This window comes from Zhurongbacter thermophilus (genome assembly GCF_026184435.1).
In the GTDB taxonomy this organism is placed as follows: domain Bacteria; phylum Coprothermobacterota; class Coprothermobacteria; order Coprothermobacterales; family JAADFF01; genus JAADFF01.
On sequence record NZ_CP046447.1, the window covers coordinates 1,499,458 to 1,588,679 of the forward strand.

At 41.7% G+C, this 89,222-nt stretch carries 56 protein-coding genes (1 of these 56 running past the window's edge); 19 read left to right on the forward strand and 37 right to left on the reverse strand.

Annotation, left to right across the window (positions count from 1 at the left end; genetic code table 11):
• Positions 1 to 935, reverse strand: the beginning of a protein-coding gene (locus GM182_RS07515; RefSeq protein WP_449186491.1) for a PDDEXK-like endonuclease domain-containing protein. Its footprint begins 3,772 nt before the window's first position; the window shows 935 of its 4,707 coding nt (coding positions 1–935); its start codon is at positions 933 to 935; the stop codon falls past the left edge of the window.
• Between the two features lie 754 nt (positions 936 to 1,689).
• Between GM182_RS07515 and GM182_RS07520 the strand changes: the two genes are divergently transcribed.
• Complete coding sequence (locus GM182_RS07520; RefSeq protein WP_449186492.1) at positions 1,690 to 3,246, forward strand: hypothetical protein; 1,557 nt, start codon at positions 1,690 to 1,692, stop codon at positions 3,244 to 3,246.
• A gap of 23 nt (positions 3,247 to 3,269) precedes the next feature.
• On the opposite strand, the gene GM182_RS07525 is transcribed toward GM182_RS07520, so the two are convergent.
• The 5 genes from GM182_RS07525 to GM182_RS07545 form a co-directional block, all read right to left on the reverse strand.
• Entirely contained in the window at positions 3,270 to 4,187 is a 918-nt protein-coding gene (locus GM182_RS07525) for a restriction endonuclease (RefSeq protein WP_449186493.1), read from the reverse strand.
• A 215-nt stretch (positions 4,188 to 4,402) separates the two neighbouring features.
• Complete coding sequence (locus tag GM182_RS07530; protein ID WP_449186494.1) at positions 4,403 to 5,290, reverse strand: DUF2202 domain-containing protein; 888 nt, start codon at positions 5,288 to 5,290, stop codon at positions 4,403 to 4,405.
• 306 nt (positions 5,291 to 5,596) lie between these two features.
• The gene (locus tag GM182_RS07535) at positions 5,597 to 6,508 is read right to left on the reverse strand and encodes a hypothetical protein (protein WP_449186495.1); all 912 of its coding nucleotides are present in this window, start codon (positions 6,506 to 6,508) and stop codon (positions 5,597 to 5,599) included.
• A 226-nt stretch (positions 6,509 to 6,734) separates the two neighbouring features.
• On the reverse strand, positions 6,735 to 7,409 hold the full coding sequence (locus tag GM182_RS07540; protein WP_449186496.1) for a hypothetical protein: 675 nt from the start codon (positions 7,407 to 7,409) through the stop codon (positions 6,735 to 6,737).
• Between the two features lie 50 nt (positions 7,410 to 7,459).
• Positions 7,460 to 9,301: a copper amine oxidase N-terminal domain-containing protein gene (locus GM182_RS07545; protein WP_449186497.1), complete on the reverse strand. Its 1,842-nt coding sequence runs from the start codon at positions 9,299 to 9,301 to the stop codon at positions 7,460 to 7,462.
• A 123-nt stretch (positions 9,302 to 9,424) separates the two neighbouring features.
• Here GM182_RS07545 and GM182_RS07550 point away from each other — a divergent pair, with 123 nt between their 5' ends.
• The gene (locus GM182_RS07550; protein WP_449186498.1) at positions 9,425 to 11,530 is read left to right on the forward strand and encodes an HD domain-containing phosphohydrolase; all 2,106 of its coding nucleotides are present in this window, start codon (positions 9,425 to 9,427) and stop codon (positions 11,528 to 11,530) included.
• Positions 11,531 to 11,580: 50 nt separating this feature from the next.
• Here GM182_RS07550 and GM182_RS07555 read toward each other — a convergent pair whose 3' ends face one another.
• The 8 genes from GM182_RS07555 to GM182_RS07590 form a co-directional block, all read right to left on the reverse strand.
• Complete coding sequence (locus GM182_RS07555) at positions 11,581 to 13,149, reverse strand: BsuPI-related putative proteinase inhibitor (protein WP_449186499.1); 1,569 nt, start codon at positions 13,147 to 13,149, stop codon at positions 11,581 to 11,583.
• Between the two features lie 82 nt (positions 13,150 to 13,231).
• Complete coding sequence (locus tag GM182_RS07560; RefSeq protein ID WP_449186500.1) at positions 13,232 to 16,306, reverse strand: copper amine oxidase N-terminal domain-containing protein; 3,075 nt, start codon at positions 16,304 to 16,306, stop codon at positions 13,232 to 13,234.
• A gap of 22 nt (positions 16,307 to 16,328) precedes the next feature.
• Positions 16,329 to 20,003 carry a copper amine oxidase N-terminal domain-containing protein gene (locus GM182_RS07565; RefSeq protein ID WP_449186501.1) on the reverse strand — a complete coding sequence of 1,225 codons (3,675 nt, stop codon included), beginning with the start codon at positions 20,001 to 20,003 and terminating at the stop codon, positions 16,329 to 16,331.
• A 41-nt stretch (positions 20,004 to 20,044) separates the two neighbouring features.
• On the reverse strand, positions 20,045 to 20,995 hold the full coding sequence (locus GM182_RS07570; protein WP_449186502.1) for a hypothetical protein: 951 nt from the start codon (positions 20,993 to 20,995) through the stop codon (positions 20,045 to 20,047).
• A 136-nt stretch (positions 20,996 to 21,131) separates the two neighbouring features.
• Positions 21,132 to 22,130 carry an amidase domain-containing protein gene (locus tag GM182_RS07575; protein WP_449186503.1) on the reverse strand — a complete coding sequence of 333 codons (999 nt, stop codon included), beginning with the start codon at positions 22,128 to 22,130 and terminating at the stop codon, positions 21,132 to 21,134.
• Position 22,131: 1 nt separating this feature from the next.
• The gene (locus tag GM182_RS07580; RefSeq protein WP_449186504.1) at positions 22,132 to 22,473 is read right to left on the reverse strand and encodes a hypothetical protein; all 342 of its coding nucleotides are present in this window, start codon (positions 22,471 to 22,473) and stop codon (positions 22,132 to 22,134) included.
• 83 nt (positions 22,474 to 22,556) lie between these two features.
• A complete protein-coding gene (locus GM182_RS07585; RefSeq protein WP_449186505.1) occupies positions 22,557 to 23,543 on the reverse strand; it encodes a hypothetical protein in 987 nt (328 codons plus the stop codon).
• 178 nt (positions 23,544 to 23,721) lie between these two features.
• Positions 23,722 to 24,273, reverse strand: coding sequence for a GNAT family N-acetyltransferase (locus tag GM182_RS07590; RefSeq protein ID WP_449186506.1), 552 nt, complete (start codon positions 24,271 to 24,273; stop codon positions 23,722 to 23,724).
• Positions 24,274 to 24,348: 75 nt separating this feature from the next.
• On the opposite strand from GM182_RS07590, the gene GM182_RS07595 reads away from it, so the two are divergent.
• The 11 genes from GM182_RS07595 (at position 24,349) to pyrE (ending at position 40,432) form a co-directional block, all read left to right on the forward strand.
• Positions 24,349 to 26,496 carry an HD domain-containing phosphohydrolase gene (locus GM182_RS07595; protein ID WP_449186507.1) on the forward strand — a complete coding sequence of 716 codons (2,148 nt, stop codon included), beginning with the start codon at positions 24,349 to 24,351 and terminating at the stop codon, positions 26,494 to 26,496.
• A 56-nt stretch (positions 26,497 to 26,552) separates the two neighbouring features.
• A complete protein-coding gene (locus GM182_RS07600; RefSeq protein WP_449186508.1) occupies positions 26,553 to 28,643 on the forward strand; it encodes an HD domain-containing phosphohydrolase in 2,091 nt (696 codons plus the stop codon).
• A gap of 61 nt (positions 28,644 to 28,704) precedes the next feature.
• The gene (locus GM182_RS07605) at positions 28,705 to 30,789 is read left to right on the forward strand and encodes an HD domain-containing phosphohydrolase (protein ID WP_449186509.1); all 2,085 of its coding nucleotides are present in this window, start codon (positions 28,705 to 28,707) and stop codon (positions 30,787 to 30,789) included.
• Positions 30,790 to 30,846: 57 nt separating this feature from the next.
• Positions 30,847 to 32,925, forward strand: a complete 2,079-nt coding sequence (locus tag GM182_RS07610) for an HD-GYP domain-containing protein (RefSeq protein WP_449186510.1) — start codon at positions 30,847 to 30,849, stop codon at positions 32,923 to 32,925.
• A gap of 83 nt (positions 32,926 to 33,008) precedes the next feature.
• Positions 33,009 to 35,102 (forward strand): HD domain-containing phosphohydrolase, encoded by a 2,094-nt coding sequence (locus GM182_RS07615; RefSeq protein ID WP_449186511.1) that lies wholly within the window; start codon positions 33,009 to 33,011, stop codon positions 35,100 to 35,102.
• 471 nt (positions 35,103 to 35,573) lie between these two features.
• Positions 35,574 to 36,455 (forward strand): aspartate carbamoyltransferase catalytic subunit, encoded by an 882-nt coding sequence (locus GM182_RS07620; RefSeq protein WP_449186512.1) that lies wholly within the window; start codon positions 35,574 to 35,576, stop codon positions 36,453 to 36,455.
• Positions 36,452 to 37,558 (forward strand): amidohydrolase family protein, encoded by a 1,107-nt coding sequence (locus GM182_RS07625; protein WP_449186513.1) that lies wholly within the window; start codon positions 36,452 to 36,454, stop codon positions 37,556 to 37,558. The genes GM182_RS07620 and GM182_RS07625 overlap by 4 nt, the downstream gene beginning before the upstream one ends.
• A gap of 2 nt (positions 37,559 to 37,560) precedes the next feature.
• Positions 37,561 to 38,220: an iron-sulfur cluster-binding protein gene (locus tag GM182_RS07630; protein ID WP_449186514.1), complete on the forward strand. Its 660-nt coding sequence runs from the start codon at positions 37,561 to 37,563 to the stop codon at positions 38,218 to 38,220.
• A complete protein-coding gene (locus tag GM182_RS07635; protein WP_449186515.1) occupies positions 38,211 to 39,047 on the forward strand; it encodes a dihydroorotate dehydrogenase in 837 nt (278 codons plus the stop codon). The genes GM182_RS07630 and GM182_RS07635 overlap by 10 nt, the downstream gene beginning before the upstream one ends.
• Positions 39,048 to 39,237: 190 nt before the next feature.
• Entirely contained in the window at positions 39,238 to 39,879 is a 642-nt protein-coding gene (gene pyrF / locus GM182_RS07640; RefSeq protein WP_449186516.1) for an orotidine-5'-phosphate decarboxylase, read from the forward strand.
• A complete protein-coding gene (gene pyrE / locus GM182_RS07645) occupies positions 39,863 to 40,432 on the forward strand; it encodes an orotate phosphoribosyltransferase (protein WP_449186517.1) in 570 nt (189 codons plus the stop codon). The genes pyrF and pyrE overlap by 17 nt, the downstream gene beginning before the upstream one ends.
• Before the next feature lie 481 nt (positions 40,433 to 40,913).
• Here pyrE and GM182_RS07650 read toward each other — a convergent pair whose 3' ends face one another.
• Positions 40,914 to 42,593: a hypothetical protein gene (locus GM182_RS07650; RefSeq protein WP_449186518.1), complete on the reverse strand. Its 1,680-nt coding sequence runs from the start codon at positions 42,591 to 42,593 to the stop codon at positions 40,914 to 40,916.
• 82 nt (positions 42,594 to 42,675) lie between these two features.
• Entirely contained in the window at positions 42,676 to 43,845 is a 1,170-nt protein-coding gene (locus GM182_RS07655; protein WP_449186519.1) for a hypothetical protein, read from the reverse strand.
• Positions 43,846 to 44,012: 167 nt separating this feature from the next.
• On the opposite strand from GM182_RS07655, the gene GM182_RS07660 reads away from it, so the two are divergent.
• Positions 44,013 to 44,246, forward strand: coding sequence for a helix-turn-helix domain-containing protein (locus tag GM182_RS07660; RefSeq protein WP_449187304.1), 234 nt, complete (start codon positions 44,013 to 44,015; stop codon positions 44,244 to 44,246).
• Here GM182_RS07660 and GM182_RS07665 read toward each other — a convergent pair.
• The 7 genes from GM182_RS07665 to GM182_RS07695 form a co-directional block, all read right to left on the reverse strand.
• Positions 44,212 to 48,258, reverse strand: a complete 4,047-nt coding sequence (locus tag GM182_RS07665) for a hypothetical protein (protein ID WP_449186520.1) — start codon at positions 48,256 to 48,258, stop codon at positions 44,212 to 44,214. The two genes, GM182_RS07660 and GM182_RS07665, sit on opposite strands and share 35 nt — an antisense overlap.
• Before the next feature lie 11 nt (positions 48,259 to 48,269).
• Entirely contained in the window at positions 48,270 to 48,563 is a 294-nt protein-coding gene (locus tag GM182_RS07670; RefSeq protein WP_449186521.1) for a DUF4282 domain-containing protein, read from the reverse strand.
• Between the two features lie 46 nt (positions 48,564 to 48,609).
• Positions 48,610 to 49,029, reverse strand: a complete 420-nt coding sequence (locus tag GM182_RS07675; RefSeq protein WP_449186522.1) for a bacteriohemerythrin — start codon at positions 49,027 to 49,029, stop codon at positions 48,610 to 48,612.
• A 249-nt stretch (positions 49,030 to 49,278) separates the two neighbouring features.
• Complete coding sequence (locus GM182_RS07680) at positions 49,279 to 50,172, reverse strand: lipopolysaccharide kinase InaA family protein (RefSeq protein ID WP_449186523.1); 894 nt, start codon at positions 50,170 to 50,172, stop codon at positions 49,279 to 49,281.
• Positions 50,159 to 50,863 (reverse strand): protein phosphatase 2C domain-containing protein, encoded by a 705-nt coding sequence (locus tag GM182_RS07685; RefSeq protein WP_449186524.1) that lies wholly within the window; start codon positions 50,861 to 50,863, stop codon positions 50,159 to 50,161. Before GM182_RS07685 ends, GM182_RS07680 begins: the two co-directional genes overlap by 14 nt.
• On the reverse strand, positions 50,857 to 51,423 hold the full coding sequence (locus GM182_RS07690) for a hypothetical protein (RefSeq protein WP_449186525.1): 567 nt from the start codon (positions 51,421 to 51,423) through the stop codon (positions 50,857 to 50,859). Before GM182_RS07690 ends, GM182_RS07685 begins: the two co-directional genes overlap by 7 nt.
• Complete coding sequence (locus GM182_RS07695; protein WP_449186526.1) at positions 51,420 to 52,124, reverse strand: vWA domain-containing protein; 705 nt, start codon at positions 52,122 to 52,124, stop codon at positions 51,420 to 51,422. Before GM182_RS07695 ends, GM182_RS07690 begins: the two co-directional genes overlap by 4 nt.
• A 152-nt stretch (positions 52,125 to 52,276) precedes the next feature.
• Between GM182_RS07695 and GM182_RS07700 the strand changes: the two genes are divergently transcribed.
• The 5 genes from GM182_RS07700 to GM182_RS07720 all read left to right on the forward strand — a co-directional run bounded on the left by GM182_RS07700 (position 52,277) and on the right by GM182_RS07720 (position 61,312).
• Entirely contained in the window at positions 52,277 to 55,435 is a 3,159-nt protein-coding gene (locus GM182_RS07700) for a GGDEF domain-containing protein (RefSeq protein WP_449186527.1), read from the forward strand.
• A gap of 98 nt (positions 55,436 to 55,533) precedes the next feature.
• Positions 55,534 to 58,743, forward strand: a complete 3,210-nt coding sequence (locus tag GM182_RS07705; protein ID WP_449186528.1) for a GGDEF domain-containing protein — start codon at positions 55,534 to 55,536, stop codon at positions 58,741 to 58,743.
• Positions 58,744 to 58,788: 45 nt separating this feature from the next.
• Entirely contained in the window at positions 58,789 to 59,652 is an 864-nt protein-coding gene (locus GM182_RS07710) for a DHH family phosphoesterase (RefSeq protein ID WP_449186529.1), read from the forward strand.
• The gene (locus GM182_RS07715) at positions 59,645 to 60,589 is read left to right on the forward strand and encodes a hypothetical protein (protein ID WP_449186530.1); all 945 of its coding nucleotides are present in this window, start codon (positions 59,645 to 59,647) and stop codon (positions 60,587 to 60,589) included. The genes GM182_RS07710 and GM182_RS07715 overlap by 8 nt, the downstream gene beginning before the upstream one ends.
• 228 nt (positions 60,590 to 60,817) lie before the next feature.
• Positions 60,818 to 61,312 (forward strand): hypothetical protein, encoded by a 495-nt coding sequence (locus tag GM182_RS07720; protein ID WP_449186531.1) that lies wholly within the window; start codon positions 60,818 to 60,820, stop codon positions 61,310 to 61,312.
• A gap of 65 nt (positions 61,313 to 61,377) precedes the next feature.
• Here GM182_RS07720 and GM182_RS07725 read toward each other — a convergent pair whose 3' ends face one another.
• From GM182_RS07725 to GM182_RS07790, 14 genes are all read right to left on the reverse strand, one after another.
• A complete protein-coding gene (locus GM182_RS07725) occupies positions 61,378 to 62,262 on the reverse strand; it encodes a hypothetical protein (protein WP_449186532.1) in 885 nt (294 codons plus the stop codon).
• Positions 62,263 to 62,480: 218 nt separating this feature from the next.
• Complete coding sequence (locus tag GM182_RS07730) at positions 62,481 to 66,446, reverse strand: stalk domain-containing protein (RefSeq protein ID WP_449186533.1); 3,966 nt, start codon at positions 66,444 to 66,446, stop codon at positions 62,481 to 62,483.
• 196 nt (positions 66,447 to 66,642) lie between these two features.
• Positions 66,643 to 70,398 carry a copper amine oxidase N-terminal domain-containing protein gene (locus GM182_RS07735; protein WP_449186534.1) on the reverse strand — a complete coding sequence of 1,252 codons (3,756 nt, stop codon included), beginning with the start codon at positions 70,396 to 70,398 and terminating at the stop codon, positions 66,643 to 66,645.
• Positions 70,399 to 70,610: 212 nt separating this feature from the next.
• Positions 70,611 to 74,537 carry a S8 family serine peptidase gene (locus GM182_RS07740; protein ID WP_449186535.1) on the reverse strand — a complete coding sequence of 1,309 codons (3,927 nt, stop codon included), beginning with the start codon at positions 74,535 to 74,537 and terminating at the stop codon, positions 70,611 to 70,613.
• 451 nt (positions 74,538 to 74,988) lie between these two features.
• Positions 74,989 to 76,650, reverse strand: a complete 1,662-nt coding sequence (locus GM182_RS07745) for a metallophosphoesterase family protein (RefSeq protein WP_449186536.1) — start codon at positions 76,648 to 76,650, stop codon at positions 74,989 to 74,991.
• Positions 76,643 to 80,239 (reverse strand): tetratricopeptide repeat-containing diguanylate cyclase, encoded by a 3,597-nt coding sequence (locus tag GM182_RS07750; protein WP_449186537.1) that lies wholly within the window; start codon positions 80,237 to 80,239, stop codon positions 76,643 to 76,645. The genes GM182_RS07745 and GM182_RS07750 overlap by 8 nt, the downstream gene beginning before the upstream one ends.
• Before the next feature lie 6 nt (positions 80,240 to 80,245).
• Entirely contained in the window at positions 80,246 to 81,469 is a 1,224-nt protein-coding gene (locus tag GM182_RS07755; protein ID WP_449186538.1) for a hypothetical protein, read from the reverse strand.
• Entirely contained in the window at positions 81,400 to 81,825 is a 426-nt protein-coding gene (locus GM182_RS07760; RefSeq protein ID WP_449186539.1) for a hypothetical protein, read from the reverse strand. Before GM182_RS07760 ends, GM182_RS07755 begins: the two co-directional genes overlap by 70 nt.
• Positions 81,826 to 81,895: 70 nt before the next feature.
• Positions 81,896 to 83,503, reverse strand: a complete 1,608-nt coding sequence (locus tag GM182_RS07765; protein ID WP_449186540.1) for an S-layer homology domain-containing protein — start codon at positions 83,501 to 83,503, stop codon at positions 81,896 to 81,898.
• Positions 83,504 to 83,633: 130 nt separating this feature from the next.
• Complete coding sequence (locus GM182_RS07770) at positions 83,634 to 85,004, reverse strand: DNA methyltransferase (RefSeq protein WP_449186541.1); 1,371 nt, start codon at positions 85,002 to 85,004, stop codon at positions 83,634 to 83,636.
• Positions 84,971 to 85,132, reverse strand: coding sequence for a hypothetical protein (locus GM182_RS07775; RefSeq protein ID WP_449186542.1), 162 nt, complete (start codon positions 85,130 to 85,132; stop codon positions 84,971 to 84,973). The genes GM182_RS07770 and GM182_RS07775 overlap by 34 nt, the downstream gene beginning before the upstream one ends.
• 41 nt (positions 85,133 to 85,173) lie before the next feature.
• Positions 85,174 to 86,514, reverse strand: coding sequence for a TldD/PmbA family protein (locus GM182_RS07780; RefSeq protein ID WP_449186543.1), 1,341 nt, complete (start codon positions 86,512 to 86,514; stop codon positions 85,174 to 85,176).
• A gap of 1 nt (position 86,515) precedes the next feature.
• The gene (locus GM182_RS07785) at positions 86,516 to 87,952 is read right to left on the reverse strand and encodes a TldD/PmbA family protein (RefSeq protein WP_449186544.1); all 1,437 of its coding nucleotides are present in this window, start codon (positions 87,950 to 87,952) and stop codon (positions 86,516 to 86,518) included.
• 237 nt (positions 87,953 to 88,189) lie between these two features.
• Complete coding sequence (locus GM182_RS07790) at positions 88,190 to 88,690, reverse strand: phosphatidylglycerophosphatase A family protein (protein WP_449186545.1); 501 nt, start codon at positions 88,688 to 88,690, stop codon at positions 88,190 to 88,192.
• Positions 88,691 to 89,222: the final 532 nt, after the last annotated feature.

Here is an 89,222-nt window from a genome sequence, read left to right on the forward strand (position 1 = left end):
TGACTAGGATCTGCCTCGGAAACAAACATCTTCTTGGCTTCATGAATATTATCAAGATTAATATTTGAGTCAACTTCATAGACACTATCACCCAGTAAGTCTTCAATAAGCCCTAAGCTATTACACTGTTCTAATCTCTCATAATCTTTTAAAATAGCACCAGATATTCTCCTAAAAATACCATATACTGCATAAGGCTTTAGAGAATAGTTAACATCTTCATTAAAGCTAGCATAAAACTTTTTCATTACCGAATTGGGAGAATAATGTATATCCTTTATATATCTTCTTAAAATAAACTCTATTTTCTGCAAACGAGTAATCAGCTTAAACCTACCATTCGAAACAATGCTCAACATCTCTTGTTTAGCATCGTCTGGAATGTCTATGCCATCATAATGGCTAAGTGCTATAAATAGACTTTCGTTAAGATAGACAGTATCCAAATCATCAGAAAAAGTTATTCGTATCCTATTCTTCTTTATGTCAACAGCCATAGGGAATAAAAACAAAGGTGCTCTAATAGGCATGTCGGGTAATAAACCCTCAATAAATGGCCAGCCAATATATTGGGTATACATACCTCTCATATTGTAAATTTGTCGAGCATCACGATAAATCTTCACAAGGCGGTTATATACATCTTTATATATCCGCTCCTCTTCAGAAGAAGGTGGCTCAAAAATTCCTTCAACAGTGAATCTCTTATCTATAAACCACTTGACAAAGTCTTCTATAGATACTATCCTTTTTTTACTTTTATCTTTGACATTTCTATTTATATGGTCTTCTATAATCTGCTTTAAGCCATATCTATACCATAAATCCAAATCAACATAATGATGGGTTAATCGATTAAGATACAAAGTCTTATTACGTTTACTGAGGTCATAAAGCCTCTTTTTATACGTATGCAGTATCTCTTTACTTTCCAACAGCCAACCCCCTACTTTAAGCCTATTTCTCTTTCATGTTATCACATAGTCGTAAGTCTTCCACATATTGCTTCACTTCATTTACACTTTTATCAACAAAAATTGACATAGTGTAAATTGACAACCTCTTGCATCATGTTGTACACTAGCTGTGCATGAGGGAAGCGGAGTTGACTCCGCCCGCCCAAGTGTCCTAAATGGTTCTGAGGTGCTGGAGAGATTTCAACGGCGAAAACAATGGAAACCCTTGGGCGGTGCACCTTTTCACTATTTAGATATGTCACATCAGCTAGATCCATACCTTGCAATCCATAGGTCAATTAACAACGCTCCGGGTAGTATCAATGTCATCTTCCAATTAGAATACAAACCTATCATCTCATGGTGCACAAAAAAATATTTTTCTCTCCACTTGTCCTCAGAACCCTTGCCGAGGTGCTGAAGGGGGTTCAACGAGAGGAAAAGACCTTAAAAAGCATCTTCTCTTGGCCTAGGTGTTTCAAGGAGGCGTTACGTTATATTGGCTCAGCATCAAATAGCATAACAAATGGCATACCCGTAAACAAAAACAGTCTGTGAAACTTGAAAAGTTTTCCAACAACCAGGAAAGAGAGTATCGGGAAAAAACACTGGGAGTATGAATGGAAAGTTAACATTTGAAAATTTGGGAGGTGACTGGCGGGCAAGAAGAGGTGAAAAATACCACACCCATACTACAGACAAAGACATCCCATGAAAAGGAGGGTATGCCTATATGAACAATATTGTAAACACACTGAAGAAGTTCCGGTTTCACGGTGCTGAGACCATAAATCTTGCAGGAGCTCTTGCTTGGAACAAATCGGACAGAGAGCTTGCCCATCAGTTACTCATGACGGGCTCATTTGGAAATACATACTACGCAACAGCAGAAGCCAATTTATCTTTAGCCATGTCAACTTTTCATAAAGTAGCATTAGAAGACCCAACATGGTTCGCCGGTGCTCTTGTCGAAGCTCGCAACGATGGGTTCATGAGGACAATGCCAATAATAGGTCTTATAATACTCCGCAAATACGCACCTGATATATTTAAAGAAGCATTTTCAATGATTATTCATACAGGCGGCGATCTTGAAGACTTTCTCACCTTTACACGGGCCATGGGCATGGGATTTGGACGGGCTGTGAAGTCGGCAATTAAAGAGTGGATAAAACACAACACAAACGAATATTATGCAGTGAAATATCGTAGACAAATCGCTGATGCTATACGCATAACACACTTTGAAGAGAACAACCCTATATATGACTATGTTGTGGCATATAGAAAACATATACCAGAAGAGAAACTGATAGCAGCCTATAAACAATACCCACAGATATCGGCAACTGAACTTGTCAAAAACCTGCTGAAAGAAAAACAGTATGACAAAGCGTCGGATATCATCGTGAGATATAGGCTTGATCCAGCCACTATTATAGGCAGTGGAGTACCAGACGACCCAGCCATATGGCAGGCACTCATGAAGGTTATGGGCACGGGCATGCTCATAGGATATCTCAGTAAGCTCATCAGAACCGGGGCTATTAATGAAAATACATTGCCATGGCTCAAAGATAGGCTAACGGCAAAGGCCCTTTATAAAGCCAAGACATTTCCACATCGTATCATTACAACCGCCCTTGCACTAAAGAATCCTAACCATTACAATTTTTATATGTATACACAAGATACTCCCGACACCGGCATTACAACCGAAGTTATAAATATACTAAAAGCCATATTACCCGAGATAGGAAAACTCATGCAAAACACATCATGGAACGGCAGATGGATTGTGGCTCCAGACATATCAGGCTCTATGACAGCACCTATAGGATCTAACATACCCTCCTACATCGCAGGTGCTATGGCAGGCATGATTAGGTCCATTGTGCCAAGCGCCAAGATCGTACCATGGGATACCGAAGTTTATGAAGACATGGTCACGCTAAAAGATACGCCCTTTGATGTAGCCGAAAAAATTGTCACTGCATCGGGCGGAGGCACATTTATGGAAGAACCAGTAAGGTATATGATACATCGCAAGATAAGGGCAGACTATATCGTATTTATAACAGATTCCATGGAATGGGGCGAGGGCTGGCTAGGATACTGGATAAAATATAAGAAAATCTTTTCCAATGCTAAGGCCATACTCATTCGTGTTGATCCATATGAAACAAATCCATTTCCAGAAGAGGCAAAGAAACAACACGATATCTACCAAATATATGGTTGGTCTCCCACCGTGCTCAAATGGATAGAAACCTATGTCCTCGCAGCATAATGCTGCGGGGAATTTATCTTACTCTAGTCTTCAGAAAAGTAATCACTATCTACTCTCTTTATCTCATATATCACATTTGTGTTAACCCCAACACCATACTGTATCATCAAATCAAGAAGCTTGTCACCATCTATAAGGATAACCATATTATCTTTTTGTCTATTGATGATATCTTCAACATATCTCCTAGCTCCATCTGTAAAAGTAGATGTTGTTATAAAAACACCTTTTCGAGCTCCTTTGCCTGCAAGGGCACCAACGAATTGTTGAAGCTCTGGTCTCCCAACGCTTTTATTCCTCCATCTTTTTGCCTGAATATATATGCTATCAAGCCCTAATGGATCTTCTTTAATAACACCATCGACCCCTTCATCTCCAGTTCTACCTAATCTCCGGGACATTTCTTCAGAAGACCCACCATAATTCATAGCAAGCAAAAGGTCAATAACCAGCTTTTCAAAGAATTCCGGGGGAGATCCTAGAACCATGTCCATTAGTCCAGATTTTAATTCCTTTTTAAGGTAATCTATCTGTTCCTCTATAATTTCCATGGGCGTCTTCTCTTTATGCTCCCTAACATATCTATCATTTGCGGCCTTCCGGTTTTTTCTATTTCTAAAATTTCTATACTCTGCAAATTGCTCCAAATACTTTAAATCCAGATCTCGATTGTATTTTAGAGCTTCTCTACCTCGGGGAGTAATTCTATATTGTCCTTTCTCAACACGCTCTATTAAACCAGATTGCACCAAATATGTAATAGCCCAACTAATCCTATTGCGATATTTTAATTGCCCACTTTTCAATCTTTCCTGTAAATCTTTATCAGATAGATCAACAATGTCCTTTACTTTTCTTACAATTTCATTTTTCGAATAGACCTTTCCATCTTCAAGTACAGTAAGAACTGGTCTAAAAAACTCATAAAACTTAGGAACCATAAATACCACTCCCCCGTAACTTATGCTGTCTACATCTATTTTATATCTTCTGATAGAAAAACTCCATACAGCAAAACTATTTTAAAACAAGAGGAAGCCCCCGTAAGGGGGCTTCCTATGTGAAAGGCGGTGTGTTGTGTTGAGCCTATTCCTATCTGTATGTTGTTCTTCTCTTGGGGTGTAGGGCAGAAACCCGTGCTTTTACTATCCATCCCTTATCTGTTTCCTCCCATGCCCATGCCTCCATGCATGCCCTTCTGCATGTTCCCTTCTCCATTGATTCCATGTCCTTTGCCATGTCCTTGTCCTTGTCCGTTCCCTCTGCCATATCTTCCTATCTCCATGCTTATGATTTCCTGATATTCCTCTTCACTTAATACCTGTGGGCTATACTCTTCTCCATATCTCTCCAATGTCGTCACAAATGCCTTTAGGTGATGATATGAGCCGTTCTTCAGGTTCTCGTATACCTGCTTTATGTCCTCATTGTCTGTCCTCGCTATAGCCTCTTCAAGATCTTTAATGTCTACCTCTTCTATTAGTGCTCCCACTTTTAGTGCCTCTTCTACACTCTCGCTTCCCTGTGCCACCAGCTTGTCGTACAGTGCCTGTAGGTCAGGATTGGTGAATTTACCTACCTCATTTATCACTGGACTCTCTATGTCATATCTATCAAGCAGTGTTGCTATGGCATCCATGTGCCTCTGTTCAGACTGGGAGATATTCTGAAATACCTGCTCTCCCCATTTGTCGTATAAGGTGATGTATACATCCCTCGCAACTTTCTCCTCCTCTGCCATATACAGTAGATCTGTCTTTTCATCTTCACTGAGCTCAGATGGTGCTGGTAGGTTCATACCGGTGCCTGCACCTCTACCGTATCCACCTCTGTTCTCCTCGTTTTGCTTACCATACATCATGCCTGTTCCATCTTGAGGCCTGGTGCCAAGTACAGTCTGTACTGCTGTGTTTACTGCACCTGTATATGTAGTTCCTGTAGATGCTGCATATACTGCAGGTGCTCCTGCCAGTAGTGCTACACCTACTACTCCTGCTACTATCTTCTTGGTCCATGTTCCCTTTATCTTATCTGTCAGTCTCATGACTGATCCCTCCTTTATTTTCATGTTTTGGTTTGCCCTTATGGGCTCTGTGTCTTTCTTTTGCTCTCTCTTCTTTGAGGTCGTCTTTTTTCATCTTCACCTATATATACGCACAGGAATGCTTTTTGTGACACTTTGGAATGATTACAAGAAAGACAATCCAAGAAAATACAGATAGGTAAAGGGAAAAAGAGAGAGGCATACCACCTATTAAACAACCATATAACCCACAACTTAACTCTCAAGCGGTTCTAATAACAAAGGGACCCGCAATAACAAACGGGCCCCTAACAAACACCCACCTATCTACTTATCTTCAAATGGGGTAGTATCTATATCGAACAAAATAGTAGAACCACCTGAGTATCCCTGTGCTATAACATTTACGACTTCTAAATCATCTTTATAACTACCACCTACAAGCTCATACTTATTTTTTCCAACTTTTCTAACCTTTCCCCCAACAAGCTTTTGAAGAGTAGAAACGGCTTCTTCTGGGCCAATACCAGGCATGTTGCACAGGTACGATACTTCAATATCCTTCATAACCTTTTCTCTAACCAGTACCGAAAAGTAGGATCTACCGTAGTAAGGGTGTAAGTGCTCCGTGCTACAACCTATTTCATTGAAAACATCAAAGATATGTTCCTCATGCCAAGGGTACGGGTGAAACCTACTGAGATCATAGCCATACGAGTATCTATCATCTATAGTAGGTGCTTCATAGATAAATATCAAAGAGGAAGAATTCTTCTCATCATGAAGACGGTAAGTTACACTGAAAGGCCCTTTATCTGTCTGAATGTAGCCTTCACCTTCCACTTTGGGATTAAAACCATGCTTCTTTAAAGCATTAACCACTGCAGAAACTGGATCATCAACTTTTCCTTCTCTCGTTCTGAACAAGAGCATAACAAAATATTGCACACCACTACCTTTGGTCTTAGAACCAAGATTGAAATGAATAATATACGGATCTTTCAATGCCTCCATGGTATCGTCAATGATACTCTCCATTTCATCATTGAAAAGTCTCATTCCAGATTTATACATTGACCACGAATAGTTGGCAACAAACGGAGGTTTGGTAACTTTGCCCTCCGATACTTCTTGATTTCCTTCGTTAGATGAAGCATTAGGAGTAGCAGTTTTTCCACAACCTATCACAAGAAACGCCAAAACAATAACAACAAATACAAGAGATGACAACCTTTTCATACTAACCACCCCCTACACTAAGGCAACACTGAGGAAAGCACATATGCTTTTCTCACAACATAGGGGATACATCAGAGGAAAACATATACAACATCTTTGCTTTTCTCTGATACCCCACCGAGATGTTATGATAACAAATACTTTCTACACTTTTATTGTACAACTTATAGCAAAAAGCGGAATGGAAGAGAGTTTTATCAAAATGGGGCCCTAACAGGGCCCCCTATTATGCTTTTCTGTACTTCACAGATGCTCCCATAACCTCTAGTCCATCTATATACTGATGCTCAGGTCTCTTGGTATACTTCTCACCCTTCTTGAGTTTAGTGGCGAGGTCCTTTAGTGGTAGGTGAAAACTTGTTGAATCCAAATCTTCTCTATACCTATAAATGGCAATACGCTTACCTGAAGGGGTATCAAACATCATCTCAAGTGTCTCCTCCACATACGGGATGGCTATCTCATAGTAGACATTAGTACCAGAAACACGAGGTACATCTCCAGCTTGTATGATAGCCTTTATTTGCTCTTTGCTCAGATGCTCTGTGTAGCTCTCTGTCTGGGTGGTGTATTCGACTTCTCCCTCTTCATTTTCTACCTCTACTGTCTCCTCTACCTCCGTAACAAGCCTGATATCAACATACTCCTCAGGGTTTTCTATGCCTAGCTTGGCAAAATTCTCCTTAATCGATTTTATCTTCTGACCGGCGAATGCCTCCGTAAGCTGTGTATAAGAGCGGTTTTTCTTTATCTCCATAGTATAACGAAAATCGACCAGTGTACCTGTCCAGCCTTCTCTGTATACGACTTTTCTCTTGAAGATATCTGCCAGCTTATACAACACAACAAAAAGAATATATACCGCCACAATAACGAGTATCCAGAAAAGAACTTTACCCATACATATCACCTCCTAAAAACACAAAAAGGGGGCACATGGCCCCCTATCTCTCATTGAGATGGATATCTATCTGGAAGATACTTAATAATGGCTTTTTTGTAATAAAAGTCCCACTGCACTTCAGCACCCAGTGCCTCGGCCACAAACCTTAGAGGCACCATTGTTCTATTATTTACTATCTGGGGTGGTATACCTGATGGCATCTTGTATTGTTTACCATCAACCTTACCTATCGGGTTGTCTATCCACATCTCGACGGTATGACCGTTTAGCTGTATAGTGACCTTTCTCTCTTTACCGTCCCATCCAACTTTAGCACCAAGTGGCTCGGAAATATGTCTTACTGGCACAAGCATTCTGCCACCAATAATCTGAGCCGGAACATCTACATCTTTAGATACATCTTTACCGTCACGATAGGCTTTAATGTGCTTATCACCGAGCTTTACCTCAAGGTAGGCGTTACCGGGTATGTACTTGTACTTTGCATTCTGATATATGGCACCGAAAAACCAGTCGGCAAGCCATTTGTAGCGGAATGTGCGAGAGGCATAGCAAGGATTTAAGAAACCATCGGGCACACCATAGACTTTTTCTGCAAGTGCCCTATCAACAGCAGGAACACGGTTCCAGTCATAGGTATCTTCAAACTGAAGACCCCTGTTTATAAAGTCACTATAGCTACCAGCACAGGCATAGCCATTTTCAAAGTAATCGGTAGTGTGCACTTTACCCTCGTTGTCTGTATACTGTCTTTGTACTCCCACTGTCCAGAACTGAGAGGTTTGTGGTTCATACTTATCCCAAGCATAGTAATATTCATATGCTCTGCCAGAAAATACAGGACCCCATGGAATAGAAGGATATTCCACAATAAAGGCCCTTAATGTATCGTCATCTTGACGAATCCATTGCCCTTTTTTTATGACCTTAACAGGTTCAATCTCTGCACCAATATTGCCAACAAGTAAGTTTTTCACCATATCACTGCCAGATGCATATGGTATGAAATAGTTACTATAACCTGGGCCTTTAACAAGTCTAAGGTAAGAACCATTGTATGGGGTTTTGTATACATAACCGACAACATCTTCACTGGTTCTATAACCTCTACCGGGCAACAACACAAAATACACATATCCCTCATCGGCAAGAAGAGGGGAATCTTCCCATAGAATGCGAACCCAACCTGACTGAGAAACATAGTAAGAGTACTGTGGGAAATCAACAGATAGATAGTACTTCCCATCTCCAGCTGTCATCACCCAATAACTCAGACGTGACTCATACGCAATCACAGTGCCATCTGGGTCAGGAATATTCAATGGCTTTATATCCAGCTTGGCAGACTTGTACCATACATTGAGATCCCTTACTGCCGTGTACTCAAGGGCAAGATATACCTTTGTCTTGGCAAACTGGCTCTTCGCCCATGCCTTAAACCCTACATCAGACCCACCCCAGAATGGTGGAGCATCGATGACAAGAAATAGCTGAGACGGAAACTCTGTATATTCCTCCTTGTCGCCGGAATTCTTGAGCGATTGTTCCTGACGATACTCTAACTGGTCGGGAAAAGAGGTCCAAACAGAAACACTTGTGTCAAACTCGTCTAAATCGTCCTCCCACTGCACTGTCTTAGATAGACCCTCCGCATTTATAACGGCTGTATACTTCAAATGTAAGGGCCACGCATCGTTCCAATCTTTACTAATAGATAGCTCATAGCTAATCTTTACATGAACAGGCTTATCTCCATAAACCCGCGGAAATGTGGCCTCTATGGTGCCTGTCTTGACATATTCATTATCTGAGGCAAACACCATGTTGGCTACTGGCAATGTCATGACAACAAGCGATAAAATGATAGTCATTATCACCCATTTTTTCATAAACATCACCCCCAATATCTATTATATGAAGGGCTATATTTATAAACATGTCTAGATATCGGCCAATTAATAAACCTTTTTATATCCCAGACAGTAGAATATAGAGAGGGAGGTACAACACATATGACAGATATAAACATACGTAATCTTATAGAAGAATTTGTTAGAAACTATACCAAGACAGAAGTAGAAGAGTGGATAGTCAAAGAGTTTGAGAAATCCATACCATGTATCGGCAGTGCTTTTGCCCGCAACATAGAAAGCACAGGTATGATCTACTACACCGTACTTAGGGGAATATATAAGGGTAGAGAAATACCTTATCTGAAGAAAGAAGGGCGATTAACCGACTATGTTATGAAAACAAGGCAACCATTTATGTTCAATACTATGAATGACCTTCCAGAAGGAATAAAACTAAAAAGTTCAGGTAACCCAGAAAACAAGTATCTATTCATACCCCTCGGTCCCGAAAGAGATCTTATAGGAAGACAACCTAAGGTGCACGGTATTGTTATACTGGCCAGAAAGGGTAACCCATTTACAGAGGAAGATCTCAGCAAAGCCCGAGATTTGCAACGCACACTGGGAATCATATTAGACTCCTACCTTAATGCCATATTTTTAAAGAAAATTACCACAGCAACAGAGAAGGGGAAAAACTTAATACTTCAATCTATCAGAGAAAATTTATCTATTAGGGAAATCACCCACAAATACCTTGAAATAGCTATAGAACTTATAGATGCTGCAGAAAAGGGCTCTGTACTTATAGAAACACCACTTGGAATGAAGTTCATTGCGGCTTTAGGATACAATGAAGACATACTTCTAAACTTGCCACCTCTCGATCCACAAATAACCAAGATCCAGTGGTATGGAATGGGAGAAGATAAACTCAATCAGGGTATACCACGCATCATCACAGATAAAGAACTGAAAGCATTTAGAACTAAAGATCCTTTAACCAACATCTTACCAGAAGCACTTGATCTACGTTCCAATCTTATGATACCTGTAGTTGTCAAAGGTCGCATGCTACTTGAAGTTAATCTTGACAACTTTTCAGAGGCAACGGCATTTGATGACATGGATATAGAGATAGCTAAACACCTGGCAACATATATGACAGCATCATATGAGCTGATTGTTAGAGGTATAGAAAACGATAGAAATGGAGCTATGATAAAGCAGTTAACATCACTAATGGAAAACTTTTCACAATCTACCACAAATCTCCACATTAAAGATATTTTCCTCCACTCTGTTGTTGAAGGTGTTGATGTGCTAAAACCATATGCCGTACTATCAACATCTGACAAAAGACAATTTCAGACAAGAATACTCTATGGAAAAGAAGATCACCGGCTCGAAGAAATCTTTAAGCAAATATGCCATGAGCTTCTACATTCAGACAAACAATATGATGTTTTTATGGAATCTCACTACAGCATACTTGTGTACAAGCAAACAGAAGAAATTGACGGAGATAAAATCTCTTTCTTCTTGGGGTTTGCCAAATACCATGATATTTGGACAGAAACCGATATTCATCATGTAATCAATACCATTAAAGTCAGTGCCCTTCTTGCCAAAAATGTTGTATATATGCAGGAAATATCGGCCACTCAAGAAGATACCCTAAGTCTTTTGGGTAAAGCCCTTGAATTTAGAGATCTGGAAACCAAAGGTCATACAGAACGCACGGCATATATGACATCTATTATGGCCGATGCCATCAACTTTCCAGATAAGAAAGGCATCATGTGGGGTGCATATGTACACGATATAGGCAAAATAGCCATACCCGATTACATACTCCTCAAACCGGGCAAGCTAACAAAGGAAGAATTCGAAATTATGAAAAAGCATGTTATATATGGCTATAGACTACTATCCGGCATTAGACGCATACCCCAGACAACACTCAATGTGGTGAAATATCACCACGAAAAGTGGGATGGCACAGGATATCCTGAGGGATTAAAAGGAGAAGAAATACCCCTTGAGGCGCGCATATTTGCCATTATCGATGTCTTTGATGCCCTTATATCTAAGCGACCATACAAAGAGGCATGGCCTATAGACAAGGCCATATCGGTTATCAAAGAGGGCAAAGGCAAACATTTTGACCCTTATATTGTAGATACATTTTTAGACCTGATAGCAAACACAGATCTTGTAGATAAACTGAAAGACATTACAGAGAAAGCGTACAGAGAAGAATAAAAAGGGCAACCTAAAGGTTGCCCCCAAAGGAGATATGCACGGGTTACTTGTTATTTACTTGTAGTTTTGTAAAGAACACCAAGCATCTTGGCAAGCTCTGACACCTTCACATGGTTTCTCCCCCTAAAAGTACCATCAGGATATCCGCTCACAAGACCTATCCACTCCCCATAGCACACGTACTTGGCATACCACTCATTGCCCGTCATATCTTTGAAGAGTCTACACGGCCTTTTCATCATTGCAAAGTTAAAGTTATATATCTTCTCAAGGACCCTAATCATAAGGACAACAGACTCCGCACGGGTAACTGACCGAAGCAACCGAACAGTACCATCGGGATAGCCCACAACAATACCCTTATCTTTCAAGGTTTGAAGCACACTCTCCATATAGTAATATGGTCTGACATCGGCAAAAACCCTGTCTACCACAGATATAGGTTCAAGCCCTGATGCCATAAATACCCCCCACAGCACTTGATTCCTCGTAGCGTATGCATCCCATACAATCCCATCTTTCGAAGCGGGAACAACAAAACCATATATATCCTTCACATACTTTTCAAGCCACTTTGGAATATCTGTCATTTTCATCTCCTTCTCAAAGTAGAGAGGAAAGGCCATATGATACTTGGCAGATGGCACTTGTATTGTAAGACCATCTACTTTTAACTGAAATGGTTGATTTTTCAAGATAACAATGTATGTGGGATAGTAATCGGGCCGATTTTCCATAGGTACGGCCATTTTGTATGATTGAGGTTTTTCTATCGATGCGGGCCTCACATCTGAAGCGCGACCAGAGCGAACATTGGCATTTTGGTCCCAACGAAAAGAAGCCACAAGTACCTGCTCACCGGGAGCCAATGTTAGCATGCCACCAGAGATAAAGTGAAGATATTGATCTTTGTCGTATTGGCTGGTATATGCCATATAAGAGGCATGACCTCCCAAAATATCAAGGTCAAAGTGAAAACCGGATACAGACAATGTAGAATTTCCTACATTCTTCACATAGAAATCTATGGCCACTGTAGCACCATCGGTAATAATATAGCTCTTCACATCGGCCTGTATCTGGAATGATCTATAAACATCGGTAAGTGGTGTAAAATTGGGACGCTTCGTCTTCTGTAAAATAGATTTACGGGCATCAATGATACCACTAATACCTATCCCTTTACCTGCCATTAGCTTAGCATCAAGCTGATACACACCATATGGCACTGTGACAGTATCAGAGCCAAGGGATATTGTTTCCCCCGCCTTTACATGCACGGGGGTAATAACCTGTAGAAACATTTTTCCATCGGCATAGTGATAAGAAAAATCATTTCCTTTTAGCCAATAGTCAAACCTCTGAGAGGTATTAAATGTAAGCTCTACATCGTTTTCTCCTTTAATTTTCAGATAAAAAGCTATTTTCAAAGATACACTATCATCTTGCATATCTACGACAGACACGCTGGCTGTCATCTCCAAAGACATTGGGCCAGAATGGGGAGCTGGAACCAGAGGCATGCTCGTAGATTTATCATAGGCATAAGAAGAGGGTATTATCATAGACACTACAATGGAAAAAACCAGTAACACCTTCATCATATTCGCTATCTTCACATCAACCACCTCCGTACATGTATACGGAAGAAACAAAGAAAGGTATCATCTATAAAAAAGGGGGCCAAATGGCCCCCTGATATCACCTTTCTATGGTAACTTTTCGCTCTGCGCCGTCCCAGAACACCTTTGCACCGAATATTTCGCTTATAAACCTCACAGGAACAAAAGTGCGGTTTTGATAAATAAATGGTACCCCCATGTTCTGACCTTTATAGTTTTTCAAATCAATCATATATGCCTGCTTTCCTTCATCCTCTATCTTAACCTTACTGCTACCGGGATAAACCTCATATGTACCGTGCATCTCTGGTTTAGATTTAGGCATGTATAGATAAACACTCCTTGTAAACTTCTCCCCATTATCTGCAAAAATCTCTCCCGTAATCCTAATCGTTCTTGTATGACTATCCCATTTAACCTCAAATCCCATAGCTTCCAATACAAACCTCAATGGAACAACCGTTCTATTAACTACCGGGTCAATAAAGGGTGCAACATCCATTGTTCCCTTCTGCCCGTTCAGTATATAATCTCTTCTACCTATCCAAATTTCTATCTTGTCATATATCTCTATCACAAAATCAACCGTATCGGAACAATTGCCGGCCACACAGAACCTTGCACTTATATGGTGTTTACCCCTTTCATTGAGAAGCAAGTCTATTTTGTTATCACCGGGCTTGACATCATAAGATACCTTTTTCTTTCCATCAATATCAAACTCAACAACACCTATAGTATTTACCTCCACATAGAAGCTAACATGTCTATCATATGTACGACTGGGAACATCCTTAAGCACAGGAATAGGAACATGGTCAGATGGGTACTCTACAACAACAGGATCTGATAACTTAGAGGTATATCCATTAACCTTTATGGTTGCCTGTACTGTATGCTTACCTTTATTGAAGACGGTAATAACATAGCTCTTTGTGCCTCCTGGATGATTTACAGTAAACATCTTTGTTCCATCAACATAGATTGACAGCTCACCGGGAGATGCACTAACCCAGATGGAAAAACTCTGGGAATATACATAAGGTGGAGCAATAATCTGCGGAGGAGCGGGAATTCTGACCACCTGTACCTTATTAGACATCTCACTCTCAGCGTCTCCATAGAATACCTTAACGGCAAGCTGATACTCACCTATCTTCTGGAGGGGAACTTTCACGGTAAAATTACCACCTTCATGCCATACTCTATATATCTTCTCTGCAGGATAGGTCGACAAATTGTAAAACTGCAAATATCCTTTAGGAGCATTACCATTAACAATGACAAATGGAGTATCAACCGTATCGCTACTTACAGAGATAGATGGCTTATACATCTCTATTCTCTCAATAGTAACAGCATTGGAAAACTGAGAATAAGCATCTTCTGTCCCCGACGGAGCCTTTATACGAACCTTATAGGTTGCCAAACCAACTTCCTTCTGATAAACAACTATATTCTTCGTAGAAGTTCCTGCTGGTAGCTCGATTTCTCTCTCAAGGTTATCTCCTTTGTATAATTCAATCCAGGTATCAGTGGGAAATGCCTTGGGAAGGGTCATTTTTATAATAAACTTGGACTTTTCACTAATCGATGAAGAGAGAACCTGCAACTGTGGCACAATCTTATTCATATCAATGAATTTTATGCATCGCCACTGTTCTTCTTTAGAATATCCCACTACAGAAGGTAGAAAATCTGTTGTCTTGATTTCACTCTGTACAAACACGTTTGTATATTCTCCATCATTCATAGGCAACTTCAGAAAAACCCTCTTGGTCATACCATTCTGGTCATCAATAGATATCGGTACAATAGCATTGGAAGATACAAAGTGAAGTAAGATTCTTCCTTGAAAATCTTGCTGAACATTAAGGGCAACAGTAGGTGAATATGACACAACACATCCACTGGAATCTGACAGATAGCCTGGCTGCTCAACAAGATAAACACGAGGAAGAGGAATAGGAGCATAGAATTTAAGATAGTAGGGACCTTTATTGGCACTTGGTATAAGATACCAACCATTATTCACATAAGGATTATCCAGCTGTGCTTTATCCTCAACAAACTTATCATCTGTCTTTGATACATAAAACGGAACATAAGCAGATGTTCCATTTTGGACTTTACTACTAGATGCCGTCATATTAAAGACTACAAAAGCATCTCCTTCATATGGAAGAGCATCTGAGGTTGCCTGTTTGTAATGATATACAAACACTCCATAGTCCTTAGATATGGGAAAACCTCCTATAACATTAACATATTCATGGCTATCTAAATCTACATAGTCTCCAGATAAATTGAAGCTACTAGAAATAATACGAACATTGTTATTACTATCGGCAAATAGCAAAGCATACTTACCATCCCCAGATGTTATAAACGACACCCCATGAGCAATCTTATCTAAGGTCAATGAAGTATTAAAAATATAATATTTATTGACATCACCTACAGCAGGATCTATTGTCAGGGCAATAATTCTAATAGAAGAAGCGTATTGACTATCACACCATCCTAAAACATCTAACCTTCTTGTGGTTTTATCTCCATACATATCAAGTGGCACTATATCACTGCTACACAGAGAACTGCCTGCAGGAAAAGTTTCTTTTAACCACTTCATATAGATATTGCCACCTGAGGCAGCCAATGTTTCTATTCCAGAGAAATTCGTATCTCTTATAAGAACACTTAATAAATCTCTGGTTTCGGCCGTATCAGAAGAGGCAAACGAAAAAGCCCTTATCTTTGCATCTTTCGTTACTTGCTTTATCTTAGCTTCTCCTATCTTTTTGCCATCGGTAGAGAACAATGCGGCATATACATCGCCACTAGAAGTATCTCTGTAAACAACCCAAAGCGCATCATTATCATATTTATCAATGGTATAGAATTCATACTGTAAATCTGTTACACCCCATTTCATGGTTCCCTGTTGATCATAAGCATAAACACCGTCTCTTTTCACCAGATAATATGTACCAGAAATTTCAATAATATCTCTAACTCCGCTAACACCCAACGCTGAGGTCTTAACTTTCAAAGCAACATTAACTTTCATATCATCTGATGCAAATACCCAAGAAGCTGTCAAAACCAATACCAAAACCACTATAAAGATGAAAAACTTTAACCCTCTTTTCATAACTGCACCCCCTTTATTTAAACTATCTGTTTATAGTAACTTTTCTTTCCTTACCATTCCATTTTACAGTAGCACCGAATATTTCGCTTATAAATCTTATTGGCACAAATGTGCGGTTCTGGTAGATAAAGGGGATACCCATATTCTGTCCGTTATAGTTTTTCATATCTATCGTTACCATGCTACCATCAGCCTTTTCCACCTTTACCAAACTACTACCGGGATACACCTTGTATTTGCCGTGCATCTCCGGTTTTGCCTTAGGCATATGCATATACACCTTTCTCTGCTCGGTGGTGCCATCTTCGTGGTATACAAGCCCAGTTATCTCTATGGTTCTTGTGTCACCACGCCACTTCACCTCAAAACCCAAGCCTTCCAGTATAAACCTCAGTGGCACCATTGTGCGGTTCACTGTGGGATCTATAAATGGTGCTACATCCATAGCACCGGCATGGCCATTAACACTATAATTTTTCTTATCTATCCATATCTCTATGAGATCATAAACTCTTATTTTATAGATAGAATACCTACTGCAATAACCTCTTACACATAGACGAGCCTTCAGTACATGAATACCCCTTGTCAGTTTCAGAGTGATGGTATTATCACCACCAGAGACCTGATATGCCTGCACAGCTCCATCTACAGCTATCTCCAATGTGCCACTATCTTCAGCCGTCATAGAAATAGAAAGGCTACGCTTATATGTAGAAGTGGGTGTATTCAGAGCAGGAGGCATAGGTATACGGGTAATGTAAACTTTAACAACATCAGACTGTGCACCACCGCTTTCTATATAAGCCTGCAATGTATGCTTACCTATACCGGGTATAGAAATGGTTATTTCGTGTCTCCCCTTTGTCAGTTGAGAAGCACCCAGATCATGTCCTCCCAGTGCCATATACAGTGTTCCATCTACAGGCATATTTACAACTACAGTGGCAGTTGGTCCCTCAACTGTAGGGGTCACTTGAATCTGTGGAGCAGGTACTCCACTTCCATACATTATCTGAGCCCGAGCCTTATCTGATATGGCTCCATTGACTTCCACTGCCACCTCTATAGTATGCAGCCCTTTACTACCAAGATGCACTGTTATCTCTGCCATACCACCACTGTGGTTTATAGTCTTGTAGAGTCCTCCATCAACATATACCTTTAGGGTACCCGCAATGGCATCTACTTGTATACTTACATCGGGAACAGTGGTAGTCTGCGGAGCTTTTATCGTTGGGGTAGGTGGTACATACTCCACCTGAGAGTGTGCTTCCTTTGATGTATAACCGTTCACAGAAAGTGTTGCCTTGATATCGTATTTTCCGTATTGGGAAAGCGTATGTGTAAACGTGTGAGATCCCTTATCTTTAACCCCCTCAAAGAGGGTGGTATCACCGATTGTTAGTTTAAGAACACCTTTCTCATACACGGCAACTGATACCTCTATATTGCCATCCTTGTCTCTGGAACTATCTACAGACAATATCTTTGGACTCTTAGGAAGACGGACTACCTTGACAACATTGGAAAAGTTGCTCTCAATACCATACTGCTCTGTCTTTGCCACTATCTTATACTCACCAACACCGGCAAGGGGAACAGCCACCGTATATTTGTGATCTGCATTACCATAGAGATTAACTGTTCGTAACAGCTTCGGCGTACCGGAAGATATATCATAAAACGATGTGGTACCATCATGGGCGTACACATCTATAGATAATATATCGAAATCTATCTCTGCTTGGGCTATGCTCAGCTGTGGGTCAAACATGTTAATACGATAAATATACCTCTCTCTTAGTTTCTCCACGGCAGGATAACCGGGCAGGTGAAGATAACCTTCAACAACATACTTATCTTCATAACCTGCAAGATGTGCATTGACAACCTTGCTACCTTGTCCCGTGGGAAGTGGGATATTCTTTTCCTCAAATACAGTAGCGCTCTTAGAGTTCTTTATGACAATATCTACTGTTGCCGTTGTTGGGAGATGGTAGTTAATGGTAATATCCGTCCTGTAATCCCCTACAGCCTGTGCTTCTGTCTTTAAATTGGCTAAGATATTTAAACTACCTCCCACATCTGTATAGTTTATGCAGCCCAAGTTTAACTGAGAATAGCCAGCAGGAAAAGACATCTCGAAGTAATCAGGGGCACGAGTTATTCTTTCAATAAGAGAGAGATTGCCCTTGACCTTATCAGGCCATAGCTCATATGTCACCGTAGCATTGTGAGTATATGCGTGGATATAATCTTCTCCCATATCGCTTTTGATAGTCACCGTAGCAAACTTCATGAGATTTCCAATTGTTAAATATGATGTGATACCTTTTGACGGGTTTGTATAAACGCGGTAACAGTTATAAGTGGCCTTTTGAAACTTATTAATATCTGTAGACATGGGAGGAATGCTCTTATATATCTTCAGCATATACGACTTTACAGCATTTCCTGTGAAAACTCGATAAAGGGTATAATGTGTGGAATCTTTTACAACCCTGATAGCAACATACCATGGCGGTATATATGTATCGCGTTCAGCTCTAAAAGGAAAAACAGAAACGTCGACATTGTGATGCGGATCATACATACCAACAAAAACCCCCCCGGGGCTGTCATTGCTCCCCTTATATATAGCCACAAACTTATCACCCTCATAATCAATATAAACAGGATCACCACCAGCATACGATACTAGCCGGAGTCCCAACCTACTACCATAAAGAGGTCCAAAGAATACAGATACACTACCACGCATGTTTCCCGCGCTGTTATATACATGTTCTGATGTCAAGATCGCTACCCCTTGCGTATAACCCGAAACAGGTGAAGGACCAATACGCGACATGCGGACCCTCTGAATAAGTATTTTACTTGAAAAATAGGTTGCATAAGGATATGTAAGATAAAAATAACTGTTGCTCACCTGGTCCATATATCCTGTATTAAAATTTACCTTTATAATGGCTACATGATATTCATATACTCTATCACTGCTATCGTAATTTGCTGTACTGATACCTAACATATAAAAATAATCCTTATCCCCAATATATATTCCTGCCTCTTTGGATATAGCTGCTGGACTGTAGTATTTGCCAGCAACATAAATACTGCTTCGGCTTTTCTGCCACAACACCCTGACATTGTTAGTACCATCATAGGAAATCACCGCCACACTACCGTAGAGCACAGGCTCATTACCCCATGGAGTATAAAGGAGGGCAACCTGAGAATATACAGGATTGAGAAAACCTACCTGTCTATAGAGCACCTGTACATCCGCAATGGTAACAGTAAAGTAGATAGAGGATAGCAACGAACCATCTTTAACAATACCAACATATAACCTATCTGAAGATGGTACATACCATACCACCCACACACGACTACTATCATATATATGGGCAGAGAGATACAACGCATAGCTACCCCATTGCCATTTCCACAACTCATTGCCGTCTTTATCATAGGCGTAGATGCCATTGTATTTGCGAGCATAATATCCTCCACCAGGCCTGCTAAATACATCAAGGGTATACTGCTGAGACGATGGATCCGTTTGATAATACATGTATGCCTCGTTATAGACATAAAAGGCATCTACCACATTTATATACAGCAAACTACCATATACCCCCAAGAGCAAAATCAACACATACAAAAGATACCTTCTAAACTCTTTATTCATAAAAAACCCCCCTACACAAGATCAGATAAGAGATTCCTCTATCAATAAGGAAACTCTACACTAATCGAAAAAAGCCCCTTGTCGTCTTTCATCATACCTGACACGGAAATATCGGCCTTCTTACACTTTGCACCATCAAGGGTGTATGCCCCTCCTATCTCTGTATATTCTCCCCCATAGGCAGATTTAATAGCGGCAATAACTTTGGTAACCTCAGCTGTGGAGATACCATTATTCACAATAAAACTTACAGATACAAGGGCACCATTAGGCTGAATAGACAACATTTCATCATCTTTTAGTTGAGAAACATCAATACCTGCCTTGCCAAACACATCTTTGACACATTTCCAGTAAGTAGATCCTTTCAACTTGGAAAAATCCAAACCAAATGCCGGTTTATTATCGCTTGCCTGTAAACCAACCCCCATAACAAGTGATTTGCCTTGTTTGTCATACGCAATCTCCAGAGAAAATCCCTTATCGGTGCGTCCCAGTGCTATACCTCCACCGTAATCTCCATAACTCATAGCAATAAGATCCTCAGGATATCCCATATCTAAGAGTATCTTTTTAGCTTTCTCAAACGTTTCCTGTGGAATATCTTGTTTCACTTGGGCATTAATATGGACATGCCAAAGAGAATGATTCTGCGTTGTAAAACCCACATTGATAACAGGAGCCTCACCTGTAAAGAACAAATTTACCATAGACAAAAACACATTCTTAGCCTCACTTGGCAAAACAATAGCATCTTTTACATCTGCCACTGTAAAGATATGTGTTTCACTTGTCTGCTCTTCAGATGTACTTCCGCTACCTGAAGTGTCTCCACCGGTGTTCTCATCTGAGCCAGTGCTCCCTCCGGTGTCTTCAGATACACTTTCTCCCTGCTGTGTTGGCGCCGATGGCATGCCAAAGGAAAAAGAACACCCTATAAGCAAAAAGGACACAACAAGAAGAGATATAATGACGAGAAAAGACTTTTTCACCTTAAACACCCCCATATAGAAACTTGTAGGACACCGCCTACATAACTATTATACTTCTGTGCAAATTTATGAATAAAGAAGACTGTAAACCAAGAATCACAGAGTATACACAAATATTTACACTACATAAATCTGCTTATCTTCCCATATATCTATAGCACCGCCACATACCATGATCTCCAAGGGGCACGGGCATATTCCACTTATGGGAAGTATGAGCTGTGTAAAGAGGTCTACCCTCCACCTTACCTGTAATAAGGGTTGCATGTTCGGGAGTACCACTGCGGTTGACATCAAACAGGAGTACATCACCGGGTAAGGCTTCTTTGCATGGCACTTCTCTCCAGCCATGATGGATAATATATTCCCAAAACTTGGGTACATATATCCATGCCGCTTCATAGGGTCTCCACTTATCATCGGTTTTTAGTCCCCCGCAATACAGAGCTTGAGACACACTATTGGCACAGTCATCGCCGGGAAAATATTTAAAATGTGTGGAGTAAAGCATAGGCACCTTGAAAGACCCCATAGGGTAGGTGTGGGTAAGCATCCATCTCACGGCAATAGAGGAGGTAAAAGTCTCTGGGGGTGTACATGTGGCATCATTCATCTTAGTGGCTGTTAACATGACGCTGGGTGTCATCAGCAGATACGGAACCCACCGCTTATTCCATCTTGGCAGATCAAGATACTTGTTAAAACCAGCGGGTATATCGTTTCTCTCATAGAGATATTCTCGGAGGTCAGCCCACCAAGAGAGATTAGAAAGAACAAGATCATTACCCTTCTTTTCAAAGGTAATGATATCGACATTTCCCAGCTTACTATCTGTTTTCCAGTGGATGGTAAGGGCTTCATCTACCCACACAGTAATATGGGTAGCCGTATCTTCGAGCACCCTATAGCCGTTAATTGTTGAGGTGAGTGTGAATGTAGAGGCAAAAGCAGATATACCAAGGGCCATAACACCATATTGGGTATCAGGGTATACATGGTCTCTCGCCAATATCTCAACAGTTTTATTACGCATATCAAGAACATATTCAAGTCGACTGGCAAACCTGTGAACCGGAGATAGCCCCAAAATCAACGAAATAAAGAATATCAAGAAAGCCCTTAAAAACTGCCACATGTTAGGACATCATCACCTCAAGTTTCTTTTCTAGTGCTTCAGACTTGGTGACAATAGCTATAGTACTATCACCATCTCTGATAAAAAGCACTGCAAGTGTGATGGCCTCACCTATATCTTTACTACCAGACTTTTTCTCTTCGGTATTAACAAACTGCACGGAGTTTTCACCCTTCCACAGATATAAAGACTCACCATCTCTATCTATACGTATAGCCTCATCGTCGGCAAGATTTTCAAACTTGTCAAGCAAATCTGTCGCCATTTGCCAAAACTCTTTTTCCATCGGGGTCTCTGCATTATCTATCATGGATTGAAACTTCTGTTTAACATCATCATACACAGCCACCACCTCCTCAAACGGCATTATACCAGCAAAAGGGAAAGGGGACAGCAAGCTGTCCCCTACGGCGACAATAGAGGTTTTTATGGTGTGAAATAAATCATCATGGATAGTGGATACATTCCATCTTTGCCCATAGACGGTGAAAGGGTTACATTCATACCCTTATACTCCACATCTCTCACCATGGGCCCCATATCGCTATACTCGCCACCATAGGCAGCGGCAAACGACTTCATGGCACTCTTCATGGCCTCTTCGCTGGGGTACACCTTAGACAGGGTAACCATAATCTCGCCCTCGTTGTTATGAATATTGCCACCAACGAGGGGAATGGTAATAACCTCGGTGCCATCTATACCAGCTGCTGATACCAGCTGATAAATATATCCCCACTGCTCACCATGAATCTTGTCAAAGTGGAATCCAAACGGTGTATCAGCAGAAGCCCTTTTCTTCAGGTGTATCATGACAACCTTTCTCTGCTTATCGTACATGGCCATATAGTACATAGAATAATCCTTCGTGGTACCTTCCACCGCTGTAGACATATCATTGTCAAGATACAAGAAACCATCTCCCGCCTCTATACCATAATTTTCCTTGACATAATTTGCAAGAGACTTCAAGAAATCTACATTAACCTCACCTTTGGGAACAATTGTTAGTAGAAAGGCCGGCTCTGGCTTATCCATAGGACCTCCATTGATGGCAAACGACACAGCTTCAATGGTTCCATCTTCTACACCAAGGCCACTCAAGGTATAGTGGATCAGCTTTTCGTAGCCACTGAGATCAAGGGCATCTTTGAAGTTCGACCATGCCATTAGCTCATCGGCCGATGGCATACTAACTTTCTCTTCCTGCTCATCTTTATTTTCATCTTCCTTGTTTTCGCCCTCATTCTCATCGGCACCTTCTTCGGCATCACCGCCGGAGCCACCATCATCTTCTTCGACATACCTCTCTTCCCCACCTTGAGAAGTGGTACCCGAAGAACATGCTACAAATGTCATAGAAAACCCTAAAACAATGGCAAACGCCAACAAAATAGTAAGAAGTTTTTTCAAGAAACTCCACCTCCTATACACCCACCATAGCACACAAAGTTTAAAAATAAACATTTAAAATAAGTCCTCTACAAAACAACCATACATAAAGCCAATTTGGTTAGAGGTAAAACAAGTAAGCAACAGTGTAATTAACTTTAGCAAATAAAGAGGCTTTTCAATAACATCAATCAAGAAACTACAACAATATACCAGATTCTCTCCTCTGCTGCCACTCTTCTTTTAAGATACCCATCAGTACAACATCATAGTACTTACCTTTCAGGTATCTCTGTTTTCTCCATCTGCCTTCCTCTACAAACCCTAGCTTCTTATAAACATGTATAGCCCGCTCGTTGTATTCATATACCTCCAGCTTTACGCGGTGCATACCCAGATAGTCAAAGGCATAATCAAGCATAAGCTTTGTCGCCTCTGTACCTATTCCCTTACCAAAATATTCAGGTAGCCATATGGCTATGCCAAATGTAGCATGCCTACTGGTCCAGTTGATGTTATGAAGACCAACGGTGCCAACAAGTCTGCCATCTACCACGATACCGTAGACAATATCATTTTGGGGATACCCCTTATAAAGCCTTTCTATCCATTTCTCCTCTGTAATATCATTGATCGGAAAAACCATCTGCAAATACTCCCTCGCCTCGGGGTTATTTACCATCTGGGCAAGCACCCTAGCATCATCTCTCATCAAAGGACGCAAAGTACATTTTTCTCCTTGTAAAATCACGTGCATTCCCTCCCTCATGGCATGGTATCTTTATTGTAAACAACACGAAGGCAATAGTGTTATCATAATAGTGATATGGATGACACAGGTAAAACACTAACAGATATTAAACGGTTTCTGTATACCATTTACGACATGAAAGATAGAAAAGAGGCCGAAGAGAAGACCCTTTCTGGTATTATGTCGCATTTTCCAGAGTTCAGCGGTGGTATTTTTATAAGGAATGTAGAGAGTGCTGGCCTCATCTACTACACCGCCAAACAGGGTATATTTGAAACTTTTCCCATTAAATACAGCTACAAAAAGGATACCGTTGTAGATCAGGTATTGCAAACGGAAAGACCATGCATCATAAACACTTTTAAAGACATTCCATGCGATAAATCTTTACTACCATTTATCCCCTACCTTGATATGGGACATCATCTTATGTTTATCCCCATAAGGGATACAACCAATGTACTTCCTCCACAAATCAAACCTGGTGTCATTGTAATTGCCAGAAATGATAGATCATTTACAGAAGAGGATATCAAAACCATAACCCCTGTTGTCGAAGAATATAGAAATCTACTTTACTTTTATTTAGGTGCTATATTTTGCAAAAAAAGGGATGAAGTAATAAGAACCAGTACAGAGATGCTAAAGAGAACCCTCTCTAGACATTTTCAGCCAACAGGTAATATACTTGAAAGATATCTCAGAGACATTGTTTCCATAATAGATGGTGCACAAAAGGCATCACTTCTTGTCAATACTCCCATTGGTATGAAGTTTTTAGCCGTGGTAGGTTATGACAAAGAAAAACTGTTGTCCTTACCACCTATAAGCAAAGAAGAAGAGCTCCGCTGGTATCATGCCGGTGAAGAAAAGCAGCTTGCTGGCATGCCTCGTATTATCACAGACAAGGAAATACAGGTGCTGGGAAGAATTAGTAAGATAGGAGACGCGGAACCACAAACAATGGAACTTAAGGCCAATCTCGCCATACCTGTTGTTGTTGATGGTGAGATTATCATGCTCCTTAACCTTGACAACTTAGAAACACCTACAGCGTTTGATGATATGGATATATATCTTGCCCAAACCATGGCAACCTATCTTGCTTCGTCATATGAACTCATAACCAGACAGAAAAAGATAGACAGACAGGAACTACTCCTTGCACATTTGACAATGTTTGCCGAAACTCTCACCGATGAACGGTACATAAACAGTGTCATTAAAAATACCGGTGGGTTAACCCCCGAAAGCCTATTCAATCAATTTAAGTCTATTATGAAAAACGCCGTCATGACATTCCACCCATACCTTACCAAGTTTGCATATACAGAAGATGGAGTTCCACTTGATAGGCATATTGAAGATTTACCAGAGGAATTAAAAGATGTCATAGAAGTTACAATCGATGAAGCTGTAGAAAGAAGCTATGTAATCAGAAGTTACAAGGAGTATCACATCATTGCCATACACAAGATGTTCTGGTTTGACCACAAACGCTATCACTTATACATAGTGGCCGTACGAAAAAATGATGTGTGGACAGAAAGTGATGTTAGATACCTCCTATCTGCTGCCAACTCTGCAATGCTATTTGTAAAAAATCTCAAGTATCTCTCCGACATCAAAGAGATGCAAAAAGAAACTATGCTTATGCTAGGCAAGGCTCTTGAATTTAGGGACATGGAGACCAAAGGACATACAGAACGCACAGCGTATTACACAGAACGTCTTGCCAGAGCACTCGGTTTCAAAGATATTGAAGGCATTATCTGGGGTGCATATCTTCACGATGTAGGAAAAATTGCCATACCCGACTATATACTTCTTAAACCGGGAAGGCTGACCAAGGAAGAATTTGAAATTATGAAAAAACATGTTATCTATGGCTATCAGCTTGTTAAAGGCATAAAGGGCATCCCAGAGACAACCCTCAATGTCATTAGATATCACCATGAAAAATGGAACGGCACAGGATATCTTGAAGGTTTAGCAGGTGAAGACATTCCGTTTGAGGCTCGAATCTTTGCCGTTGTCGATGTCTTTGATGCCCTAACATCACCACGTCCATATAAAGAGCCATGGCCCGTAGAAAAAGCCCTGTCCCACATAGAAAAAGAGGCTGGCAAACACTTTGACCCCTATATTGCCGAGACATTTATGGACCTCATAGCAAACAAACATATGCTTGAAGACTTTGCCGCCTTACACTCCAATAAGTAAAGTAAATTTATATATCTTTCCACTAACCCCAAGGTTTACAATGATAAAGGGGAGCTATGGAAAATATAGAAGATGTCTTTTCACATAAAAACTGGGAATATATATTTAACAATCTTATTAAGGGCAAAAGCAGGCAGGAGATAGAGGACTTTGTACTGACACAGATAGAAAATGCCTTTGATGATATTGACGGCTGTGTTATCTCAAGAAATGTCGAAAGCGCCGACATGCTCTATGTCACTGCAGCCCATGGCACATATAGTAAATATCTTCATCATCAGCTCAGCCGAACCGAAGGGCTCTCCGGTTATGGGCTCATCCACAGAAAGGTCTATGCGGTTAATTCATTTCACGAAATTCCTGTAGGTATAACCATATATGGAGATTCATTCACAGAAGTTGATAGGGTTCTCGTCATACCCCTCATACCAAAGCATGGACTTCTATACAATCCTACCAAGATACATGCAGTTGTCGTACTCCACAGAAAAAACAAAGATTTTACAGAAGAAGAAGTCAGCCGTGCCCGTCAGCTATCAGAACACTATGGATACCTTTTAGACATCTACTATGCCACAAACCTCATGTTTTCTATGAGACATATAGAAGAGATGGGAAGACAGATGATCACAGATGTCACATCTAATATACGCTCTATCAGAGAATTTATGAACACATACCTTGAAAAAGCCATACAATATATTGGCGGTGCCGAGGCAGGTTCCCTCCTTATAGAGGTGCCCGGTGGATTTAAATTTATTGCCGTGTCAGGATATCCCAAAGGACTTCTTGACATGCCTCCCATAAGCAGGAAAAACCATCTAAGGTGGTACTACTATGGTGAGAATAAAATGCGACAGGGAATTCCTCGTATACTGACACCATCAGTAATACAAGCCCTTATGAAAGAGGATGTTGTGGCCAAAGAGAGCAAGAACACACAGCGTATACAATCATCACTTGGTATCCCCATTGTTGGAAGAGGTCGTGTCGTACTGTTTATCAACCTTGATAGTTTCTCTTCACCTGTGGCATTTGATGATACAGACATAGAGTTGGCAAAGCAGATGGGAACATATTTCACTGCAGCCTATGAGATACTCATGGACCGTGTCCGTATAGAGAAGAGAGATATTGTCATATCACGGCTAAATAACCTTGCTGAAAGACTATCCAATGAAGAGCATAAAAATGAAAACTCTTCCATCAGAAAAATATTCATCGATGTGGTAACAGATGGTCTTGAAATATTAAAACCACATACTATTGTTTTCATAAGGGAAAAATACATAGACAGACCACTATTTATAGGAGAAAAAGACGAAAAGCTCCAAAAAAAAGTGCTTACCCTTATCCCCATTGCTAAAATCAACAGATATGCCATCGGCATACACGGTAAATACAATCTTCTCATTGTACATAAAGACATACTTGCTGATAATGAACACATCAATATTTTCATTGCCCTAACCCGAGAGGATATATGGAGCAGAGCCGATCTTGATTACATATTCTCCATTATCAATTCTGCCATTATATACCTGAAAAACATCTTATACCTGAGGGCTATAGGTAAAACCCAAGAAGAAACATTGAAAATGCTAGGCAAGGCACTGGAAATGCGTGACATCGAAACCAAGGGCCATACGGAGCGCACAGCCCTACTGACCAAAATTCTTGCCAAACATATGGGCTTTAAAGATATGAAAGGTATTATGTGGGGAGCCTACATACACGATATAGGCAAGATAGCCATACCCGATAGGATACTGCTGAAACCAGATAGACTAACAAGAGAGGAGTTTGACATTATTAAGAGGCATGTGATATATGGATATGACCTTATCAGGAACATAAAAGGATTACCTGAGACAACAAAAAATGTTGTGCTATATCACCACGAACGATGGGACGGTACAGGTTATATGAGAGGCATAGGTGGTGAAAACATACCACTTGAGGCTCGTATATTTGCCGTTGTCGATGTTTTTGACGCCCTCATCTCCGAAAGACCTTATAAAAATCCTTGGTCTCCCGAAGAAGCCATGAAAGAGATAGAGAAAAATGCCGGTACCCATTTTGATCCCCAAATTGTCCAAGTCTTCCTGAAAATAATACCCCAATACCTACAAACACTCAACATATAGTATAATAATCCACCTCAACTGGTATATGTGCTACAGTAATTTAGAGGGAAGGGAGGATTACATGTTTAGGGAACTAAAAAATTTCCGATACGAAGTATGGGAAAGCATACTTGATGACCTTATCAATCATCTTATAAAAGAAAAAGCAGAGAGAGAAATCGCCTCTGCTATTGGTAGTGCTTTTGAAAAAGTAGATGGCTATACATTTGTCAGGTATATAGCCCACGGTCATAGACTACATGTCACAGTAGGAGAGGGCTATTACAGCATATATCTTCACGATGAGGTAGATGAAAACGAAGGGCTTATAGGATACAGCCTTAAAACATTGCAACCCTATTATGTGAACGGACCATCCATGATACCAGCCGGTGTCAAACCCTATGGAAAACGCACTATTACAGACAGAGACAGCTATATGATTATTCCCCTTGTGCCCAATAGACAGGTCCTAACAGACACCAACCTTGTTAAAGGGATTGTTGTATTACACCGTAAAGCCCTTCCATTTACCGATGATGACTTAACAAAAGCCCAAGTGCTTTCTAAGAGATTCGGTTACATTTTAGATATATACAATGCCACCAAGCTAATTAAAGAGGTAGAGAAGATAGAAAAGTTAGGAGAGTCAATTATACATGAAGCACTGGGCAGTGTATCATCTCCATATGAGTTTTATAGTAAGCACCTTGAAAGCATTGTAGAAGCCATTCCATCGGCAGAAGGTGGTTCTCTACTGACAGAAACACCAATGGGTTTCAAATTCTTGGCCATACACGGATTTGAACCAGAACTACTCGCCATTCCACCACTTGATAAAGAATGTCACTTAAACTGGTATCATTACGGTGAAGAGAATCTTAGGAAGGGTGTTCCCCGTATTCTTACCAGAAAACAGATAGAAGCCATCATAGCCTATGACAAAGTCGCCAATGATAGTCCCAAAACCCGTATTATTATGTCGACTATGGCCATACCCGTTGTTCACGATGGCAAAGTCGTGCTATTTCTCAACCTTGACAACTTTACATCTCCTGCAGCATTCGACGAAAATGATGTATTTCTTGCCAAGAAACTCAGCATGTATCTTGCCAGTGCATATAGCATACTTGAGGAAAAACTAAGGGCCACCCAGAGGGCAAACATTATCAATGAGCTTCACTATCTATCAGATGCCATGGCCACAGGTGCCATATCTAAAACGGCATCTACCCAAGAAACACTGGAAAGTGTCTTTGTCGATGTACTCAAGGAAGGCAAAAAAATACTGTCCCCTCAGTGGACATACATCTTTTCCGACAGTTTCGAATACATAGAATCAGACCTTGATGAAGAAAAACAGCAAAAGCTCAAAGAGAGAATAAACAAGATGCTCAAAGAAAACAAGACCCTCTGCACATGTGAAAACCTTAGCCTACTCCTTATCCCCTACACCGTCCAAACAGATAAACATTCCTTCACCATCTACGTCGCTATGGCCAGAGATCTACCTTGGAGTGATATCGATATCAGCTATATCAAGTCTATCCTCAGCGGCGCTACTGTCTATATGAAAAACCTCTCTTACCTCAGGGCTATCTACAAAACTCAAGAGGAAACTTTGAAACTCCTCGGTAAAGCCCTTGAGGTCAGAGATATTGAAACTAAGGGACACACTGAACGCACTGCTAACCTTACCCGCCTCCTCGCTCAAAAACTTGGATTTACAGATATCAAGGGTATTGTTTGGGGCGCCTACCTCCACGATATCGGTAAGCTTGCTATCCCCGATAAAATTCTTCTCAAACCCGGTAAACTTACACCTGAGGAGTTTGAGGTTATCAAGTCCCATGTCGTTCATGGCTACAACCTTATCAAGCATATTGAGGGTCTCTCTGAAACTACCAAGAATGTTGTTCTATACCACCATGAAAAGTGGGATGGCTCCGGTTATGTCCATGGCCTCAAGGGTGAAGATATCCCCCTTGAAGCCCGTATCTTTGCCATCATTGATGTCTACGATGCCCTTATTTCTGAAAGACCCTATAAGAAACCTTGGTCATCTGACAAGGCCATACAGGAAATTAAGAAAGGGGCCGGTTCTCACTTTGACCCCAAGGTTGTAGAGGCCTTTGAAGAGGTTATTAAGAAAAGGGAACATATTTAGAACGTAAACTCACTAAATTATATCGGTATAAACAATTACAAGTTGTATAATAAATGCATGGAAAAGTTAATAGGATTTTCTCAAGATAAATGGAACAGTTTTGTCAACGAAAATATTAAAAACAAAACACGTTCAGATTTCGAGGTTTTTGCCCTCCAAAGAATTATTCATAACTTTCAACCTGTAGACGGTGCTGCGTTCATTCGATTTATTAATAGCGCAAAAACGCTTATGATAACAGCAGCATTAGGCTATCTGAAAAACGCTTTATATACTGAGATTGAAAACCCCGACAGCATAATTACATCTTTAACCAAATCGATAATTATTAATAGCAAAACACCTATTCCTTCCATATTAGAACCATACTTTAAACAGATAGGATTAACGGAAGAAATACTAATTATCCCTATAGTTTCAGAAAACCCTATAACTCCTCAACCACATAACCTTAAAGGATATGTAGTTATACAAAGAACTAATCAACAATTCAGCAAAGACGAACTTCAACTTACTAACACTCTTAGCAAGGAATATGGTACTCTTTTCGATGTATTTGACAGCACAAAACTACTAATATATGGAAATGAAATTAGCACATTCGGTGAACAACTTATAAAAGAAGCCACAGACTACAGAGGTTCTGTATACGACTTTTTTACGCGTAACATCGATAATATTATAAATCTTATACCTAATGCTCAAGCAGGTTCTACTTTAATAGAAACCCCAGCAGGTTTCAAATATCTTGCTATTAGTGGATATACAAAAAAACTTTTTCAACTTCCACCAATTCCTAGACAAAATCATGTCAAATGGTACTATTATGGCAATAAGCGTATGAGAGATGGCATACCACGAATCCTTACAAGAGAGAAAATAAAAGAGATTGTACAAACAGATATAGTAGCAAAAACAAGTCCTTTAACCAAAGAGATACAAGTATCCCTGGGTATACCAATAGTACACAATAAAGAAGTAGTATTATTTATCAATTTAGAAAACTTTGATTCCCCTTCTGCATTCGACGATAACGATATTATTCTTGGGCAAAAGTTAGCATCTTATCTAGTAGCTTGCCATCAAATACTGATACTAAAAGAGAAAGTAGAAAAAAGAGAAATAATCATTGCACAAACGAATGAAATGTCAGCTAGTTTAGCACAATCGCAAAAAAATCAAAACTTAGAGAACGTAGATCAGACAATGTTAGATTTATTCATAAACAATATATCTATCCTGAATCCCCATATTGTAATGATATGGGCAGAAGAGTCTGATAGAATTATCGCCTTCCCCGATGATACAAAAGAAGAAATTATTAGAGAACTCAAAGAACATATAACCAATCTTATTCCTTACATAAAACTAAATAAATATGCCATAGGCACTTTTCACGGAAAAAATCTACTTATTATCCACAAAAACATACCATTAAAGAAAAATCTACATGTCTCTTTATACATCGCTCTAACAAGAGAACTACCATGGAGCAGTATTGCTTTAAACTATATTAACTCCACAATCAGTAGTATCACAATATACGGCAAAAATCTTATGTACCTTAAAACGATAAATACTACCCAGGAAGAAACCTTGAAAATGTTGGGGAAAGTTCTAGAGGCTAGAGACATTGAAACTAAGGGCCATACTGAACGCACTGCTAACCTTACCCGCCTACTCGCCCAAAAACTTGGATTTACAGATATCAAGGGTATCGTCTGGGGCGCCTACCTACACGATATCGGTAAGCTTGCTATCCCTGACAAGATTCTTCTCAAACCCGGTAAACTTACACCTGAGGAGTTTGAGGTTATCAAGTCCCATGTCGTTCATGGCTACAACCTCATCAAGCATATTGAGGGTCTCTCTGAAACTACCAAGAATGTTGTTCTATACCACCATGAAAAGTGGGATGGATCCGGTTATGTCAATGGCCTCAAGGGTGAAGATATCCCCCTTGAAGCTCGTATCTTTGCCGTTGTTGATGTCTATGATGCCCTTATCTCTGAAAGACCCTATAAGAAACCTTGGTCCCATGATGAGGCTATACAGGAAATTAAACGCTCTGCTGGTTCCCACTTTGACCCCAAGGTTGTAGAGGCCTTTGAAGAGGTTGTCAAGGAAAAGAAATAACACAACCCTATCTTCTACCCTTCTTCTTGTTCACAATTATCGTTCATTCTTGTTGTAATATTTAGTAAGAAAGGAAGATCTGTATGTTAGAAGAATTAAAAAACTTTAGATATGACACATGGAGAAAATTACTCAACAACCTGATAAATAAGGCCACCATAGAAGATGTCGAAAAAGAAATATCTCGTATCATAGCAAATTCTTTTGAAAGAATAGAAGGATACGCTTTTATTAGACATATAGAACACGGGCACAGATTACATGTCACCGTCGCCGAAGGCTACTATAAAAGGTATCTTCACGATGAAATACCAGAACACGAAGGATTAATAGGACACAGCGCAAGGACTAAAAAACCCTATTATATCAATGGTCCTTCCATGATTCCACACGGGGTAATACCATTTGGAGATAGAGAAATTACAGATGCAGATAGCTACATAATTATCCCTCTTATACCCGACACTCAGATACTGGAGAGCACCAATAATATAAAGGGCTTTGTTGTATTACATAGAAGAAACCTACCATTTGGAGAAAAAGAGTTGGAAATAGCACACGACCTATCGTTGAGATTTGGGTACATACTGGATATATACAACGCAACAAAACTTCTCAAAGACACTGAAAAGGTAGAAATGATAGGAGAAACTATCATCCATGAGGCTCTGGGAAATGTGTCTTCTCCAAACAAATTTTACAGCAAGCATTTAGAGAATATGGTCAATGCCATACCATCCGCAGAGGGAGGTTCACTACTGGCGGAAACACCTATGGGTTTCAAAATCATAGCTATACATGGCTTTGAAGACTATCTTTTAAATATTCCACCATTTGATAAAGATGTCATCTTACACTGGTACCACTACGGCGAGGAAGACCTTAAAAGGGGTATTCCCAGAACACTAACAGAAAAACTCGTAAGAGAAATAATCAAAACAGACAAAATAGCCCAAATTAGCCCCAAAACAAGGCAAATAAGATCCACCATGACAATACCCATTGTCCACGATGGAAAGATTGTTTTATTCATAAATCTTGACAGTTTCAGTTCACCTGTAGCATTCAACGAAAATGATATTTTTATAGCGAAAAAGCTTAGCATGTACCTCGTAAGTGCCTACAGCATACTCGAGGAAAAGTTAAGAGCCAAACAAAGAGAAAACATAATAACAGAGCTGCATCACCTATCTGACGCCATGGCAACAGATAGCATATCCAAAACAGCATCTCCTCAGGAGGCATTAGAAAACATATTTATAGATGTGCTGAGAGAAGGAAAACATATACTCTCACCTAAATGGACCTATATCTTCTCTGACAACTTTGAACATATAGAATCAGAGCTTGATGAAGACATGGAAAGGATACTTAAAGAAAAAACATTGGAAATGTTAGAAAACAATCAAATAACATACACAGGATCAAACTTCTGCCTACTCCTTATTCCTTACACCGTCCAAACAGATAAACATTCCTTCACCATCTACGTCGCTATGGCCAGAGATCTACCTTGGAGTGATATCGATATCAGCTATATCAAGTCTATCCTCAGCGGCGCTACTGTCTATATGAAAAACCTCTCTTACCTCAGGGCTATCTACAAAACTCAAGAGGAAACTTTGAAACTCCTCGGTAAAGCCCTTGAGGTCAGAGATATTGAAACTAAGGGACACACTGAACGCACTGCTAACCTTACCCGCCTCCTCGCTCAAAAACTTGGATTTACAGATATCAAGGGTATTGTTTGGGGCGCTTACCTACACGATATCGGTAAGCTTGCTATCCCTGACAAAATTCTTCTCAAACCCGGTAAACTCTCCCCTGAAGAATTTGAGGTTATCAAGTCTCATGTTATTCACGGCTACAACCTCATCAAGCATATTGAGGGTCTCTCTGAAACTACCAAGAATGTTGTTCTATACCACCATGAAAAGTGGGATGGCTCCGGTTATGTCCATGGCCTCAAGGGTGAAGATATCCCCCTTGAAGCTCGTATCTTTGCCATCATTGATGTCTACGATGCCCTTATTTCTGAAAGACCCTATAAGAAACCTTGGTCATCTGACAAGGCCATACAGGAAATTAAGAAAGGGGCCGGTTCTCACTTTGACCCCAAGGTTGTAGAGGCCTTTGAAGAGGTTATAAAAGAGAAAAACAGGAAAGATAAATATTGAACAACCATACTCAAGGGATTGTCTTATAAATGATCCTTCAAGCACAACATGCTCAAAACTTATACTTAACTATTCTAAAAACTTGCATATTTTATAGAGATGAAACTTCTTAATGCATAAAACACTTGGTCCGCAAGGTACCCATATGATAAAATAACATCTTCCGCCAAAAATATCAGAGGGCAATATTTTGCATACTATAAGATTTTTGGGGTAGGAGATTATTATAGCACGGAAAACCCTCAAAAAATACCACATAGACAAAATTTTTTCTTAACACACATTTTGCATTTCGTGGATATAATAAGAAAAAACTTGGGGGTTTATTAGGGGGATGCGAAAGACAATGATGCGAGCAAGCGGGGGGAAATTAAAGATATCCATCACTGCGGTGCATCCTCTGGTCTTTGGGAGCCTTTACGGCTCCCTTTTTTTTTTGGCCGAAAAACACGGTTATAAGGGGGGATTTTCATGGATCTTCTGAGTATCACAGACCTTAGCAGAGACGATATTATGGGTATCATCAACAGGGCACTGGAGTTTAAAAAGATGAAGAAGCAGCCTCAGATACTGGACGGAAAATTTATTGTCACAGCATTCTTTGAGCCTTCTACCCGCACAAAGCTCTCTTTTCACAGGGCTATCAAGGGATTGGGAGGCAAGGTTATAGACTTCATAGCATCTGTGTCTGCCATACAAAAGGGAGAAACAGACATCGATACACTACTGACTCTTGAAGCAATGGATATTGATGCCTTCGTTGTCAGGGTAAGGAGAAACGGGGCACCTATGGAATGGAAAAACTATGTAAAGGTACCTATTATCAACGGTGGAGATGGCACCAACCAGCACCCCACCCAAGCACTACTTGACCTCACCACTATGTATGAGCACTTTGGAAGACTAGACCTCAAGGTTGCCATTGTAGGAGACATACTCCACTCCCGTGTGGCAAACTCACTCACCCAAGGGCTTCTCATGTTTGGAGGAAAAGTGCGTTTCTGCGGACCTAAAGAGTTTGTTCCTGCAAGATATGATGGTGTAGAGCTTATCACCGACAGTCTTGAAGAGGCCCTAGATGGTGTAGATGTTGTATATGCTCTTAGGGTGCAAAAGGAGAGAATAGAGAAACTACCAATCAACATAGATGAGTTTTTCAGGAGATACCAAATCAACCACAAGACCATAAAAATGGCACCAGAACACGCCGTGCTCATGCATCCTGGACCTTTCAACAGAAATATAGAGGTATCAGATAACATTGTGTACTCTGAACGCTCCCTTATTCTGCAGCAGGTGAAAAACGGGGTCTACTCCCGTATGGCTGTGCTTGAAAGGGTGGTTGGCTCATGAAACTCTACGATCCCATAAAAAAGACAGAGTATACAGCAGATATACCTACACCCCATGGCAGTGGTGAGGGACTCTTAGGAGTCCCTCTTTTTTTAGATATGCACACCCATGTGAGATATCCCCAGTTTGAGGGCTACGACACCCTTGGGGAGGCATGCCTAAAGGGTGGATTCGGCATATGCACTATTCAACCCAACACCAAGCCACGACTGGAAAGGGCATCTACCATTGAAATACACAAGAGGGCCTCACAGGGATATCCCGTCAAGTTTATCTTCACCGCCAGCTTGTTTGGAGAAGATACATCTATGGGTGTGGCATATTCCACCGATGGGCTGGAGTACACCGCAGAACAGCTGTGGTACGCTCTAAACACTCATACCCCAAGGCTACTGATGGACCACAGCCAGATATATGAGATAGAGGGCATGTTTTACCCCGGGGCACCTTACCCATCGTATAGGCCACTACGTAGTGAATCTATAGCCGTATTCCGTACGGTGATGCTGGGCATAGAGGCGGGCTGGAGCAGATTTCATATACAGCACATCACATCATCCCACACAGTACAGACCATACAGCATCTGAAGAAGTATGCCAGTGTTACATCTGAAATCACACCACACCATTTGCTTCTGTCGGCTGAGGACATAAGCACTCCCAACATGAAGATAAACCCGCCACTGGCACCAGAAAAGGATAGAAAAACACTCATTGACATGACAAAGAAAGGGCTCATTGATGTGCTGGCAACAGACCATGCACCACATCCACCTAAACCTGAAAACTATGAGAAAGCACCCTATGGCTCTTCACATATAGAGGTAGCATTTTCGGCATTTTACACAGCACTTGGAGACATACACACGGTGGTAAATATGCTAACGGTAAAACCTGCCAAGATATTGGGGGTAGATATTCCCCCCATGCCAGAGAACATGGTTGTTATAGACCCAAAGGCCACATTCACTGTGGATAGCAAGGAGTTTGCCTCTCTTGGGAAAAATACGGCATTTGAGGGTATGACACTGGGGGGCAAAGTTGTTGGTGTAAAGATTGGTGGCACATGGAGATATTGGGACGGGCAGTTTCTGGAGGTGTAAACATGCATAGGTGGGAAAACAAGACCATACACATAAAAAAGAGATTTAAGCTCACAGACGACACATATATACTGGTGCTAAGAGAACATATAGACTTCATACCGGGACAGTTTATTATGATAGAAAATCCTATGGCAACCCGCAAACCCTTTATACTGGGCTACTTTGGTGAAGACACCGCCCTTGCCATACAGGTGAAGGGTAAAGGCACAAGGTGGATTGTCAACCAGTCGGTGCTAAAGGCACACTACCCGCTGGGTAAACCATTTATACCACCACAGGGCAAAGGCATAACCATTGTCTCACCGGCCAGTTTGACATTTGGTTGCAGCATGTTCAGGGTATATGGCACCGATGTTTTGCTTGGCTCCCGCAAAGAGATACTCACAGATATACCCTTTACCTATGTCATAGGTGATAGTGCATTTGCAGACAAGATCAGAGAGATAAAAGGACACTACGACTACTATGTTGTCAACGGTTCACGGGGCATGGAAAAGTTTGTATACGACACCGTAGGAGAGGGTGTCTTTGTGTCCCTTGAAGAGTACATGGCATGTGGCATTGGTGCATGCAAAGGTTGTGCTATTCAGACAAAAGACGGCATCAAGCATGTGTGCACCGATGGCCCCATATTCAGAGGTGATGAAATATGGTTTTAAATCTCAGAAGCCCGCTGGTCGTAGCATCTGGCCCCGGTGGCATGGGTGAGTATATGGAGTTTATAGATCCTAAAGCTTTGGGTGCGTATATACTGAAAACCATTACACTACACCACAAAGAGGGGGCCACACCTCCGAGGATTAGGGCAGGGAAAGACTTTGTCATTAACCGTATAGGCCTTGAAAACCCAGGCATAGACACCTTTGTAGAAGATACCGTGGCTGGCAAATACGACCACCTCTTTGACAGGGTACCTGTAATACTCTCCCTTGGTGGAGACTCTCCAGATGAGTATAAGGAGATAGCAAGGCGGGCTCTTCCCATCATAGATAGATTCATAGCTGTGGAATACAACTTCTCGTGTCCCAATGTGGAAGCAGGAGGGCTTGCCATTGTCTCAGATAGAATGGTGCTAAAAGACATTATGGTATCTATCAGGGATATACTGAAAGACACATTCCTCATAGCCAAGTTTGGCATAGAGGGCATATTTGTAGAGCAGGCATCAGAGATGGTGAAAGACACAGGTTGGAACGGCATCACACTGATTAACACCATCAGGGGTATTGTGAAAACACATGACGGCTATCTCAGGGGAGGCATATCCGGTGCTGTGCTAAAACCCATTGGCATGAGGGCTGTATATGAGGTCAGACAGAGACACGGGGATATGTTTATCATGGCATCAGGTGGTGTGTATGCACCGGGCGATGTCAAAGACTACCTTGAGGTAGGTGCAAATGCCGTTCAGATAGGCTCGGCCCTATTTAAAAATCCATCAATTATTGGTGATATACATGAGGGCTTATCTGACAAATCATCGTGACAAATTGTCACGATAGGAGTTTTTGTGTCATGTTAGAGGTATTTTTTGTCACATTAAAGGGCATATAGAAAGTTTCAATGTGACAATTTTAGATGGTTAACAAGACAAAATACGAATTTAACACACGGATGCTAAAGTGAAGGCTACTTCACTGGGGTGTTTTACAATAGATAGTGAGGGGGGATGCAATATGAATACACCGGTACTGAGTCTTGACATGAAAGACCCACTGCATTTTATCGACACGCACGGCAGTTTTGCCGTTGTCAAGGTGGGCCACAATCTGGCGGTCAATGGTAAGGGTATCATTTCAGCCTTGGCAGACAGGGGACTAAAGGTCATTTTGGATTTAAAATTTGTAGATATCCCATCAACTATAGAACGCTCTATCAAATCTTGGGACCATGAGGCCATTATAGGTTTCACCGTGCACTCTGCATCGGGACTTGAGGCCATGAAGGCTGCACGGCAGGCAACAGACAAGCATGTCTTTGCCGTTGTTAAGCTGACATCTATACCGGGCACGCTGGAAGATTACATGGATACCATACAGAAGCTGTATGAGATAGAGCTCGACTTTGTTTTACCCGGACAGTGGGCTATAGCACTAAGAGACAAGCTGAAAGATGCCGCCTTTCTTGTGCCCGGTATACGCATGGAGATACCCGCAGGAGATCAAAAAGATGTCGTTTCTGTAGAAGATGTAAAGTGCATAGCAGACTATCTCGTTATAGGTAGAGAAGTGTATCTATCTGAAAATCCCCGTGTTAAGATGCAGAAGATTAAAGACTCATTGGGTGTAGGGAGGGACGGATATGGAAACTGTTATTAAAAAGCTTCTTGAAGAGACCGGCGCACTGCAAAAAGGGCATTTTATACTCTCTTCTGGCAAACATTCTGAGTACTATGTGCAATGTGCAAGGCTGTTTGAAAATCCATCTATTGGCGACACCGTAGGTGCCATGGTGGCACAGCTCATCATGAAGTACAGTCCCCAAACTATTGTGGGACCTGCCATGGGCGGTATTCATCTGGCATACAGTACAGCCAAGTATCTGGGAATAAGAAATATCTTTGCGGAGAGGGAGAAAGATACGGGCAAGATGGCCCTCAGAAGGGGTTTCACAGTCTCACCCGGCGAAAAGGTTGCCGTTGTTGAAGATGTCGTCACAACAGGTGGCTCTGTCAAGGAGGTTATACAGGTGCTAAGAGAACATGGTGCCGATGTGGTAGCCGTGGCATCTATTGTGTATAGGGGGCAGAATGTAGACTTTGGCGTACCATACCACTACCTTATCAAGCTTGACTTTCCTGTGTATGAACCTGAAAACTGCCCTCTGTGTAAACAGGGTATACCGGCAATCAAACCGGGCAGCAGAAAGTAAGGGCTGAAAAGGCAAAGTCATAATAAAGTGGGACATATGGCCGGCAAAATAGCTGGTGGGTATCGCCAGTTTCACTTAGTCAATAAGTACAAGCCAACACAGAGATAGAAAGAGGCAACCAACAAAGTAGTGTATTCGGCCAGTAGACAAGGAAGAGACTGCTACCGGTTGGGTGGTTCATAGTGTGCCCACCACAAAAGAGGGGTAGCCCTTGTTTGTATAACAGCCACAAACAGGATGATAATATGGTTTATCCTATGAATTAGATTTATTCAATAACTCGAACAATGATAATGCCACAGGAAACGATCCTTTAGAAAAGGTCTATGAACTGACGCTGGAGAGGGAAAAAGCATTAAGAAACTAGTGAAATTACTGAAAGAGGAATACAGTAACAACATGTAGCCTTCACAAGAGGAAAACTTTTTAGACAACTTCGAACTATAAAAGAGAAGAAGGGGGCTTATAGCCCCCTTCCTATTTAGATACCTTTGTCTTCTGATGCTTTTACATAGAACATAAGGCTATCATACTGACCATCGGCATTCTCATCTTCTGCAAGGAAAATATAGTCATAGCCATCCTTCTGCCCAACATAGTAGACATCTACACTACCATCATCGTTGGTATCCTTATAGATGTCATCATCTGACACATTGACGCCAAATGCTTCATTGACAACAGTCTTTATAAAGGCCCTCATACCCTTCTCTGTATAGTCGTCTTCCTTGTCTCTTAGGTCGTTACCAAAGTAGATAACATGGCCTACCTCTTCCTGATGCATGTCTATAAATGCCATCTCCGTAGCCCACCCATAGTGAACACCAAGGTCGCCATATAGCTCTTCCATAAATTGCTTGTAAATCTCAAATGGTCCCTCAGCAGGTATATCATCGATATAATCGGTGAGCCCTACCTTGGGAGCTGTACACACCCTGACATCTCCACCCTCAAGAGAATGGACCTCTCCATCAAGGCCTTTCTCCTCTAGATATGCCTTTACCTCATCTTCGCCGGCACCTGATATATCAAAGCATAGGGCCTCTTCATCTTCGGGGAAATTTTCAAAACCATCTACACCGGTATCGGTTAGCAGAAGATAGGTAGCTTTAAAGTGTCTCGCAACATCTGCCCACTCAGGGGATGCTACATAGTCAAGAACATGATTGATGACATCAGAAAACACGGCCTTGGTCTGATTAGAATCTGAAGACTGTTTAGCATTATCTTCTCCTTTTCTTTCCTGACCACTTTCAGAAGACATGTTCTCTCCTATCGCCATCTTCCAAGGACCGGCTATATAAATCTCTAAGTTCTTCGGCGGACCATTGTTGATAGCTATATACAACACCTTACCATCTTCATCGTATGTGTAATAGCAAGCATCTCCATCACACCCAATGTAATCTTTGTCAATATCGACACCGGCATGCTTAAATAGATCGTATATGTAGGAAACAGCATCACCATTAAAACTGCTAAGATCATATGACAACTTACTTCTAAAAAATGTGCCCTTATACAGATTGGACGGCTCATCGGCACTTCCCGGTGCTGTTTCATTACCCCTGTATGGAATAGTGATATAAAAGCTATCTAAAGATGCCAGCGTACCAGGTATGTTCTCTATAGCATACTGGTAAAAACCTATCAGACCACTATTTTCGCTATCTTCTATAGCACTTTTCAGGTCGTAACCTATGCTATCTATATCTTCAACAGACAAAAACAAAATATGTTCAGCGGTAAAGTAAGTATAGTTATCATTGTCGGTGGGTAGTCCAAAAGCAGTAAGTACTTCTTCAGCCCTAACATCTGCAGGAAGGTCAGGTAAATACAATCCACCTACAAAGCCGCCAGCACCAACATACATATACTGTACATAGCAAGAATAGTCTTTGCCTATAGAAGCAAACTTTTGAGGGAAATGGTTAGCCATCCACAGTTTCAAAGGAGCATATGCACCTTCCGCTGTACACTTATTAATACTAATAGCAGAAGCCCCACTAGATTGGCTTTCTTCTTTACTAGAATTTGCCTCCGTTGTCTGAGAATTACCATTTGAAGCAGAGTTGTTGGAAGCGGGACCACAGGCTGTCAGTATCATTGACAAGACAATAAAAACAACAACAAAGAATAACAGTCTCGACAATCTTTTCACACCAATACACCTCCATAGAAAAAACTGACGGGAAAGTATCCCTACTACATTTTACAAAACTTTGAGAGGTGATAAACTTATTTCACACACCTATGTTAACAACCCCAATATAGGTAGCAAGGAGGAAATGATCGGCCTCATCGGGAAAAGAGGTGACATATGAAATAGCATCACGTGTAGACATATGTTCTGGATAAATACCAGAAACCTTTTTCCTCATATATTGCCATACACGAAAACGGTTATACCATGGAATAGAAGGATGATATATACCAGATGGTACATAGAGATACGCTACCGAAAAACCCACAATGGCAGCAAGAAAGGCAAAGTATGTTAGCCCAAAGTAAGGAATAGCCCACGCCAGTGTAGACATGAAATAAGATAAAGAATATGTAGATTTATACTTATCCACTACCAATGATGCCCGTCTAGGCAATGTAAATGGGGGATACTTGTCAAAGGGCTTGGGCGGAGTAAATTCGGCAATGAGATGATTATAAAGTAAAATACTAATATGTTGAACACGGGTGATAGGCATACGCTCACCATCCACATTGAGATTAATATCAACCTCTGATAGATACTTTTCCATTGTGGATAGATGCAGAGCACATTTATATATCTCTTTATCATAGGAAATCTCAGACTTTTCTCTAACCGATGCCTTCTTCAAAACATCACATACTTCATCTAAAACAAGAGAGATACCATCGCACTTTTTGACATATAGAATAATGTCACCATCGCCTTCGGGTATATTATTGGTAACAACAATACCTGCTTTCACCATATCAAGAAAAGTACCCCAAAACACATATTCACCAACAGATTCATATTTAATCATGTGCTCGTATATATTAGACGGAACCCGGCTACGGGTAAGAAAAGCAGAGTATATTTTATAAACATCGTTACCTTCAACAATATCTTCTATCATCTGAGGCTGATACAAGGCCCCCCTTCTATACGGCTTACCCACATCGGCAACAACCGTATTAATATTTGTGGCTGCTTCCTTATAAAAGTGTATTAGATACTCTTTTGTATGCATATACACTCTATAAGAGACATAACCCATGGCAAGTGCCATAAATATAAAGGGAACGGTATAGGTAAACACCCAATTCGTGTTTTCAGATTTGAATACAAAATAAAGGGACAAAATCAATGAAAAAATAAGATATCCCCATACATATCTAGCCGTTTTATACCTCTTAATAGCCTTTAGAATACTTCCAATCTTCCCCATATGTTTAGTATACATCTCACACCACACACAACAAGACTTTTTTCAACACCCTAATAGGAAAAAACCCAGTACCAACAAACAACCTTCCTATATAATATGATACTCTGAAAGTAAAAGATATAATTTTGTATACAATAATATATGCGGAGGTGATAACATTGAGAAAGATGAAAATTATGATGAAGTCAGAGGCAGTGCTAAAGCACACCACCCGTAGAGGGCTCACAATATACGGTGTAGCCCTTCACTCGGGTATCTCACCAACGCATATGTACAACATGATGAGTGGAAGAAGAAATGCCAGCCCACGTGTGGCACTGGCTATAGCAAAGACACTCAGGGTAGATGTTACCGATATCTTTGATATCAGCTACCAGACACAAGACCGGCACGAAGCATAACCTCTGAGGGGCGCAGGCTGTGTATATCTGCATAGATATCAATAACACGACCGGCCATATCTCTACACTCTACATAGGCACGCCTAATAATCTCAAACACAATGTCATCAGGGGCAACTTCTACAAGCCTGCGTATCCCACTTTCTGATACATCTTTAAGTATGCACGGGCTTTTCACCGTATATAGCAGTGCCCCCATGCGTATGTGCTCGTAGGTTTCCTCGGGATATGTCTTTATCCACTCATGAAAAACAGTGTCGGTAATAAGAGGTAAAAAGACCTTTAGCGTAGATGAAACGACCTCACCGGGAGAACATTCCATTAAAATCTGAGGTGCATAGGCCTTCAGGCTGTACATCATGGACAATATCTTGTCTTCAGGAAGTAGTTTTAAAGTCTCTTTCAATAAAGACACAGGGACTTTTTCTAATATAGTGGTAAATGTATTTCGGAACACAAACATCTCTAGCCATCGTGATAGCTCCTTCGGTGGCACACGCTCCCACATAGCCCCATCTGCAGTGTGGATAATATCCTCAACAAAGTCAATATCCACATGAGACATAAGACGCCACAGAGTATCATGGTAAATACCATTCGACACCATGTAGGTGATAATATTCCTTATCAAACGCTCAGGTAAAGCCTCTATAACCTCCCGCAACTTTTCATCATGGGTAGCTATCCACGGGACAAATGCAGGGGGAAACATATCATAAGAAATCTCTCTTCCATGCCTAAGCAAAGCATATACAGACTCTGGAGAAAGCTGTGGTATAACACCATCCGGTGCATCTACATATTTACCCTCTCCGAGCAATACATCAATATCTTCTGCATTAAGGCGGGCAGCAGCATCCTTTGATAAACGATACAGCTCGTGGAGAGATATGTGCTTCTCCTTATAAAGGGATATAGCCTCGTGGGGAGACAAGTCATCTTCTTTAAGAAGATGACTGTAGCCTATATATGCCACATCGTAGGGGGAAAGGATACCTTTTTCAAGGAGAACCTTCGCAACATTTTCAGAAATGGGTATATCCTGCCACCGAAGCCCTTTCGTATTTTCAAGAAGAGATATCTGTTTCTCTTCAGGTAAATCCCCCCACCAACCAAGAGACACAAGCTTATGTATATTCTGCGGTGTAGAAACGGTGCGGAGACAACTAAGAAACCTTCTGTCTGGCATATACCCCTCCTGAACATACTCATCACCATACACCTCTAAACTGCGGCATATGGTCTTTTCCGTAACAAGCCCCTCCTTATACAGCCACCGCATAGTAGACGGTCTCACGGGAATCTGCACACTTCCACTAAAGGATACCCCATGGTCTCCCAAACACAAAAGCATATCCTCACTGTCTATATAATCAGCAGACACAGAAACATTAACCGTGTCTTCCAGTCTACATATCTCACGCCACATCAAGTGGGGATACTTTTCTATGGCCTGTTTCAAGAAATCACCCTGTAGAAAATCCTTGACATATGGAATATCATCTTCTGTCATATGCTCTACAGCAAGGGCCGGCAGATACTGGGCCAAAAATGTCATCACCCTCTGCCTACCCCACATCTTCATGAGTCCATCTACTTTCCGAGGCATATGGGAAAGTACCCATGTCACATCGTCTTCATCAAGGTCTTTGAAAACCTCTTCGGGCATATAGGCCAGATATGTGGGGTTTTTCTCTTCTATAAACTGTTTCCATAGGTGGGAAGGCATACACCGCGCTACAGAGAGGTCTTTATCAAGAAGCCCCAAAATATCTTTTTCAGACAGTAAAGAGCAGTCATCTGTTTCTTTCCATAGTTTATACCTCACAGCCAGGGGAGCCTCTTGCACATCAATGCCACTGTCATAGACAATTTTCCACAAATTTACATCGTCTTCACCTGCAGAGACAAGCACAGACTTTAGCCTCTGAGGTTGTAGATACTGCCAAGTCTCTTTTATCTCTCTTATACATGTATCGGGCATCTTATCTACCAGATACGCCATATTACCGGTAAATGGTATATCTCCACTGCATATAAGGAAGACAAGGGCACGCTCATCAAGATACTCGGTAAACTTATGGGCCTGCTGCTGCATACACCTGCTATGGTAGACCCCTTCTGGCCAGTGCTGAAACAGTGGCTCTATATCGTCCACTCTGTCTGCCAACACACCAAGGACAGAAAGGGGGAACTTTTCTTTGTGGGCAAGAAAATCCTTTGCAGAGAGGGTTACATCCTCTGCAAGCACCCTCAACACATCTACATCATCTATCTGAGCCAAGATATCCCATATGTCTTCCTTCATAGAGGCAAGTAGTGCCTTTCTCCTCCCGGCATCAAGAGATAAGAGCACCAGTGCCTTCTGCTGACCACTGAGTCTGTCCCATATTGGGGTATCCACAAGGGTATGCCCATAACCCTTCATAATGATGTCAGATATAAAATGTTCATCGGCATACTGGAGCACCTCAGGTATAAGGGCATGTGTCACGATACCCTTTGTCTTCATAAGGGCATATACATCTTCATACATCTCTCTTTTTAGAAGCTCTTCTACCCCACTCTTCACATCAACACCATCAAGAAACGCCCACCTTTTCACCATATGGTAAGGGGCATTTTCAGGCACACCGTTTTCATACATGACTTCAAGCATACCGTCGGGTATACCTACAAGTATACGGGAGAGTATTTCCCCGTGTTTTCTAAACACCTGTGGTGGAGCACTTTCCCACGGCACCCGTATGGTGGCAAGCACATCATCAGATGGATCTGCAGCCATAATATGTTTCCACAGGCTATCTTCGTCAAGAAGGCTATACACACCACTTTTTAGTATGCACCGTGAGATGTTTTCAGAAGGCTGTATCATGGCAAGGTGTTCACCATCAAGGGAAGATACAAGGGCACATATAAAGGGCATAGGTACACTCTGGGTATCAAGCCCATGGCTAAGCCACAGAAGTAAGAGCTCTGGGTACACCTCTTTTTCTCCCGATAGAGTGTAGAGCCTCAGTGACGCCTCTCCTGGTAGTGCAAAGAGCATATCCTCCAGCATGTTCTCACTGGCAAGAATTTTAGCAAGCTCAGACACCTGTGACTCTGGGGCAGACAGCACAAATGAAGAGATGAGAGATGGTGGAATATGCCTCAGAATATCTATAGCTTTTTTCCTATTGGTACTGTAAAGATGTAGTGTCATGGATACATCAAGGGCAGAGCCTGATATGACCTCGTCTATCATAGTGATATCGAGAATATCGCCGAGCCTGTCAGAAACAGACATGAGAAATGCCATAAAGATATCTTTATCTATACGCCGAATAAGACGCCTCATAGTTCGACGGTCTATCTCTCTCAGCAGTTTTAGTATGGTATCCTCATCAAGTGCTGTAAACACCATATTCCAGTCTTTACCCGACAAACGGGGGGCAAGGATAGCCCAAGAATCTCTATCAATATCTCTAAGAATACTCTGGGTAAGATATACACCCCATCTCTGCATATCACCCATGCGGTAGGCAGACAAAATATATCTTCGTGCCTCAGGAGAAACCTGAAGAAGCACTCCACCGTGGGGCAAAACCCTCCTCAGAGAATGCATAGACAAACCCACAACAAATGCCTCCAGAGTATTTTCTTCAAGGCTATCAAGAACAATCTGTAGTGTATCCTCATCAAGACGACGTATAACAATGTCGGGAGACACACTATCTATAATCAGCCCTATAAAACGGGATAGAGCTTTCGGCTTAAGGGCTGTGACAAAACGACCAACCTCATTATCGGGTAGACGAAAAAACAGCACAAGTGCCCCCTCAGAGGACACAGACATAGCCAGGTACTGAAAAACCTCACGGGAAGCATTCTGTATAAAGGAGTTAAAGTGCTTGCTGTCTATCCGAAACAAGCTATCGTCTATTTCATATGAAGAGGCCCTGAGGATTTCCTCAGGGCTTTCTGAAAGCTTTTTACTTAGCGTTTTTTCATCAAGCCTATATAGGCTCAAAGGGCATCACCTTAGCCCAGTGTAGGTGGGCCAGAGTTTCTTTTCATAAGATCTACAAGCTCTGATGTATTCTCGGCAATACGGGTAAGGGCCACAAGACTCTCATTGATAACACGAATAAGTACAACCCACAGGAACCAACCAATAATTCCTCCAACAAGATACATAAGGCCTGTGGTAGTGCTCTGGCGGAACCCTTCAACAATGAAGTAAATAACGCCAATGGTAACACCAATAAGTTCAAGGGCATAAATGATACCTACGACTGTAGGGGTAATAAACTTTCTAAATTTGAAATCAAACATCTAAAGCACCTCCCTTAGAGGTTAATATATTGTGGTACTTACCACCTCACTGATATTCTTTGAGCTTCTCCAGTAAAAACTTGGCAAGTTTCTTGTCTGTACCCATAATATGGTCTGCAAGCCAATCAATAAGAAATTTCTCTACATCCTCAACAAGGGAGGCACTGCGTCCCTCTTTGAGATATTTGGCGTGAAGCTCCTTCACCTTCTCTTCAAACCAACGATGAAGTCTTTTGTGTTCCTCTGCCTCGGGATAGTTTGTTTGGTCCATATACATCTCTTCTGTACGGAAGTGAACATCTACATACTCCTCCAAAAACACAAACAGTTCGTCCATAGAAAATTCGTCATCAACACCTTGGAGAACATCTATAAGTTTATTAATCTTATTAACAAGTTCTCTATGCTGCATATCCATCACAGCAAAACCTGTTTCCAGGTCTTTGCTCCAGATAATCTTTTTCAATGACGACACCTCCCAAGTACATATCCACTAACATTATACCCTTATGCGGTGCATATTTATACATTTCATAGGGCGCAAATAATAAATATCCACTTATCAACATATATAGTTATCCACACGATAAATACGGACTTTCCCAAACTTATCCACAATTATTCACAGCTTCTGTGGATAACTTTGTGCTTTATACATGGGAAAAAGTGACAAATGATTGAGTTTTTCTCTATACACTCGGACAAAAGCAATTTGTCACAACTTATCCACAGATGTTATCCACTTTTCCACAGTTGCATATAACACACTAAGTGAAGGACGACGTGAAACATCGGGATCTATAGCACGGGCGAGGATATCTTTCAAAACACCCAATCTCTCCATAGGTGGATAACCCTTGGGAGGACGAAGTTCACTATACCTCAGTGGTGAATATCCCTTCCTTTTTACCTCAAAGGGGGATATATCTTTGTGGCGTACAAACTGAAATGGTGAAAAACCATCCATGATAATACGATGAATGATAACAGCCAGTACATAGACCATACTTCTCTCATCTGCCAGATGCATACCGTCAAAGAACTCAGGGGGAGCAATATCTCCCGCTATGACACGGGCAGGTATCCTCTCCACCTGATACGAATCGGTATCTATAAAAAACACCTCAACCTTATCAGCATGTATATGCAGAAAAATATTCTGGTCATTGAGATCTATGGGCAGCACCGACACAGTATGCAACTGTGCTACATAGCGGGTAATATTCCTAACAATATGGGCTCGTGTCTTTATATCCCACGGAAACATTCCTGCTCTCATCTGACGATAGTCGAGATAACTGATGAGTACCATATTGTCATCACGGGGCAAACATGGCATAAGAAAACCCACAAACCGACCCAATCTATCAAACAACATATGGTGGGGTACTAGAACATGGGCAGAGAGCTCTTTATAATCGTCTTTTTGGGCATACTGCCAATATATGCTCTGAAGTTTCACAACCTTAGGCAAATTTTCACTGGCAACGGAAGGTTTATGGTATATCTTGGCACACCCTTCATCGGTGATGTAGATACTACCCTCTCCACCACCACCTATGCGGTCCTTCAGCATGAGAGAAGTTCCATCTTTTTTAAATACCTGCATAGGCTATCACCACCGACTTATCATCATCATTGATATCCATAAGCCTCTCATTATAAAGTAGCTCTGCGACATTGTCGTAAGTTAAAGTGTCTGTCTTCACAGCGTGAAGCAGTTTATTAAGATACGCCTCGTGAGGCTCTATATACCATCCCGCTTCTGTCATCTTGTAGTAGAAGTAAATCCCACCAAGCCCATCGCTGGATACTACCAGCCCATCTACACCCTCAGCGTGTCCCTTCTTTAGCATATCCTTCCAGCCTTCAGACAGTAAAAACACCGTTTCATTGGCAAATTCGCCCTTGACAATCTCCGAGGCATACCACACACCACCTGTACGATACAGCACGGCACTATCCCCAACAGATGCATATGTTAAGGTGTCTCCCGTATAGGTGCCAACCACAAGCGTAGCGTAAAGATGCCTCTTGTCTATTCCACTAAAAATCTCTTTGACAAGGATACTAAGCACCTCTGGTATATCATGGGGAGCCATACCCGACATCATGAGCCTTATAGCTTCATATACCAGCGTATCAGATACCCTATGGGACAGCTTAGATGAGCCCGCACCATCAGATAGGGCAAAGTAAAGGGTATCACCTACAAGTATGGCAAGGGCACTATCGGCTCCACACCCCCCTCGCATCTTATGTGATCTACCTGTGGCTATGCCGTATACATATTTCAGCACGAAGACCACCCCGGAGGCATGGAGTAAAAAAAGTCTATAGGAAGGTATCTCTCGGCATATATCTCATACGCCCTCCTATCAGGTGGCAGGTGAAACACACTTGTCAGCTTTTTAAGATTACCTACCAGTGCAAACACATAGGACTTGGTGATAAGGCTTTCTATGGTTTCATCCTCTGAAACACCATAGAAAAACTCATGGGTCATATCCTCCACAGCAGCCAGCAGCTTACCGGGTATATCTTCAAGATACGCATGGGGCACACCTGTTCTTCTCTGAAGTCTGCGGGCCACATCACGACTAGGAGATATGACAATGGGCTTTATCCATGTAACCTCTGGATCTCTAGCAACAACCGGTATCACCGTGTCGCCAACGGACACGGCAATAGAAAATGGAACAAGTTCCTCCCCGTGGTACAGATGGGACAAGACACCACTTCCAAATATCATAAAGTCATCAATGGCAGAGGAGAGTGCATCCTTTAAAAAGCTGTATATGGTACCACTACCCTCCTCTGCCATGATGATATATGGACCTATGGCATACGATTGCATCAAAGCTCTATCTCAATACCATCCAGTGATGCGGGATTTTCCACCTTGACCTTGTCTCCGGGCATGGAAGAAGATACCATCTTGAGAGACGAAGACAACCATGTAAACATGCTCTGGAAACCCTTTTCATAGTCTGTTAGCCTGAATACCCTACCCTTGGGGAAGAGCATTTTTAGTTTTTCAAAGTTGGCACTCTCTGTGCCAAATGCCCAGGTGATAACCTTTTTACGATTTTCAGCATCCATAAGCCTCTCTCTAACCTCTTCCCACATGGCACTACCGGGCTCCATATCTGTGGGCTCACCATCGGTGATAAGCACAAGCCATGGCCTGTAATACTGGGCCCCCTGTCCCCTGAGAAGCATCTTGCGATACTCAATCATATCAAGGGCCTCTTTGATGGCTTTACCCATAGGTGTTGTCCCCTTAGGCAGCAGCTCCTTTAGTTTCACATCTTCCACAGGTGCAAAGTCTTGTAGCACCTGCACCCCTTCGCCAAATGTCACAATGGCAATCTCTACAGATTGCCTCGCCTTGGGGTCTTCTTCTATAGCAGATACAAGAGACTCTACTCCTTTCATAAGCTCCTGTATCGGTTCGCCCCACATGGAGCCAGATGTATCAAGAAGAAGCACCACGGGACACTTCTCCACACCGGGATACTTCACCTGAGACTCTTCAGGAATGAGCTCCTCTATACCCATATCATCACCCCCACCATCTTTCTGCTATTATTTTACGACAATAAACCTATGCATTTGAACTTCGCTAACCACTCTCTAATATTAAACACAAACTCTTTAAACAGATATGCTGTTTGATAAAATACTTTATGTGAAAGGAGAACACATGACATATGAGGATAGAGGACTTTATTAAAGACGATAAAAAGGGCTTTTGTGTAGGATATATAGACCATCCTACTCTTACAGGAGATGATATACAGGAACACCTTGCAGGTACTCCTCATATTGTTGTACATGGTATTACAGACGATGCATTTGGCTTAGGTGCTGTAGTAAAAGTCATCGCACAATATCTCAGAGAAGACGATTATAAAGAACTTGGGGGGCTTGTCGGTAAGGTTGTCAAATCTCTGTATCCAGATGCCAAAGCAAATACCAGTCCATACAAAGATGTTCACGGCAGCGGCGTGTACCTTACCGTCGCATATCTCATGGATAAGGTAGCCCGATATTTAGGCACAAACAAGCTTGTATGGGTTATAGATGAATTTCCACTCAACGAAGAAAATAACTTATGGCTCTTTTTAAAGGAAATACACGGTCTAGAGGGCAACATATCCCACAAAATTATAGCCATATCCCACAAACCTCATATGTTATTTGCCACACCACTGGAATATCCTGAGGATTCGCAGAAAATACCTACCGTTAAAGGCAAAGAGGGGAAGACCCTTCGTATGTTATCACTGCTCTCCTTTGCATCATATGGATACATGAAGAGAACTGTGGCATACAGCCTTGTCTCTCAACTTGACCTTGACAAAGGTTATATCAAGCTGAGGGACAAAGGTATCATTGAGGAGCTTAACGGTTTCGTGAAAATACCCAACAGGGCCCTATGGGAACATGCTATAAATTCGGCAAGCAAGCAAGAAATAAAAGCCGTCTTAGATTTCATTCTTAGCCAGACATCATCTGCCCGCCTGTTTACAGCCTCATTTTTACATCTGCTTATGAAAGATTACAAAGGGGCACTCCGATATGCTCGAAAGTATATATATGAAACCAAAAAAGAGGGTATACCCAGAGAAGGGCAGAAGAATATTACTCCACTCTTTGAGAAATTGAAAAAGCATGCATCTATAGAAGATTGGGAGGCCCTTATCAATATTGCCGCTGCATCAGGCTATGTTGATGACCTTGTTAAAGAGGGTATAGCACAGATACTCAAGCAAAAGACCATTTCACCCAAAGCTGCCATAGATATAGCATGGATAGGCAAGAAATTGGATAAAAAGAAGCTCTCTCAACTTATACATGTTATAAAGGCTTCTTTTAACAATGTCACACCAGAAGACGAAACAATGTTGGGATACGCACTACTAGGTGCATATTTCGCACTGGATACACTACCGATGCACTATGTGCAGGAAGCCATGCTACATATCCGTAGAAAGAATATATCTGATGCCGACACCAAAATCAAAGCCCTCATTATGAGGAGTCGCATATATATATGGTTCAGCAAGTATGCCGAAGGACTGAAAGATATACTTGATGGCATAAAGGCAGCTATAGAAAACAAGATGGACTTTCACCTTAGCATTCTCTATAACAATCTCGTGTACACACTGAAACAGATGAGCGTAGAAAACGACCTTAAGCTTGGGCCTATTCTAAAAAAATCTCTCGAACTGGCATTTTTATACGGTGATATACAGAGGAGCACCGTGTCATTACAAAACTATGTTGCCTTAGCCGGTGAGTCAGGTGCTAAGTACAGTGCCATGCGTTCTCTCGTTAAAACAATGTATGAAATACTCAAACCCAAACTAAACCCTGAAAGCATCGTCAATCTCTTACATGCCGAGGCCATCACACACCTTAGTTATGGTTATCTTGATAGAGCCAATGATGTATTAGACAAGGTGGCATCTCTCATTGAAACAGAGGACATCAGCAAGCTCACACATTCTATATATCTTATACTGAGATACACCGTTTATAAAAAACAGTTAAAAATCAAAGAGGCCAAACAATACTTAAACCTGTATAGGGAAACAATGGGAGATGATGAGGACCTGAGAAATATTAGCAAGGCCTTAGACACCTTAGAAGAGGGCAGTAATGTATGTGACTATGACTCATTCACCACATATGCTAGTGCCATTAAATCTGGAGATATATCCACAGGTATTGATATGCTTCGCCATCACCTTTGGAACGACATCAAAGACGGAAACCTTCAATCTGCAGCATATGATGAATTATACTTAGCCAACCTATATACACTATCAGGCAACCCCTATGTTGCCAAGAAACACATATTCTTATCTGCTGTCCTCAGCATTTACATGGAAATGGCTCACGCGAAAGACATGATGAAAAAGGCCGGTATACCCCACATGCCATCAAAACCACCTCAAGATAGTATTCTTATAACACTTCTTGACAGACATTCAGTGTATGTTATCAGCAAGGTTACAGAGGCATCTACACTGGAGGAGTTCCTTGAAAACATATTGAAATATATCCCCGTACCATCTTTTTCATCGTGGGTTCAACTGACATCAGGTGAGAAAAAATACTACAGAGAACATACCCTCATAAAGGATATATTCCCGGGCTTTTACAAAGAGCCCCGTGCCATTCACAAGATGATAGACAATCAGGGTATAGGATATTCTCCATCTTATATGTATGTAAAACTAAGAGAGGGGGATAAAACCCTTCTCTTATACACTCAAAACTTGCTTGTCGATGGCGTATTTGAGGAAAAACACCTCATGGCACTCTCTGTATGGGCAGAAAACATCCTTACCAAGGCAAGCAAACTGGCTGAAAGTGGCAAGATACTCATTGATGAAGAAACAGGACTGTATTCTTCATGGTATATCAGGCACAGACTCAGCAAAGAATTTGAACGGGCAAAGCGTGAAAAGGCCCCTCTTTCTGTTATTGTGGTAGGTATGAGTAAAAACACATATCTTAGCGACATGTGGCAAGAAGATATTATGAAATCTGTAGGAAAACTTATAGCCCAGAACATTAGAGAGGTAGACATAGCGGGTAGGATAGGTAGAGAGGAAATACTCATTATACTTCCGGGCACACCAGGACATGAGGCGGAGCTTGTGGCAAAGCGTATAGTAGAAAAGGGTAAGGCACTTAGAGGACTGGGTATATCCTTACATGCGGGAATAGATAGTATCGACTACCCACCAAGGTACAAGCGGTCAGACTCTCTCATATCAGGTGCCACACTATCATTGAGACGAGCCACGAGCATGGGATTAGAAATATCCGCATATAAAGATAGCAATATATAAAGCACCGCATAAATTTTGCATATAATATCCCCCCAATTTGGTAATATAGTAAGAGTTGTTTGTAAGAATCATTACATACTTTTATGGAGTGATGTACATTGCAGCTTTTAGAATTTTTAAACAAGAGAGAATCTACGTTTCATATAGCATATATAGAACAAGAGGGACTTAACTACGAAGATATCAAACACATATTACCGACAAATCATTTTCACCTGCCACTGATACGCGAAGATGGAACATATGGTATATCCGCCCTTGTAGGACACCTGTGGAAAATGGCACCTAAGTCGGTGGCCGATGAGATGGGGGGTTTTCTCGGGAAGGTTATTAAATCTCTATACCCCCATGCAGATATAGATGTTGAGCCATACCCTGACATAGACGGCCCCATTGTCTACTATGCCATAGGCTATCTTCTACAACGAATAGCACAACATACAGGAAATGAACATCCTGTATGGATATTGTCAGAATTTCCGTTTGATGAAAACAATCATATGGTCAAACTACTGGAAACCATCAAGCACATGAATTTAGATAGGCCACATCATATAGTAGTTATTACAGATAAAGTGGTAGACGATAGTGCCACACGCATAGATATAGGATATGACAAACCAACTCCAATGATACCCAAAGGCGAAAAGCGTATACTTTTGACCTATATAGCCTTACTGGGATTACCATCATATGGCTATGTGTTAAAAAAGAGCTTAAGAAGATTACTCCTGCACAAACGCAAATTCTACAAACTTTATAAGGAGCTTGTAGAAGAAGGCTATCTGGAAGAATGGGGAGCACTTGTCCGATTTACAGATAGGCGTATATACAGAGAATTATTAGATGAAGCATCAGATGAGGACATTTTGCATATATTATCTATACTTGACAGAAAAACACCGGGCAGCATGTATGCCCGCACCTATCTGTATACCAGACTGGGAAACCACAAACGGGCACTGGCATCTATGAAGATATACATTTCAATGATGAAAAGGCGAAGACTCTACAGACTGGCCCACACTCATATGGAACCTATAGTTAAAACATGGTTTGACAAACTCAGTAAAACAGATATCGAAATGTTTTTATACTTGGCCGGGGTGGCAGAATATGTGTCCGATCTTGAAATCAAGCTTATAGAGAAACTACTAACGGAGTATACTCCAAGCCCTGTCGCCCTTTTTACACTGTCATGGATATATGACAAACTACCAGCTCATTTAAAAAGATTGGTAAAAGAGACCATAGACAAGCAGCTACAAACCTATCATCCCATACGCAACAGTTTACTGGCCCATGCTATGCTACTCATCATATACAAAGAAAAAGACTTCTATACAGATAAGGCTCAACGCTATACCCTTTTCATTGGTACAACAGACTTTGGAGATCCTGAAATCAATGTCAGAGGTTGTGTTGTCAGAAGCCGTATCAACCTTGTTTTTCATAAGGACAACGAGGCACTGAAAGACCTCGAAAAAGGCATACGCATAGCAAAAGAATATAACATACCATGGCACCTGAGTATTCTATACAACAACCTTGCCATATTGCTGTCTCGAAACAGTATTGACAGTCACTTAGATATTAGCTTACTGACCTACAAAGCATATGAAACAAGCTTTGCCTATTCAATAGAAGGCAGTATTATTCCCTTTGCAAACTATATTTTCCTCTCTACACCACTGGGGAAAAAGCACAGCTACATTATCAATATATGGGAAACATTCAAACCTATACTGTCTGGTATCATGGAGCCCAAAGATTACATTGCCGTACTCTGGGCACTGGCACACCTACAACAACAATATGGCTATTACCAACAGGTTAAAGATATTCTGCAAGAGATGGAGAAAATCGTAAAGAAGCATGAAAAAGCTATCCCCAGCAACTACATCGCCCTTTACTATTGGATTGCAGCCGAACATTCCTTAGAAAATGGGGACCTACAGAAGGCTACCGTCTATCTATCCAAATGGCAAGAAATTTTAGGAGACAAATACGACCACTATCTCGAGCATCTTATGACACTGAAAGATGCTATTTTCGCGGAGGATGACAAGATATACGACCAGAGTTACAAACATGTGTACTATAGCAGTGTCAGAACAGGTAAATACATAGAAGGTATAAACAAACTCAAAGAGATAAAAAAAGACCTTCTGAGAAACGGCAAACTAACGGAGATAGCCCAACTTGAGCTGTTTTTAGGTGCTCTATACAAGATGGAGGGCAACCTACCAGCATACCATACCCATCTTCACAACGCACTCTCTATATACATGCATATAGAAGCAGCCCATGCTAAGTACATTGCCGAAGTGCTCCGCATCCCCTCTCACTATATAGAAGCCGATGGTCTGAAAAATTTAGCTGGTATCCATGTATCTCAACTTCTCATCACCGCTGTATCAACTATTCTCGCATCATCTACCACCATAGAAGATCTTCTGAAAAAGGTACTGGCATATCTGACCCTACCATCTTCTCATATGTGGATTATGTATACCGACGGTAACGAAAAGTACTTCATGGAATACTCCATATTCAAGGGCATAGGGCAACTTATGGAAACACATATTAAAAATCCTGATAAACTTCTCAGAAGCAGAAAGATATATGAACTATGCCATCTTCCATCCTATATCTATATCAAGAAACAGGGAGAAGGTGGAACCAAGCTCATTATATACGCAGAAAACAAGTACATAGAAAAGGCATTTTCCGAGGAGTATCTTGCATGGCTTGACATGTGGGCAGACATGGTGCTTTCACTTCTTGAAAACATCCGCATCGGAGAGAAAGCCATTAAAGATGCCTTGACAGATGTGCATACGCGGTGGTATATTAGCCAGATATTGGAGCGCGAGATAGCCCTTGCCAAACGTGAAAAAACACCTCTATCTGTTCTATTTATAGATATTGACAACTTCAAGCGTATAAACGATACACTGGGCCACCTCGAAGGCGATAGAATACTGGCTATGGTTGCCTCTGCGATTAAAAACAGCATAAGAATTACCGACTATGTAGGCAGATATGGCGGTGAAGAGTTTGTCGTCGTGTTACCTGACACCCACGAAGATGAAGCCCGACTTGTGGCAAAGAGAATACAAACAGCTATAAAAGAAAATACCAATATACCCACAACCGTTTCCATAGGTATTAGCACATATTACCCCAGACCCAAAGCGAAAGTCAGTTTACACAAGCTTATCAGACAGGCAGACATGGCCATGTACCATGCTAAGCAGATGGGCAAAAATCTTATCTTACATTATGACGAACTAAAGACATATTAGACATAGTAAACACATCATTGATATAATGCATATGGTGATGTCTTTGTGGAAAGTATAAAGCACATAGCAGTAGCACATATAAAATCAGATCCTGACACGGTGGGTTCTGCCTATGCATACAGCACGGCAATGAATATGCCATACTTCGTGCCCGATAGAACCAATCCTGCTGTAGATATGATTTTAAATACTTATGCTATCAAAAAGCCTGTAGACATAGAAAAACCTCTTGACAACTTGAAACATATTCACCTTCTTGATTTTCACTCATCGGTATCCCTTCACCCTCTATTAAAAGATGCTTTTATAGATACCATCATAGATCACCATATAGAGGGAGATCTCTACGCCCCCAACATGGTAATAGATCCTATCGGTGCCACATCAACACTGGTGGCAGAACTATTTCCATATGACATGCCAGAAGATGTGGCCATCATGATAGGTTTTGGAATATGCGATGACACAGCCGGTGGTGTACTACATGCCACAGAAAGGGATATAAACATACTGAAACATGTATCGTATATTACGGGCAAAGACACCTCTTGGTTTATGGAAAAGCTAAAAGAAGTGTATTTAAACAATTTTCAAGTTGATTCAGACACACGAACATACACCATAGGAGGCTACTCTATAACCATAGGGCAATTTCGTGCCCCAGGCGCACTATCAGAAGAGAAAATCATGCGGACAGTATCAGAGTATATATGGAGCCTCTCATGTGATATGTGTCTGTATATTGTTTCCGATCCAGAAAAAGGAGAAAGCCTTATTGTAGGCAAAGCGGATAATAAAAATCTTTTACCGCTACTAGGTAAACTATCCGGTACCCATAAGCTACTCTCACGAAAGGTCGATGTCCTCCCATATATAAAACAGCAGATAGAAGGTGATAAAAATGAATAAACAAAGAATACTTGCACTTATTACCCTTGTGTTAGGTGTATTTCTTCTCATATATATCCCCCCAATACAAGATATTGCTATAAAAGACACTTTTTACACAGAGAATAATGTTTCTTTTGAACTTCTCGGAAATGCCCATCTCATATATGATGGTGTAGGCCACAAACAGCTAACTGTCATGGGAGGACGCTACAACCTTACATCTAATTACAATCTCTTTAAATTATTCTGCTATGGAGCTGACATGACCATAGAAACTCAGATAAAACCGGGCACAATATTTGCCGTGGGTTGCAATATCCACTTTGAAAAACCTTCATCTGTAAGAACTTCAGCGCTGCTTATTGGTACGAAACTCAGCGGCCAGTTGAAAAAAGAATCTATTAATGGGAATATTGTATCTTATCCTGACATGTTTATTTACTACAGTCTATGGCTCTTTAGACACCCCTACAGCTTTGTCATTGGCACCATACTGCTCATTGGCGGTCTCCTTGTCCTCATAAAGCCTCTTGATATACCAGAAAGGCTACTGCACCTGAGGGGAGCCCTATGGGGTATTCCTGTCTTGATAGGTGCATTGTCACTGCTTTATATTATAGCCACCGTGTTCTTTGTAGCCACAGGTCTCAAAGAGGGTGATGTAGAAACATTATCTGTAGGCCTGTACATGCAGATTGTTATGGCATGGGCCATGTATCTTCTCACCCTGTTCGGCACCTATTTCTTACTATCAAATCGTAGAGGTTATCTAAGGTATTATCCTATAGCTATGGGGATTTTAGCACCAATAAGCTATGGCATATCTACACTTATGCTTTTAATACTGTCTCTCATAGGATTTGTAGGTGTCCTCGTCCTACCCGATCTGTGGAGGTCCAAGTATCTTCTGAAAGACTACACCCGCACATCTAAAGTAAGAATTGGGGGCAAGTAACAAACTAATAAGCATATTTTTTCTTACACCTACCCAAGCCAAAAACTTATGGCAGTACATTATTCAAACAATTTCATTTTATACTATCAATAGAAACATAATCTACATACGAATTTCACAATAATCCTTCAATTAGAAACCTCAACATACTCCAATCTGTAAACAATGTATATAAAATTGCACTTCGATAAAATATATATGCACAATCTATCAGAGGAGGTATGCACCATGAGAAAAGTATTGTCTGGCATCATCATCCTCGCCATTATTATCTCTGTGCTTGTTGGCTGTGGAAACTCCTCTTCAGCCAAACTAGATAAGACTAAAGACTGGATGAAGCGAGCTCTCAAAGTCACAGCCAGTGCATTTGAAGACTATAAAGGAAAAACATTTGGAGAGCTTGGGGAAGAACCAGACGACCTGAAAAACATACGCAAAGAAGTATACCCATATGACGAAAAAAAGATAATGGATGACGTTGTAGAAAGCGACTACGACTTTGACAAAGATACACTTATACTCATACTCCGCGTACCCATAGGAGATGAAGACAAAGAGATAGCCAAGAAAATCACAGGTAAAGATGCAGAAAAATATTACGTCGAGGGAAGGCTATACATTAAAACAGACAAAAAAGAACTTCACAGCATGATGGACCTCATGGATGCCACCATAGAGAATGTTAAGATTGGAAATGTAAAAGTCGTAGCCGAGGAAGATTAAACCAAGCAAATATCTTGAAAGAGGGGGGCACCAGTTGGTGCCCCCCTCTTTATTTATAGTCATACTTAATTATCCAGCAGATATTCAAGAACATCTTTCATAATCTCCTGCCTGTCACTGGAATAAGTAACCTGCTCAAGACCAAATCCAAATAGCAATGTATTCTTACCTGTGATTTCCAAACCACTTCCATATTTATCCTCTATATCTATGTAATAGCCCGAAAGAGGCTTAAAGACATTAGTCCAAGTATATTTGGCATTAACATAGGCATTAAGCCCATCAAACACATAATCCCCCGATATGGTAAGATACGTACCACTGACCCCCTTTACATAATCTGCACCGAAAACGTCACCCAGCCAATTTTCCCAGCCATACTTATAAGATGCATAACCAACCTCCGGACCAAACAACACCACCTTGCCACCATTACTTACATAATCTTCAATTTGAGACCTATCAGACGGTAGCAATGTATATTTGTAATCTTGTCCGGTGACCCAGATAACCAAGTCATAACTACTCAAATCAACACCAGAAAGCGTTTCTCCATAATCCACTGATACTTCATCATAACTCACACCTAAACTATCAAGGGCACCTTCATAATAACTTTCATAGCTAGCACCAGCATCATCATCTACAAGCAAAATCTTTGCTGAACCATCAGAGGAGGAAGAAGAATCACCTGAAAAACCTACCAAATATTTCACTACATTTATGGCAAACTGGGCATCGTCATATGTGCTCCATCCATCATACAAAGTATCATCTGACGAACCGGTAGGAGAAGAATCTGCTATAGCCACAAAGGCACCAATTCCACATGCCACATACCTCTTTAAGAACACAACATTGTCCTCAACCATATCGTATACCAACTCTCTTCCATGACCTATAAGCCGTTGGCAACAGAGTAGTCGTACTGCCTCTTTATCTGTTTGCAAATGCCCTCCCCATGCCATAGAAAAAAAAGATATATCTATAATTTTTGAAGTAAATAATAAAAAGTCTTCCCTGACTCCCATTATCGCAAGTTCCTCTATGGAAAAGAGGGGGATATCTTTCCCTATCAAAATAGCAAATAAAGGAAGATTCTCATGATATCCAAAAACAAAAAAGGGCCCGGCGCTAGGCCGAGCCCCTTTATTACTACCTTATAGCATTATTTCTGCTTGATAAGTGTGATTACTGGAGCGTTCCACTGTACCTCGAAGCCAAAGGCCTCAGCTACGAATCTCAGTGGTACGAATGTTCTACCGTCAACAATGACTGCCTTAGAATCCATCTTGACAGGTGTACCGTCAACCATGGCGATGCAGGAGTCGATGGTAAGAATGACCTCTGTCTGCTCACCAGTGATGACAACCTGTCTCTTCTCGGCATTCCACTGTACGGCAAGTCCCATTGCCTCAGCAATGAATCTTACAGGTACCATGGTACGACCGGCATCATTGATGAATGGAGCAACATCCATAACCTTTGTCTCACCGTTGACCTTGTAGAACTGGCTACCGGGAGCAAGCTCGATGACGAGCTTGTTGAGATATGGATCGTAGACTACAGTGATGCTTGTCTTGGCAATGTTGCCAGCATAGTCTATAGCCACAATCTCTATCTCATTGGAGCCCTGAGTAAGCTCTACCTTCTTGGCGAAGGTATCACCAATCAGGTCTACCTGCTCACCATTAACATATACAGCCTTGACACCTGTACCCTCATCGGATACGGTACCCTTAACTACGACGACAGGCTGATCTGTCTCGTAGACAACCATTCCCTCAGGAATGACAGGAGCTGTAATGTTGATGGTTGGTGCCTGATCGTCTACAGGCTCGGTGTACTCAACAGTGATGACATCAGACTGTGCCTCATTGCCATTGAGGTCGTAAGCCTTCAAGACAATGGTATTTGTTCCGGGCTCAAGATCGACAACTGTGCTGAAGTAACCAGCGACAGGAACGACGACCTTTGCAGGCACACCATTGACAATAACGATGATTCTGTCTACACCGACATTATCAGAGACAGTACCAGCAATCTTGATAGAGCCTTCCTGTGTCTGGATTGGCTTGGAAATATCGGCAGGCTCTGTAATCTGGATTGTTGGAGCCTCTCTATCCATTGCAACGGCAACTTCTTTTTCAAATGGAGCAATGAAATCGTCTCTTGCAATGGAGAAGTCGATATAGGAAACTGCCATTGGCTTGAGAACCACGGCAAACTTACCCTCATTATCGGTAGAGATAACGGCACTTGTTACACCTGCTACCTTGACGGTAACAACAGCACCTGCAATAGGTGTACCATCGGCCTCGGCGACCTTACCCTCAAAGGTAAACTTGGCACCAGCATAGCCAACGATAACATCGCTGCCAGCATCAACATAGTCACCGTTGATATCTTTAACCTTAATGGAGATAGGACCAACAGCAAACTCCTTCTCTGCAACCTCTACACCATTTCTTCTTACTACGAGTACAAGCTTGGTGTAGTCAGGAGAAATTGCAACAGAGCTGAAGGAATATACATTGTCTGCATCAGCTGCAGATGTATCATCGATAACGGTAGAAGTACCATCAGCATAGTAACCCTTAAGCTCATAGATGGCACCCGTGTAGGCATCACCGTTGTAGGTCAGAGAACCTGTAAGGGTGTACTTAAGACCTGCTGTAAGGGTATCCTTGTTTGCGGTCACATCAACAGGCTTGACCTCAAATGTGGTGTAACCAACATGGTTACCATCATCTGTTGTCACGGTAACCTTATATGTGCCATAACCAAGAACTGCAGCTGTAAATGGATAAGATGTCACAGTAAGGCCTGCAGCAGAAGCTGTAATAGAACCATCTGGACCCTCTATCACAAAGGAGTATGTTACACCAGAAGGCACACCAGATACATCAATGGAGAAGTTGCTCTCCACGCCGGGTATAATCTCGCCATTTTCTTTAACAGTAATATCATTTGCTGGGTTGATCTTAACAACGGGGACATCTACTGCTTTGCGGTCACCATTAGAATCATATACTTCTGCATATACAGTAATAGCCTTCTTAGCGGTAAAGTCAACTACGTTACCCCAAACGGCATTAAAGTCATAGATTCCACCAAGAATATTCGTTACCTGACCATTGATATCAATCTTCTGATAATCAGATATAGAAGCTTTCTTAGCAAATACATCTGGAACGATATTTACAGTTGGATCACTCACATAGAGAACAACCTTGGCATTGTTAATAGGTGTTCCATCTGTCTTGGTAACCTTAATCTTAATGGTTACAGGCTCACCATATGTGGCTGTCTTGGTACCAAGATTTTCTACATTGAAACCACTTACAAATGTAGAGAATGTCTCATATGCCTCGGATGTCTCGTTCTCATCGGTGAGAATGACATATGCTACAACCTCTAAATCTCCTGCCTGAATAGCATTAAAGGATGCAGGAATAGAAACCTCAGGTGTGGTTGCAGAAACAACCTTTGTACCATATTCCTTCAACCAAGCCTTAACATCTGTTACACCCTCTGGAACGATAGGCATACCAGTTGTGCCCTCAGGAGCCTTAAGAAGAGCATAGTAAAGGGTGAATGTTCCTGTTGCAAGGCCATCTTTCTTCATAAGATTGAAGTTAAATGTAGTTGTACCAACACTTACAGAATCTCCAAGATCAGATGTCAGAACAACACCCTTGATGATGAGAACTGGCAACTTGAAGGAGAAACCTTTATAGATATAACCATTGCTATCCACAAAGGAACCTGTGATGGTCACATAGTCATTGCCCTCACCAAGGTCTGCCAGCTTAGAAGCTGGGATGGTGAGAACACCGGCACCACTGGAGATGGCAAGCTCACCATTTTCTGTCTTATCGGACTGAACTACACCATTGTTGTAGTACTGAACGGTGTAGGTAAGTGTACCGGTAAGGGCATTACCAGAAACATCCTTCACAGAGAATGTAATATCTTGATCGGTAATAACTGTTGTTGTTGGAGCATCAACAAAGCCAGGAAGCTCTGTTCTGTCAATAGAATAGGAAGCATCCTTAGGCTTGACAGTAAAGGATGTAAGATCTGTGCTATAGAATGTGTTAGCTGGTGTTGCTGTTGGGCCAGGAGATACTACTGTAATAGATGTAACACCGGGATCAACAGTGATAACCTTTGCATAATAGGCAACTGTTACACCAGCGGCATCGGTAACATCCTGCTCTGCAATGGTATCAATCAGATTACCATTCTGGTCATAGAGATAAAGTGGACCCTCTGGAAGGGTATATGGATCCTGGACAGAATAATACTTTGCCTTAAAGACATAAGAAGCACCCTGCTCAAGATCGCCTGTTGGAGAAAGAAGCTCAAACTTGGCATCGACAAAAGACCTGGCACCAACAGAGTAGTAACCTTCGGCAATCTTCGTAGGATCATCGGCAAAGATTGCCTCATAGTAACCTGTCTTGTTGAAGCCAAAGTCTGCGTAGACATAGAGACCAGAAACCACATTGGTTGTTGCCTCCTGATCAAATTCAGGAGCTCTTACCGTACCAAGATGAACAATGGCTAAGGAACCTGTCAAAGCCTGACCGGCTGCATCTTTCACAGAACCCTGAAGTGTGACATTCTGCTCAAAGTCGTAGCTGGACTGGAAACCAGTAATAGTAACCTTGTCAGCAGTCCATACAACCTCGGAATAGTTGACAACATAGTCAGCTGCGGAACCAGCAACGACAACCTTCAAATAAGAACCAAAAGCACCAAGGTCACTGGCACCTTCTCTTGTATCAACACCGGTAAAGGTAAAGCTTGCTGTTGCTGTGGAAGCAGAACTTGTAAAGGTTACAGTTGCATCTGTAGATGCAACAACACCCAAATCGGTAACAAGAGAAACCGTTACAGGAATTTCTATATCTGTGGCTGTGTCAATTGTAAAGGTAGCTGTCATAGAAACTGTTGCTCCACGAAGAGCATCAGTTGTTGGCAAAGAAGATGGAGCCAGATCATTTATTGTGTATGCTGCAGTAACTGAAACATCATTTGCGGCGTAAGCTGCGGGAGCAAATGGCATGACAACGAAAGATGTAAACATCATCGCAAGTGCGACGACAAAAACTGTTAGTTTTTTCATACCCGCACTTACCTCCTTTCATTAAAAATTTTTGTAGGAACGGGTATGTTCCAATACTAATTCTACCGATGTAAAGAGTAAAAGACAAACCTACATATGTAATCTTTTGTGGCAGTGTCAATAAAAGTTGACACTTTTCAAATGAAAAAGGGAGGGAACAAACTCCCTCCCTTTTAATACCTTTCACATGCGAATCTTATGGAGTGTAGGTAATCTTGATAGTATCTGGTGGCAACCAGTCTACCTGACAACCAAATATCTCCGCTATAAACCTGATAGGAACAAATGTTCTATTTTGATAAATAAGAGGTTTACCCCAACCTGCCTTGGCAATATCGACTTTCATACCATCAACATAGACTATACCTGTAGACTCATAAATGTATACCTGCTGTCCTCCGAGCGTTATCTTCACCTTCTTGAGATCGCCCATCGGTATCTTAATCTCCTTGGATACACCTCCAAGCGTACCGGTAACGGTTACCATTCTTGTATTTTTATCCCAACCTACATTGAGACCAAGTGCCTCGGCTATGAACCTTAATGGAACCATTGTTCTGCTATATCTTGGATCGATAAATGGTGCTGCATCCATAATCTTCGTCTTACCTTTCACCTTATAGAACTGAGAGCCTATCCTCAGAACTATTTCTACCGTTGGGTTATGATAGTAAAGAACATAATCGTACTTGGTAATGTTACCGGCCTTATCGGTAACGACTATGTTAAATACATTTTTACCCTCTTTGAGCTTCAATGTGAAGTAAACAACGGTCTTTTTCATCATGATGTTCTTCTGAATAGGTTCATAGTCTACATATACGGCATCAAGAGCTGTGTCATCTTCAATAGACATCATTACCTTGACGGTATCCTCTGTTAGAGTGGAACCATTTGCCGGATTGATACTTACTATCTGAGGTGGTGTATTGTCAACAGGAATCTCATAAGTAACTTTGTAGAATACAGGATTAGATACATTACCGGCAGCATCTATAGCCTGAATAACAAAGGTATTTTCTCCTTCGGCCAGTCGCAAAATCAATCTTGCAGTAATAGTGCCAGTAGACTGAGTGAAGATACCATATGTGATATCACCTGTTGTGATATTCTTCGCGATAACCTCTTTCACATAAGTTTGATCCTCCTTAACAACAACCATAACATCCAGTCTATTCTTATGCACGGTTGTACCAGTAGATGGTGTAACGCTAAGTATTTCTGGGGCTATCATATCAACCTGCAGAACAACATCAACGCTGGCATACTTACCGTATTTAAATGTCAAAATACCGGTATTTGCAGCATTGTAGTTAAACACAGCCTTTCCATCGGCACCTGTTGTCACATTGCCAACAATTGTAGAACCCTGATAAACCTTAATAAGCCTACCGGCAAGAGGCTGATTATGTGCGTCGGTCAGCTGAATATTAAAGGTATTGGATACACCAACATAGCCATATGGAGGAGAAACTTTTAGAACAGGAGGGACAATCTTCAGTTTTTTATCGAAGAGAACCTTACCCTCATTAACAACTTTTACTTCAACAAAAGCATCGGTAGATGTATTGAGAACTGAAGCTGTAAATGTAGCCTTTATGCCAGATGTATTGCTAACAGAGAGACTACCTTCAACGTTTTGAAGTTCGGCGTTAATAGGGGTAATGGATATGCTATCAACTGATATAGGCAAGTTGTTAAATGGATTGAGAAGTGTAGCACTAATAGCTTCTTTTTCACCTGCAGTGATAAGACCGTCCTGTGGAGAAAAGTTTATCATGACTGGATAGGCTTCAATATACTTCTTTGCTCCGTGAGATGCATCTGTGCTCAAAGCAAACACTTCATACTTTTCACCGGGATTCATGAGAACGGTGAATGTTGTGGTAGGATTAGAAGCACTGACATATTGGGTAGAAAGAACATTACCCTCCTCATCTTTAAGGTAAACATAGGCATCTACACCATTACCATTTTTATCTCTAACACCAACTTTTACAGGTGTAGAGAAACCACCTATAACTTTTTCGGGAGAAACTGTCATCTGCAAGTCAAGTATAGGATTAATGGTAAGCACTTTGTATCCCCTATACATAAGGGTTGTTCCATCACTCTTATAAACAAATACATCGATATCGGCAGACTTGAGCAGTGTTGCCGTGAATATGTAATTTCCACCGACCACATTGCTCACAGCACCATTGATTGACATGGTATCAACCACACCAGAAGAGGTATCAAATACACCTGTACGGCTGGCAACCAGCTTTACATAGGCATTGTTAATTGGGGTCCCACTACCATCGGTAACTTTAACGATAATAGTAGCCTTGTCACCAACGGTAAACTGGGTCTTATTGTACTGAACCTTATAACCATCAACAGAATAACTATAAGTTTTCACAACCCTATTTCCAGCGCTATCGGTTGAATCCAAAGTAATCTTTACCGTGCCATAGCTCAGAACCTTTAGAACAAAGCTACCACCATTGGAGATAGTTCCTGTACGAGATGTATCCAAGCCTTCGGCAATAGCAGGACCACTAATAGAAACCTTTATGTAGTCAATAGTGTTAGGTGGATTGACATTGGAAAGTGCATTGACAACAACTGTGTAATCCTGAACATGGAGAGGATTACTCAAACCACTAAGCTGATAAGAAATCTTCTGAGGAAGCACTACAGGAATGCTGATGCTTGCCTCTCCCCATACTCCCGCAGATGTCTCTGCATTAACAGATACACTGATATTACCTGTTGAAAGACCAACAGGAAGGGTAATGGAGAAGACACCATTGGGATCTGTAGAAACAGATACATTGTTGTAGATAACAGTGCTGTTATTTTTTACAGTGTAATAAACAGAAGCATTACCCAAAGGATCGCTACCGTTTTTCAATGTAAGCTCTATAGTTTGGGTTCTTGGAAGTCCAGCATAAACTTCGGAAACATTGGAAGTCAATGAGAATGTTCTGGGTTTTAAAACTACAGAGGCATAGTCGTGCCCATGATATAAACCACATACACCTACATAATAGGTGCCCGGTTCATGACCTGTTGTAGACCAAACACCGGCAAACAATCCATTATCAGAGGTTGTTCCTATTGTTATGACTGGAAGATTAATCGAGTTATCAGAAGTATTATAAAGACACATGCTAACACCTGAAACTGGATTGTTGTTAGCATCTGTGACCTTACCACTAATAACAACGGGATCACCTGAAAGAACAGCGGAAGTTGGTGCCGTCAGTTGGAAATTATATCTCGCCTTTATAACAGCCTTAGCCAAGCCACTCTGGAGGATATAATCTCCTTCATCTGTCATATTGGCTACCATGAGCAAAATGCCACTGGTAACAGTTGCCGTGTTGATAACAGCTCCTGTTGGAGCATATATAAGTTCACCGGGATAACCATCTGTGGGATTACCATTATAGTCATAAACCTTTGCCTGTACAACATCACCATATGGTACTTTGACAGAAGAAACAGACAAGTCTGTCATCTTGTAACCTGCATTGGAAACATAGAGAAGCTTATATGTGGATTTCACAACTCCTGTATAGCTATCTTTTACATCAACCTTCAACTTGAGATATGAAATAGTACTTGCACCAGTATTAAGGGAAACTGTAACAGTACGGGTAGTAGACGTTACAACCGTAGATGGTGCGCTAACAGAAAACGCAGATGTATCAACAACCACATCATCTCTTATCAGATATGCAGTACCCGTGAAGGTCTGAGATGATGCCACATCATTGAGATAGTTTAATGTAAGTGTAATAGTGGCATCAACAGTTGTAGCACCGGGATCAGATGTATATGTAGGAGCATCTAAAGCAACGCTATAAAGGGAATATGTGGGTGCGGCAGTGGCATAAGGAACATAAGCAAATGACATTAGCATCAATGCCACACTCAAAACACTAACTAACAATTTCTTCATAGAAAAACCCTCCTTCTCAAGGGATATTTCCCCCAAGTATGTTATTCCTATTACTATGTGTATTTTACTACACAGAAAAAATAAGTCTGGAAGAAAAGAGACTTTTCTTTTTGATAGTGTAAACTTTTCTTTACACTTTATATCGATATGCAATAAAAAAAGGGGGGCAGTTGCCCCCCTTCTATCTTTGTAGTTAAACTAATTTACTGTCCCTAATTACCAAGGGTAATGGTTGTATCGTTATCAAATATCAAGAGGTATGTGTGTCCACTCTGGAAGACAAAGTCATCAGATGGAGCTTCGTAGTAAGACTTAATCTGAGAACCATTAGAATACAGCTCGTAAATCTTCACGATATTTGCATCGGCTTTAAGGTCAGAAATCTTGACATCTTTAGAGAACTGGACAACGGCCATACCATTGACTGTCTTCAACTGGACACCCTTGGCCATGATGTTATAACCTTTGGTAGCGATAGTTGCTACATAACCTGGATTATCTCTTCTGATAAGGTAAACCTCATTGGCAACAACAGAGGTATCTTTAGAGGCATCAACAAGATTTGGAACAAACTCGTTCCATACTTTACCTTTGACCTCTTTAATCTTTCCACCCTCTATCTTATAAACCTCATCGGCACCAAAGTATGCCTTTGGAGTTATATTGTAAGAGCCATCAGAAGCAACCAAGCTATAGCCTCCGCCAACAATGAAGTCTTTGTTTAGGACACTACCAACAGCAAATCCTGTCTGATTGATGTTATGAGCACCGTCTTCTGGCATTACTACAATGTATTTAATATCTTCTGGCTTGATAGAAGCATATTTCTTATTTCCATCTTTGGTGTAATAGGAAAGCTTAGAAAGATCGATGGTATAAGGAAGCTGTGTAGCAGGTGCGTATACGAAGAAGTAGCTACGAGAAGCATCGTCTGGCATGCTATTAGGAACAATTTTGAAGTTGTATCCTACAAGACCGGTGAGTTTATCCTGGTCACCTGCGTAGAATACCTTTATAGTATTATCCATACGCATATCCAATGTTACTGCTGCCTCTGGAGCTGTACGATCTACCTTAAATGGCATGGTTACAACCTGTGGCTTGTAGTCATAATTCTTGTTAAATGGATTGATAACAGGTCTTGGGTAGACATAGAGTTTAACCTCGTACTGTCCCTCATCAAGTTTAGTACCCACAGGAACAATCAAATTAAAATCTTCTGTGTTATTGAGGTCATTTACATGAATCCAACCGGCATTTTCCCACCATACTCTGGGGTCATTTCTAAACTGCCCCCAACCCATACGCATGACACCAGACCACATATCACCTGTAGAATACTGTGCAACAACAGTACCTGTATCTGTATTAATAACCTCTGCATCATACTTTACAACTGCTCTAAACTTGGTGAAGTTCACAATGATATCTGTAATCTCTACAGTCTTGGTTGCACCTTGTGCCTCCTCAACATATGTCATTGGGGCACCAGCCCATTTGGCGTTGTAGCCTGTTGTTGGCTCAAAGAGATAGAAGCCAAACTTAGCGGCTACTGCCTGATAATCAGCAATACCAAGAGGCATTAGGTAACCAAAATCATCAAATTCTTGACCGTTGGCACCAACTTTATAGGTGTAGTATCTATACCAAAGGCCTGTCCAACCTTTGTGAATAGCCTCAGATTCACCATATTTTCTTCCCCAATAATCAAGATATCTGCTCTGGCTCCACCATGGCCAGTCAACAGTTGGGTTGGCACCATTCTTCCAGCCATCACCATAGTAGTATGGGCCATTGGGGTCAAAGAGACCTGCAAATGGTATGGTGCCTATCTCTTCATTACCGGCATAAAGAGAAAGGTGACCTTCAACCCAACCAACATATGGTACATCCTGAACTGTCACAGTGATAATCTTATCCTCACCGGGCTGAAGGGTAATATGGTCGGTATCAGCAGTTACTGTTGCACTATCAATGAAACCATATCTTCTGCTACCCACATCATAAGGAGCAATACCAGAGAAGGCAAGTAGACCAACAGTGGCATCTATAGCCTGATCTGTTCCATTGTGAACTTTAATCTTGAAAGACACTGGCAGTTTGTCAATAACACCAAGAGATACAGATGGCTGACCATTGAACTTATCATTGGGGAAACCATAAGACTCAAGTGTAAGTTTGAAATATTTAATAGCTGCAGGAATATCCAATCTGCCGGCTCCCTGCTTCCTTGGAGAAATCTGCCATGGTTTATTCTTAGAGAACATAACCTGTGCATGGTTCATAAGGGCCTCTTTAATCTGTGCTGGTGTCGCATCGGGATATGCCTGTTTAAGAAGTGCAACAGCACCGGCAACATGAGGAGCGGCCATAGATGTACCACTCGATGTTGCATATGCATCAGGAGAAGATGCAACAGCAGATGTTATTGCTAAACCGGGAGCAGAAATATCGGGTTTTACAAGCAAGCTGGGAACTGTTCCCCAAGAAGAGAAATCTGCTAGCTCATTAACATTCATTGGAACAATCTCCTGTTTTCCGTCAAACTTAATCTCAATGTTCTTTCCACTGGCAAGGGCATCATTAAGGGCCTTACCATAGGAGTTCCATATGAATACAGCAGGAATGGTGTTCTTTGCATTACCAAGGGCCATGCTAACAAAAGTATCTCCGCCTGATTCATGATTCCATATAACAACTCCAATAGCACCATGTGCCTTGGCATTGAGAACCTTTGTGGAGAAGTAACAGCCACCACGCTTAATAAGGGCAACTTTACCTGTTAGGTCTACAAGATCATTGGCATTACAGGCTGTAAGATTCTTTGGATCGGCAACGGCAAGTGCCACTGTACCAGTAATAACCTTTACTGGATCTGGAGAATCAGGAGAAACAAGATAAGGAACTCTATCAACCTCTTTTCCATTTACACTGACAGTTGCACTGAGTTTAAAACCTGTTACAGCACGGGCAGCATTATTAGAAGCTGCAACAGTTATGGCTTCAGGAGTAGAAGCAGGAGAACCAAGTCTGGAAATATTTAGAGGATAAATAGAGTCATAAAGCAGAGGAACACTACCTGCAAGAAAATGATTCTCATTACCAGCTGCTATGGCATAAGAAATTCCTGCCTTGATGGCATTCTGAATAGCCTTCTGCTCTGGGTCATTAGGATCATCCATACCATATGTAGAACCCAGAGACATATTGGCTGCTACAATATTAACACCCTCTTTTTTCAGCTCTACAGATTTGTCAATAGCGGCAACTATTGCAGACTCATATGCATATGGTCCAGAGAAAACCTTGGCAATGTAAAGCTGTGCATCGGGGGCAACACCATGAAGTGTCAGGCCATTAAAATGACCCTCTACACCGGCAACTGTACCGGCAACATGGGTACCGTGAGGACTCACATTAGGAGACTGATAGCATGTACCTATAGTGGGATCATCATCGTTATCAGAAAAGTCATAACCACCAATAAACTTCTTATCGGGACCAATAAGGTCTTTCCATGGAGTACAAGGCTTAGGTTCTGTTCCATCTTTGTAAAAAAATTCATGATCTGGACGAATACCGGTATCTATAATCATGACAACAGTACCCTTACCGGTATAACCTTCTGCATTGGCAACATCAGAACCTACAAGTTTGGTAGAGAATGCCATATTAGGCTGATCAGATACCGGCCATGCCTGAATAGTGTGTTTCTTACCAATGACAAATCTCAAACCTACTTTACCGGCAATGAGCTGAAGCTTCGGTGCATCCTTGTAAGGAACATAACCTCCAACACCTTTAAGAACATACTTGTAGTGGTAGACAATCTTAGCAGATGGAACAGCTTTCTCAACCTTCTTAACAAGGGCGTTGATATCTTGATTGTCTTTTGTAGGAAGTAAGAAGAAGTACACTTTTGTATCAGGAGATATCTCATCATCAGACATAAGCATACCTTTATTTATCTTTTCTGCTGCAACCTTTGCAAAATCGACTTTATTAGAAATAATCTGTTTAGAAACAGAGATACCCACATTCTGTGGCTGGCTCTTTACGATACCAGCATAGGCGGTGGGCACAAATGAGGACAATACAAGCGTTAGTGCAATAAGCACTACGGTAAATTTCCGCCTCACACATATCCCTCCTTTTATAAATATTTTTTGACAGAATCATTATATCACATACTTATGCTGCATAAATGGTGATTTATCGCATATAGACGGAATATTTGGTACATATTTTAAGCCTCTTAGACTTAATATTTTGCGGGTTCGACCTGTTATCTATCGAAAACACTTTTATTCATATTATTAGCAAAAAATGGAAATGTCCTAAGCGTTTTATATTGTTTGTGGTTAAAAGATTGTTATTACCAATATTTAGGTATAAATATATTTAGGTATAAATAGTTATAAGCACAATATAAGCACAATACACATACAACACAGATTTTTACAACGGCAAACTTCTCCATCTGCAGGAATTTAGGAATCTTCCAAACAAAAATCTTTCAAATAAATCGTAATTAAAAAGGGGGCTTTCGCCCCCTGAGGAAGAAACCCTATGAGTAAGGGGTAACATACTCTACTTCAATATAACAGTTTTTGTCTTTCCGTTCCACTGAACATCTTTTCCGTAGATCTTGGCAAGGTCACCTACCCATATATATGCATAAAGACCTGTACCATCTATGTTGATATCTTTTGTGTTGTCAGATGTTATGAAACTTGGTGCACCATCTGGCTGATAGTGATTTTTATAAATCCACTGGGGATAATCATACCAAATATATGTGTTTCTTCTTCCATTTTTAAAGTATATCCGGTCGTGAAGTCTCTGCCACTGGGCTGTAAATGGTGGCTCATAGTTTGAACCCATATATGAAAGGAACTGTCTATCTAAGCAGTTTACAGGCACCATAAGGTGACCATCAAGTACCCTCAGTGGTATAGGGCAACTCCACTTCTCATCGTCTACAACAAGTTTTATCTTCGTAGGAAGCAGTGTCTTAGGCTTCCAGCCCTCTTTGGCACCTACAGCCTTTAGGGTGATGTTGTAGCCCTCAAGGTCGCCTAGTCTAAAACCTTTGAGATATGTTTTGACATGCACCTTCACAGCTCCATTGGGGAGCGCCTCTGTGCCTGTGATTTCACCACTGGCATTGAATGAGTTTTTCACCTCATACTTTTGTGCTGGAGGCATGACAAACTCTACATTGCCATATACAGTAGGTTCATGGGCCCCCATATACAGTCTTTCCATAAGATGGGCTGTGACCTGTGGAAACTCTCCATTGTTGGCAGGATAAAAGTCCTCATTTACATAGTGCCATGGCTGGTAAATGTCAAAGTATGCCTTATCGGCATGACCGGGTTCATAGTAAACAATAAGATAGCCATACCATGCACCGCGCCAGTGGGTACCATACAGAGGTGCACCACCATTACCAACGGTAACATATACAGGTTTGCCCTTTCCTATATTACAGTAATAGTACATGTGCTTATGACCTGAGAAGACGTATTTAACATTGGAATGGGAATTGAGAATCTGAATAACCTCATCTCTCTCCTCTTCTCTTCCTGCAAACCCTCTTGTACCTGTCTCGTCATTGACCTTGCAGTTGCCATAGTAATCTTGCACATAAAGTGGTCTATGCATAAAGACAAAGACTGTAAGACCTTTACTCTGTGCATCGTCAAGAACCTTTTTTAGCCAGTCGATCTGCTCTTTCCCAAATCCACCGGATACCTGCATATCTCCCTCGTATATCTCAGAATTCATAAACACAAAACGGGCACCCTGATAGTCAAAGTAATAGTAGAATGGACCCCATACTTTCTGGAAAATGCCATCGGCAGCTCCCTCTGGATACAGGTCGTGGTTTCCAGGTACCACAAAGAAAGGTACTCCCATCTTCTGCATGAGTCTTTTATAGTCAAGGAACGCGGCATATGTCTGATAATCCTCTGTCTCCTGACCTATATCAATATCTCCTGTCTGAACGGCAAAATCGGGAGAGATCCACGAGATCTCCTTTAAAATACGCTTGGTAACGTCTGGGACAGGATCGCCCCCTACATACTGTCTTGTATCGCCAAAGACGGCAAAACGCACCTTGTCATACTTTGGAGCTGGAATACCCGCTTTTAGCTCCTCACCATTTGTCTGTGCAAATGCAAATGTTGTAAATACTAAAGAAAAGATAATAGCGGCAACGATAACCTTCAGTGCTCTTTTAAACACTGTCTTTCACCTCCCTCAGTACATCCTCTGATGCAAAGACCACACGGTTTTTGCCGTGTCTCTTTGCATAGTACATAGCCTTATCGGCCATATCAAGTAATTCTACACCACTTCGTGCCGGTAGAGGGGGATGCACGGCAACACCCACAGAGATTGTCACATCGTAAACGGTATCTTTAAAGGTCTTCTCCACCTCGGAGCGGATTTTTTCCGCCATCTCCATGGCATAGTCCACACCGGCACCGGGTAAAACAACAACAAATTCTTCTCCACCGTATCTACCGGGAACATCAAGGGGACCACAGGAACGCTTAATAATGCTCGCCACCTGCCTCAGCACTCTATCACCTTCGGCATGGCCATAGGTATCATTGACCAGCTTAAAGTTATCAATATCCATATACAAGACACCCAGTGGTGTATGCTCTCTTCTGCTGCGGGCCCATTCTTCATCAAGCCTTCTAAGCACATACCACCGCACATAAAGCCCTGTAAGGGTATCCATAATGGCATGCTGTCTCTCCGCCAGCATAGGCATAGATGCAAGCACCATGCTAACAAGGCTTTCTGTATACATAATATCCATATCTGAAAGATTAGCCTTGTCTATATAGACAAGGACCGTATAATCGTTCTTGTGGTCTATATAAACCGTGTACTGGTCTGATGTATGCCAGCCTTTTATACCACTGGAGAGCATAGAATACTCAGACAGCTTAGGTATAAACACACCACCGGGAAACAGGGGAGATATCCCATAACCTATCTTACCCCGTCCCCTATATATGGTGACATAGGTGGAAGCCGAGACAAAGAAACGTAAAGCCCTCGACAGAGACCATGCTATATCAAGAACCGAGGCCTTGCCAATAATCCGCTGGTATGCCTCTAAGACAGATTCATAGACAAATATTTCTCTCTCGACATCTTCAAGAACCGTCTCAAACATGTTCCACAATCTGTTGATGCTGCCATCTTCTAAACTCTTCTTGACGGATATCTCATTAACACCGGCAAAGAGCTTTTCTTCAAGATTTCTTTTTCGAAGCAGCTCCATTATCTCAGATACCATGTGAAACACACCTAAACCCTCAAACTCCGATAGGGCCCTCCGGTAATGGATAAGTGCGTGTTCCTCATTTCCTTCTCTATAAAATATCTCCGCTATAACAAGAGACATAATACCTGCCTTGAATTTACGTCCATTCCTTAAATAATAGCGTCTCGCATCGGAAAGCCCTTTAATAGCATGTTCGACAAGACCTTCAAAGTACATATTCACAGAAAGATATTCTCTTGGCATCTCTTTACCAATAGACCGCATAGCTTCATAACCATGTTTAAATATTTCTTCATCAAGGAAGAACATTCCTATCTCCATATAGACTTCATATATGGTAGAAATATACGGAGCAGCAGATGACAAGGATTGTAATGCTATATCCTCAGACTCCTTAAGAAGAGCTATAGCCTCGTCAAGATTGTCTTCTATTAAAACCCTCTCCAGTGCCATGAAGGCCAATATCTCTACATATTTCTCTGCATACACTTTTCTCCTTCCCTCATCAGCAAAAAAATCTGTAAGATACTCTTCCCACTGCTTGACAAGGGCCGATAACCGATATCTGATAAGCGGTTCATATGTTTGGGAGTAGAAAAGAAGTGTGTAAAACGGAACACCAATAGAATCTATAAAACTCTGGGCTTCTCTGAGTCTTTCCATATACTTATCCTGTGTGATAAGTTCATAAGCACCGGCCAGATAATTACTTAGTGAAACGGCAGCACTGGTTGTACCTGCTCCCATAGCCACCTCGTATGCAAGTCTAAATAGCTCCATAGAGTATCGAAAAGAATGTTTCTGCTCATAAACGGCAAGGTTGTTGTATGCCTTAGATATAAATATAGGGTCCTGTATAGCCTTGGCCTCTTCAAGTAACCTAACCCACTGCTCCCTTGCCTCTTCAAGCTTACCCTGTAGGAAAAGCACCCTTCCCAGCGCATTAATCAACTCGAGTCTCAAACTATCCGGTACAGATGTCATGTTAGCAAGGGATAAACCCTCATTATAATAGACATCTGCAGTCTCATAGTTGTTAAGCTCCTCGTTGATGCGACCAAGTCCCCAAAGCACCCAGACGGACACAGGATATCCCCTGTGTGTTTTATAAAATCTTCTCAGAAGAGATAGCATAGCTTTTACCTGAGTATCTGATACATCTCCATACAAAAGCACAAATTCCACAAACATGGCAAGCAGAAGAGGCCTTTTCTCCACATAGTTTTCAAGATAAGAGGCAAACTTCATCAGGGCAGGATGTGAACCAAAGTATGTATACAGGAAACGGGCCACATAGGCCGATGCAGGTTTAGGAAGCATCTCAGGATTTTCTATGTATCCCAGATCATCTAATACCTCAAGTACACGCTGGAGAAAAAACCGTTCTTTTAAGGATTTTATCCACATAATGAGATAGGCATGGGCCTTTCGCATAAGCCCGATATCCCTAGCATGCATAGATAGTATAAACAGGGCGTCATTTATGCCCCTAAACAATCTGGAACATACTGAACGGTTAATATAATCTTCAAGTGTTTCATGGGAAACACTCGATATCCAATGAATGGCTATAGCGTATTGCACCCTCCAAACGGGGATACCGGTGATATTGCTGAGATAGTCTAAACTCTCTACAAGCCCTACCTCTTCAAGAAAGCGAAAATCCTCTTCTGATATATTCTCTGCTAGAGATGTGGCCCATACCCTCATCGTGGGACCAAATCTACCCACATGATATTTAGACACAAATGTCAATGCCGTGTAAAGAGCCTTTTGGCTCTGTGTCAGATTATCTTCTATGACTTCCCTTAGGCTACTGTACATCCTCAAGTCGTGTCCACTTCTCTTTACAAGTCGTAAAAGCACTTGGTAGACACCAGGATTGCCATGGGCAAGCTCATACTCTTTTTGCGATACCCTATGTCCTACTATCTTTTCAAATTCATCTATAGACGGCTCTCTTAACCGAACACGGGGAAACAAAATTTTGGGATCATCTACTTCTGATATGAAAACAATGCGGACATTGTCCCACTGCTTCTTATCTGAAGAGCTAAGAGAGGTTTCATACATGATATTGACAAACTTTCTCAAATCTGCGGCATCAAGTGCAAAGTAGTCATTGAGAACCCATACAATATCACCGGAGATATCATTAATAATCGTAGCTATATGTGGAAATACAACATCGACATTGACGATGGATCGAGATAGGTCTATACCCATCTTTTCTATCTCCGGTGCCAGTGTTGGCACATAATGGGCAAAAAAACGACCCACTGCCCCTCTCAGCATACCCATATACATGCTTCTATCATGTTCTGGTATAAGATCCCAAATAGCCTTTAGAAAATTACCAAGGGCTGTATACGTTGAAATGAGGGGTACCTCATGGGGATTATAACCCATCTTCTTCAGGGCACTCATAACCCTCTTTCTCTTACCTATACCCTCAGGACCGTAGACATACAGTGCATGTACTCCACTACCCTCAAATGACCGCTTTAGATGTCCATAGATATCTTCCACTGCGTATCACCTTTCTATTTTCATGAAGGCTTTGACATAACCCTCCTCAGGCATAGATAGTATACCCTCTCTTTCCAAATACTCTAACACCCGAGGAAATGTACGTATCCACATGAGATAGTATATCCACATATCATTAACAGTAGGATGTTGAAAGGCACTCATAGAAGACAGCTCTCCCCAATATGTCTGTATTGTTGCCTCTATAGGAGGTAGTGCCAGACTTCCCACAAAGCCAGCCATATCTGATATATACTTTGTATCAGAGGGCAATATAACAGGCACCGTTCCCATAACCTTACCGGGAACAGAATCCACATACCCCATCTGCTTCATAAAGTCTATGAGATCCCAAAAATGCATTTCCGACAAACCCACATATGCCCTCAGCCTATCCCAGTCTTCTGATAAATAAATAACCCTTGCCATAACGGCAGACATATCGTCGAACATACCCTGTATGTAGTGTCTCAGCAGACTGTAAAAATTGACTGTGTCCTGCCCTCTCACAACCTTCTTAAGCTGGGTTTCTAAATGCCTGCGAATAGCCGTGATGTCCTTCAATCCAGAGATGTCTTTTCCAAATGATATGAACACACCATACTTGGCCGTCTCCACCTTGGTTGTGTCATGAAGCATGGGAAACTGGGCGCTATTGTCTATGCCAAAGTATATATAGCCCAGTGGAGTTTCCGTAGGTAGTATCAACATTCCATGCTTTGACAACAATCTTTTCATGGAGATATCAAGGACAAAAGAACCCAACAGAAAGTAGGTCATCATCGGTTTATCAAATATGGGATAAGATGCTATCTTCTCAAGAAAGTCATGTATACTAGGCCACTGGCCCTTGATAACAGATCCTATACGCACAGACATCTCTGTGCACACATTCTCAAGAATTCTTACCTCATCTGCGGTAAATATAGGAAAGGTGGGATAAAAAATCCCACCATCTTCTTTTATCAGTCCAACCTTATAGGCATCATCAAAATCTTCTATAGGGACAAGGTTTTCGGCAAATATTTGCTCTTTAGAGCGTGGTTTCTTATTGAGCTCAAAAAGAAACTTTTTAACCTTGTCTCTACCTAAGACCTCCCTAACAGACAGCCTATCATCTTCCTCCGGCAACTTGCCCGCATATAAAACCCTAAACACCCTTATTCTCCACCACTGTCTTCGAGATCGTGCTCGTGCTTTTCTTCTTCCTCTCTCACCATCTTGTCCCACATCTCCTGAACCCTCTGAAGCTCCATACCTTCAATCATAGATACCTCATATTCTCCACCAAGGTCTTTATCCACCCTGAGGAATATTGTGGAACCATAGTGATAATCTTCTTCCTCCTCATCTGGTATAAGCTCCATACATACCCAGTACATACGCCCACTCTCGTCTTCTATCTGGTCTATAAGGGCTATTTCCATCTGCTCCCCTGTCTCTGGATCTTCAAGGAGAAGTACCTGGGCATCTACGTGCTCATGCTCGTGTTCGTGCTCGTCCACTTCCAGCTCAAAGCCAAAGCTCCTAAGGTCAAACTCCTCTTCTTCATCGTGTGTGTGCTCGTGTTCTGTATGCTCTGCCATATCTTTCACCTCCTTCAGTGTAATTATAAGCCCTATCAAGAGTTCTGTTGGAATATTACCCTATTTCTCCCTACCTCTTCCCATATATTCCCCTATATATAAGAACAGCCGTTTGAGCTCTTGTAGATGGTGAGCCTTTACCAAAATGCCTACCCTTCGTTAAGCCCTCGTCATTTGGCCCTATAATTCCGTGCCTCACCGCAGTCTCAACATAGGGATACGCCCAGTAATCTGATGTGATATCGTCAAATGTAGGAGTCTTGGGTCTCTCCAACTGCCAACCTTTTATGCGGACAATGGTTGTCAATATCTCTTCTTTCTTTACCATTGCCTGAGGTGCAAACTTTCCCTTACCATAACCAACCATATACCCTGCCTTATTGACAGCCTGTACATACGGACAGAACCAGTCACTGTCCTTTACATCTTTAAAGACATGAAAACCGTTGCATTTGGCTATATCTAATTTCAGAGAAGTTGCCAGCATCTTGGCATATTCTGCCCTTGTAACCTCTTTATCGGGCTTAAAAGAACCGTCGGGATAACCAGAAATTACCCCCTGTGAGATGAGAAATGCGGCAGCACCATATGCCCAATAATCTGGACCCATATCAATAAATAGGGGAGAGTCATATACGGTAAGCTGGTCATTATCAGCGGAAAGAAGATATACCCTGCCCATATAGGCGGCAATATCGCGATATTCCCTGTCTAAAGCCTGATACCCGACATCTCCACTTCTCACATTTAAGATAAACAAAGATTTGTATCCGCTTTCTCCCGGACGAACAAGGGCATAAAAGTAATTGCCAAAGGACGATAACTTGTCTGGTTGCTCTGCAACAGAATATTCTTTGTAATATGCTTTTTTCTTCTTAATATCGTAGAAGTAAAAGCCTGTAGGCTCACCATCGGGATACCAGCCTATAACAGTATCCGCAACCATCTGGGCTCTATATCCGAAATATACAGGCTCTCCACCGCTGGTAACATCGACATTAACATAAGAAATCACCTTTCCGTGTAAGGCATCTGTCATCTTGACAACATACGCACCTTGCCCGATGAGAAGCAAGGTATCACTTGAGAGTTGAAAAATCCTCTGCAAATAGCTCATAGTTCTAGCCAATGTGGGAACTCCTGAGTCATCTATATCAACCTTATGTTTCTGACCATCATAAAACCATAGTAGACCGTCTCCTGAAAACGGAGTGATAAAGTAAACACCACTTTTATACTTCCATTTTTCTCCCACATAGAGACCTGTCAGCCCTTTCATATTAACTGAAACATCTATAGGCGTTAGTGAGGGCATACTCCAAGCTTCAACACCAAGCCATGGTCCATTTTTCGCGTTATTTCGCAATACATACAATGTGTCTTTAGCACATACCACATCGGTTACGGGAACTCCCACATCTTTATCTGAACCTATAGCCTCTTTAATAAGAGATGGTTTATCAGGATTCGATAAGTCTAATAATGCAACAGCCCTATAGAGTTTTCCGTTCACCTTCTTAGTACCAGCCACAACAAGAAAGTTATTGCACGCCTCTATGTACTGACCTTTCATATCAAGCTGAATAGTAGAACCCTTGTAAACTTTTACAGATGCATGTATAGCGGGAATATAAAACACCAAGGAAAGAACCATAAAAATGATGATAAATTTTCTCATATTCTCACCCCCAAAGGCTTTTATAATGTCTACGAAAAAGCCCCCTATGAGGTATCACAATCCTACACTTATATTGTCTCACCGATGGCAAAAATCAATCTGCGATAACAATGTGTATAGAAAAAAGCCATCATAAAACTGAGGAGTCGTTATCTTCAGGCACAAACACCTTAACAATGGCAGAGTAGGGGGTATAAGATACTCCAGTAGGTTCATGGGCTCCAAAGCCCGCTATGACTTCCATAAGCCTACCCAACATGCCTGTATATGTCTTTCCCTTGTGGGTATAGAAAAAGCCACCATGAGGGGCACCTTCTATGGCAACAAACTGTCTTTTTAACTTATACGCCACCGCCGGGGTTGTGCCACTGCCGGCAAAGAAGTCAAGCAGGGCATCCCCCTCGGAGGTGGCGCTCTCTATTAATCTTTTCAGGAGAGCCTCCGGCTTCTGGGTGCGAAATCCGTATCTCTCCTTTGCCATGTTGTTGATGATAGAAATATCTGTCCACACATCGGATATGGGCCCATACACATATTCTTTCTCCCCACGCCCGCGGTTGTGCCATACATAAGGACCCCTGTCATCTTCAAAGAGCTTCCCTTTTTTCCTTAAATCTTCAAGCTTCCCCTGAAACTTGGGTTTCAGTCTCTGGGGCACAGAGAGGGTAGAGTGGCCCTGCCTGTAGATATAAATGCTATCGTGCTTGCGTGGATAGGCCCCTTCTGGCACACCGCCACTGTAGTAAGCCCAAATAATCTCATTGACAAAGGAGCCTTTACCGAAAACCTCTTCAAGAAGATATCTCCCTATATAGTCGGCTCTTTGGTCTAAATGGAGCATGAAAAAGGCATCGGTTTTTAGCAATGCCTTGCCAAGCACCATACGGCCATACATCATCACCGTCCATAGAGGAAGCGTGTATTTATCATCATATGCAAACTCCCTGCCTGTGGCAAAGGGAGGGTCTATGTACACCATGTGGGCCCGTGGCAGAACATCTATTAAGAGGGTCATAGCCCTATAATTTTCATCAAGTATGACTATGCCATGGGTCTCTTTATCTTTTAGCTTTCCCTCAAGAGCTGGGAAAAAGCCTGTATAAAGGGGCAGAGTAGGGTAGTGCTCTGCAAGATACACGGGCATATCCTCATAGGGCATAGCATCGGACATGACAATATGCTCCCACATACCCAGACGTTGCCATAACTCTATCTGACGAGCCCATTCACCGCTATCTACAGATAGAGCATCTTTTATAAGGGATATGCTGACAATGTAGTGGGTTTTATAGGAAACTTTCAACCAGTTATTGTAAGCATTAACAACTTCCCTGCATACATCCTTTTCTACATTGAGCATGCGGGCTACTTCAATACAATCGTCTTCTGAAGGGAAAACTATGCCTATACCGGGTATAAACACACTATGTCGATACACAGGTGGACATACAGGAGAAGACATGCCCTTTATGAGTTTGAGAATTTTCTCTCTGTACACCATATATTCATAATAGCAGAGACATATGTTCTCATATCATACGCACGAATAATACCTTTCTTAACACATCTAATCAACATCTTTCTACCCAATGTAGCCATACAATAAGTGCCATTCTCACCATTTTTCATGTTTCCCCGCGGAAACAAAGAGGGGCGGTAGCCCGCCCCTCTTATGCTCCTATATGGAAGTTTTCTATGTACAGATACGGTACTATGAATCCTCCACCGGCAAAGTATGGGTGGGGTAGAAGGTATGTATCTGAGGACACTGCCCTTACATTCTTTAGTGCCTCCCAGAACGACTGCAAAAACCTTGCATTATCGTAGACCTCCACAACCTCCGTGCCCTTCATGCGGTATGTGCCATACCTTGTCAGGCCAGTAGCTCTAACATTGAACGGGTCAAGGAAGGCATTGACATAGTGGAAACCCTCTATGTAGATATATTCATCAAGGTCTTTCATAATCTCCTCAGATATCTTTTCGCCACCGCTCATGACAATATTCAGCGGATAGGCACCGGGGGAGAAGTAGCCGTCAAAGGGCAAAGCATGACCTGTGGGCTGCTCACCCAGTTTCTTTGCAAAGTAGAGGTTGTTAACCACTGTACCCATAGTACCCCTCATGACAAAGTAAACAGGTCTTCTCTTGATTCCCTCAAAGTCAAATGGCAAAGAAGAAAAGCGAGTGTCATTAACATTATCCATAACGGTAATGTAGTCGGGAAGCAGTTTTTTGCCCTTCTGAGCATACACATAAGACATTCCTTTAGATGCAGCATCGGCCGTAAAGGAAAAATATGTCATGGTACTCAGAAGCTCCATCACGGCCTGTGGACCTAACACAACATTGTAGTCTCCCGGTGGCAGCTCTCCCAGTTTGTCCATCTTAGAAATATTTGATGCCAGCTTCTCTATAGACGCATGAAAGTCCGGTGTGTAGCCACTGGTAAATGCCAGTATATCCTGCACCTCTTTTCTGTCTTTGCGGAGCATGAGCTTGGCACTACCTGTGGTGCCACCGGCATATGACATAAGCCCCTCACTGTTGGCAACAAGGACTTTCATGGTATCTGTCACCACGGTGCCGTGGCCCTCAACACCTAAAGACTCTGCCTTGTCAAACAGTGTGCTGACAATCTCACGCTTGGTATCTTCATTCCATATATCACCGGCATCTGTCTCATCTACCTCTATAGAGGCATCGGCACCGGGCAAATCCCATGTCACATCAATGGGAGGAGAATTTTTCATGACAAAGTATGCCATATCCACCATTTCTGCCAGCGCCTTATCTGTAAGGACCTCTGTAGATGCATAGCCCATCTTGGCACCATCTCTAACCCTCACAGAAACAGACACCTTTTCTATATCAACAGGCCCGTGCACTATGCGATTGACCGCCATACGCACAAGCTCTTTTCTTGCATATGAAACAATGACTTCTGTCTGAGGTGCCTCAGATAGCGAAAGCACCTTTCCAGCCAAGTTTGCCAAATCTCTTCTATCCATATCAACCACCTACCTTTACGCCTCTAAACAGGCCATATGGTGCTCCGTGGGATACCCTCATGGTCTGCATGGGCTCACCTTTACCGCAGTTGGGGACACCCACTACGACATAATCCTCTTCGCCGGTAAACGCCTCGGCACTGTTCCAAAATTCTACTGTCTTACCACCATATGAGGCCTTCTTGAATATATTGCCCGTGAGTTTACCATTCTTCACCTCATAGGCAACCTCTACACCAAAGTGGAAATTTGACCTGTCATCGGCAATAGACCAGTTTCTCGTTGTAGACAACAGATAACCATCGCCCAATTTAGACAGTAGCTCATCAAGGGTGCCACTGCCCGGTAGCAGGTTAACACTGGTCATTCTGACAATAGGAATATTCCACCAGCCCTCTGCCCTCATGGCACCACCTGAAGATGATAGTCCCAGCATGGCGGCCGTCTCACGAGAAGACAGATACCCTACAAATATACCCTCTCTAACAAGGTATGTGCGATGGGCTGGCACGCCCTCATCATCGTACCCAAAACCACCAAGGGCATGAGGCACAGTGGGATCTGCCACGATGGTAACCACTGGAGAACCATAGCGGAATGTACCCAGCTTGTCAGGTGTCAGAAATGATGTACCGGCAAATGACGCCTCTTCTCCAAGCACCCTGTCAAGCTCTGTGGGGTGTCCACAGGTTTCGTGTATCTGCAAAGCCATCTGGAAAGGCTCAATGATGATATCGGCCCTTCCCTCCGGTAACTCTGGGGCATTTAGAAGCTCCATGGCCTCCTTTGCAATATCCTCAGCATGGGCAGGCAATCTCAGCTCTTCAATAAGCTCCCAACCCTTCTTCATATACTGACCACCAAATGAGTTGGGATAAGAGCGAGTCTGTACATCTCCTGTCTGAGGATTAACGGCCATGGCAGAGATGCCGCCACCACTCTCAATAAACTTCTGGTATATCTGTGCCCCTTCAGAAGACACAAGCCATGTCTCCTCAAGCCTAAAGGACAGGCTACCGTAACGACGCACCAGTGCATCGCCCTTCATACGGGACACAGCCTCTTTCAGGAGGTCTATCTTCTCGGGCAAAGACACCTCAAATGGGTCTTTTTCATAGGAAGAAATCCACTCTCCCTTTACAACAGGGGCGGGTACCAGCTTCACCCTGTACTTCATGGCACTGCTGGCATACTTTGCCAGTGCCACAGCGCGCCTCACGGCTTCATCAATCTTAGAAAAGTCGTGGGTTGCGGCAAAGCCCCATGCACCGTCAACAATAACACGAATATTCCAGCCAAGGGACTCATCGGTAGAGACATCCACGCGGTCGTTTTCCACGGAGATGTGCTCTGTCTTGATGTTTTTAGCCCTAGCATCGGCGAAAGTGGCACCAAGGGACATCGCCAGGTCAACCGCCCTCCTAAGTACATCAAACATGCTATCCCCTCCAATCCACCCTCTTGCGGGTGCAGTCTCCAATGACAATTGTAGCACCAATACAACATCACAAGCATGATAGAGAGGGAAGGAAAAGAAAAACAGAGGTAGCACATATATAAAAGGCCCATCAGCAATAGGAAAAACATTCTCAAAAAGGAGGGATAAATCCCAGTGTGGAAATAACTCTATACAGCTACCAAAATGGAGGCAGGGAGGCCCTGCCTCGGACCCGTGTTACTCATCCTCTTCAGTGAAGTCTGAGCGTTTAGAGTGGGCAAGACGGGAACATGCTGCCGCAACAATGGCTGCAACAAGGTCATCGGCAAAGGTATGCACACCTTCACGCTTCTTGTTATTGAGTTCGGCTATAACACCGGGTTTGACCTTGTCAAGATATCCAAAGTTTGTCAAGCCAATGGTGCCATAGACATTGGTAATACCCAGTGCCAGAATCTCATCAACCCCATAAAGAGGCTCATCTCTTCTGAGAATGGACAGTAGGGGTTCTTCGACAACTCCCTCTTTAGCCAGTCTGTCAAGCTCCAGCCCCGTGATGACAGTATGCTGCACCTCACGCTTCTTCAAGACAGACAGAACATGGTGACGACACTCTTCAATGGTAATGTCATCATAATATTTCTTCTGCACTTCCATGACAAGCTCTGCCATGTCATCAATAGACACACCAATTTCCTTAAGTCTCTCAATGGTGTAGTTAAACAGATCTACCTTCATAATTTTCACCTCCTTTTCAGATATCTTTTCATTATATACCTATGTTCCTATTATGTCTACAAAAAAACATTTCTACATTATCCACAATGTTGGCAACCTGTGGATAAGTTAATAAGTCACATGTGGATAGTGTGGATAAGTCGGCAAACATATATGTAGACTTATTCACACATGTGGACAATCTTGTGTCAAAGTTATCCACAACATGATTTTATCGAAGGGATATGGTATATAGGTATTTCATTCTGTCAAGCACTGATGTAGTCTACAAAAGTTATTCACATATACACATTTATACTGTTGATAACTATGTGGATAGGATATGTGGATAAGTCTTAAATACTGCGATAAACACGAGACAGATGGCTGTGGATATAAGTGTTATCAACAGAATTATCTACATTTTCCACTATGATTTGTGGATAACATGACCCTTGTTTACAAACATTTGTGGAAAAGTCATAGAAAAGGCTAAATTTTGCCACAAAAGATTGTGGATAACTGATATAATGCATTGTGGAGGTGAGAGTGG

Bases quoted from the DNA above. Each gene is read 5' to 3' on its own strand.
- GM182_RS07520 (WP_449186492.1), top strand. From the start codon at position 1,690: ATGAACAATATTGTAAACACACTGAAGAAGTTCCGGTTTCACGGTGCT.
- GM182_RS07525 (WP_449186493.1), bottom strand. From the start codon at position 4,187: ATGGTTCCTAAGTTTTATGAGTTTTTTAGACCAGTTCTTACTGTACTT.
- GM182_RS07530 (WP_449186494.1), bottom strand. From the start codon at position 5,290: ATGAGACTGACAGATAAGATAAAGGGAACATGGACCAAGAAGATAGTA.
- GM182_RS07535 (WP_449186495.1), bottom strand. From the start codon at position 6,508: ATGAAAAGGTTGTCATCTCTTGTATTTGTTGTTATTGTTTTGGCGTTT.
- GM182_RS07540 (WP_449186496.1), bottom strand. From the start codon at position 7,409: ATGGGTAAAGTTCTTTTCTGGATACTCGTTATTGTGGCGGTATATATT.
- GM182_RS07545 (WP_449186497.1), bottom strand. From the start codon at position 9,301: ATGAAAAAATGGGTGATAATGACTATCATTTTATCGCTTGTTGTCATG.
- GM182_RS07550 (WP_449186498.1), top strand. From the start codon at position 9,425: ATGACAGATATAAACATACGTAATCTTATAGAAGAATTTGTTAGAAAC.
- GM182_RS07560 (WP_449186500.1), bottom strand. From the start codon at position 16,306: ATGAAAAGAGGGTTAAAGTTTTTCATCTTTATAGTGGTTTTGGTATTG.
- GM182_RS07565 (WP_449186501.1), bottom strand. From the start codon at position 20,003: ATGAATAAAGAGTTTAGAAGGTATCTTTTGTATGTGTTGATTTTGCTC.
- GM182_RS07575 (WP_449186503.1), bottom strand. From the start codon at position 22,130: ATGTGGCAGTTTTTAAGGGCTTTCTTGATATTCTTTATTTCGTTGATT.
- GM182_RS07595 (WP_449186507.1), top strand. From the start codon at position 24,349: ATGGATGACACAGGTAAAACACTAACAGATATTAAACGGTTTCTGTAT.
- GM182_RS07600 (WP_449186508.1), top strand. From the start codon at position 26,553: ATGGAAAATATAGAAGATGTCTTTTCACATAAAAACTGGGAATATATA.
- GM182_RS07605 (WP_449186509.1), top strand. From the start codon at position 28,705: ATGTTTAGGGAACTAAAAAATTTCCGATACGAAGTATGGGAAAGCATA.
- GM182_RS07610 (WP_449186510.1), top strand. From the start codon at position 30,847: ATGGAAAAGTTAATAGGATTTTCTCAAGATAAATGGAACAGTTTTGTC.
- GM182_RS07615 (WP_449186511.1), top strand. From the start codon at position 33,009: ATGTTAGAAGAATTAAAAAACTTTAGATATGACACATGGAGAAAATTA.
- GM182_RS07620 (WP_449186512.1), top strand. From the start codon at position 35,574: ATGGATCTTCTGAGTATCACAGACCTTAGCAGAGACGATATTATGGGT.
- GM182_RS07625 (WP_449186513.1), top strand. From the start codon at position 36,452: ATGAAACTCTACGATCCCATAAAAAAGACAGAGTATACAGCAGATATA.
- GM182_RS07630 (WP_449186514.1), top strand. From the start codon at position 37,561: ATGCATAGGTGGGAAAACAAGACCATACACATAAAAAAGAGATTTAAG.
- GM182_RS07635 (WP_449186515.1), top strand. From the start codon at position 38,211: ATGGTTTTAAATCTCAGAAGCCCGCTGGTCGTAGCATCTGGCCCCGGT.
- pyrF (WP_449186516.1), top strand. From the start codon at position 39,238: ATGAATACACCGGTACTGAGTCTTGACATGAAAGACCCACTGCATTTT.
- pyrE (WP_449186517.1), top strand. From the start codon at position 39,863: ATGGAAACTGTTATTAAAAAGCTTCTTGAAGAGACCGGCGCACTGCAA.
- GM182_RS07655 (WP_449186519.1), bottom strand. From the start codon at position 43,845: ATGGGGAAGATTGGAAGTATTCTAAAGGCTATTAAGAGGTATAAAACG.
- GM182_RS07660 (WP_449187304.1), top strand. From the start codon at position 44,013: ATGAAAATTATGATGAAGTCAGAGGCAGTGCTAAAGCACACCACCCGT.
- GM182_RS07670 (WP_449186521.1), bottom strand. From the start codon at position 48,563: ATGTTTGATTTCAAATTTAGAAAGTTTATTACCCCTACAGTCGTAGGT.
- GM182_RS07680 (WP_449186523.1), bottom strand. From the start codon at position 50,172: ATGCAGGTATTTAAAAAAGATGGAACTTCTCTCATGCTGAAGGACCGC.
- GM182_RS07695 (WP_449186526.1), bottom strand. From the start codon at position 52,124: ATGGGTATAGAGGAGCTCATTCCTGAAGAGTCTCAGGTGAAGTATCCC.
- GM182_RS07700 (WP_449186527.1), top strand. From the start codon at position 52,277: ATGAGGATAGAGGACTTTATTAAAGACGATAAAAAGGGCTTTTGTGTA.
- GM182_RS07715 (WP_449186530.1), top strand. From the start codon at position 59,645: ATGAATAAACAAAGAATACTTGCACTTATTACCCTTGTGTTAGGTGTA.
- GM182_RS07720 (WP_449186531.1), top strand. From the start codon at position 60,818: ATGAGAAAAGTATTGTCTGGCATCATCATCCTCGCCATTATTATCTCT.
- GM182_RS07730 (WP_449186533.1), bottom strand. From the start codon at position 66,446: ATGAAAAAACTAACAGTTTTTGTCGTCGCACTTGCGATGATGTTTACA.
- GM182_RS07735 (WP_449186534.1), bottom strand. From the start codon at position 70,398: ATGAAGAAATTGTTAGTTAGTGTTTTGAGTGTGGCATTGATGCTAATG.
- GM182_RS07760 (WP_449186539.1), bottom strand. From the start codon at position 81,825: ATGGCAGAGCATACAGAACACGAGCACACACACGATGAAGAAGAGGAG.
- GM182_RS07765 (WP_449186540.1), bottom strand. From the start codon at position 83,503: ATGAGAAAATTTATCATCATTTTTATGGTTCTTTCCTTGGTGTTTTAT.
- GM182_RS07770 (WP_449186541.1), bottom strand. From the start codon at position 85,004: ATGGTGTACAGAGAGAAAATTCTCAAACTCATAAAGGGCATGTCTTCT.
- GM182_RS07775 (WP_449186542.1), bottom strand. From the start codon at position 85,132: ATGAAAAATGGTGAGAATGGCACTTATTGTATGGCTACATTGGGTAGA.
- GM182_RS07780 (WP_449186543.1), bottom strand. From the start codon at position 86,514: ATGGATAGAAGAGATTTGGCAAACTTGGCTGGAAAGGTGCTTTCGCTA.
- GM182_RS07785 (WP_449186544.1), bottom strand. From the start codon at position 87,952: ATGTTTGATGTACTTAGGAGGGCGGTTGACCTGGCGATGTCCCTTGGT.
- GM182_RS07790 (WP_449186545.1), bottom strand. From the start codon at position 88,690: ATGAAGGTAGATCTGTTTAACTACACCATTGAGAGACTTAAGGAAATT.